Raw genomic sequence first — 108817 nt, forward strand, 5'->3', positions numbered from 1 at the left:
CCCGGCAATGATCTCCCCGGCAACAACCGCGCGGGCGTAGTCGGTCGTCCGGTCAGCTGAAGAAGCGGTCGGCGGGGTCGGCGCCTTCCGACGTCGCCTCGGCTGAGATCCTGCTTCTGGCACTGGGCGTCATCCCGAATTCTGCAGCGTAACGCATCATGTCCGCAGCGGCCTTGTTGGCGGTACCAACCAGCGGGTTCTGGATGGCGTTGCCGTTGGAGGTCTTAATCATGAGACCGCCGGTCAGCTGGTCCTTCTCGGCCATCTTCGCGATTGCGCGCTCGGCCTGGACCCAGCGGCCATAGGCCTGGGCGTAGGCAGCGAGGGCCGCGCGATCGACCTCGGACAAGAGGCCGATCCGGTGCAGCCAATGCGCCACGCGGTTCCACTCCTCGAGCGCGTCGGCAGTCAGGTGGGGCGGCGGGGCCGGCAGTGCCGGGATTGTCTTTGCCTCTTTCCGATTGAGTGGCCGCTTGCCGCGGTTGCCCTCGATCAGCTTGAGATGGGTCGGTTTGGGCTTGGTGCCGGGTTTCACTGGGGCGGTCCTTCAACTATGTCTTGTGACCAGCCTGCTCCCACCACCAACACCAGGGTCACGACGATTTTCAGTTTTCTGCTGTTTGCTGCTGCGGCCGTCGCGCCCTCCGGAGAAACCTTCACCTGCACGCCGACCCGGGTGTGGGACGGCGATGGGCCAATCTGGTGCGCAGAGGGTCCGCGCATCCGCCTGTCCGGCATCGCTGCGCGCGAGATGGACGGCAGCTGCCGGCCCGGGCAACCATGCCCCGACGTGCCCGCAGAGCAGGCCCGCGATGCGTTGGTCAACCTGGTCGGGCGCCCCGTCGGTGTTTCCCGGGAGGGGCACATCCTGGTCGAAGGTCCCGCCATGACCTGCCGTTCCGAGGGCAATGCCGGTGGCGCCCGGACGGCGGCCTGGTGCGTGTCACCGCGGTCCGGCGACCTGTCCTGTGCGATGGTCAGGGGCGGCTGGGCCCTGCGGTGGGATCGGTATTGGCGCAATCATCGCTGCTGATACGCGCAGACGAATCTGGTTTATCGATAAGGTTCGCAGGCGATGCCATCGCCATCGCCATCCATACCTTCCCGATATCCCGGCTGCCCCCTATAGATTGGCGCGACACCGGCCGCGCGTGCATCGTCACAGCCGGCGTAATAGGCTGATTGCTCTATGGCGGCGATTTCCTCAGGTGTTTTGCTGAGGTTAGACCATAGGCTTTCCACCATGGGAGCGCCCTGCCAAGCGGCTACGCCAGCAAAAAGGCTGAGGCCAAGAACCTGCGCGCCAAAACTCCCTTTCGAAGGCTTTCGCCTTTGGTATCGACGCGGTCCGTTTGGCCGACGTCGGGAATTGTAGTGGTGACGCTGCATGAACATGGCGTAGCAGTGAAAAATTAGCGGTTTCTTATCCGCTTTACCTTTGCTGCTCACCGATTTCATCGAAAGTCCGGCCATCACCCTCGAGGGTCGCGGCCTGGCCGGTGAAATCCTGCCAGCGCTTGATGGTCACGTCGACATAGGCCGGGTTGAGCTCGATCGCGTGGACCGAACGACCAGTCATTTCGCCGGCAATGATCGTGGTGCCCGAGCCTGAGAACGGCTCGTAGACCGCCTGGCCCGGGCTGGAATTGTTCTCAATCGGGCGCTTCATGCACTCGACCGGCTTCTGGGTCCCATGACCCGTCTCGTTCTTCTTGGGTTTGGCGATATGCCAGACGGTCGTCTGCTTGCGGTCGCCGGACCAGTGGCCCTTGGCGCCCTTCTTCACGGCATACCAGCAGGGCTCATGCTCCCAATGGTAGTCGCCGCGCGAGAGGACCAGCTGGCCCTTGTCCCAGATGATCTGGGAGCGAAGCTGGAAGCCGCTGGCAGCAAGGCTGTCGCCGACCACGCCGGCGAACAGACCGGCGTGCCAGACATAGGCAACGTCGCCAGGAAACAGGGCCCAGGCTTCGCGCCAGTCGGCCTTGTCGTCGTTCAGCACCTTGCCCTTGGCCGAGCCGCTGGCAGCAACGCCTGCTTGCTCCCGCCATGCCGGATCATATTCCACGCCGTAGGGCGGATCAGTCACCATCAGGTGGGGCGCAATGCCGTTCAGCACTTTGGCGACGGTGTCGGCATCAGTGCTGTCGCCGCAGACCAGCCGGTGCTTGCCAAGCAGCCAGACATCACCGGGGGAACTCACCGGAATTTCCGGAGGGTTGGGAATCTCATCCGGATCGGTCAGGCCCTCGGTCTTCTCGGCCAGCAGCTTCGAGAGCTCATCGTCCGAAAAGCCGGTCAACATCAGGTCGAAATCGAAGCCCTGCAGGTCGCCGAGTTCGACCGCGAGCAGCTCAAGGTCCCAGCCGGCGTTCAGCGCCAGCTTGTTGTCCGCGATGACGTAGGCCTTCTTCTGGGCCTCGCTCCAGCCCTTGGCGACCATTGTCGGGATCTGCGTCAGGCCCAGCTTGCGCGCCGCCAGCAGCCGGCCGTGACCGGCGATCAGGCCGCCGTCTTCGTCGACCAGCACGGGGTTGGTCCAGCCCCATTCCTGGATCGAGGCCGCGATCTGTGCGACCTGCTCATCGGAGTGCGTGCGGGAATTGCGCGCGTAGGGCGTGATTTTCTCTATCGGCCAGAACTCGCTGCTCTGGGCCGGCCATTCCTGCGACATGGGCTTCCTCAAAAGGGAGTAAGCCGCGCCAGCTTGTGGCTCGCGGCGCTTGATCGAATTGACGGGTGAAAGCTAAAAGCGGGCTGCTGAGCTGCAGCACGAAGCTTCAGTTCGCCGTAACAACTTCAAGGGAAGAGAATTATCTAATGGCGCATGGTGGCCCGAAGCCAGTTGACGTTCTGATGGCTGAACTTGGTTTTTTGAATGAGTATCTTCTGGAACTGGCTGAAAACTTTCGTGCGGCAGGCAAAGCCGAAGATGCCGAAATCGCTGAGGGCTGGGCCTCACTGCCAATCGAGGCGTCGGAGAAAATCGACGATCTTCTAAATCGGTGAAATCCTGGGGTGTCGATCAAAGAGGTTGGTCTTCACCCCCGGTCGTTAACTCGCGGGCGTGAAAAGTTTGGGCCAGGCGCGGTTTCCCCTCCCGAACCCCCAGAGTTTCGACCTCCCCCCCCGGGTGGATCAGCTGATCGGCCAGCCATCCGGGCCAGTCCCGACCGTTCTGCGCAACCCGAACTGCTCGGCCGTGCGGGCCTGGTGGCACTCGGCGCAAAGGCAGCGGATATTGCTGTCCTCGTCCGATCCGCCACGGGCTAACGGCACAATGTGGTCAGGTACGCTCGCCTCGCGGACAATCCCGGCGGATGCGCAATCCCGGCAAAGAGGCTCTGCCGCTAATCGGCGCAATCGCTGGACAACAGCCCGGCGACCTCGCAGTCTATTTTCCATTCAACACCGTGGGAGATGGCAATGTCCGACGACTTCGAGAAGGTCATGGCGCAAATCGGAGCGCTGAGTGTCAGGATTAACAAGATCGCAGATGAAGAAGCCCGGTCGGCTCTGGTGAACGGGTGGGCAGCGCAAGGCGGCCTAATGCAGCAGAAACAAGTGCTGATCAGACAAGTGGACGAATTACTCGACAAACTCCTGAACCAGTGATCCCAACGAGAAACGCCCGGAAGCTGGTGGGCTCCGGGCGCAGTTCTGAATTCTCGAATTTCGGAACACTATGCCAGATGCAAAGTCCCGTCAACAGTAAATCGAAAAATACTTCAATAGATTCAGTTTGTTAGTTCATTCGGCAGGCAAGTGAATCTGATCACGAACTGTCCTTCCGGACCCGGTACAGCCGGCACAATGCATCCAGACCATGGCAGAGGTTGCGCAGATCGGCTGGCGACCACCGCAAGGCCTCGGCATCGTGGCGCACTACGGCATGGACCAGGACGCTGGGCTTGCGCCCGACAGCACCGGGTGCGTCACTGTCCGCCGTGCGCAGCATCAGGATTGCAGCTGCAGCCTGCCTGCGAACCTTTCGGATCAACTCCGGATCATGATCCGGCGCACTGCCACCGAAGATCCCCTCGTTGATCAGAAGGGCCGTGACCGATCGCGGCTGGTCCATGGGCAAGCCCATGACCGCGCGGTTACGGGCCATGACCTCGCCGTAGATCTGACCGGCAGCATACTGGGCGGCATCGATGAGCCCGGCAAATGCCAACCGGCCCAGTGCGGTTCCCAGACGATCATCCTTCGCCTGGGCCGGTGTGACACCGTAATGTCGCTGCCGGGCCTCCAGCACCGTGGCCATGACATCACGCTGGCTTTCCTCGCGTGGGCGTTTGCCACAGGCCAACCGTCGCCCCGCCTTCCGTTTACGGCCGCGTGCCATGGGCGCCTCCGTAGAGCCGTTCGCCGATCGCCCGGATCGCCTCGCGCTCAAGGGTAGTGAGCCGCTGGTCACTGACCGACACCGCGAAGATGCCACTGCGCCATCCGTCGCGGCGCAGCTGCTCACCATCGCGCTGCCCGGCATGGCCGTAGATTGTCGAGATCATGCTCATCAGCCGATCTCCCGCAGCAGCGCGGCATAACCGATGACATCGATGACGCTGTCGGCATGGCGGGGGTCGTAGGTGAGCCGGGTGAGCTTGAGGTCGATCATGCACAGCGCGACCTGGGCCGGGCTCACCGGCATATCGAGGGTGATCGACCAGCGCGCCGCAATGGCTTTGAACTGGTCGGTGGGATCGCCGTAATCGTCGCGGCGTTCTTCCAGCACCTTGGCGGTGTGGCCGAGAATGGACCAGCTGGTCATCGCACACCTCCACGGGTCGCGATGGCCCAGCACAGGATGGCGATGGCATCGGCCTCGTTGTCATCGAACGGGGAGAACCCAACCTTGCGGACAGCATCGATGACCGTCGCCTTGTCGGCATTGCCCTTGCCGGTGATGAACCGCTTGATCGTGCCGACGGGCACGCCCTGGTAGGCGACCAGGTGTTCCTCGCACCAGGCGGTCAGCACACCCAGCAGGCCGCCATAGACATGCGCGGCATCGGTGCCGACATGACGGCGCACTTCCTCGAAGTAGATCGCCTCGATCGGCCCAGCATCGATGTCGAGCTGTTCGAGCCAGCGGCGGAAGCGCAGGAACCGCATCCCGCCGCCGTCAAAGCGGGTGTGCTTGAACGACACGGTGCCGCTCGAGATGAAGTCGTCGCCTGTCCGCAGCGCCCAGCCAGTGCTGGTGCCAAGGTCCAGGGCCAACATCGCTCCCCGCATGATTGTGGGCCGCACAGGGACCGGCGGGGTTGCGCTGCGCACTGGCGCAGGCAGAGTCAGGATATCCATGATGATTCTCCAATGGGGATTGGTCGTGGTGCGGACGGCGGCGGTTTTTGTGCTTGGCGGTACGGACCACCGTCGTCCGGTCTTGGGGGGATGGGTTTCAGGACACCGGCGCCTCCATCAGAACGGGATGTCCGAGAGCTCATCGTCGAGCTCCTGGAGGGTTGTTTTGTTGGGCCGGACACTGATCACCTGCGCCCCGGGGAACGCATCCTTGGCGGCAGCGAGGATCGGGTGGCAGCGGATGACGTTGGCGATCTCGTCGAGCGCCCAGACCTGGGCTTCGCGGCCATGACGCTGGGCCCGGCCGGTATCGCGCAGGTCCCGCACCAGGATGACGAGGCCTTGCTCCGTCTCGAACTCCCACTGGTCGACCGGCAGCGGTTCGCCCTTGGCTTCGCGCGCTAGCTGGTCGAGCTTATCGTAGGCCCGCAGCATCGCTTCACCGTGCTGGCGAACGAGTTTGAGGTTGAACTCCCACACCGCAGCGTTGAACAGCTTGTGCTGGGCGTGGAACCGTTCAGCCCACTCGATGGGCACCAGCATGGGCAGGCGACCAATGCCCCATTGCTGGTCCAGTTCACGACCGCGCTGGTCGACGCAGTTGATGATGACCTGCATGTCGCTGATCTGACCATGCCGGGTCGGTGGCGCGCCTTTCATGCGCCCCTCCTTTCTTTGCTGAAAATTTGAGGCTGACGCGACGCGAAAAGCGGCTGCGGAAGCCCTAGGGGGTATGGGGGAACATAAGTGCAGCCTTCCGCATGCTTCCGCACGTGCTTCCGCAACCTTCCGCAGGTGCTTCCGCAGACGAAAAACCTTGCTTCCGCAGCCTTCCGCAAAGCCCTCATCGGCCGCTCTCCAGGTACTTGAGGACCCTTAGACCCGAGGCCCGGTTCATGGTTTTTCCGCCTTCGGTGGCCATGTATCCGCGCTGCTGCCACTGGCTGATGCAGGACAGGGCTTCGCGGGCAGACACCCCGTAGGTGTCGGTAATCATGTCGATGACGTAGCGGCCACGACGCTTGGCCTGGGGGAACGCGGACCAAGGTGTGCCAGCGTGCCACTGCTCATCGACCGACTTGAAGATCTCGTGGATCTGATGCCAGCTGAGGCCCTTCTGCTGGATGGGGATCGCAGCTGGCCCCACCACCGGCACCAGCGTGCTCTGTTCGGGGCCAAGGCCGGTGGTCAGGTCGACAACCTCCATCGTGAAATGGACGTCGTCGATTTCCTCGCCGTCCTTCTGCTTCTCGACCGACAAGACCGTGTGGTCCTCGTCCTTGGCCACCCGGATGGCGGTGTCGCAGCCGCCGAGCAGCACTGTTGAACCGCGCATGCCGCGATCCACATCCTTGCCCGAGTGGTGGATGCCGACGACGGTGCCGCCGCAGTGGTTCTGGATCTGCGTGCAGGCATCGATGAACAGCGACATCGCTTCCTGGCTGTTCTCGTCCTGCCCGGGGATGGATCGCGATACGGTGTCGATCACGACCATGCCGATCTCGAAGTCGACCTCGGCGCGCATCTGGTCGATCGTGCGCTTCAGCTTCTCGACACTGGCGGGATCGAGCATGTGCACGGCGACTGGCAGCAGCTTGAACGGCGCATCAACGCCCTCGAGACCATGCTTCTTGCGCCAGCCCTTGATGCGCTGGCCGATACCGAACCGGCCTTCGCCGGCGATGTAGAGAACGCCTGTCTGACGGACGGCCCGTCCATGCCAGTCGAGGCCGTAGGCTGTCCGCAGCACCATATCGAGGGCGAGGAAGGTCTTGTGCTCGCCGGGCTTGCCATAGAGCAGCGCCAGCCCATGCTCCGGGATCAGGCCATCGATCCGCCATTGCGGCGGCGGCATGTTGACGATCTCGTCCAGGCTGAGGGTCTCGAAAACTTCAGGATCGGCAGCAGCGTCGATCTCGAAGATGGCCCGGACCGCCTCTAGGCCAGAGATCGCGGCCATGTCGTTGAAATCGGTGCCCAGGCTGGCAACCGGGAACGTGGGGAATACTGCCGGACAATGCAGGACGCGCGCGGCGTCCATCGCGGCTTCGCGGCCGACGTTCTTCGGCTTTCCCCGGTCATCGTCGCCCGCCACGATCCAGGACGCGCCGGGATGGGCAGCAGCGAGGCGCTCAGCGACCTTGACCAGGTTGCCGGAATTGAACGCCACGACGACGGTGCGCCCCGTCGCTTCATGCAGCGACGCGCCGGTGGCGAAGCCCTCGCAGACCAGCACAGGGGCACGGGTCTCGGCGATCGGCCGCCCGATGACGAACATCGCGCCAGCAACCGGAAGGTCGGCCTCGAACAGCTTGTGCCCGGTAGGATCGATCGACTGCAGCGATCGCAGCGTGCCATCGGTGTCGGAGAGCGGCACCAGGACATGGTCGCGGTCGAGCCGCGTGCCGGCCGGCCGGATGCCCTTGGCGGTGAGATATGGGTGGGAGCAATAGTGGGGGTCGGCCGCCTCCCAGCGCAGCCGCATCTGTTCAGCGGCGGCCTTGCGCCGCTCCACCTGCTCGGCCTCGAAGCGGGCCTGACGAGCCTGGAGTTCAGCGACGCGGGTCTCCGACCTGACCGGGAATGTCCCGCCCGTCAGGCGCTCGGCCGCCGCGCGGATGTCGAGCCCTTCCTGGTGCTGCAGAAAATCGAAAATGTCGCCGTTCGCGCCGCAGCCGTAGCAGTGATACCGCTGGTCCTGCGGGTAGACGGTGAACGATGGCGTGCGCTCCATGTGGAACGGGCACAGCCCCACCAGTGTCTGGCCCCGGCGCTTCAGCACCAGATGCCGGCGCACCTCTTCGGCCAGCGGGTACTGGTCCTTGATGGCCTCGATATCGATGCTGCCGGTTTCAATGCGACGCGCCATGGCGGCCGGGCTCGCTTTCCTTGGTGTGGATAAGATGTAGGATAAGTCTGGGATAAGCGGTGGATGCCGGGCCACCGCAGCAGCCCGGCATCCGACCGATCAGAACAGCGGCGCGCCGGCCGGCGCGGGTGCCGAGGCCGGCGCGGGCGCCACCGGGGGCGGCATGTGGGCGGCTGGCGCTGCGGGAGCCGGTGCTGGAACCGGTGCCGCCGTCACCGGCGCAGCAGCCGCACCACCGCCGAGCGCTTCAGGCCGGTCAGTCCAGCCGATGATCTCGAACTGCGGCTGGTAGTTGGTGCCGTGCTTGTTGCCGATCGGCGTGACACCGACACAGCGCACCACGGGAAGCTGGCCGGTGGCGCTCTCGGGCGCCGCCACCCAGGCATCGTAGAGCGCGTTCATCGACTTGATCACGATGCTGGCAGTCGAGGTGAACTCGCGCAGACCCAGCAGGTTCTTCTCGGAGTAGAGGTCGAGCTGGAAGCCGCGCTTGAAGTCCTGGCCGGGGTTGGGCGCGGTTTCGGTGAACGACGGATCGATGACCTTTTCCGGCGCCACATTCGTGGTGAACTTGAACCAGCCGGTCTTGAGACTGGTCATGTCGAACACCGCCGTCATGTCGGTGACCTCGAACATCGGCTCGTCCTTGCCGTCCTTCTTGGTGTACCAGCGGCCGGCCTTGGCATTGAAGCCGACGTAGACCTTGAACACCTCGTCAGAGGTGACATTCATGAAACCCATTGTCCTGTTTCCTTGTTGCTTGGGGGTGCCGCGTGTCAGGCCTGCGGCGCGGCCTCGAGGGATTGACCCCAGATCTCTTCGGCCGCCGCTCGGGCAGCGGGGTCGTTCCAATAAAAGCTGTCGAAGTCGGGGGAGAGCGACCGGGTCAGCGCTGCGCCATCGTCCGACAGCGACAGGAACCGCTCGATCGACTGCGCAATGTTCACGACGCGATCGAGATGCGTGCGTGGATCCTCGAGCCGGTAGACGCCCATCTTCTGGGGCGTGACATAGGCGAAGCGGATCTCGGCATTGCCGTGGGCAGCATGGTAGATCGCGCCCTGGCGGGCATGGGGATCGGAGATCTTCGAGGACAGGCGCGCCTGGGTCTTGAGATCCACGATGATCCCGTGCTCGGGAAACCAGAAGTCGAGCCAGCCGATGAACGGCACCGGCACGCCGGGCAGCTGGACCTCGATGCGGTGTTGGCGGTTGCCATCGGCGGCTTCCGGGATCCCATATTGCCGCAGTTCAGCTAGCGCTATGGCGACAGCCGGCGCGATGTTGGCGCGCTCCTTCTCGACCGCGGGATCGGCAGAAAACGCCGTCAGCTGGTTGAACCGGCCAACAGCCGCCTCCTGGCAGGCCTCGACCGGTGCGGCGGGATCGAACAGTCCCATCTCGACACCGGCCTCGATGGCGGTCCCGCGGTGGGCGGCGGGGCCGACCATGGACCTGCGCCCCATCAGCTTCTGCATTGCCCACATAGCGGGCTGCGCCACGAACAGGTTGATCGAGGAGGCCGAGAGGTGATCGAGCCCGTGGCGTTCAAAGGCGCTGGCCATCACGCCACCTCCGCCAGTTCGATGCCGGCCAGTGGGCTGCGCGCACCAGGCGCCCTTGGCCGGGCGATCGCGACATAACTGTAGGTGTCAGGACCGAGCCGTTCCTGGATCAGGTGGACACAGCCCTTGTCCGCCGCCCAGCGGGCACGGGCCGCGAGGCGCTCAAGGGCGGCACGCTGCTTCTCGTCGAGGCGGCGCTTCGGACCGCGATCGAGATCCTTGGCGAGGAACCCGCGGTGATACTCGTAGCGGTCACCGCCCGCGGCATCGGCCAGCCAGGCACAGAACAGCAGTTCGTGCCCGATCTGTCGGCGCGCATTTGTTCGTGATATGTTCTGCATTATACCCTGCCTGAAGATTCGGTGGTGGAGCGATGGGAGGCGCGACCGCGCGGGGCCGGCTGGTAGTTTTCCATGAAGGCCCGGATGCGGGCTTCGGTGGCGGGCCACAGCCGGCGACCGGCGCGCAGCTGGGCCACGAGCTTCCAGTCGTTGGTGGCGCGGCGGCCGAAGTAGCTCTCGGCCATCTTGTGGGCCTTGAGGAAGGAATCGATCTCGTGAACGATGGGATGCGTCATACATCCTTTATTCCGGGATGAATCCAACTTCACAAGTAGGGCTGCGTCCCACAATTAAGATTGCGGGAAGCATCCCACAGTGTTACCCACAGCCGATGACCCAGACCCCGGCCTTCAACATCGCGTTCCTGCGCAAGATCCTCGAGGACGCGACCGCGCCTGATGCGAAGTGGAACTCTCGCTCGCTCTCGATGGCAGCGACCGGCGGCAAGAACCCCTACCTCGTGCGCGACATCATCAAGGGGAAGAGCACCAACCCGACGCTCGATACGCTGGTGGGTCTCGCCAGGGCGCTGGATATGGACATCTCGCAGATGATCCCGGCCGCCACCACGATCATGCACCGGGTCGGGGGTTCACAGCCGTTCGAGACGCTCGAGGTCGTGGGGGCTGTCGCTGCCGGCGTCTGGCGTGAAGAGACCACCTGGGGCGCAGAAGACCGATACTCCATCGAGGTGGGCCCCAATCCCTTCCCGGGCAGCGAGCGCTTCGCCCTGCGCATGGAAGGCTATTCCATGGACAAGGTGATCCCGCCGGGTTCGGATCTGGAGTGCCTGCGGGTCGCTTACGGCTATGTCGAGCCGCAACCCGGCGACATCGTCATCGTCCAGCGCGATCGCCACGACCTCCACGAGCTCACCTGCAAGCGTCTCGACCACGATGGGCAGAACTTTATCCTGCGTGGCGAGTCGACCCGGGCGGAGTTCCAGGAGCCGATCGTCATCGGCCGGCCAGATGAAAATCATGTCGGCGACAACGACATCACGATCATCGCCATTGTCCTGCGTGCGCACCAGAGTCTCTATACCCGGCGGCGGTGACAGGACCCGTTGTCAAGGGGGTTCGTGACACAAGACCGTTTTGACATGGGATATATCCATCAATATTCCTGAGCGAGACACCGGGAGCGAACCAGCGGTTCAGCGGCTCCCGGCCCTTCAGCCAGGAATGCCCGATGATTGCCCAGAGCCACCCCAACGCCCTCGCGCCAGACCAAATGACGCCCGATGCCCGGATCACCGAGTTGGGTCGCATCGTGGCCGCCGGCGTGCTGCGCATGCGCGAACAGTCCAGTCCTTTATCTGCGGGCGACGGAGATAGTTCACTTGGCTCATCCGCGACCAAGAGCGTCAGTCGTCCCCGGGCACGAGCCCGGATCGGAGGACGATGATGCACAAACAGGATGACAATGCGCAGGTGCTGGCCAGGCTGGCGGCGCTGAAGGAGATGTCGGTCAGGGAACTGAAGGCCGAATGGGAGAAGCTGTTCAGCAGCGAGGCACCCAACAACAGCCGCTCGTTCCTGGAACAACGGCTGGCCTACCGGATCCAGGAGCTGACCTTCGGCGGTCTGTCGAAGCCGGCGCGCCAGCTGCTTGATGCCCTGGCCGACGAGGTCGAGGGCAAGAAAGTCCGGAAATCGGTGATCAGCGACCCGCGCAACCCGGTGATCGGTACCCGGCTGGTGCGCGAATGGAACGGGGCCGAGCATGTCATCACGGTGCTGAAGGACGGGTTCGACTGGCAGGGGCGCCGCTACAAATCGCTGTCCGCCATCGCCCGCGACATCACCGGCACCCAGTGGAATGGCTACCGCTTCTTTGGCCTGCGGGAACGGAAGGACGCGGCATGAACAACACCACTTCACCGCGCCGCCTGCGCTGCGCCGTCTACACCCGCAAATCGAGCGAGGAAGGGTTGGACATGGAGTTCAACAGCCTCGATGCGCAGCGCGAGTCCTGCGAGGCCTATGTCGCCAGCCAGCGCGCCGAAGGCTGGGTTTGCATGCGCGAACGCTACGACGACGGCGGATATTCCGGCGGGTCGCTCGAACGCCCCGGCCTGAAGGCCCTGCTGGAAGACGTGGAGGCGGGGCTCGTCGACGTCATCGTTGTCTACAAGATCGACCGCCTGTCTCGCTCGCTGATGGACTTCGCCAAGCTGGTCGAGGCGTTCGACCGCAACAACGTGACCTTCGTGTCGGTGACGCAGGCGTTCAACACCACGACTTCGATGGGCCGGCTGACGCTGAACATCCTGCTCTCATTCGCCCAGTTCGAGCGCGAGGTCACCGGCGAGCGCATCCGTGACAAGTTCGCTGCCAGCCGCGCGAAAGGCATGTGGATGGGTGGGTTCGTGCCCATGGGCTACGATGTCGTCGACCGCAAGCTGGTGATCAACGAGGCTGAGGCCGCCACGGTGCGCCACATCTTCCAGCGGTTTGTCGAGCTGGGATCTGCGACCTTACTGACCCGGGAGCTGGTGGCGGGCGGCACCCTCAACAAGCGGGGCAAGCCGATCGACAAGGGGTTCCTGTACAAGCTGTTCCGCAACCGGCTTTATCTGGGAGAAGCCGTCCACAAGGGCACCAGTTATCCCGGCGAGCATCAGGCCATCATCACGCATGAACTGTGGGATCAGGTGCATGCCATCCTGCAGGAAAGCCCCCGGCAGCGCGCGGCCAACACCCGCACCCAGACCCCGGCGTTGCTCAAGGGGCTGATCTTCACCGATCGGGGCATCGCCATGACGCCGACGGTGACGAAAAAGGGCAGCCGCCATTACCGCTACTACACCTCGATGGATGCGATCCGGAACCGGGCCTGCGAAGGCCGCGACAGCTTTGTCCGTCTGAATGCCGGCATGGTGGAAACGGCCGTCGTCCAGCACATCCGGTCGCTGCTGCGCACGCCGGAAATCGCGGCGCGGGCGATGGAGGCTGCGCGCAGGACCGATCCCGACATGACCGAGAACGATGTGGTCACTGCGCTGTCGGGCTTTGATGGGCTGTGGGAGTCCCTGTTCCCGGCCGAGCAGGCCCGCATCGCCCGGCTGCTGATCGAGCGGGTCACGGTCAGCGCCGCTGGCCTTGCGGTTGACCTGCGCACCGAGGGCCTCGGATCGGTCATCCGTGAAATGGTCACACCAGAACGGAGACAAGCAGCATGAGCGCACCTACCACCATGCGGGTTTTCATCCCGCTCACCATCCGCAAGCGCAACGGGCGGCCGAAGATCGTCCCGCCAGCTAACATGGCGCCCGACAACGGCGGCGGGGTAGACCCGCATGTGCTGAAGGCGATCGCCAAGGCGTGGAGCTGGCGGCGGAAGCTGGAAAGCGGGGAAGCGGCGACGCTCGCAGACATTGCCAAGGCCGAGGATGTAACGCCCGCCTATGCCGGCCGGATGCTGAAGCTGGCCTATCTGGCGCCGCCCGTGCTGGAGAAGCTACTGATTGCGCGCGTCCCGCCGACAGTGCCGGTGAAAGAACTGGCCGCAGCGGCCGAGTTACCGTGGGGCGCGCAGGAAGCGGCTGTGTTTGGGTAATCCTGCGTCAGGCGGTGCCGAGCTTCTCGGTCACTTCAGAAACAGTCAGCACCTTGCCGGTCGACACAACCTTCTCGTCAATGACGAGCGCAGGCGTCGACATCACGCCGTAGGCCGCGATCTGTGCGTAGTCCGTGACCTTCACAATCTCCGCTGAGATCCCGGCCGCATCGGCGGCCGCCTTCGCATTCTCGCCCAGGGCGATGCACTTCTTGCAGCCTGAACCAAGGATTTTGATGATCATACCTGTCTCCAATTCAAAGTAACATGGGGCCAAAGGCGTTGAACACATAGCCAATCACGATGATGCCGGTCGCAACGATTCCTGCAAATAGCAGCAGAAGCGGCATTTTCACGACCCGCTTGAGCATGATCATGGACGGCAGAGACAAGGCAGTCACGGCCATCATGAAAGCCAGAGCGGTTCCGATGCCCACGCCTTTGCCGACCAATGCCTCTGCAATGGGAAGCGTGCCGAAAATGTCGGCGTACATCGGCATCCCGACCACCGTCGCGACGAGGACAGACCACCATTTGTCCTGCCCCAGCAGTGCGGAAATGAAGGCTTCTGGCACCCAGTTGTGAATGGCAGCGCCAATCCCGACGCCGATCAGTACGTAAATCCAGACCTTGCCGAAAATTTCGGCAACCTGATCCCGGGCGAAATCGAAGCGTTGGCGCCGGGTCAAATGGCCATCGTCGCTTTCCATGACCGGGCTGTTGAACACGAATGCCTCAACCTGCCCCTCCATCTTCATCCGGCTGATCAGTGTGCCGCCCAGAACGGCCAGCACAAGTCCAACCGCGACATAAGCCAGCGCGATCGTCCAGTTGAATACGCTGGCCAGCAGGATGACGGAGGCGAGGTCGACTAGCGGCGAGGAAATCAGAAAGGCAAAAGTTACGCCCAGCGGCAATCCCGCGCTCGTGAAGCCAATGAAAAGAGGGATCGACGAGCACGAGCAGAACGGCGTGATGGTGCCCAGCAGAGCCGCCATGATATTGGCGCCGAGACCTTTGCGCTCTCCAAGGATCCGGCGCGTGCGCTCTGGCGGAAAATAGCTTTGCACCCATGAGATCGTGAAGATCAGCACCCCGAGCAGGATGAAGATCTTGATGACGTCATAGATGAAGAAGTGGATGCTACCGCCAAGCCGTCCAGCAGGATCAAGCCCGAAGCCGTCCCGAACGAGCCAAGCGACCAGATCAGATAGCCACTGCATGCGCAGCAGCTGATCATTCAACCATGCGAATATCTCGGAAATGGCCTGCCCCCTTGGCGTGAGTGAACGCGTGCGGAGGCAGCGTCGATATTGGATGCGTCCACTATACGCATCGAGCGTCTCGATTATAAAGCGGGAATACTGGCAGGGTCGGGAGCGCTTCAGGTTGTGGATCGCCAGAACCGTCGTCCATGGAGCATACTGACGTGCAGAAATTCCTGGTATTCCTCGGGTCAGCCCGTGACAGCACGCCTCCACGCCCGGCCAGGCTTGGCCTGCGGGTTGCCCGGCAATGCGAGAAGCATCTTCAGGAAATGGGCCACGCCGTTGAATTGATCGATCCATTGTCGATCGAGCTTCCGGCCGCGTTCAAGCCCCACTTTGCCTATGCGAAGAGCGCCGCTCCGGAGGCTCTGGACGCTTTAGCTGCGAAGATAGAAGCTGCAGATGGCTATGTGATGGTCAGCCCTGAGTACAACCACTCCATGAGCCCGGCATTGGCGCATCTGCTGAACCACTTTGGCAGCTCGCTCTTTTCCTACAAGCCCAGCGCCATCGTGACCTATTCGGCCGGACAGTGGGGCGGTGCCCGCGCAGCGGTAAACATGCGCACCTTCCTGTCGGAACTGGGTTGTCTGCCGGTCTCGGCAATGATCCACCTGCCGAAAGCGCAGGATATCCTGAGCGAAACTGGGGATTTTGCCGAGGGCGTCGATGCCGCGGCCTGGCAAGAGTATTTCGGTCGGACCCTTGCGCAGTTGGAATGGTGGGCTGCAGCCGCAGGGGCGCAGCGGGCCGAAGAAGGCATACCAGCCGCAGCACCTGCGTTCAGCCGCGATCCTTCACAGCGGAATGCGCCCTGAAGAAATCGGGCTCTTGCCTCTAGGTTTCGCCTTCCATTCGATGCTGCTGGAAATATCAATTGACGGGATATGGCTGGTATAACTATTCGAAAGAATTGGAAGGATCGAATCGCGATGACTGATGTGAACGTTCAGGTATGGGCAGTTGATGCGCTTGGCGCGTTGGCGCACGAAACGCGATTGTCGGTATTCCGCATGCTGGTGAAGGCAGGCCCGGAAGGCATGATCGCTGGCGCCATCGCTGAACATCAAGGCGTTCCGCCGTCCACCATGTCGCATCACCTTGCTACACTGGAACGGGCAGGCCTTGTTCAGTCCGAGCGTGAGAGCCGCCTGATCCATTACCGCGCCGATTTTGCCGGCATGCGTCGTCTGCTCGCATTTCTGATGCAGGACTGCTGCCAGGGTGCGCCTGAAATGTGCGCCGACCTGCTTGGCGGCCTCACCTGCAATGCCGCTCAACCTATGACCGCCTGAGGCCTCACATGTCCGAGAAGATTTACAACGTCCTTTTCCTTTGTACTGGCAACAGTGCCCGCTCGATCCTTGGCGAAGCGGTGATGAACAAGCTCGGCGCAGGTCGCTTCAAAGCCTACAGCGCAGGAAGCCAGCCCAAGGGCGAGGTCCACCCGATGGCGCTCTCGGTGCTGAACGGAATGGGCTACGACACCACCGGCATGTACTCGAAGAGCTGGAACGAGTTCTCCAAGCCCGGGTCGCCCGAGTTCGATTTCATCTTCACGGTTTGCGACAGCGCCGCAGGTGAAACCTGTCCGGTCTGGATCGGCCATCCGATGACCGCGCACTGGGGCATCGAGGATCCAGCAGCTGTTGAGGGCGAAGGCCAGCGCGACGCTTTCCTTCAGGCCTTGCGCTATCTGACGAACCGCATCTCACTGTTTCTGACGCTGCCGCATTCCAGCATCGACGAGATGGCGATGAAGCAGAAGCTCAAGGAAATCGGCCGGGCCGAAGGCGCCAGCGGTGGAGCAAGCACATGAACACCGACATCATCATCTATCACAACCCGGAATGCGGCACTTCGCGCAACGCTCTGGCCATGATCCGCAATGCCGGGATTGAGCCGCATGTCGTGGAATATCTGAAGACGCCGCCTTCGCGTGCCTTGCTTGAAAGCCTGATTGCACGGGCTGGCATCTCGCCGCGCGCGCTGCTGCGTGAAAAGGGCACACCCTATGCCGAACTGGGTCTCGACAATCCGGACCTCTCCAATGCGCAGCTGGTCGATGCGATGATGGCGCATCCGATCCTGATCAACCGCCCGCTGGTTGTCTCGCCGCTCGGCGTGAAGCTGTGCCGGCCCTCGGAAGAGGTGCTCGATCTGATCCCGGCGCAGCAGCGCGGTGCCTTTGCCAAGGAAGACGGCGAACAGGTCATCGATGCCGCCGGCAACCGCATCCCTGGCTGAAGAGGAAAGACCGTGACCGAACAGTCCAAGCGCGAACGCCTGTCGTTCCTCGATCGTTATCTGACCCTGTGGATATTCCTGGCCATGGCGCTGGGCGTTGCTTTGGGGTCGATTTTCGATTGGCTCCCCGGGGCGATCGACAGCCTCTCCTGGGGCACGACGAACATTCCCATCGCCGTGGGCCTGATCCTGATGATGTACCCGCCGCTTGCGCGTGTGCGCTACGAGGAACTGCCGCGGGTGTTCGAGGACAAGCGGGTGCTGGCGATCTCGCTGATCCAGAACTGGATCATCGGGCCGGTGCTGATGTTCGCGCTCGCGGTCATCTTCCTCAGCGACAAGCCGGAATACATGACCGGCTTGATCCTGATCGGCCTTGCACGTTGCATCGCCATGGTCATTGTCTGGAACCAGCTGGCGAAGGGCGACAACCAGTATGTCGCGGCTCTCGTGGCGTTCAACTCGGTGTTCCAGATCCTGTTCTTCAGCGTCTACGCGTGGTTCTTCCTCGCCTTCCTGCCGCCGTTGTTCGGCCTTGAAGGCAGCGTCATCCACGTCAGCTTCTGGACCATCGCCGAGGCCGTGTTGATCTATCTCGGCATCCCGTTCCTGGCCGGCTACCTCACCCGCAAATGGCTGGCGAAGGCCAAAGGTGATGAGTGGTATGAAAAGACCTTTCTGCCCAAGATCGGCCCGGTCACGCTGATCGCGCTGCTGTTCACCATCGCCGCCATGTTCAGCCTCAAGGGCAACGAGATCGTGACTTTGCCGGGCGACACGATCCGCATTGCCATCCCGCTTACCATCTACTTCGTCGTCCAGTTCTCCATCAGCTTCTTCATGGGCAAGCTGATTGCCAGCGATTACCCGCGCACGACCGCCGTGGCGTTCACCGCAGCGGGCAACAATTTCGAGCTGGCGATTGCGGTGGCCATCGCGGCCTTCGGGCTAGCCTCGCCGGTTGCCTTCGCCGCCGTCATCGGCCCGCTGGTCGAGGTTCCGGTGCTCATCCTGCTGGTCAACGTCGCCTTCTGGTTCGGACGCCGCTGGTTTCCTGAATCTGTCCCGACGGAGGCTCGCGCATGACCAAGCCCGTTTATCCACGCCTGCGCCCGCTTGCCGATCCCGAGTATCTGCCGGCCCTCAGGCCAGAATATGTTCATCGGCGCCCAGCGCTCGGTCTGGGCAAACTTGATCCACCACCGCGCGTCCTGCTTCTCTACGGTTCCCTGCGCGAGCGGTCCTATTCGCGGCTTGCGGTTGAAGAGGCTGCACGCCTGCTCCAGTTCTTCGGTTGCGAGACGCGGATCTTTGATCCGTCTGACCTGCCGCTGCCTGATCAGTTTCAGGATGATGACCATCCGGCGGTTCACGAACTACGTGAATATTCTCTGTGGTCGGAAGCGCAGGTCTGGTGCAGCCCGGAGCGGCACGGTCAGATCACCGGGATCATGAAGGCCCAGATCGACCACCTTCCGCTCGCCTATAAAGGCCTGCGGCCAACCCAGGGGCGCGCCCTTGCTGTCATGCAGGTCTGTGCGGGATCGCAAAGCTTCAACAGCGTCAACACGCTGCGGATCCTCGGACGCTGGATGCGTATGTTCACCATTCCCAACCAGTCCTCCGTGGCCAAGGCCTATGAAGAGTTCGACGAAGCCGGCCGAATGAAGCCGTCGAGCTACTACGACCGGATCGTGGACGTGATAGAAGAATTGGTTCGCTTCACGGTCCTGCTGCGTCCGCACGCTGACCAGCTCGTCGACAGGTATTCGGAGCGCAAGGATCGCAACGAGCCCGTTGATACGCATGTGGAGGCCGCAGGATTGGCTAAAGCCACATAATGCAACGCTGAATCAGTCTGTTTCTAAAGGCATGAACATTCGCGAAAAATAGCCGGGTATCACCCTGTCTTGCGGATACCTCGGATTCTCACATCGCTTTGGGTGCCGGGTTTGCCCTGAAAAGGTATAGACGTGTGCGAGGCAGAAAAGCCCAGAAATGCGTCATTTCCGAGACCTATACCTTCCACGGCAAGGTTTAGGCGAAAAGAGACGAAAGGCGATCAGAGACCCATTTCGGCGTATCTGGCAGTCTCTTGGGTTTAGGTGCCAACGGCAAAACGGCGCGGAAGCTGGGGATTTTCTGGCCCCAGAAGGCCCATCTCATTGATTCGCATTGAGATGTTGGCGGAGAGGGTGGGATTCGAACCCACGGTACCGTTGCCGGCACGCCGCATTTCGAGTGCGGTGCTTTCGACCTCTCAGCCACCTCTCCGCTGAAAGACGGGCGCCAAATCGGCGTCGCCCGGTCGATGTGGAGGGGCCATTAACCTAGGCTTTCGATATGTGCAAGCGATCTGCTTGTGACTTTTTCATTTCTTCCTAAATTACGTTCATGAACGAACCGCTTGCCCTTGTCGAAACCCAGGAAACAAAGCCCGCAGCGCCGATGATCGCCCATGCGCGTTTTTCAATCGGCGATGTCGTGCGGCACCGGCTGCACGATTTTCGCGGTGTCGTTTTCGACATCGACCCCGTCTTTGCGAACAGCGAGGAATGGTATCAGGCGATTCCCGAGACCAGCCGTCCGCGCAAGGATCAGCCCTTTTACCACCTGCTCGCCGAAAATGCCGATCGCAGCTATATCGCCTATGTCAGCCAGCAAAATCTGATCTCGGACGACAGCACCGAGCCGGTCGAGCACCCCGCCCTGTCGGGCCTGTTCGATGGATATGCGGGCGGGCGCTACACTCTGAAACGCCTTCACCGCCACTGATCCCGGCATCTTGCCCGGCCACCGTCAACGCGCCAGCGCGGCGCGGTTGACGGCCGACCGGGCATGGAGGATGAGGCAGGAATGGCGTGCGAGACCCTCCTCCTTTTCGGCGCGACGGGTGACCTTGCCCGCCGCATGCTGCTGCCGTCGCTGTTCGTGCTGCACGCCGACGGACTGGTGCCCGATTGCCTGCAGATCGTGGGCACCGCGCGTAGCATGCTTTCGGATGCCGAGTGGCGCACGATGGCGCGCCAGGCGTTGGCGCAGTTCCTGCCGCCCGACCGAATCGATGACGCCCAGATTACGAGCTTTGTCGAACGCCTGCGTTATCAGCCGCTCGATGCGTCGCAGCCGGAAGGGTTCGCTGCACTGGCCGACAAGATCGGCGATTCGCCGCGCGGCATTGCCATTTTCCTGTCGACTGCACCGCAATTGTTCGAACCGACCATTGCCGGGCTGAAGGCGGCTGGCCTTACGGGCGAAAATGTCCGGATTGGGCTGGAAAAGCCGCTGGGCAGGGATCTCGCGTCCAGCCGCGCGATCAACGATGCGGTCGCCTCCGCCTTTCCCGAGGAGCGCACCTTCCGCATCGATCATTATCTAGGCAAGGAAACCGTCCAGAACCTGCTCGCGCTGCGCTTTGCCAATATGATGTTCGAGCCGCTGTGGAACGCCAACGGCATCGATCATGTCCAGATTACCGTTTCGGAAACCGTGGGGCTTGAGGGCCGGATCGACTTCTACGACGAGGCCGGTGCGCTGCGCGACATGGTGCAGAACCATATGCTCCAGCTGCTCGCGCTGGTCGCGATGGAGCCGCCCGCAAGCTTCGACGCAACTGCGATCCGTGATGAAAAGGTGAAGGTGCTGCGTTCGCTGCGCCGGATCGATGCCGACAGCGCGCCGTCGCACAGCGTGATCGGGCAATATGCCCCCGGCGCCAGCCGCGGCGAAGCGGTTCCCGGCTATACCGACGAACTGGGCAAGGCTTCGCACACAGAGACCTTCGTCGCGCTGAAGGCGCATGTGGATAACTGGCGCTGGCAGGGGGTTCCCTTCTACCTGCGCACCGGCAAGCGCCTGCCCAGCCGGCAATCGGAAATCTTCATCCAGTTCAAGCAGGTGCCTTATTCGATTTTCGCCAAGCGCGGCGGGCGGTTAAAGGCGAACAAGCTCGTCATCCGGCTGCAACCCGAAGAATATATCCGCCTGCTGGTGATGGCGAAGGAACCCGGAATGGACCGCGAGGGGATCACCCTGCGCGAGGTGCCGCTGGACCTCTCGCTCACCCATGCCTTTGCCGGCGCGCGCAAGCGGATCGCCTATGAGCGCCTGTTGCTCGACCTGATCGAGGGGGACCCGACGCTGTTCGTCCGCCGCGACGAGGTGGAGGCACAGTGGGAATGGATCGACGCGATCCGCGCAGGCTGGACCGCGAATCAGATGGAACCAAAACCTTATGGCGCTGGCAGCTGGGGCCCCTCAGCCGCCATCGCGCTGACCGAAAGAGACGGAGTAAGCTGGCATGATTGAAGCCGAATTCTGGGATTATGAAGATGAGGACGAATGGGCTGAGGCGGTTGCCGGCGACATCGCGTTCATCATCGAAAGCGCACTGGATGCGCGCGGGCAGGCGCTTGTCGCCTTTCCGGGGGGCACGACGCCGCTGCCCGTATTCGCCAAACTGGCGGAAAAGAAGCTGCGCTGGAAGGGCGTGACGATCATTCCGACCGACGACCGGCTGGTCGCCGTCGACAGCCCGATGAGCAACATCGCCTCCATCGCCCGCGCCTTCTTGCCGCTGGGCGCACGCGTGCTGCCGATCGGCACCGAGAACAAGGACTACAAGCTCGCCGGCAACGCCGCCGATGCGCGGTTGCAGGATCTGCACTGGCCGATCGACCTTGTCTGGCTGGGCGTGGGGGCTGATGGCCATACCGCCTCGATCTTTGCCGGCCCCGATCTGGACGAGGCGCTGAACGGCCCCAAGGCGCGCCGCGCGATCGGCGTGATGCCCGATCCAATGCCCAAGGACGCCCCCGTCGCCCGCGTCACGCTGACGCGCGCGTCGATCCTGTCGGCACGCACGATCGTGATCGCGATCCAGGGTGCCGACAAGCGCAAGGTGCTGGAACGCGCGATCGAGGACGGGCCAAGCTCGACCGTTCCGGTGGGTCGCGTGCTGGCCGAAGCCGAGCAGCCGATCGACATCCACTGGCTGGACGCCTGACGCCCAGCCCCATCAGGGCAGAACCATGACGCTCCATCCCGAAATCGCCGCCGTTACCGATCGGATCATTTCCCGTTCGAAACAGGGGCGCTCGGCCTATCTGGAGCTGATTGCACGGGAAAGGGACAGGGGCGTTGACCGCCCCACCCTTTCCTGTGGCAACCTGGCGCACGGCTTTGCCGCAGCGGGCGACGACAAGGCCGCGATCCGCACGGGCCGCGCGATGAACATCGGCATCGTCACCGCCTATAACGACATGCTCTCGGCCCATCAGCCTTACGCCCGCTACCCCGAGCAGATGAAGCTCTTTGCCCGCGAACGCGGTGCGACTGCACAGGTTGCGGGCGGCGTGCCGGCCATGTGCGACGGCGTGACGCAGGGCCAGCGCGGCATGGAATTGTCGCTGTTCAGCCGCGACACCATCGCCATGAGCACCGCGATCGCGCTGAGCCACGGGATGTTCGAAAGCGCGGCCCTACTCGGCATATGCGACAAGATTGTGCCGGGGCTGCTGATCGGCGCGCTGCGCTTCGGGCACCTGCCCATGGTGCTGGTGCCCGCCGGCCCCATGCCATCGGGCATTTCCAACAAGGAAAAACAGCGCGTCCGCCAGCTTTATGCCGAGGGCAAGGCCAGCCGAGACGAGTTGCTGGAGGCCGAGGCCGCAAGCTATCACACCGCGGGCACCTGCACCTTTTACGGCACCGCCAATTCGAACCAGATGATGATGGAGGTGATGGGGCTCCACGTCCCCGGTGCGGCCTTCATCCATCCCGGCACCAAGCTGCGGCAGGAACTGACGCGGGCGGCCGTGCATCGGCTGACCGAGATCGGCTCGGATAGCGGCGATTACCGGCCGCTCGGCCAATGCATCGATGAAAAGGCGATCGTGAATGCGGCGATCGGGTTGCTGGCCACGGGCGGATCGACCAACCACGCCATCCACCTGCCCGCCATTGCGCGCGCCGCGGGGATCACCATCGATTGGGAGGATCTGGACCGGCTGTCGGCCGTCGTGCCGCTGATCGCGCGCGTCTACCCCAATGGCGCGGGCGATGTGAACCAGTTCCACGAGGCAGGCGGGATGGCCTTCGCGATCCGCGAACTGCTGGATGCCGGCCTGCTCCACCGCGATCTGCTGACGATCTGGACCGGCGGGCTCACCCCCTATGCCCGCACGCCGGCGCTCGATGGCGACGCGCTGTCCTATGTCGATGCGCCGGTGGAAACGCTGGACGACACGATGCTCCAGCCGGTGGCCACGCCCTTTCGCCCCGATGGTGGCATGCGGTTGCTCAAGGGCAATATCGGCCGCGCGGTGATCAAGACCAGCGCGGTGGACCGCGAACGCTGGACGATCGAGGCGCCTGCGCGCGTCTTTGCCGATCAGGAGGAAGTGCTCGCCGCCTTCCGCGCGGGCGAACTTGACCGGGACGTGGTGGTGGTGGTGCGCTTTCAGGGGCCACAGGCGAACGGCATGCCCGAACTGCATCAACTGACGCCCGCGCTCGGCGTGCTGCAGGATCGTGGGCACCGTGTCGCGCTGCTCACCGATGGGCGCATGTCGGGCGCGTCGGGCAAGGTGCCCGCCGCCATCCATGTAACACCCGAGGCCGAGGCCGGTGGAGCCATCGCCTCCTTGCGCGATGGGGACATGGTGCGCGTCTGCGCCGTCACCGGTGTGATCGCCGCCCTGGTTGACGCCGCCGAATGGAGCACGCGCACCGCCGCTCCACCGCCGCCGCATGCCCACGGCACAGGGCGCGAATTATTTGCCATGATGCGCCGCGGCGCCGACGATGCCGAGCGCGGCGGATCGGCTATGCTGGCACTGGCAGGATTGTGAGGAACCGACGATGAACCCCATCGAAACCATCATGCGCACCGGCCCGGTCATCCCGGTTCTGGTGATCGACGACCTTGCCCATGCCCGCCCGATTGCCGAGGCGCTGGTGGCTGGCGGCCTCAGCATCTTGGAAGTGACGCTACGCACGCCGTGCGCGCTTGAAGCGATCCGCGAGATGAGCGCTGTGGATGGCGCGATCGTTGGCGCAGGCACCGTGCTCAATCCCGGCGATCTGCAGGCCGCGATCAACGCGGGCGCACAGTTCGTCGTTTCCCCGGGCCTCACCGAACCGCTGGGGCATGCCGCAATCGAAAGCCGCATCCCCTTCCTGCCCGGCATCGCCAATGCGGGCGACATCATGCGCGGGCTCGACATGGGGCTGTCGCATTTCAAGTTCTTCCCCGCAATGGCGAGCGGCGGCACGCCGACGCTGAAGAGCCTGGCCCCGGTGTTCGCGGACTGCACCTTCTGCCCCACGGGCGGCATCACCGCCGCGAACGCACCCGAATGGCTGGCGATCCCGCAGGTCGCCTGTGTCGGCGGCAGCTGGATCGTCCTGCGCGGCGCGCCCGATGCGCAGGCCATCACAGCCGCCGCCCGCGAGGCCGCCGCGCTTTCCGGATGAGGGGTAATACGCCCTTGCAAAGCCCCGGAATTTGCCGGAAAGCCTGAACCAAATCCCCCATTCCGACGAAAGGAAAACCCGCGCCATGAAAACCCGCGCCGCCGTCGCATTCGAGGCGAAAAAGCCGCTCGAAATCGTCGAACTCGACCTGGAAGGCCCCAAGCCCGGCGAAGTGCTGGTCGAGATCATGGCGACGGGCATCTGCCACACCGACGCCTATACACTGGACGGGTTCGACAGCGAGGGGATCTTCCCCTCCGTCCTCGGCCATGAAGGGGCCGGCATCGTGCGCGAAGTGGGCGCGGGCGTGACGAGCGTGAAGCCCGGCGATCATGTGATCCCGCTCTACACCCCCGAATGCCGCCAGTGCAAAAGCTGCCTTTCAGGCAAGACCAACCTGTGCACCGCGATCCGCGCGACGCAGGGCAAGGGCCTGATGCCCGACGGCACGACGCGCTTTTCGTACAAGGGTCAGCCGATCTACCATTATATGGGCTGCTCGACCTTTTCGAACTTCACCGTCCTGCCCGAAATCGCGGTCGCCAAGATCCGCGAGGACGCCCCCTTCGACAAAAGCTGCTATATCGGGTGCGGCGTGACGACGGGCGTGGGCGCGGTGATCAACACCGCCAAGGTGGAACCGGGTTCGAACGTGATCGTGTTCGGGCTGGGCGGTATCGGCCTCAACGTCATCCAGGCGGCCAAGCTGGTTGGCGCGGACAAGATCGTCGGCGTCGATCTCAACGACGAGAAGGCCGAATGGGGCCGTCGTTTTGGCATGACCGATTTCGTCAACCCGCTGAAGGTGGACGGCGATATCGTCCAGCATCTCGTAGCCCTCACCGATGGCGGCGCCGACTACACGTTCGACTGCACCGGCAACACCGATGTGATGCGCACCGCGCTTGAAGCCTGCCACCGCGGCTGGGGCGTGTCGGTGGTGATCGGCGTGGCCGAGGCGGGCAAGGAAATCTCGACCCGTCCGTTCCAGCTGGTCACCGGCCGCGTCTGGAAGGGGTCTGCCTTTGGCGGTGCCAAGGGCCGTACCGACGTGCCCAAGATCGTCGACTGGTATATGAACGGGAAGATCCAGATCGATCCGATGATCACCCATGTGCTGAGCCTCGAGGAAATCAACAAGGGGTTCGACCTGATGCACAAGGGCAAGAGCATCCGTTCGGTCGTGGTGTTCTGAGCAAGCAACGCACAACAAGCAGCAAGGAGAGGATGCCATGTTTTCGCATGTAATGCTGGGCGCGGACGACGTTGAAAAATCCAAGGCGTTCTACGACGCCACGCTGGGCACGCTGGGCGCAAAGCCCGGCATGGTCGATGACAAGGGCCGGGTGATCTACAACCATAACGGCGCACTGTTCATGCTGACCAAGCCGATCAACGGCGAGGCGGCCTCTTATGCCAATGGCGGCACGATCGGCTTTGCCGCATCCTCCCCCGCCGAAATCGACGCCTGGCATGCCGCGGGCGTCGCCAATGGCGGCACCACCTGCGAAGACCCGCCGGGCGTGCGCGAAGGCGCTTTCGGTAAGCTCTATCTCGCCTATCTGCGCGATCCCGCCGGTAACAAGCTGTGCGGCCTACACTGGATCAAGGACTGATCATGGCGCTCGCCACGGTCTCGACGAACAAGGGTTTTGGAGGCGTGCAGGGCGTGTATCGGCACGCCTCCACCGAAACCGGCACCGACATGACCTTTGCGGTCTATGTCCCGCCCCATGAAGCGGGCGCGAAACTGCCGGTGCTCTGGTATCTTTCGGGACTGACCTGCACCCACGCCAATGTCATGGAAAAGGGTGAATATCGCCGCGCCTGCGCCGAGCGCGGGATCATCTTCATCGCACCCGACACCAGCCCGCGCGGCGATACCGTGCCCGATGACGAAAGCTATGATTTCGGCAAGGGCGCGGGCTTCTATGTCGATGCCACACTGCGCCCCTGGGTAAATAACTTCCGCATGTATTCGTACATCACGCGCGAACTGCCTGCGCTGATTGCCGAGCATTTTCCCGTCGACATGGCGCGCCAGGGCATCACCGGCCATTCGATGGGCGGGCACGGCGCGCTCACCATCGCGCTCAACCATCCCGATCGGTTCCGGAGCGTATCGGCCTTTGCGCCCATCGCCTCGCCGATGAACTGCCCATGGGGCGAAAAGGCGCTGACCCGCTATCTCGACGCCGGCCGTGCGGCATGGCGGCGCCACGACGCGACGGCGCTGATCGAGGACGGCGCACGGGTGAGCGAGATTCTGGTCGATCAGGGTGATGCCGATCCTTTTCTGGCCGAGCAGTTGAAACCCGAATTGCTGCAATCGGCGTGCGACGCCGCGGGCATTCCGCTGACGCTGCGCATGCAGCCCGGATATGATCACAGCTATTATTTCATCTCGACCTTCATGGACGATCACATCCACTGGCACGCCGACCGGCTGGCCTGAAACGACGAACACCGCAGCGCTTGCCAAGCGGGCGCTGCGGACGTCACAAGGCAGAGATGGACACCCTGCCCCCCCGCCCCCGTTATCTGAGCCTTGACGCGCTGCGCGGCATCGCGGTGATGGGCATATTGGCGATGAACATCATCGTCTTCGCCATGCCCGAATTCGCCTATGTCAATCCGCGCGTCTGGGGTGGCACCAGTCCGGCGGACATCGCCGCATGGGCCACCGCCTATGTGCTGGTGGACGGCAAGATGCGCGGGCTGTTCTCATTGCTGTTCGGCGCGAGCATGCTGATCGTGATCGATGCCGCCGAGGCGCGCGGCGCCGACGGCCCCCAGTTGCACCTGCGCCGCATGGGATGGCTGCTCGTCTTCGGGCTTGCCCATTATTATCTGATCTGGTTCGGCGACATATTGACGCTGTACGCCGTGATCGGGTCGTTCGCCTTCCTCGCCCGGCACGGCAGTGCGGGCCAGTTGATACGCTGGGGCGTGCTCAGCCTCATCATCGGCTTCCTGATCCTTGCGGCCATCAGCATTTCGATCCTGATGACCGCGAGCGCCGCGACCGCCCCGCATGCGGGCGTCGAGGCGGGCAATGCCTATAAGGCGATGATCTCCGGCCTCGGCGTGCCCGGCATGGCCAGCACCGCGACCGAACTTTCGGTTTACCGGTCGGGCTATGCCGATATCCTGGCCTACCGCATGGGCGAGCGCGCATCGGGGCCACTCTTGATGGTGCTCCTGTCCGGCTGTGAAGCGCTGGGGCTGATGCTGATGGGCATGGGGCTGTGCAAGAGCGGTTTCCTTACCGGCATGCGTTCCCGCGCGTCCTACGCCCGCACGGCAGCCATATGCTACATGATCGGCCTGCCGCCGACGATGCTGCTTGCCTTTTGGTGCATCACCAGCGGCTTTGATCCGATCGTCACCTTCAACGCCACTTTCACCTGGTCGATCCCCTCTCGCATCATCCTGACGCTGGCACACGCGTCCGCTGCACTGTGGCTGATCGACCGGTTCGCGGGCAGCAGGATGATCGCGCGCATCGCCGCCGCCGGGCGCGCGGCGTTCAGCAACTATCTGGGCACCAGCATCGTGATGACGACGATCTTCTACGGCTATGGCCTGGGGCTGTTCGGCGAGGTTTCGCGGGCCCAGGCCTATTTGTTCGTTGCCGGAGGCTGCGTGGTCATGCTTGCATGGTCCAAACCATGGCTCGACCGATTCGCCTATGGGCCTCTCGAATGGCTGTGGCGGTCGCTGGCGCGGGGCGGACCGCAGGAAATGCGAAAACGACGAACCGCCGAATAAACCTATTGCGATACATTATCATTATACGTATCTCTCCAGTGTCAGTGGAGGATTCGTCAGTGGTTGTCTGCCTTTGCAACGCAATTCGGGAAAAGGATCTGCGCGACACCGTGCGCAACGGTGGCGGACATAATACGTGCAGCGCCTATGCCGCGCTCGGCCGCCGAACCCGGTGCGGACAGTGCATTCCGTTTGCGCAAAGCATTATCAAATCCGAGCTTGCGACCGCCTGACAATAGCGCGAGTTACCAGCGTAAAAACCCCGGAAAATCAGCAGTTTTCCGGCTTTCCTGTAAAGCTTTGACCGCGTATAATCCCGCGATCAGTAAAGGAGTTTTACAGTGAAGGGCGATACCAAGGTCATCGAATATCTGAATGAGGCTCTGAAGAACGAGCTCACGGCGGTGAACCAGTATTGGCTTCATTATCGCCTGCTCGACAATTGGGGCATCAGCCGCCTCGCAGACTTCGAGCGTCATGAATCCATCGACGAGATGAAGCACGCCGACAAGCTTGCCGAGCGCATCCTTTTCCTCGACGGTCTTCCCAACTTCCAGCTTCTCGGCCGCCTCAAGATCGGTGAGAATGTGGAAGAGATCCTGAAGGCCGATATCGAGCTGGAGAATGAAGCCATTCCCCTGCTGCGCGAAGGCATCGCGCACTGCGAAAGCGTGCGTGACTATGTCAGCCGCGACCTGCTGGCCGCCATTCTCGAGAGCGAGGAAGAACATGTCGACATGCTCGAAAAGCAGTTCGACATGATCGCGCGCATGGGCCTGCAGAACTATATCCAGCTTCAGTCGAAACCGACCGAGGACTGATCCGCGCTTCACCGCCCAAATGGGCGGAAATGCGATACGGCAGCGGGCCCGTCGAGGCCCGCTGCCGCTACCCCCTTCCCCCAGGGGTTTTGTTACTCAGATAAAGTTATCCACAGCCTGTAATTGGGCTTTCCGAGGCGCCAGGCTTTCTCAAAACGGGTCGATATCCTGATGGCCCATCGCGCCGCGCCGGCCAAAGCCCTGCCGCCGCTCCACCAGCGGATTGCATTCGCGATCGAACAGCCCAAGCGTCTTGTCGAACACCTGCCGCAGGGCAACGACTTGCGGGATGAGATGACCGGGCACTTCGCGCGTTTCGACACAGCGGCGCGCTGCCCCTTCAATCTCTTCGGCGAGCTCGGCGAGCGGCCCTGCGCCAAAGAGGCGGGATTCCCCCTTCAGCCGATGCGCCGGCAGCACCATCGCGGCGGCATCGCCGGCACGCAGCGCCTGTTCGACCCGCGCGACCGATTCGGCACCATCCTCGCGGAAATAGCCAAGAATGCGGATAAACCCGGCGCCAAGCTCCTGACGCGCCGCAGTAAATATTTTCCAGTCGACCAAAATCTGTTCGTCTTCGACCACGCGCCGCCATCCCTTTCCCGCTGCCCGCGCCACAAACCTATGGCAGACAGCGTAAACAGGGCGTTACGCGGGCGCGCTGATTTCGAAGCCGGCGCCGATATCGGTTTGTACAGGCAGCACGGCCCAGCCGCACTCCTGCGCCAGCGCAGCGATTTCACCGGGCGCGATAGGGTCGTCCGCCACGATCCGCACCAGCGCCGGGGACGGCGCCTCCCGCATCGCCCGCGCGAGCCGAACGACGGGCCAGGGGCACCGCATCCCGCGCGCGTCGACGAGCGGGATGCCGATCACTTGTTGCCGTAGGGGTTCTTGGGCGCACGCATCGTAAGGCGCACCGGCACCGCACCGAAACCCAGTTCGCGGCGGATACCGTTCACCAGATAGCGGCGATAGCTTTCGGGCAACTGATCGACGCGTGTGCCGAACAGGATGAAGCCCGGCGGGCGCGTCTTGGCCTGGGTGACATAGCGCAGCTTGATCCGTCGACCGCCCGGTGCTGGCGGCGGATTCGCCTCGATCGCGCGTTCGAACCAGCGGTTGAGCTGACCGGTGGTCACGCGCTTCGACCAGGCCTCGCGCGTTTCAAAGGCGGCATCGATCAGCTGATCGATCCCCTTGCCCGTGGCGGCCGAGACCGCGATCAGCGGCACGCCGCGCACCTGGGCCAATCCATCGTCCAGCGCCTTGCGGACGCCCTGGAAGAGGCTCGAGGGTTCTTCAGCAACGTCCCACTTGTTGAGCGCGATGATCAGCGCACGCCCTTCTTCCAGCACGCGGTCGGCGATGCGCAGATCCTGCGACTCAAGCCCAAGCGTCGCATCGAGCAGCAGCACGACGACCTCGGCGAAGTCGACGGCGCGCAGCGCATCGGCAACCGAAAGCTTTTCCAGCTTTTCCTGCACCTTCGCCTTTTTGCGCATCCCCGCCGTATCGATGAGGCGGACGGGACGGCCATTCCAGTCGAGATCGATCGCGATGGAATCGCGCGTGATCCCGGCCTCGGGCCCGGTGATCATCCGGTCCTCGCCAAGGATACGATTGACCAGTGTCGACTTGCCGGCATTGGGGCGGCCAACAATGGCGAGCTTCAGCGGCCCGTTCTCGGCCTCCTCTTCCTCGTCCTCGAGATCTTCCTCGCCTTCCTTCTCGATATGCGGAAGCAGTGCCTCGAAAAGATCGGCGATGCCCTCGCCATGCTCGGCGCTGAACTGGACGGGATCGCCAAAGCCAAGCTCGAGCGATTCGAGCACGCCGGCTTCGGCGGCGCGGCCTTCGGCCTTGTTCGCCATGAGCACGACCGGCGTCGTCGATCCACGCAGGAAGCGCGCGATTTCCGCATCGAGCGGCACCACGCCGGCGCGCGCATCGATCAGGAACAGCGCGACATCGGCATTGGCAACCGCAGCCTCGGTCTGAACACGCATGCGCCCGGGCAGGCTCTGCGGATCCTCATCCTCGAAGCCCGCCGTGTCGATCACGCGGAATTCGAGGCCGAGGAGCGAAGCATCGCCCTCACGCCGATCGCGCGTAACGCCAGGACGATCATCCACCAGCGCGAGCTTCTTGCCCACGAGACGGTTGAACAAAGTCGATTTGCCCACATTGGGCCGCCCGACAATGGCGACAACGGGCAATCTCTTGGCCATCTGGCCTTTCTCCACAAAAGACTTGGAGCATGACCCGGTTCGTCAGAACCGCGCCATGCTCCGGAACATTCCAGTTATCTGGACCTTCGGGGCCGGCGGATCAACCACCGCACCCCGAAAAGGATCAGCGCCAGGCGGTCAGCCGGCCGCTGTCATCCAGCACGTAAAGCGTGTTGTTCGCCACGATGGGCGGCAGCGTCACAGGCGCCTTCAACTCCTGCGTGCCCTGCACCGTGCCATCGGTGGCCGAGACGTTGACCATCTCCCCCTCGTTGCTGACGAGCACGAGGCGGTTGCCCGCAAGGACGGGGCCCTGCCAGGCGATCGGGCCTTCCTTCTTCTTTTCCTTGCGATAGCGCGGAAGCTGGGTCAGCCACTTCACCTTGCCGCTGACGCGCGAAAGGCAGAGCAGCTTGGCCTCGTCGGTAACGACAAACAGCCATTCCCCGGCAACCCAGGGCGTCTGGATGCCCGCAAGGTTGATTTCCCAGAGGCGCTGACCGGTGACGAGCTCGAGCGACACCATGCGCCCGCCCTGCCCGACCGCAAAGACGCGGCCCTGATCGATCACCGGATCGGCGTCGATATCGCTGAGCGAGGCAACCGAAGTGGAAATGCTGGTCCGCGCGAGCGCATCCTGCCACACTTCCTGGCCATTTTCGTAACGATAGGCGCTGAGTTCGCCCGAGCTATAACCCGCAACCACGGTGCCCTGCGCAATCGCCGGGCTGGCGACGCCAAAGACGCCTGCGGTTTCAAGCGTGCCTGCACGGCTCCATTCGAGATTGCCGTCGCTCTGACGCATCGCGAAAACCTGATTGTCCTGGCTCATCACATAGACATTGCCATTGCCAACACCCGGTGCACCGCGCAGCGGACCACCGGGGCGCTTCTTCCAAAGCTGCGCGCCGGTTTCGGCGTTGTACGCCGCAACATCGCCCAGCCCGTTGGTGGCGTAGAGCGTGCCGGAATCATAGCTGACGCCGCCGCCGAAGAGCAGGCCGACATTGCCGGTGAGTTCACCCGAAAGCCAGCTGCGGCCACCCGCCGTATCCTTTTCGTCGCCAATCTGGATGCTCCAGAGCTTGGCGCCGCTATCGGCGTTGAATGCGGTGAGCTTGGCGCGGCTGTCGACCACATAGACCTTGCCGTCCGCAACAATCGGTGCGGAGGCGAGACGTGCGGTCTTGCTGCTGCCCTCGATCGTGGCGCTCCACGCGGGCGCGATCGCGGCACCGAGCGAAAGGTGGCCCATCGCCTTCGATGCGCTGCCGCCCGGCTGGGTCCAGCTGGGGTTGGTGAGCGGAGCGGGCAATACCACCGCAACATCGGCGAGCGCCGGATCCACCTCGACACCCGTTTCGGCGCTCAACACCGGAATGCGCTTTCCTACAGTCGGTGTCTTCGGCTTCTTGTCGTCGCCGCCGCCACCAAGAACAGCGCAGCCGCTCACCAGCATGGCGGCGGCCGTTACCAACAATGCGCTACGCATCAATTTCATTGCTTGTCTTCCCCACGCGACTGATCGACAGCGTCAACCCCCAATACGCCTGCCATCTGCACGGCGCGTGAACGGATCGATTCGGGCACGGTCTGGTCCTGTGCGATTTCACCGAACAGCTTGCCCGCCTGGTCGGGCTTGTTCTGGGCGAGATAGGCGGCGGCAACCATTTCGCCGGCGCTGCCGAACCATGGGTTGCCCTTCACCGCCAGCGGCTTCAGGCGTTCGATCACCTGTTCAGGCTTCAGGCTGTCATATTCGGTTGCGGTCTGGCGAACGAGCGCGAGATCGCGGAACGGCTTGGCCACCTTGGCATCGTCCGCCACTTTCTTATAGGCAGCAGCAGCCGCCTTGGTGTCCCCCGCCTGCAGCTTGAGGCTGGCCAGCGTCAGTTCGGCGGTGGCGCGGTAGCCATCGCCGCCTTCAGCCGAGATCTTGGACAGGCGGGCTTCCGCGCCCTCGGTCTTGCCCGATTCCAGATCGTGCAGAACCTGACTCAGTTCCTCGCCCTGTGCCTCGGCCTTCTTGCCCTGCTCATGGTTCCACCAGAGCCAGCCACCAAAGGCCGCCAGCGCGACCAAGATCGCGATAATGAGCGGAATGCCCCAGCGCGTGCCGAAACGCTGAAGCTGGTCGCGACGAAGTTCTTCATCAACCTCGCGCAGAAAGGCTTCGTTCGTCGGGGGCTTGGATGCCAAGTTCAATCTCCGGTCAGTAAAATCGGCGGGACCCTAATGCATGGCGCGAAAAACGGAAACGCTTTTCAGCCGCTGGCGGACGCATGACACGCCCGCCCATCATGGTTTTCAGAAGGTCCTATGACGCGATCATTCAGGCTTTGGGTTGATAGGTTTGCTCGGGACCGGGGAAAACGCGGGCGCGAACTTCCTCGGCATAGCGCGACGCCGCCGCATCGATGCGGCCGGCAAGGTCGTCATAACGTTTCACGAACCGCGCGGTGCGATCGAACATGCCCAGCATGTCGTCGATCACCAGCACCTGGCCATCGCAATCGGCCGATGCCCCGATACCAATGACCGGGCACGAAACCTCGGCGGTCACCGCGCGGGCAAGCGGTTCGATCACACCTTCGACGACCAGCGAGAAGGCGCCCGCCTCGGCAATCGCACGCGCATCGGCGATGATCTTGGCATGTTCGGCATTGCTGCGGCCACGCGCACCGTAACCGCCCAGCGCGTTCACCGCCTGCGGAGTGAGCCCAATATGGCCGACAACGGGGATACCGCGCGCAGTGAGGAACGCGACGGTCGGCGCCATCGCTTCACCGCCCTCAAGCTTGACTGCGGCGGCGCCGGTTTCGGCCATCACGCGCGAAGCAGAGGCAAAGGCCTGTTCGGGGCTGGCTTCATAGCTGCCAAAGGGCATATCGATCACGACGACCGAATGATAGCTGCCACGCACCACGGCGGCGCCGTGCGCGCACATCATGTCGAGCGTGACGGGCAGCGTCGACGGCAGGCCGTAAATCACCTGCGCCAAGCTGTCCCCCACCAGCAGCATGTCGCAGTGGGAATCGAGCAGTTGCGCCATGCGCGCCGTATAGGCGGTGAGCATGACGATGGGCTCCTTGCCCTTGCGCGCCTGGATCTGCGGCACCGTCAGCCGCTTCATCGGAGCGGGTGTGGGATGGGCGCGGCTGGTGGATGTGTCGAGCGTATAGGTCGTAGACATAAGGGCTTCTTAGCCCGACTGCCCGGCACAGACCAGACCCAAGGCATCAGCGCAGCGCGGCAACCGCCACCCCCGGATTGTCGCTGAACACCCCGTCCACACCTAGATCGGCAAACAGCCGGATTTCGGCCGCCAGATCGCCAGCTCCACGCGGGCTGATGCCCTTGCGCATATCGGCCGGCAGGAAATAATTTTCGGCGCGGAAGGTCCAAGGGTGCACCTCCAGCCCCGCCGCATGCGCATCTTCGACAAAGCGCGTCGGCGCGCCGCGTCGGCCGATCCGGCTTACCGGCACAATCAACGACTTGGCCGGCCCGACGCCATCGGCATAGGCGGCCACCCCCTGCAAGCCCTTCGCCGTCGCCATCTCCGCATAGGCGGCGCTGTCTTCCATCAACTGGATAAGCCGCAGCTTCGTCATCCCGCGCAACTGGCGCAGATTGGCCGCCTCGAACGACTGGATGAACACCGGATCGGCGGCCTCGCGATATCCATAACGGTCGAGCAACGCGATCAGCGGCGCTTCAAGCGCCAATCCGATTGACTGGAAATAGCTCGGGTGCTTGGTCTCTGGATAAAGCCCGATCCGTCGCCCCCGCCGCTTTTCCTCGGTCTGGGCAAGCGCGATCACTTCCTCAAAGGTCGGGATTTCGAACTGCCCGTCAAACTTCCGGTTATTGGGCCGCAGGAGCGGCAACCGCTCGCGCGCGCGCAATGTCTTCAGTTCGGCGAGGGTGAAATCCTCGGTGAACCATCCCGTGATCGCCTTGCCGTCTATCGTCTTCGTCGTCTTGCGCGCGGCGAATTCGCGGCGGTCGGAAACGTCTGTGGTCTCCGAAATCTCGTTCTCATGCCGCGCAACAAGCACGCCGTCCTTGGTCATCACCAGATCCGGCTCGATGAAATCGGCACCCTGCTCGATTGCGAGCGCATAGGATGCAAGCGTGTGTTCAGGTCGCTCCCCCGAAGCGCCGCGATGCGCGATCACAATCGGCTGCGCGGTGGCGGACGCCGCCATCACCATGAGCGCGCAGCCTGCGAGAATTCGAAACATCCAGCCCTCCGCATAGAAAGCTCTCCTGCCCGCAAAAACTTACGCGCCGATGGCAAAGGCGCGGTTAATCACCCCAGTGCCGCCTCATATTGATCGGCCTTGAAGCCAACGAGGCACGTATCGCCCAGATCAAGCACCGGCCGCTTGATCATCGAAGGCTGGGCGATCATCAGCGCGATCGCCTTGTCGGCATCCAGATCGGCGCGCGCATCCTCGGGCAGCTTGCGAAAGGTGGTACCCGCCCGGTTCAGGATCTTTTCCCAGCCATGCTCGTCCACCCATGTACGCAGCGAGCCCGCATCGATCCCCGATGCCTTGTAATCGTGGAAATCATAGGCGACCCCCTGCCCCTCTAGCCAGGTACGGGCCTTCTTGATCGTGTCGCAATTCTTGATGCCGTACATGGTGATGGTCATTGAACGATGATTCCCTGAAAAATCCGGAACATGAGACATAGCGAAAAGGCCGCCCTTTCGGACGGCCTTTTTTGTTCACTTCAACCAGCTGAAGAACCGGTCATTCCCACTCGATCGTGCCCGGGGGCTTTGAGGTGAAGTCATAGACCACGCGGTTGATGCCCTTTACCTCGTTGACGATGCGCGTCGCGACGCGGGTCAGGAAGCTGGGGTCGAAGGGATAGACATCGGCGGTCATGCCGTCGGTCGAGGTGACCGCACGCAGTGCACAGACCGAATCATAGGTGCGGCCATCGCCCATCACGCCGACCGTCTTGACCGGCAGCAGCACGGCAAAGGCCTGCCAGATCGCGTCATAAAGGCCCGCATTGCGGATTTCCTCGAGATAGATCGCATCCGCCTTGCGCAGAATGTCACACTTTTCCTTGCTGACTTCGCCGGGAATACGGATGGCGAGGCCCGGCCCCGGGAAGGGGTGGCGGCCAACGAAAACGTCGGGCAGGCCGAGTTCGCGACCGAGTTCGCGGACTTCGTCCTTGAACAGTTCGCGCAGCGGCTCGACGAGCTTCATGTTCATGCGCTCGGGCAGACCGCCAACATTGTGGTGGCTCTTGATCGTGACCGAGGGGCCGCCGGTGAAGGAGACGCTTTCGATCACATCCGGATAGAGCGTACCCTGCGCAAGGAATTCGGCGCCGCCAATCTTGCGCGCTTCTTCCTCGAACACGTCGATGAAGGTCTTGCCGATGAACTTGCGCTTCTTTTCGGGATCGGTTTCGCCGGCCAGACCCGACATGAACAGCGTTTCGGCGTTCACATGGACGAGCGGGATATTGTAGTGGCCGCGGAACAGGCTGACGACCTGATCGGCCTCGCCCGAGCGCATCAGGCCGTGATCGACGAAGACGCAGGTCAGCTGGTCGCCGATCGCCTCATGGATCAACACCGCCGCCACCGCACTGTCGACGCCGCCCGAAAGGCCGCAGATCACCTTGCCGGTGCCGACCTGCTCGCGGATCTCGGCGATCTTGGTCGCGCGGAATTCGGCCATCGTCCAGTCACCCTTGAGGCCGCAGACATGGCGGGCGAAATTGGCGATGAGCTTGGCGCCATCGGGGGTGTGGACCACCTCGGGATGGAACTGCATGCCGTAGAAGCGCTTTTCATCGTTCGCGATGACCGCGAAGGGCGCGCCCGGCGTGGTGGCGACAATGCGGAACCCGGGGGCGAGCGCGGTGACCTTGTCGCCGTGGCTCATCCACACCTGATGCGTTTCGCCTTCGGCCCAGAGGCCGTCGAACAGCGCGCAACGCTCGCTCACCTCGATGAATGCGCGGCCGAATTCGCCGCTTTCGCCGCCTTCGACCTTGCCACCCAGCTGTTGGGTCATGGTCTGCTGGCCGTAGCAGATGCCAAGGATCGGCACGCCGGCATCGAACAGCGCCTGCGGTGCGCGGGGGCTACCCTCTTCGGTCACCGATGCGGGGCCACCGGAAAGGATGATCCCCTTGGGCTTCATCCGTTCATAAGCGGCCTCGGCCATGCTGAACGGTGCGATTTCGCTGTAAACGCCGGCTTCGCGCACACGCCTTGCGATGAGCTGCGTCACCTGGCTGCCGAAATCGACGATGAGGATGGAGTCCTGCGGCTGTACTGTCATCGAGTCGCCCGATTGTCTGGAGGGAAATGTTGCCGCGCCGGTTAGAGCCAGCGCGGCCATCTGTCCAGTTCAGGGGACGATTACGCGCTCAGCGCCACGCGACTCCGCTGTCGATCTGGACCGATTGCACCTGCCCATAACGATAGGAACAGGTGAAGCGCTGCCGGTTCGGATGATCGTCGCGGTAGCCCCGGCGGGTTTCGATCAGTCCCTCGACCTTCCAGCCATCGTCCGCAGGGTCAACGCGCAGGATCTCGCGTACGCTGGCCATGTCCCCCTTGCCCGATGCGCGGTCTTCGGCGGCAAAGGCGCAGGCATCGACGGCGGCGTCCTCAGCCGCGCCGTCGGCACCCTCGTCGTTCGAATTGTCATTGGGGCGATCGGGATAGTCATCGCCCGGATAGCGTTCGCCGCGCTTGCGATCCTGGTCCTTTTTCGCGGCCGCCGCGATGGCCGCGACACCACCGATGATCAGGATGCCGGCGAGCACGTCCCCCCCGCTGATCCCGCCGCGATCGCGGCGATGGCGCCACCCACCATAATGGCCGCCCCAGCCACCGCTGTTCCAGCCTCCGGGGCCGCGGGCCAGCGCCGGCGTCGCCGAGGTAGCAAGCAGCGCCGCGATCACGGCAGCGCCAGCGGATTTGCGCAGAATGGCCATCGACTCGATCCACCTTCACCAAGGCCCCGGGCCGGAGCCGATGCTCCTCCTTGGACCAGAGGTGCTTTCAAGACGATGAACCGAAACGGCCCGCCGTCCGCACCTGAATACGGACGGCAGGAACCCGCCTTATTTCGGCTCGGCGATCGACAGCCCGGTCCATTTCGCGATGAACGCGTACATGTCCGACGCTTCCTCGATGATCTTGTCGGTCGGCTTGCCCGAGCCATGGCCAGCGCGCGTCTCGATCCGGATCAGATGCGGCTTGGCACCGATATTCGCTGCCTGCAGCGCCGCCGTATATTTGAAGCTGTGCCCGGGAACCACCCGGTCATCGGTATCCGCCGTGGTGACGAGGATCGCCGGATAGTCCACGCCAGCCTTGACGTTGTGATAGGGCGAATAGCTGTAGAGTTTGTGGAAATCGGCTTCCTTTGCGGGATAGCCGTAATCGTCCACCCAGTAGCGGCCCGCCGTCCAGCGGTCGAAACGGAGCATGTCCATCACGCCCACCGCCGGCAGCGCCGCGGCAAAAAGGTCGGGCCGCTGGTTGACGACCGCGCCGATCAGCAACCCGCCGTTCGAACGCCCCTCGACCGCAAGCTGCCCCTTGCCAGTGATGCCCTGCGCGATCAGATATTCGCCGGCGGCGATGAAATCGTCGAACACATTCTGCTTGTTCTGCAAACGGCCGCCATCATGCCATTCCTTGCCATATTCGCCGCCACCGCGAAGATTGGCGATGGCCAGCACCCCGCCCTGCTCCAGCCAGGCAAGGCGCGTGGCCGAAAAGCTGGGCGTGACCGAGATCTGGAAACCGCCATAGCCATAAAGCAGCGTGGGGGCGCCACCCGCGGGCGCCGCGCCCTTCTTGCGCACGATGAAGAGCGGTACCTTGGTGCCGTCCTTAGACGTGTAGAATTGCTGGGCCGTTTCGTATTGCGCGGGGTCGAACGCGACCTTGGGCTGCGCGAAGGTGCTGACCGCACCGGTCGCCGTGTCGAGACGGTAAACGGTGGGCGCCGCCGCAAAGCTGGAAAAGCTGTAAAAGGTCTCGCTGTCGCCCGCCTTGCCGCCAAAGCCGTAAGCCGTGCCGATCCCCGGCAATGTCACATCGCCGGCGGGCTTGCCGTCCAAGCTCACCATCTTCGCTTCGGAGCGCGCGTCGCGCAGATAGGTGAGCACGATCTTGTCGCCCACCATGCTCGCCCCGGTCAGCGTCGCATCACTCTGGGCGATCAACTCTATGGGCGCCGCCTTGGGCTTGGCGATATCGAGCGTCACCACGCGCTGGCGCGGGGCATCCTTGTCGGTGACGAAATAGAAAAGCGTGCCCTTGTTGCCGACCAGCTGCCAGCTATTCTCAAGCCCGGCAATGAGCGTGAGCGGCTTGGCGCTCTTCGCCTGCAGATCGATGACGTTCACTTCGTAACGTGCATCGGTGCCCTGCGTCGATGTGACGACAAGATAGCGGCCGTCATCGGTGACCTCTGCCGAATGGCCGAGCGCCGGGCGCTCGGGCGTGCGGTAGATCAGCGTATCGGCCGATTGCGGCGTGCCGACCTTGTGGAACCAGACCTGCTGGTTGGTGCTGAGCGACTGAAAGGCCTCCCCCTCGGCCGGCGCATCGAAACGCGAGTAGTAAAATCCGCTGCCGTCCTTCGCCCAATCGAGGTTCGAATATTTGACCCACTTCACCTCGTCGTCGAGCACCTTGCCCGAGGCAACGTCGAGAACGCGCACGGTGCGCCAGTCGCTGCCGCCATCCTGGATGGCATAAACCAGCTTCTGCCCGTCGCCCGACGGCTTCCATTCGGCCAGCGCGGTCGCGCCGTCCTTCGCCCAGTCATTGGGGTTGATGAGCACGCGGCGCTCTGCCGAAAGCCCGTCCTGCACATAGAGAACCGACTGGTTCTGGAGCCCGTCATTGCGCGTGTAGAAATAGCGGCTGCCCGCCTTGCGCGGCACATCGAAACGCTCGAAATCAAGCAACTTGGCCATGCGCGCCTTCAGCACATCGCGGCCCGGCAGCGTCGCCAGATAGGCGTTGGTGACGGCATTTTCGGAATCGACCCACTGCTTCACCTTGGGGTCGACGCGCACGTCGTTTTCGAGCCAGCGATACGGGTCGGCCACCTGAACACCGAACTGGGTGTCGGTGACGTTTTCGCGCGCGGTCGCCGGATAGACGAGGCGGGCGGGCATTTGCTGGCGCGCATCAGGCACGGCATCAGCGGCGGATTTGGCGTTGAGCATGGTCGGGATCATCGCGATCAGGGGAAGGCTTGCAAGAGCGAGCGCACGACGCATCGAATAACTACTCCGGAAATATAATTGGATTGCCCGGACCGTAGCGCCTTGCCGAGAGGGGTCAAAGACGGATCGACGAACGACATGACGCCGCAAAAAACCCTCGATACATACGAAAAAGGGCCCCGCTTTCGCGAGGCCCTTTCCGATTTCTGCGATGCAGAAGTGGCGATTATGCCGCTTCAGCTTCGTCCTCGTCGCCGAGCACCGGACCGGAGTCCTGACCCTTGGCCGAAACGTCGCGATCGACGAGTTCGATATAGGCCACAGGTGCGGCGTCCGAAGCGCGGAAGCCCGCCTTGATGATGCGGGTGTAGCCGCCGTTGCGATCCTTGTAGCGCTCAGCGAGCACTTCGAAGAGCTTCACCAGCTGTGCGTCGTCCTGAAGACGAGCATGGGCCAGACGACGGTTCGAAAGGCCGCCCTTCTTGGCAAGCGTGATGAGCTTTTCGACGTAGCGACGCAGTTCCTTCGCCTTGGGCGTGGTCGTCAGGATCTGCTCATGCTTGATGAGCGAAGCCGACATGTTGCGGAACATTGCCGTACGGTGCGAGCTGGTACGCTGCAGTTTACGACCGCCTACGCGATGACGCATTTTTCTTTTCCTTCAGTTCGTTCGGGAGCCGTTCAAGGTACCCCCGGCCAGGCGGTGAAAATGGGGCACCGCCCAGACCCCGGAACGCCTCCCCCGACCAGGCCGAGGGAAGCGGAATAGCTTAGCCCAGGATTTCCTGTTCGAGCTTCTTGGCCATTTCCTCGATGTTCTCGGGCGGCCAGCCCGGGATTTCCATGCCGAGGCGCAGACCCATCGACGACAGCACTTCCTTGATTTCGTTCAGCGACTTGCGGCCGAAATTCGGGGTGCGGAGCATCTCTGCTTCGGTTTTCTGAACCAGATCGCCGATGTAGATGATGTTGTCGTTCTTGAGGCAGTTGGCCGAACGGACCGACAGTTCGAGCTCGTCCACCTTCTTGAGAAGGTAGCGGTTGAGCTGGTTGCTATCGCTTTCCGCTTCAGCAGCGGCGGGTGCCGCGATGCCGATCGGAGCCGAAGCCTGAACCATCTGGTCGTCAAAGTGGACGAAGAGCTGGAGCTGATCCTGAAGGATGCGCGCGGCATAGGCCACGGCGTCTTCGGGCGCGACGGTGCCATCGGTTTCGATGGTGAGCGTCAGCTTGTCATAATCCAGTTCCTGGCCAACGCGGGTGTTTTCCACCTTATAGGCCACCTGACGGACCGGCGAGTAAAGCGCGTCGATCGGGATAAGACCGATCGGAGCGTCCGCCGGACGGTTCGACGCAGCCGGGACATAGCCCTTGCCGACATCCGCCGTCAGTTCCATGTTCAGCGTCGCGCCTTCGTCAAGATGACAGATGACGAGATCGGGGTTCATCACTTCGGTGTCGCCCGAGACCGAGATCATGCCTGCGGTAACCGCAGCCGGACCGGTGGCCGAAAGCTGGAGACGCTTGGCGCCTTCACCTTCCATCTTGAGCGCAATCTGCTTCACGTTCAGCACGATGTCGGTCACGTCTTCACGCACGCCGGCCAGCGACGAGAACTCATGAAGGACGTTTTCGATCTTGATCGCGGTAACCGCTGCACCCTGCAGAGAGGAAAGCAGCACGCGACGCAGTGCGTTGCCAAGCGTCAGACCGAAACCACGTTCAAGCGGCTCCGCAACAAAAACCGCCTTGCGCTTGCCGTCGCCGCCAGCCTTTCTCTCCAGGCCATTGGGCTTCTTCAATTCCTGCCAGTTCTTTACATTGACAGACACGGGCTTCCCCTTGGCTTGAGCGGGAGCGCAAGCGCTCCGGCCGATAACAGAAATTGCACGAGCCTCCCGATGGGAGGCTCGAGACGGTCAGATCAGACGCGACGACGCTTGGACGGACGAACGCCGTTGTGCGGGATCGGCGTCACGTCGCGGATCGACGTGATGTTGAAGCCAACCGCCTGCAGTGCGCGAAGCGCGGATTCACGACCCGAACCGGGGCCCTTCACTTCCACTTCAAGAGTGCGAACACCGTGCTCGGCCGCCTTGCGCCCTGCGTCTTCGGCGCAAACCTGAGCGGCATAAGGCGTCGACTTGCGGCTGCCCTTGAAGCCCATCATGCCCGCCGACGACCACGAGATCGCATTGCCCTGCGCGTCGGTGATGGTGACCATGGTGTTGTTGAAGCTGGCGTTCACATGCGCGACGCCGGCGGTGATGTTCTTGCGCTCGCGCCGGCGAAGGCGCTGAGGTTCGCGTGCCATATTCGTGTCCTACCTATATCTGAGAGACAATGCCGGAAAAACCGGACGCGTCTTACTTCTTCTTACCGGCGATCGGCTTGGCCTTGCCCTTGCGGGTGCGCGCATTGGTGTGCGTGCGCTGACCACGAACGGGCAGACCCTTACGATGACGCAGGCCGCGATAGCAGGCGAGGTCCATCAGGCGCTTGATGTTCATCGCGGTTTCGCGACGAAGATCACCTTCCACCGTGTGCTCGGCGTCGATCGTTTCGCGGATCTGGAGCACTTCCTGGTCGGAAAGGTCCTGCACGCGACGCTCGGGGGCGATGCCCAGCTTGTCGGTGATCTGCTTGGCCTTGAAGGGGCCGATGCCGTGAATATAGGTGAGCGCGATCAGAACGCGCTTGTTGGTCGGGATGTTAACACCCGCAATACGTGCCATCTTCTTCTTTCTCCTGCTCCACGATCGCACCTTGGCGAGGCACGATCATCTCAACGCGTGTCTCCCGAAACGCACAAACGCGGCGAGCGCAGGAATCGCGCCGCCGGAGGCCGGGGTTTCGGAATGAAAGCGGCATTAGGCCTCGGCTAAAGGTGAGTCAAGCGACGCCCGCGCAGCTAGCCACACAAATCGGGTCGGGCGCGGGTGGTGGAGGGCAGTGTGTTGGAAGTGGCACTGCAGCCAGCGCCCTCCACCGCTGGCGGGTTTAGCGCCTGACGTTGCAAAGTGCGAGATGGTCTTTGCTATTTTCGCAAAGATGTCCGTCAGTTCAGCGCGCGTCATCATCCGCTGAAAATACGGGTTCGCAGAGGACCGGGAAATTGACCGAGCGCGCGATGAAGCATTTAGCATGCGCATCGGCATGGAGCGCACGCGCCTTGTCGACGTCCGAATCGCTGGTGAGCGTCACATGGGGCCGCAGCACGACGCAGGTAAACTGGCCCGCCCCGCCCGCTTCCTCTTCCATCACCCCCTCGGCCGAATCGGCATAGGCGGTAACGACAACCCCGGCCCCCGCGCACAGCCCCAAATACCAGAGCATGTGGCAGGCCGAGAGCGATGAGACGAGGAGCTCTTCGGGATTGTAGCGGGTCGTGTCCCCGCGGAAACTGGGGTCGGAACTGCCGGCGATATCGGCTGACTTGCCCGCAATGCTGATCACGTGATCGCGGCGATAGGCGGCATAGGCTCTGGTCCCCTGCCCCTCATTACCGGTCCATTCGACCAGCGCCTTGTAACTGTGCGTGCGCGACATGGCGGCCTCCCCCTTTTTGCAAAGAGCCGGGGAGCGGCACCGAGGGCCGCTCCGCCGGAGGCATTCAGACTACGCCATAAGCGAGCATCGCGTCTGCCACTTTCTTGAAGCCCGCGATGTTGGCGCCGCGCACATAGTCGACATAGTCGTCGGACTGCTGACCATACTGCAAGCAGCTTTCATGGATGCCCTGCATGATGTCGAGCAGCAGCTTCTGGAGTTCGGGCTCCTTCCACGAACGGCGCTGCGAGTTCTGGCTCATTTCCAGACCAGACACCGCCACGCCGCCGGCATTCGCCGCCTTGCCCGGTGCATAGAGGATGCGGGCATCCTTGAACACGTGCACACCCTCAAGCGTGGTGGGCATGTTCGCGCCTTCGCTGACGCCGATACAGCCATTGGCGATGAGCGTGCGCGCATCGTCGCCATCGAGCTCGTTCTGCGTCGCGCAGGGCAGCGCCACATCACACGGCACGCTCCAGGGGCGCTTGCCTTCATGATAGGTCGCGTTCTTGAATTCCTGGACATAGTCGGCGATCCGACCGCGACGCTTGGTCTTGTGTTCCTTCACCCAGTCGATCTTGTCCTGATCGATGCCGTCGGGGTCATGAACAAAGCCCTGGCTGTCCGAGAAGGTGAGCACCTTGCCGCCAAGCTGCGTAACCTTTTCGGCCGCGAAAGTGGCGACGTTGCCCGAACCGGAGATCACCGCATTCATGCCCGACAGATCGGTGCCGCGCGTCGCCAGCATGTTCTGAAGGAAATAGACCGCGCCGTAGCCAGTGGCTTCGGGACGGATCAGCGAACCGCCATATTCGAGCCCCTTGCCGGTGAGCACGCCGGTGAACTGGTTGGTGATGCGCTTATACTGACCGAACATATAGCCGATCTCGCGCGCGCCCACGCCGATATCGCCGGCGGGCACGTCCACATCCGCGCCGACATGGCGATAGAGCTCGGTCATATAGCTCTGGCAAAAGCGCATCACTTCATGATCGCTCTTGCCCTTGGGGTTGAAGTTCGCGCCGCCCTTGCCGCCGCCCATGGGCAGGCCGGTCAGCGCGTTCTTGAACGTCTGCTCGAACGCGAGGAACTTCAGCACGCTTTCGGTGACGGTGGGGTGGAAACGGATCCCGCCCTTATAGGGGCCGATCGAGTTGTTATTCTGCACCCGCCAGCCACGTTGCACGCGGATCTGGCCCTGATCGTCTTCCCAGCACACCCGGAACGAGATCACACGGTCGGGTTCGCAGATCCGGCGCAGGATCTGATATTCGTGATATTGCGGCTTGTCGGCAATGAAATCGAAAATGTCTTCGGCAACTTCCTGCACGGCCTGAACGAATTCGGGCTGGCCGGGATTGTGCTTGCGCACATCGCCAATGAACGTTTCGAGGTCGGGATATTCCCTGACGCTCATGATGGTCTCCTTAAGCGAACGCTTGGCCGGAGCTTTACGGACCATCTCTTATTTTTGCTGGCCCACCCCGATTGCCCGGCCCCTTTAGACGGCAAGAGGGCAATCAATCCACCATTTTGCTGCATTGCACGCGCATTTTAAGAAACAACCATGCGCCAAGACCGGAATCGACGCATTTTTATCGCGGTTTTCGTAAGGGTTTCGTCAGAAACTCAACGCGGCTTCCGGTTGGCGTAACGGGCCAGCCCGGCCAGCTGTTCGTCGAGCACCTTGCCAACCAGCGGTGCCAGCGCGCCAAGCCCACCCTTCACATGGCCGCTCGCGACATAGCGCTGGGTAATCCGCGTCCCGGCCCCGCTTTTCTCGAGCGTCCAGCTGAGCACCGCGTAAACGGGTTCCGACTGGAGCGGCCCAAGCCCGCCCACAAGTCGCAGCATCTGACCCGGCTGCGCATAGACCACCCGTCCATGCTCGACCGTGCCGCCATTGCTCAGCGTTTCGCAGAAACAGCCGCCCGCGCGCGTCGCCAACGTCATGTTCGCCGAATCGCCGGAATAGGTGTGCGCATCGCTCCACCACGCCCCGGGATTGGCGAAGGCGTCATAGACCACATCCGCCGGCGCGCTTACCGCCATATGGGTGACCAGTTCGAAATGCGTCTCGCCGGCCGAGACGGTTTCGGCCGCCAGCGGCGCCGCGCCCAACAGCAAGATCCCGGCGAATGCGACTGTCCACCCATGCATGGCATATCCCCCAAATGAAAAAATCCCGCGAGTGCCGGGGAGCGGACCGGATGGTACCAGCTCCCAGGCCCTCGCGGGACTGGAATTCCGAATTACCGGCGATCAGCGCGCGCCGAGAATTCCTTCAATCGCCGCATTCACATCGGCGATGTCAGCCATGCCGTCGACCCGGCTGACGAGGCTGCGCGCCTCGTAGATCGGCAGGATCGGCGCGGTCTTGGCGCGGTATTCCGCCATGCGCGTACGCACGGTTTCGGCGTTATCGTCGGGACGACGCTTGAACTCCGTCCCGCCGCAAACGTCGCAGGTGCCTTCGACCTTGGGCTGCTTGAAGCTGTCGTGATAGCCTTCGCCGCAATTGGCGCAGGTGAAACGACCGGTGATCCGCTCGACGAGCGCGTCCTCGTTCACTTCAAGCTCGATCACATGATCGAGCGTCCGGTTGCGCTCGGCCAGAATTGCATCGAGCGATTCCGCCTGTGCCGCGGTGCGCGGATAGCCGTCGAAGATCACGCCGGTTTCGGGCGGAAGCTTGTCCAGCGCTTCACCGATCAGCGCCGAGACGATTTCGTCCGAGACGAGTTCGCCCGCATCCATCACCGCCTTCGCCTTGAGGCCGACGGGCGTACCCGCCTTCACCGCCGCACGAAGCATGTCACCAGTGGAGAGTTGAACCATTCCACGCTCGCTCACGAGCCGGCTAGCCTGCGTCCCCTTACCTGCCCCCGGAGGGCCCAACAGGATAATATTCATGAATGCGCCCCCAGCGCGAACGGTTCAACGATCAACGTGCTCTCCCGCCTTTCAGCTTAGCTTTCTTGATTAGGTCACCATATTGGTGCGCGAGCAGATGGCTCTGGATCTGGGTAACCGTATCCATCGTGACGTTGACCACGATGAGCAGGCTGGTGCCGCCCAGATAGAACGGAATGCCCGCCGCCGAGATCAGATATTCGGGAAGCAGACAGATAACCGTCAGATAGGCCGCGCCGATCACGGTGATGCGCGTCAGCACGAAATCCAGATAGTCGGCGGTGTTCTTGCCCGGGCGGATGCCGGGGATGAAGCCGCCATAGCGCTTCAGATTGTCCGCGGTTTCTTCCGGGTTGAAGACGACTGCGGTGTAGAAGAAGCAGAAGAAGATGATGCCGGCGGCATAAAGCGCCATGTAGAGCGGCGAGCCGTGTTGCAGCGCGGTCGTCACCCCGATCATGAAGTCGCCGAACTGGCTTTCACCGGCAGCTTGCTGGCCCGCAAACTGCACCAGCGTCAGCGGCATGAGCAGCAGCGACGAAGCGAAGATCGGCGGAATCACACCCGCGGTGTTGATCTTGAGCGGCAGGTGCGACTTTTCGGCCTGCATCAGGCCACGCTGGGTCTGGCGCTTCGGATACTGGATCAGCACACGGCGCTGCGCGCGCTCCATGAACGCGATGAACGCGATCAGGCCAAGCGCGAGAACGATGATGCCGATGATCGCAAGCGGCGACATCGAACCGGTGCGGCCACCTTCGAACAGGTTCACGAGCGCGGTCGGCAGCTGCGACACGATGCCGGCCATGATGATGAGCGACACGCCGTTGCCGACGCCGCGGCTGGTGATCTGCTCACCCAGCCACATCAGGAACATCGTCCCGCCGATCAGCGAGATCACGGCCGCAACGCGGAACGCGATGCCCGGCTCGACCACGGCGGACATGCCTTGGCTCGCACCCCAGGCCTCAAGCCCGACAGCGATGAAATAGCCCTGAACCGCGGTCAGGCCGACGGTGCCATAGCGGGTGTACTGGTTGATCCGCTTGCGGCCGCTTTCGCCTTCCTTCTTGATCGCGGCCAGTGTCGGCGACAGCGCCGTTGCCAGCTGCACCACGATCGAGGCGGTGATGTACGGCATCACGCCGAGCGCGATCACGCTCATGCGCTCGAGCGAACCACCCGAAAATGTGTTAAAGAAATCGAGCACGCCGCCGCGCGTCGTTTCATAAAGCGATGCCAGTGCGCGCGGATCGATGCCGGGCAACGGCACATGGCTCAGCAGCCGGAACACGATGAGCGCACCAATGGTGAACCAGAGCCTCTTCTTGAGGTCGGTCGCCTGTGCGAACTTCGACAGGTTCAGGTTGCTTGCCAGATTGTCGGCTGCGGATGCCATAGTTGTTCTAGACCCCGAAAAACATGAGCGGCGGAATGCATCGCTGCCCCCCGCCGCCCCATATAATGTGCGATCGCGCTTTGTCTAAGCCCGATGCGACAAAGGGCAGCTTAGCCCTTTGCCTTTTCCTTCTTCGCGGCGAGGGTCTTGCCCTTCTTCGCAGCAGCCTTTTCGGCGGCCGGGATAACTTCGATCACGTCGACCGAACCGCCAGCCTTTTCGATGGCTTCCTTCGCGCCCTTCGACACGCCGGCAACCTTGAAGCTGAGCTTCGCGGTCAGTTCGCCCTTGCCGAGAATGCGAACGCCGTCCTTGCCACCGCGTGCAACGCCGGCTGCCTTCAGGGCAGCGTGGTCGATGACTGCGCCAGCGTCGAGCGTCTTGGCATCAACCAGCTTCTGGATCGCGCCGAGGTTCACCTCTGCATAATCCTTGGCGAAGATGTTGTTGAAGCCGCGCTTCGGGATACGCATGTGGAGCGGCATCTGACCGCCTTCGAAGCCGTTGATCGACACGCCCGAGCGTGCCTTGGCACCCTTTTGACCGCGACCGGCAGTCTTGCCGAGGCCCGAACCGATACCGCGGCCTACGCGGACGCGCTCCTTGCGGGCGCCGTAATTGTCGCGGATGTCATTGAGTTTCATAATATGCACTCGCTTTCGCTATGTTCGCGCTGACGCCGGAAAGCCCGGCGCCGATCACTGTTGTTCAAAACTGACTGTACCCCGGACACGGCCGGGGTACAGTTCGCACGGGGCTTTAGCCCGACTTTGGTCGGGCCGCTACCCTGTTTTTAGTCGGCCACCGAAACCAGGTGGTGAACCTTCTTCACCATGCCGCGAACCGAAGGGGTATCTTCGAGTTCCACGGTGCGGTGCATCTTGTTCAGACCGAGACCGATCAGCGTCTGGCGCTGTTCGGACGGACGGCGGATCGGCGAACCGATCTGCGTGACCTTGATCGTCTTGTTAGCCATTGAGCCTTACTCCACGACTGCTTCGGCATCGGCCTGGGCCACTGCGTCAGTGGCGCCACCGCGACGCAGCAGATCGGCAATCTTCTTGCCGCGGCGCTGCGCAACCGACTTCGGGCTGGTCTGTTCACCGAGCGCCTCGAAGGTCGCACGGATCATGTTGTAGGGGTTCGACGTACCGACCGACTTGGTCACCACGTCTGCCACGCCCAGGCTTTCGAAGATGGCGCGCATCGGGCCACCCGCGATGATGCCGGTACCGGCCGGAGCCGAACGCAGCGTCACCTTGCCTGCACCGAAATGGCCGTTGCCATCATGGTGAAGCGTACGGCCTTCCTTCAGCGGAACGCGAACCATTGCCTTCTTGGCAGCGGCAGTCGCCTTCGAAATCGCTTCAGGCACTTCGCGAGCCTTGCCGTGGCCGAAGCCTGCACGACCCTTGCCGTCGCCGACGACCACGAGCGCAGCGAAGCCGAAACGCTTACCACCCTTCACGGTCTTGGACACGCGGTTGATGTGAACGAGCTTTTCGATCAGCTCTTCACCCTGCTCTTCCTGGTTGCCACGACGGTCGTCGCGACGGCCACGGCCGCCACGATCGCCACCACGGCCGCCACGATCGCCACCGCGACCGCCACGGGGACCGCGACCGCGGCCCTCGGTCGGCTGCGCTTCGCCGGCGGGAGCGCCTTCGACGCCCTTAACTTCGGTTTCGTCAGCCATAATCAGAACTCCAATCCGCCTTCACGCGCTGCATCAGCAAGCGCCTTGACGCGTCCGTGAAACAGGAAGCCGCCACGGTCGAACACCACCTGGGTGACGCCAGCCTGCTTCGCCTTTTCGGCGACGCGCTTGCCGACCTCGGCAGCCGCAGCTGCGGTCGCACCGGTCGAACCGCGTGCGTCCTTTTCGAGGGTCGACGCCGAAGCCAGGGTCTTGCCCTGTGCGTCGTCGATGACCTGGGCATAGATGTGCTTGCCCGAACGATGGACCGAAAGCCGGGGGCGCTGACCGCCCCGAGCCTTGAGTGCAGTGCGGACGCGCTGACGGCGCCGCTCGAAGAGAGAGAGTTTCGCCATGGCTTACTTCTTCTTGCCTTCTTTGCGGAAGATATACTCGCCGCGATATTTGATGCCCTTGCCCTTGTAGGGCTCCGGCTTGCGCCAGCGGCGGATTTCGGCCGCAACCTGGCCCACCTTCTGCTTGTCGATGCCCGAAATCTCGACCGTGGTGTTATCCGGGGTCTTGATCTCGATGCCTTCCGGCACGTCGATATCGACATCGTGCGAATAGCCGAGCTGAAGCTTGAGCTTCTTGCCCTGCGCATTCGCGCGGTAGCCGACGCCGGTGATTTCGAGGGTCTTCGAGAACCCTTCCGTCACGCCGACGACAAGGTTCTGAACCAGCGTACGCTGCATGCCCCAGAAGGAACGCGCGCGCTTGCTGTCGTTGACCGGCTTCACCGAGACCTGGCCATCTTCGAGGGTGTAGGTCACTTCGTCAGCCAGCTGGATGGCGAGCGTGCCCTTCGGGCCCTTCATCGAGAGCTGACCGGCGTCGATCGATGCGGTCACGCCCGCAGGGAGCAGGACCGGCTTCTTACCAATGCGGCTCATCAGAACACCTCCGCCAGCACTTCGCCGCCGACGTTCTGGTCGCGCGCTTCAGCGTCCGACAGAACGCCCTTCGGCGTCGAAACGATGGTGATGCCAAGGCCGTTGCGCACGCGCGGCAGTTCCTTGGAACCCGAATAGACGCGGCGGCCCGGCTTCGAGACGCGCGCGACATGCTGAATCGCGGGCTGGCCCTCGAAATACTTCAGCTCGATGCGCAGGCCGCTGTGACCAGCAAGCTCTTCTTCCTTGTAACCGCGAATGTAACCTTCGCGCTGGAGCACGTCCAGAACACGCGCGCGAAGCTTGGAAGCGGGCGAAACCACGCTGTCCTTGCGGGCGCGCTGGCCGTTGCGGATGCGGGTGAGCAGATCACCCAACGGATCGGTCAATGCCATGATCTGTAGTCCTTACCAGCTCGACTTCGTGACACCCGGGATCAGGCCCTTGTTGGCCAGATCACGCAGCTGCACGCGGCAGAGGCGGAATTTGCGGTAATAGGCGCGCGGGCGGCCCGTGATTTCGCAACGGTTGCGAACCCGGGTCGGGTTAGCATTCCGGGGAATCTCGGCCATCTTGAGGCGCGCGATCAGACGTTCAGTTTCGTCGAGCGTGGTGTCGGCGGCAATCGCCTTCAGCTTCGCATAACGGCCGGCATACTTCTTCACCAGCTTCTTGCGACGCTCGTTCTTGTTGATCGAACTCAGTTTCGCCATGACTTAAGTTCTCTTCCTTTTCTTACAGAGCAGGCTGGCTTCAAGCCGCCTGCTTCTCTTCCTCAGCGGGGAACGGGAAACCGAACAGACGAAGCAGTTCGCGTGCTTCATCGTCAGTCTTCGCGGTGGTGGTCACGATAATGTCCATGCCGCGCAGCTTGTCGACGCGGTCATAGCTGATTTCCGGGAACACGAGCTGCTCTTTCAGGCCCATGGCATAATTGCCGCGGCCGTCAAAGCTTTTCGGGTTCAGGCCGCGGAAATCGCGGACGCGCGGAAGCGCGATCGTGATCAGGCGGTCGAGGAATTCGTACATGTTGTCACGACGAAGGGTAACCTTCACGCCGATCGGCATGCCTTCACGCAGCTTGAACTGCGCGATCGACTTCTTCGCACGCGTAATGACAGGCTTCTGGCCGGCGATCAGCTCCATTTCGGCAGCTGCGGTGTCGACCTTCTTCTTGTCCTGCGTTGCTTCGCCCACGCCCATGTTCAGGACGATCTTTTCGAGCTTCGGCACTTCCATAACGTTCTTGTAACCGAACTTCTCGGTCATCGCCTTGGCGATCGTCTCGTTATAGAGCGTTTCGAAACGCGGGGTGTAGTTGTCAGCCATTGAGGACCTCCCCGGACTTCACGGCCACGCGGACCTTCTTGCCGTCCTTGACTTCAAAGCGCACGCGGGTTGCCTTGCCGTCCTTCGGGTCGGCGATTGCGACCTTCGAGATGTGCATCGGCGCTTCGATGCGCTCCAGGCCACCCTGCGGGTTTGCCTGGGTCGGTTTGCGGTGACGGGTCGCGACGTTTACGCCGGCAACGATCACCTTGCCTTCCTTGGGAAGGGACTTGGTGACTTCGCCGGTGCGGCCCTTGTCCTTACCGGACAGGACCACAACGGTATCACCCTTCTTAATCTTGGCAGCAGCCATGGTTAGAGCACCTCCGGCGCAAGGCTGATGATCTTCATGAAGTTCTTCGCGCGCAGCTCACGAACCACCGGGCCAAAGATACGGGTGCCGATCGGCTCCTCGTTCTTGTTGACCAGGACCGCGGCGTTACCGTCGAAGCGGATCACCGAACCGTCGGGACGGTGGATGTCCTTGGCGGTGCGAACGATGACCGCGCGATGCACGTCACCCTTCTTCACCTTGCCGCGCGGAGCGGCTTCCTTGACGGAGACGACGATCACGTCGCCAACGCCCGCGGTGCGGCGCTTGGAGCCACCGAGCACCTTGATGCACTGGACGCGCTTGGCGCCGCTGTTGTCAGCGACGTCAAGATTTGACTGCATCTGGATCATAGATCCGTTCCTTCTTACTTGGCTTTCCGGAATACTCCGGGAGTTCCGTTGTAACTAAATCAGCCCTCGGTGGTCTGAGGAGCGCTGTGGGCATCCACGCGCTCAATGACCTTCCACGACTTCAGCTTCGAGATCGGTGCGGTCTCTTCGATACGCACGGTCTCGCCTTCCTTGAAGGCATTCGCCTCGTCGTGGGCGTGGTACTTCTTCGAACGACGGATGATCTTACCGTAGAGCGGGTGCTTAACCCGGCGCTCTACCTTCACCACCACCGTCTTGTCGGTCTTGTCGGAAACGACCGTCCCCGTCAGCACGCGCTTCGGCATGACTATACTTCCTTATGCCTTCGCCGCAGCGTCGCGCGCACGCGCGGTCTGAAGCGTCTTGATCTGAGCGATAGTGCGGCGCACTTCGCGCATCCGCGACGGCTTTTCAAGCTGATTAGTTGCAGCCTGGAAGCGAAGGTTGAACTGCTCGCGCTTCAGCGTGGTCAGTTCTTCGCTCAGCTGGTCGTCGGTTTTCACCTTGAGATCGTCTTTCTTGGCCATCTCGCTATTCCTCAGTGCACCGATTCACCAAGGCGGGCGACCACCTTCGTCTTGATCGGCAGCTTTTCCATCGCGCGCTCGAAAGCAACGCGAGCCAGCGGACCGGGTACGCCGTCCAGTTCGAACAGGATGCGGCCCGGCTTTACGCGAGCTGCCCAATATTCGTTGGAACCCTTACCCTTACCCTGACGGACTTCTGCAGGCTTCTTCGAAACCGGCACGTCGGGGAATACGCGGATCCACAAACGGCCCTGACGGCGGATGTGGCGGGTGATCGCGCGGCGAGCCGCTTCGATCTGGCGGGCGGTGATCCGCTCAGGCTCGAGAGCCTTGAGACCGAACGCACCGAAGTTGAGCGTCGTGCCGCCCTTGGCGTCGCCGTGGATACGGCCCTTAAACGCCTTGCGGAACTTGGTTTTCTTGGGTTGCAGCATGTTTTTCGCCTTCTGACACCGTTAATCGGTCGATCAGGCCGTGCTGGTAGGCTCGAGAGCCTTACCGCGCGGGCCGGACCCCCGAGGTTTGAGCTTCCATCATGAGCCGGTCCTGAGCCATGGGATCATGGCCAAGGATTTCACCCTTGAAAATCCAGACCTTGATGCCGCACACGCCATAGGCGGTGTGGGCTTCGGCCTCTGCGTAGTCCACGTTTGCACGCAGGGTGTGCAGCGGCACACGGCCTTCACGATACCACTCAACGCGCGCGATTTCCGCACCGCCGAGACGACCGCCACAGGTGATACGGATACCTTCCGCACCCAGACGAAGCGCCGACTGAACCGCACGCTTCATGGCGCGACGGAAAGCAACGCGACGCTCGAGCTGGTCGGCGACCGACTGTGCGACGAGCTTGGAGTCGATTTCCGGCTTGCGGATTTCGACGATGTTCAGGCTCACGTCCGACGACGTCATCGCGCTCAGCTTCTTGCGAAGCTTTTCGATGTCGGCGCCCTTCTTGCCGATGATCACGCCCGGGCGTGCGGCATAGATGGAAACGCGGCACAGCTTGGCGGGACGCTCGATCACAACCTTCGAGATGGCTGCCTGCGGCAGCTCCTTCAGGATGTACTTACGGATCTTCAGATCCTCCAGGAGGAGCCGACCATAGTCGGCGCCTTCTGCGAACCAGCGGCTGTCCCAGGTCCGGTTGATCTGGAGACGGAGTCCGATCGGATTGCTCTTCTGACCCATTATGCTTCTTCCTGCTCACGAACCACGATACGCACGCGGCTGAAGGGCTTCAGAATACGCGTCGAACGGCCGCGGGCGCGGGCGTGGAAACGCTTCATCGTGATGCTCTTGCCAACGCTCGCTTCGGCGACGACCAGCGCGTCGACGTCGAGGTTGTGGTTGTTCTCGGCGTTCGCGATCGCGCTGGCGAGGACCTTGCGGACGTCCACAGCCATCGCCTTCTTCGAGAAGGCGAGGATGTTGAGAGCGTCCGAGGCCTTCTTGCCACGGATCAGACCGGCGACGAGGTTCAGCTTCTGCGCCGAACCGCGAACATTGGTGTTCACGGCCAGCGCTTCCTTTTCGCCTACCTTGCGGGGCGCTGCTTGCTTGCTCATTAGCGCTTACCCTTCTTGTCCGCGGCGTGGCCGGGGAAAAAGCGCGTGGGCGCGAATTCACCAAGCTTCATGCCGACCATGTCCTCGTTCACCGTGACGGGAACGAACTTGCGGCCGTTGTAGACGTTGAAGGTCAGACCAACGAACTGCGGCAGGATGGTGGAACGGCGCGACCAGGTCTTGATCGGAGCGCGGCCGCCGGCATCCTGTGCGGTTTCGGCCTTCTTCAGCAGGTGCAGGTCGACGAACGGACCTTTCCAAACGGAACGGGCCATGGCTTACCTCTTCTTCTTCGCGTGACGCGAACGGATAATCATCTTGTCCGTCGCCTTGTTGTGACGGGTGCGCGCACCCTTGGTCGGCTTGCCCCACGGCGTCACCGGATGGCGACCGCCCGAGGTCCGGCCTTCACCACCGCCGTGCGGGTGGTCGACCGGGTTCTTCGCAACACCACGCGTCAGCGGGCGCTTGCCGAGCCAGCGATTGCGGCCGGCCTTTGCGAGGTTCTGGTTCGAGTTGTCGGGGTTCGAAACCGCGCCAACCGTGCCCATGCACTCGCCACGAATGTAGCGCTGCTCGCCCGAGTTCAGGCGAACGATCACGAGACCGCTGTCACGACCAACGACCTGGACATAGGTGCCTGCCGAACGGGCGATCTGACCGCCCTTGCCCGGCTTCATTTCCACGTTGTGGACAATGGTGCCGACCGGCATCTGACCCAGTTCCATCGCGTTGCCCGGCTTCACGTCGGTCTTCTTGCCGGCGACGACAACGTCGCCAACGCCCAGACGCTGCGGCGCGATGATATATGCCAGTTCACCGTCTTCATACTTCACAAGCGCGATGAATGCGGTGCGGTTGGGATCATATTCGATCCGTTCCACGGTCGCCGGCATATCCCATTTACGACGCTTGAAGTCGATGATGCGATACTTCTGCTTGTGACCGCCAGCGATACCACGCGAGGTGATATGGCCCTTGTTGTTGCGGCCACCGGTCTTGCTCTTGCCTTCGGTAAGCGCCTTTACGGGGCGCCCCTTGAACAGGCCCGAACGGTCGACGAGGATCAGGCCACGGCGGGCCGGGCTCGTCGGGTTATACTGCTTGAGTGCCATCTATCTGCCCTCAGATCCCGGTGGTGACGTCGATCGACTGACCTTCGGCCAGCGTCACGATCGCCTTCTTCACGTCGGAGCGACGGTAGGGCTTGCCCTTCCAGCGCTTCGTCTTGCCCTTGGCGACCAGCGTGTTCACGCCGGTGACCTTGACGTCGAACAGCGCTTCGACGGCCGCCTTGATCTGCGGCTTCGATGCGTCGTTCGCCACCTTGAACACAACTGCGTTGTGCTCGGACAGGAGGGTCGACTTTTCGGTGATGACGGGCGCAACAACGACGTCGAAGTGACGGTTGTCGATCGCGGTTGCCTGCTTTTTAGCCATTGAAACGGGCCTCCAGCTTTTCAACAGCGGCGCGGGTCAGCACCAGCGTGTCGTGCTTCAGAATGTCGTACACATTCGCGCCGATTGCCGGGAGCACGTTTACGGCGTGCAGGTTGGCCGATGCGAGTGCGAAGCTGTTCTCAACGGCGTCGCCGTCGATCACGAGCGCGGTCTTGCCGAAGCCGAGCTTGGCGAGATCAGCCGCAAGCGCCTTGGTCTTGCCGTCCTGAACAGCGATGCTGTCCATGATGACCAACTGACCGGCCTGCGCCTTCGACGACAGAGCCATTTTGAGGCCGAGCGTACGGATCTTCTTGTTCAGCGACGGGTTGAAGTCGCGAACGCGGGCACCGTGAGCCTTACCACCGCCGATGAAGACGGGAGCGCGGCGATCGCCGTGACGAGCCGTACCGCCGCCCTTCTGGCGACCGAACTTCTTGCCGGTGCGTGCGACATCGCTACGTTCGCGGGTTCCGCGAGCCGTGCCACGACGCTTTTCCAGCTGCCAGGTGATGACGCGGTGCAGAATGTCGGCGCGCGGCTCAAGACCGAAGATTTCGTCCTTGAGTTCGATTTCGCCGTTGCCCTTGGCGTCGAGGGTTTGAACCTTGACCTTCACGGCTTAGCCCTCCTGGCCTTCGGTCGCTTCGACGGGAGCAGCGGCTTCAGCCGGAGTTTCCGCGGGAGCGTCGTTGTTGGAATTGGCAGCCTTCAGGCTTGCCGGATAAGGAGCTTCGCCATGACGCGAGACCTTGACGGCGTCCTTGACGAGGAGCCAGGCGCCCTTCGAGCCGGGCACCGAGCCCTTCACGAAGATGAGGCCACGCTCGACATCGGTCGAGACGACTTCAAGGTTCTGCTGGGTGCGCTGACGGTCACCCATGTGACCTGCCATCTTCTTGTTCTTGAAGACGCGGCCCGGATCCTGACGGTTACCCGTCGAACCATGGGCACGGTGGGTGATGGACACGCCGTGCGATGCACGCATACCACCGAAGCCCCAGCGCTTCATAGCACCGGCAAAACCCTTACCCTGGGTCTGACCGGCGATGTCAACAAGCTGACCCGGAACGAAATGGTCGGCCGAAATCTCGGCGCCGACATCGAGCAGCGCGTCTTCCGACACGCGGAACTCGGCGACGCGCGCCTTCAGCTCAACTTCGTTCTTGGCAAAATGCCCGCGAACGGGCTTCGATACGTTTTTCGCCTTCGCGGAACCCGCACCCAGCTGAACAGCAACATAGCCGTCGCGCTCCGTTTCACGGCGCGCAACGACCTGGCAGCCTTCCAGCGACAGGACGGTGACGGGCACGTGGCGGCCATCGTCCTGGAAGAGGCGGGTCATCCCGATTTTCTTAGCGATCACGCCAGTGCGCATGATCAATGCTCCTTATACAGAGGCCCACGGAACCATTCCGTGGGCGTGCTAGCCCAAATTTTGATACGAGCCCCCGCTTGGGCCAATCCCGTGAAAGGGAGAGCGGGGGACGCAGACCGCGGCGTTACCGCGCGGTATCCCTAAATCTCGTGCCGGCTCAGGCCAGCTTGATCTCGACGTTCACGCCAGCGGCGAGGTCGAGCTTCATCAGCGCATCAACCGTCTGGGGCGTCGGCTGCACGATATCAAGCAGACGCTTGTACGTGCGGACTTCGAACTGCTCGCGCGACTTCTTGTCGATGTGCGGACCGCGGTTCACCGTAAACTTCTCGATGCGCGTCGGAAGAGGAATGGGACCACGGATAAGGGCACCGGTACGGCGAGCCGTTTCGGCGATGTCGCCGGTTGCCTGATCGAGCACACGATGATCGAACGCCTTCAGGCGAATGCGGATATTCTGCGTTTCCATTTCCACTACCGATGCGAAAGAGCCAAAAAATCCCCCCCGAAGGAAGGATTCACCAAATCATATGAAAAGGCGAGCCGCCCGATTCCCCCAGGGAGAATCGGGCGGCGGAGGTGCCTATATTACTTTGTGATCGTTCCGACAACCCCTGCGCCGACGGTACGACCGCCTTCACGGATTGCGAAGCGAAGACCCGGATCCATAGCGATCGGAGCGATCAGCTTCACCGAGAGGGTGATGTTGTCGCCCGGCATCACCATTTCGGTGCCTTCGGGGAGGATCACTTCGCCGGTCACGTCCGTGGTACGGAAGTAGAACTGCGGACGATAGTTCGCGAAGAACGGCGTGTGACGGCCACCTTCGTCCTTCGACAGGACGTAGACTTCTGCCGAGAACTCGGTGTGCGGGGTGATCGAACCCGGCTTTGCGAGAACCTGGCCACGCTCAACGTCTTCACGGCCGACGCCACGGATCAGCGCGCCGATGTTGTCGCCTGCACGACCTTCGTCGAGCAGCTTGCGGAACATTTCAACGCCGGTGACGGTCGTCTTCTTGGTGTCGCGGATGCCGACGATTTCGACTTCTTCACCAACCTTGACGATGCCGGTTTCGACACGACCGGTCACAACCGTACCACGACCCGAGATCGAGAACACGTCTTCGATCGGCATCAGGAAGGGCTTGTCAACCGGACGCTCGGGCTGCGGGATGTAGTTGTCGACTTCCTGCATCAGCTTCAGAACGGCGTCGCGGCCGATGGCTGCGTTGCTGTCTTCAAGAGCGGCGAGTGCCGAACCGCGAACGACGGGGATGTCGTCACCCGGGAAGTCGTACGACGAAAGCAGTTCGCGAACTTCGAGTTCGACGAGTTCAAGCAGTTCTTCGTCGTCAACCTGGTCGACCTTGTTGAGGAAGACGACCAGTGCGGGAACGCCAACCTGACGCGCGAGCAGGATGTGCTCGCGGGTCTGCGGCATCGGACCGTCAGCAGCGTTCACCACGAGGATCGCGCCGTCCATCTGGGCCGCGCCGGTGATCATGTTCTTCACATAGTCAGCGTGACCCGGGCAGTCGACGTGTGCGTAGTGACGGTTTTCGGTTTCATACTCGACGTGGCTGGTCGAGATGGTGATGCCACGCTCGCGCTCTTCCGGAGCCTTGTCGATGTTTGCATAGTCAACGAAGGTGGCGCCGCCGGTTTCAGCGAGAACCTTCGTAATCGCCGCGGTGAGCGACGTCTTGCCATGGTCAACGTGACCGATGGTGCCGATGTTGCAGTGCGGTTTGGTCCGCTCAAACTTAGCTTTCGCCATTTATATAACCCTCGTCTTTCTGTCCCAAGCTCAATGGCTCAAATTTAAAATCAGGCGAGCTTCGCCTTTACTTCCTCGGCGACGTTCGCCGGGACTTCGTCGTAATGCGAGAACTGCATGGTGTACTGCGCACGACCCTGCGTGAACGAGCGGAGCTGGTTCACATAGCCAAACATGTTGGCCAGCGGGACGATTGCTTCAACAACCTGCGCGTTGCCGCGGCTGTCAGTGCCCTGAATCTGCCCACGACGGGAGTTCATGTCACCGATAACATCGCCCAGATAGTCTTCGGGCGTTACAACCTCAACCTTCATCATCGGCTCGAGGAGCTTGATGCCGGCCTTTTGTGCCGCTTCGCGCATCGCGCCACGGCCTGCGATTTCGAATGCCAGCGCCGACGAGTCGACGTCGTGGTACGCGCCGTCCGTCAGGTGAACTTCGAAGTCGATGATCGGGAAGCCGATGAGCGAGCCGGTTTCAGCCGTTTCGCGCATGCCCTTCTCGACCGAAGGAATATATTCGCGGGGGATGTTACCGCCCTTGATCTCGTCGAAGAACTGGAAGCCCGAACCGCGCTCGCCGGGGACAACCGTCACCTTGACGCGACCGAACTGACCCGAACCACCCGACTGCTTCTTGTGGGTGTAGTCGAGATCGACCTTCTTCGCGAGATATTCGCGATAAGCCACCTGCGGCGCACCGACATTCGCTTCGACCTTGAATTCGCGCTTCATGCGATCGACAAGGATTTCGAGGTGAAGTTCACCCATGCCCTTGATGATCGTCTGGCCCGATTCATGGTCGGTCGACACGCGGAACGACGGATCTTCAGCAGCCAGGCGGTTGAGCGCGAGGCCCATCTTTTCCTGGTCGGCCTTGGTCTTGGGTTCCACCGAAAGCTCGATAACCGGCTCAGGGAATTCCATACGCTCGAGGATGATCGGCGCCGACGATGCACACAGCGTGTCACCAGTCGTCGTTTCCTTCAGGCCCGCAATTGCGACGATGTCGCCAGCGAACGCTTCTTCGACGTCTTCACGGCTGTTCGCATGCATGAGGAGCATACGGCCGATCTTTTCCTTCTTTTCCTTCACCGAGTTCAGGACCGAGCCCTTTTCGAGCTTGCCCGAATAGATGCGCGCGAAGGTGAGCGAGCCGACGAACGGGTCGTTCATGATCTTGAACGCGAGCGCCGACATCGGCGCAGCGTCGTCCGCCGGACGTTCGTCGGGGGTTTCGCCGTCGAGCTTGACGCCCTGGACCGCCGGAATGTCGAGCGGCGACGGCAGATAGTCGACAACGGCGTCGAGCAGGGGCTGAACACCCTTGTTCTTGAACGACGAGCCGCAGAGAACCGGAACGAACGAGAAGTTGAGCGTACCCTTGCGGAGCAGCTTCTTCAGCGTCGCGACGTCGGGCTCATTGCCTTCCAGATAGGCTTCCATGGCGGCGTCGTCTTGCTCGACGGCCATTTCGATCAGCTCCGAACGGAACTGAGCGGCTTCGTCAGCCATGTCTTCGGGAATGTCGCGATATTCGAACTTCGCGCCCAGCGATTCATCGAGCCAGATGATGGCGCGGTTGTGCACCAGATCGACCAGACCCTTGAAGCCACCCTCGATGCCGACGGGAAGATAGAGAACCGCCGGGCGGGCGCCCAGACGATCCTTGATCATGTCCACGCAACGCAGGAAGTTCGCACCGGTGCGGTCGAGCTTGTTGACGTAGCACATGCGGGGCACGTGATACTTTTCAGCCTGACGCCACACGGTTTCCGACTGCGGCTCAACGCCGGCAACACCGTCGAACGCAGCGACCGCACCGTCGAGAACGCGAAGCGAACGCTCCACTTCGATGGTGAAGTCCACGTGACCGGGCGTGTCGATGATGTTGATGCGGTGTTCTTCACCCTTGCCATCATCACCGCGCCAGAAGCACGTCGTAGCAGCGGAGGTGATCGTGATGCCACGCTCCTGCTCCTGCTCCATCCAGTCCATCGTCGCGGTACCCTCATGGGTCTCGCCGATCTTGTGCGACTTGCCGGTGTAATAAAGAATGCGCTCAGTCGTCGTGGTCTTGCCAGCGTCGATGTGCGCCATAATGCCGATATTGCGGTACCGCGAGAGCGGATGGCTGCGTGCCATGATCTTAAACTCCATGGCCGGGTGGCATTGCTGCCACCCGGCTTATTATTACCAGCGGTAGTGCGAGAAGGCGCGGTTCGCTTCGGCCATGCGATGCGTATCTTCGCGCTTCTTCACGGCGTTACCGCGATTGTTCGCAGCATCCAGCAGCTCACCCGAAAGGCGGGCCGACATGGTGTTTTCCGAACGGGCACGCGCGGCAGCGATCAGCCAACGAATGGCCAGCGCCTGGGCGCGCTCGGTGCGCACTTCAACCGGAACCTGGTAGGTCGCACCACCGACGCGGCGGCTGCGCACTTCGATGCCCGGCTTCACATTGTTCAGCGCGTCATGGAAAACGCCGATGGGATCCTTCTTGGCCTTCGCTTCGACGGTGTCGAGCGCGCCATAGACGATGCCTTCAGCGACGGCCTTCTTGCCGTCCTGCATCACGCTGTTCATGAATTTCGAAAGAACCTGATCTCCGAACTTCGGATCAGGCAAGATTTCCCGCTTCTCGGGACGACGACGACGTGACATGTCTCAGCCTACCTTCTTACTTGGGACGCTTCGCGCCGTACTTCGAACGGCTCTTCTTGCGATCCTTGACACCCTGCGTGTCGAGCACGCCGCGAAGAACGTGGTAACGGACACCGGGAAGGTCGCGTACGCGGCCGCCACGGATCAGCACTACCGAGTGCTCCTGAAGGTTATGGCCTTCACCGGGGATGTAAGTGATGACTTCGCGCTGGTTCGTCAGACGAACCTTTGCCACCTTACGAAGTGCCGAGTTCGGCTTTTTCGGGGTCGTCGTATAAACGCGGGTGCAAACGCCACGCTTTTGCGGGTTCGCATCCATTGCAGGGACCTTTGACTTGGCCTTCTGCGGTTCGCGACCCTTGCGGATCAGCTGATTGATTGTTGGCATGAAGCCTTCACCTTCTAAGTTACTTTGCCAAAGCCTGCGCTATCAAAAATGCAAAAAAGAGACCTTGGCGACCATTTACTGGCCCCCCAGGCCTTCACACGCATCAGCAATGTTCAAGCTCTATGTTCAGCCCGAGGAAAGGCGTTTGACCCGGACGAGAATCCGGCATCCTTTTCTTAAGCAGGGGCGGCCTATAACGCTGGAGTCGAAGGGGGTCAATGGGATTCGAATGCCCGAAATTGCAGGGCCGAACCCCCACCCCCCTCGCCTGTCAGTGCGTCTTCCATTCGATGGTTCGAACGTCGCCGTCGCGCTCGATTTCGGCATCCTGCGCGCTTTCTTCGGCCGCGTGCTCGGGATGAAGCGCGGCAAAGCGCAGCACTGCAAGCCCGCCCAACGCGGAAAGGAGCGAACCCAGCAACACGCCCAGCTTGGCCTGATCGATCAGCTCGGGTTGCCCCGGGAAAGCCAGCGCCCCGATGAACAGGCTCATCGTGAAGCCGATTCCACACAGCAGCGCAACGCCGTATACCTGGAGCCAGGTAGCACCGCGCAACCGCGATCCGACACCCAGTTTCACGGCCAGCCAGATGCTGGCGAAAATGCCGATCTGCTTGCCGAAGAACAGCCCCGCCGCGATCCCCAGCGGCAAGGGCGCGAGAAGCTGCTCGATGCCCACGCCCTCAAGCGAAACGCCGGCATTCGCAAAACCAAACACCGGCACGATCGCAAAGGCCACCCAGGGCTGAAGCCCGTGTTCAAGCCGGTGAAGCGGTGAGTCTTCGGCATCGGGCTGCCCCGGCGTCTGGATGATCGGGATCGTCATTGCGGCAAGCACGCCCGCAATGGTGGCATGGACGCCGGACAGCAGCACCGCCAGCCACAGCAGGACAAAGCCGGTAATATACGGCCACAACACGCGCACGCCACTGCGGTTCATGACATACATCACGCCCAGAATGGCCGCCGCGGCAAACAGCGCCGCACCGTTGATGCTCGCCGTATAGGCCACCGCGATGATCGCGACCGCGCCCATATCGTCGACAATCGCCACGGTGGTGAGGAACAGTTTGAGCGAGGTCGGCGCGCGGCTGCCGAGCAGCGCCAGCACACCGATCGCAAAGGCAATGTCGGTCGCCGCCGGAATCGCCCAGCCGTTCGACAGACCCGCCGTCCCCCCGGCAAAGGCCAGATAGATGAGCGCCGGAACCCCCATGCCCGCGGCGGCGGCAATCACCGGAAGGCGCCGCTGTTCCCAGCTTGCAAGGCGGCCGTCGACGAACTCGCGCTTGATCTCGAGGCCCACCAGAAAGAAGAACACCGCCATCAACGCATCATTGATCCACAGATGCACCGTCATCGGCCCCAGCTTGTCGCTGAGCACCGGGCCGGTCTCTGCATGCAATAGATGGTGGTAGGCGTCGGCAAGCGGGCTGTTCGCGATCACCATCGCAACTGCGGCCGCAACCATCAGGACGATACCGCCTGCAGCCTCATTTTCCAGAAATGCCCGCAGCGCCGAACGCGTACGAACTCGTTGTCTGTCCAGTCGATTTACCATGTCCCCCCAACTCCTAACGGCTGGAGGCCGTGGTGAAAACACTTTAAGGCCGGTGCAAAGCCTGCCGCGAAGGGACAATTGATGACCGAAACCGACGCCGCCCGCCCCAGCCCGCGCTCCGGCGACCTTCCCATGCTCATCCGCCGCTGGTGGCGGATCAACGTGATCAAGAGCGTCGAGCATGAAGAAATTCTCGCCAAGGTGCGCGAGGAAGCTGGCTGGGACGCGCGCTATGCCTTCATGATTCTCATGTCCGCTGGCATCGCGGTTCTCGGTCTGCTGCTCTCCTCCCCGGCAGTTGTCATCGGGGCAATGCTCATTTCCCCGCTCATGGGGCCAATCATCGGACTGGGCTTCGCGCTGGCGACGTTCGATGCCGCCGAAATCCGTCGAACCTTGAGCGCGCTTGCCGGCGGCACGTTGCTCGCCGTGCTCTTCTGCGCGCTGGTCGTTGCGCTCTCGCCGCTGCAGAATGTCACAAGTGAAATCGCGGCGCGGACGCGGCCCAACCTGTTCGATCTTGTGGTTGCGCTGTTTTCGGCGCTGGCAGGTGCCTATGCGATGATCCGCGCCCGCGCCGGCACCGTGGTTGGCGTGGCGATCGCCACCGCGTTGATGCCCCCGCTTGCGGTGGTCGGCTTCGGCCTTGCCACCTGGAACGGCACGGTATTTTCGGGCGCGCTCCTGCTGTTCATCACCAACTTCGTGACCATCGCGGTATCGGCCGCCGTCATGGCACGGCTCTATGGTTTCGGACCGCGCCTTTCGCCCAAGCAAACGCTGATCCAGTCGGCCGTCATCCTCGGCCTGTTGCTTGTGCTTGCGGTGCCGCTCGGCATCACCCTGCGCCAGATCGCGTGGGAGGCGGTCGCATCACGGCAGGCGCGCGACGTCATCAGCAGCAATTTTCCGGCAAGGGCGCGGATCAGTCAGGTCGACTTCGATTTTGGCGCAGAACCCCTCCGCGTTTCCGCGACGATGCTGACCCCCGAATATCAGGGCGCTGCGGAACGCCATGTCACCACGACCCTGACCCAGCTATTCCACCGCCCTGTCGAAGTGTCCCTTCAGCAAATCCGCATCAACGCCGGTACCGGCGCTGCCGAGGCTGCACAAATCGCCCAGGCGCAGACGAGCGATCAACAGCGCTTGCAGGAACAGAAGATCAGCGATGTCGCCGCCCGCCTCGCGCTGGTCAGCGGCGTCAGCCCCGATGCCGTCCTTGTCGATCAACAAAAGAAGCGTGCCTTCGTCACGGCAACGCCGCTGCCAGGCGCGGGCCTTGCCACCTACTACACGCTTGAACAGCGGGTGGCGGCGACCGAGCCAGACTGGAAAATCGCGCTGATCCCGCCTGCGGCTCCGCTTCCCGATATGCCGGTGCGCGAAGGCAAGCCCGATGAGTCGGCAGTCGCAGTGGTTGCATGGGCAGCCGCCCGGCTGAACCTGCCCGTCGGCGTATCCGGCCCGACAGCAACCCGGGACGCCATCATCGCCGCACTGACCGAAAAGGGTGTTCGTGCAGAAGCGGCGCAGGGAAACCCCGAACTGCGCTGGCTTATTCCCGCACCCGTCAGCGAACCGTGAACATAAGGCTGTCGACCGGTTTGCCCGCCGGATCGATCAGTTGCAGCCGGTGCGATCCCGGCCCGGCAAGCACAAGGGGGCGCGCATCGGCCGCCCCCAGATCGCGCCGATCGAGCACAAGGCGGTGCCCGGTCACTTCGCCCGTCACCTGTACCGCCATGCGCTGGCGATCGATCGGAATATCCGGATCGATCGCATAGACGCTGCCCGCAACCGGGCTGACGATCCGGGGGCGGCGTGCCGTGGCGGGTGCAGTTCCCATCAGCGCCTGCCCGGTGCCGCGCAGGAAAAATTCGGTCCGCGCCGGTTCAATGCCCCCCGCAAAAGCCACACGCCGCGTCTCGACCCCGCTGGGCATCGCTGGTGCACGGCCCGGTTGGTCGGCATGGAGCGCGCGCATCACGTCGCGCCACACAGGTGCTGCCCCGCTGGTCCCCGAAACCGCGCGCATGGAATCGCCCTCGAGATTGCCGATCCAGACCGCCACGGTGAACCGATCGGAAAAGCCGATGCACCAATTGTCGCGCATCGCCTTTGAGGTGCCGGTCTTCACCGCCGCCCAGAACGGAAGGCGCAGTGCGCTGTCGAGCCCGAAGGCGCGGGCGCGGGCGTCGGGGTCGGCCATCATGTCGGCGACGATCCAGCTGGCCTGCGGGGTATAGACGGGTCGCGGCTTTTCGCGCTTTTCATCGGGCTTCAGACGGATGGGGGACCAATTCCCCCCCAGCGCCAACGCCCGGAAGGCCGCCGCCTGCTCCATCAACGTCACCTCGGCCGAACCGAGCGCGAGCGAGAAGCCGTAATATTGGCCGTCCTCGGTCAGCCCGTGATAGCCGCTGTCCCACAGCCGGTCGCGGAAACTGTCGACCCCGGTCAACAGCAGCGTGCGCACGGCGGGCACGTTGAGCGATCCCGCCAAGGCGCTACGGACCGACACTGGCCCCTTGAAATCGCGATCGTAATTTTGCGGCACGTACAGGCCCGATGCCGTATCGAGCTGAACCGGGCTGTCATCAAGGATCGACGCGGCGGTGAGATAACCGTGCTCCAGCGCCTGCGCATAGAGGAAGGGCTTGAGCGTCGAACCTGCCTGCCGATACGCATTGGCGCCGTCCACCGCCGGCGCGGTCGATCCACCGCCCACCCCGCCGACATAGGCCAGAACATCGCCGCTGGCGTTGTCGACAACGACAACAGCACCGTCGCGCGCGCGGTCGCTCCCCAAGCCCTGCAACTGGCGAACGAGCGCGCCAGCGGCGATCCGCTGGGTGCGGGCATCGAGCGTCGTCGTCACCTTCATGCCCGCCTCGGTCAAAAGCCGCTGAGACAGATGCGGCGCCAGGCCGGGATCGAGCGCCAACCGTCGCACCGGGCCGAGCATGTCGATAGCCGCGGCCCGGATCGCCGGGCATTCCCCGGCCCCCGCAAGCGCGCAGGCGCGCCGCCCCAGTTCCTGCGGCCCGGCGCGTGGGCGCGGGAGCAACGCCGCAAGCAGCCTTGCATCGGTTTGCGACAAGGCATCCGGCGTCTTGCCGAACAGGCCCAGCGCCGCCGCCCCGATCCCCTGCGCTTCCCCCCTGAACCCGGCAAGGTTCAGATAGGCCTCCAAAATCTCGTCCTTGCTCCAGCGGTTTTCGATCATCCACGCCGCGCGCATCTGGCGCGCCTTGTCCCGCCAGCCGCGCGTGCCGGGTGCCTGAAGCGCGGGCGCCAGAAAGCCCGCCAACTGCATGGAGATCGTACTGGCGCCGCGCGGGCGGTTGCCCTGAAAACGCGCACGCACCGATCCCGCCATCGCGAACCAGTCGACGCCGCGGTGCTGCATGAACCGGCGATCCTCGGATGCCATCAGCGTTTCGCCCACAATCGGCGCGATCTTGTCGAGCGGGGTCCAATCCAGCCGCCGCGCGGCGAAATCCACGCGCATGCTGTCGATCAACACGCCGTGGCGATCGTACAGCCACGCCTCGCTCGGCCGCCATTCGCCCCGCACCGTCGCATAATCGGGCATGGGCGGGGGCAAGGTGGCGAACCATCCGGCGGTGAACAGCGCGAAACCGGTGCCAGCCCCGCCTGCCGCAAGCCGGACCTTCCACGGCCAGCGTCGCCAGCGCTGCCACATCGCCTTCACCCCGGCCATGCCCTTCAAGACCGGTCCTTCCCTCGCCTCACTGCAGCACCACCGTTACTGGTGCGTTCGGCACCGCTGCGCGGATATCGGGCGAATAGAGCGCCTCCACCCGCGTCGGCGGCAAGCTGAACCGGCCCGATCCGTTCAGGCGCACCGCATAGGACACGGTGAACTGGCCGCGCGGCACCCATTCGAAATAACCGCGCCACGCATCCTTGCCGCGCTCGACATAGCTGGGCTGAACGCCCTGCGCATTCGCCCCGCCCTCTTCGGCGAGCATGGCGGACTGCCCACCCAGGCCGCCGATGATCGTGCCGCCCGGCGGCACCGGATCGTTGACAACCACCCAGTTGCGTTCCGCGCTGGCATCGACGGTAATCGTCACGCGCAGCACATCGCCGCGCGTCAGCCGGCCCTTCACCTTCTGCTGGATCACATCCACCTTGCGGGCAAGCTTATAGCCGGCCGACAGGGGCTGCGTCAGCGGAACCGCGGCCCGCACCGAAACCATCGCCCATGGCCCCGCCCCGCCCGATTGGTTCAGGATCAGCGGCGCCTGGGCCGCGGGCAGTTTCAGGCGCAGCGGCGCCGCATCCGCCTTTTGCGGCCAGCCACGGCTGAGCGCCTGTTCGCCGAGCGAGACGCTCGTCGTCCCGGCAATCGCGGTGGCGGGATAAGCAGCGGCAAAGCGGCGCACCGCAAGGGCGCCCCAGGCATTGGCCGTTGTCGTATCCCAATGGCCGCGACGCTGGCGCATCGCCGTGCCCATCATCATCCGGCCGCTATCATCTTGCCAGCCGGGTTTCCCAATCGTCGCGATCAGCGCCTTCACGGCCATCTCGTCGCCCGACGACATCATCCACCACGGGGCGGTGCCGCTGTCGGTAAGGTCGATACGCGATCCTTCATAAACCAGCCTCTGGCGCAGCACCTGTTCGGCCGCAGCCCAAAGCTGACCGGCATTGGACAGCCCTTGCGTCCGGTCGATCGTCACCAGCCAGTCTGCCAGCACATTGGTCGGCATGTCCTGCGGGGCAAGGCCGATCTGCCCGATCATCTGCGGGGTCGCAGCGCCGTTGCGTGCGAGTGCCGCCAGCGCGGCGATGCGGGTCAGCCGGTCATCGCCCGACCACTGCGCCTCGCGCGTCAGGCGACCGTCGATCACCGCCATCATCGCGCGCTCCATCCGCGCCTTGGCGCTTTCGGGGATCTGCCAGCCCATTTCCGCCGTCACCGACAGGACATAGGCGGTCAGCGCCTCCGATCCCTGCAACTGCTCGGTCGGGAAGTAGCGGACCAGCCCGTCACTATCGAGATAGGCGGGCAATTCGCCCGCCAGCCGCCCCCAGGCCCCCGCATCGCCCAGCACGATCGCGCGCGAAAGCTGCTGTTCGAAACAGCTATAGGGATAGGCGGCCATATAATCGCGCACCCCCGCCATTGGCGGCGCCAGCGTATCGGACAGGCGGATATCGACGCTGCCCATATTGGGAAGCGCGCCCTTGGGTGCCGTGATCGGCAGTTGGACGCCGCCTTCGTTCACGCGGACGAGCGACGCGGCCCAGGTTTCGATGGGCACCGCAGGCACAACATCCTGCGACACGACCAGCCGGTCGACCGCGCGGCCGTCTTCGGCCTTCGCCTCGACGGTCCATTCCAGCGTGTCGACCCCGGCGGGTGCGGGCAGGTTCCACGTCACCGGCGCGGCGCGGCCCGGCGGCAGCATCACGGTCAGCGGCGCGCCCACGGCCACGCCGGGGTTCACCTTCACCGTGGCCGTCACCTTCATCGCGCGGTCCGACGCGTTGCGCAGCGTAAAGCTGGCGCCGTAATAATCGCCGGTCCGCACCAGGGGCGGCAGCCCCGAAAAGATCGTCAGATCCTGCGCCGTGCGCACCGTCGTCTCGCCCGTGCCGAACAGATTGGGGCCATCGGTCGCAATCGCGACAAGGCGGAAGGACGAAAGCGAATCCGACAGCGTCACCGGGATCCGCGCCCTGCCCTGCGCATCGAGCTTGACGCGTCCTTTCCACAACAGAACGGGGCGGAAATCCTCGCGGTTTAGCTGGGACAGATCACCGCCCCCGCCGCCCCCGGCCTCCACCGCCTTGCGGCCATAATGGCGCTTACCAACCACCTGAGTCTGCGCGGTTGAGGTCAGCACCGAAAGCGGGCGCTCATCCATCATCGCGTCGAGCATCTTCCAGCTGTCATTCGGGGAAAGCTGCAGCAACGCTTCATCCACCGCCGCAAACGCGATCTCGGCCGATGCTGCGGGTTTGCCGTCGGGGCGGTTCACCGTCACATCGACCTGCGCGGTGTCGCGCACCGAATATTTGTCGCGGTCGGCCTTCACGTTCACACCTAGGCGATATTCCTCCCAGCCGACCGAAACCTTGGCGATGCCCAATCGGTAGCTCGGCTTGGCCAGATCAACCAGTGCGGTGGGGCTCGCCCCCTCGCGCGAGAAGAAGGGCAGGTTCCAACGGCGCGCCAGATCGGCAAGCCACAGCTTGAAACCGCCCACCCGGCCGCGCACCGCCATCACCGAAACATAGACATCGGGCGCATAGCTGCCCGGCATCTTCACCTCGACCACCGGGTCCTTGCCCGACAGCGTGGTGACAAAGCTCGACAACACCCCCTCGCGCTCCACCGTGACAAGCGCGGTCGCCTCGCGGAACGGCATGCGCACCTGAAAGCGCGCGGTATCGCCCGCCTTATAGTCCTTCTGCTCGGGGATCAGGTCCATCCGGTCGCCATTGTCGCCGCCGAACCACCAGTCATCCTCCCCCGCCAGCCATACCGAGGTCGACGCACGGGCAATATTGCCGTCATCATCCTCGACCGTGGCGACGGCATAGACCTCGCCCGACACGCCGGGATCGAGCGCGCATTCGGCAAGGCCCTGCGCATCGGTCTTGACCGAGCAGCCTTCCTTCAGCTTCGTCGTGCGCGCCTGGTTGTCATAGGCATAAAAACCGCCGATCAGTCGGCGCCGCGCCGTAAGTATCTCGCGGCTGTACAGCGCAACCTCGATCCGCCGCCCCGCAACCGGCTTGCCCGACGTATCGAGCGCAACCAGCTTCAGCCGCAGATCGTCTTCCTTCATCATCCAGCCATCGGTCTTCATCCCGACCCGGATCGCGGCGGGATAAAGCGGTATGCGGCGCGTGGCGGTCAGTATCTCGCCATTGGCGTCCTCATAATCCATCTCGATCGCCATGTCGGTCATCGTGTCGATCACCGCCGGAATCTCGATCGTCGACTTGGCCGTCCCCTCTCCGTTCAGCGTGACCGGGATTGTCTGGGCGGGCGGCAGCGGCTTTTCGATTTCCTCGCCATCGCCGTTCAGCGGCACCGTCCCTTCCTGGACCGGGCGACCGTTGAATTGCCAGCCGTCCCAGCCCTTGGCGCTGTCATATCCACGCGTGAAAGCCGTGCGCACGCGCACCGGCAGATTGGCCGCGCCGCCGCCCGAGAGATAACCGACGAACAGGTCTATCGGCAGCTGCTTGGGGCGCACCGCCGCATCCTTGGGGCCGGTAATCGTCGCCCGCATCGTCGGCAGGCGGAATTCATCCACCTTCACTGACTGGCTGGTCCAGATCGTCTCGTCGCCCTTCTGGACGACAAGATCATAATCGCCCATCGGCGCGCCCTTGGGCGCCGTCCACATCGTTTCCCCGATGCCGTCGGCGCCCATCACAAGCGGCAGCTCGAATTCGGTGCCCGATCCGCGGTGGCTCAGCTTCAGCACACCGTTGAACGCGGCCGCCATGCGAAATCCCTCCGCCACCGGGCTGCGCATGACATGCTTCATGTTGACCGTCTCGCCCTGACGGATGAGCGTGCGGTCGAACACGGTGTGAAACAGATCGCGGTTTTCGCTCCAGCCAAAGGGCAGGTCGAAATCATAGGGGCGGATGCCCTTGCCCCAATCGGTAAGCGTGAAGCTGAAATCATCGCCCTTGCGCGCAGATATCATCAGCGGGTGCGCGCTGTCCTCGTTCCGGCAGCTGCCATAGGTTTCGGGTTCGGGCAGTTCCTTCAGCAGCACGCGGCCGTCGCCATCGCTCTTGCCCGTGGCCAGCGCCTTGCCGCTGCAGCTGTCGGTCACGCGTATATCCGCGCCGGCAACCGGCTTGCCGCTGTCGAGCGCGGTCACCCACGCAAGCGAGGCGCCCCGCCCCCATTTGAAATGCACGCTCATATTGGTGACGAGTACGCCCGCCGTCACATAGCGGACCGCCTTGCGCCCCAGCAGCGCTTCGCCCAGCCTTGGGCTTGCCAGCTCGACGACATAAAATCCGGGCTTACCGAGCGGGATTCCGACCACCTCGAAATCCTTGCCCTTGCCCGGCAGCTTGATGTCGAGCGGCTCGCCCTTGCCCGCGATCAGCGCCTTCGTGCCCGTATAGTTGACGGTCACATCTTCACCGCCGCGCTTTTCGGCGCGGTGGTCATTTTCGGCGGCTTCATCGATGTCGCGCAGCCATTTGGCGATCTGCCCGTCCGATCCGTCGACGCGCAGCGCATTGCCGCCCACCGACAGGTTGCGTCCCTGCAGCGCCGGTTCAACATTGCGCACGGTCACCGGCAACACCCCGCCTTCGCGCGCCTCGATGATCCCGAAATCGGCGGAAAACTTCACCAGCGGGGGCGCTTCGTCAAAGCGCACCTCCAGCGGAAAACGCTGCTGGTTGGTCAACGCCCGTCCGCTTTCGTCCTTCACCGCTTCGGGCAGAACAAGCTTTGCCGTGGTCGCGGCGGGAAGCGGCGCCTCGAACGCAACTTCGCTCACCGTTGCCGCGCCCTTATTATCGACCTTGGGGCTGATCTTCTTGCCATCGGGCAATTCGATCCGGATCGCCTTGGCCGTCTCGGTCGCGATCGGTGCCGAGAAACGCACCCATGCCTTCTGGACCGGGTTACACCCGGCCTGCGGGTTGACCCGCGCGCATTCAAAGCGCGCCGCGAATTCCTTGCGCACGGTAAAGTCGAAACGCTGGTCACGCCCGGCCAGCCGCCCGGCGCCTTCGATATTCTGGCCCCAGACCAGCGCCATGTCGCGCCCGGCCGGCAGCGGGCGGCGGCATTTCACCGCGGTGATCGTGCTCCACGCCTTTTGCTGTTCGGCCGCGCTCGATGGGATCGCCGTCGGCAGCCCCGCCTGTTCAAGGAAGTTGGTCACGGCATAGCTGTCGGGCCCAAGCCCGCTCAGCACCTTGGCAACCGCATCCGCCCCCAGAACGTCGAGCGCGATCTTCTCGCCAACGCCGTCCACCGCACAATAGCCGTTCTGCGCCACCGAGGCCGGATCAGGCCGCACATTCGCGGCCACGAGGAAAAGCTGGTCCTCCTCGATATCGTCCCAACGATTGGGGAGCACCGCGCGCACCGATGGTCCGCCGGTGTCGACGGTAAAGCTCCGCTGCCCGCCCACCACTTGCCCGGCCAGCGTCTTCAGCCCGTCCTTCAGCTTGAAGGTGCAGCTCACCCCGCCCGGCAGCGCCTTTTCGAAATCCCAGACAAAGGTGCGCGTGTCGATCCAACGGCCCTCCCCGCCCATGGGGCACGAAACCGCCACGGGGCCGGCGGCACGCGGATCGCCAAGCGGCGCCATGTCCGCCGAAAAGCGCATGGTGAACCGCTCGATCGCGCCATCGCCCGATCCGGGTGTCGCCAGTTCCACCTGCGGCGCCTGATCCCCCGAGGCGGCAACCGGCGCAAGTGCAAGCGCCAGAATCGCGAAGCGCACACCCTTACTCAACATTCAAATCTCCATTCAGCTACGGGCGAGCTGATTCACCGCGATAATAAATTCAGCCAAATATTGGGTTTTTTTGGCAAAACTTGCAATTCCCGTAATTGTTACGGAAGCTCATCGAAATCCGAATCGGGGGAAATCGGATGGAAGAGCTTTCGTTGATTGCTGCAGGGGTGGCGATCGTCGCGCGCGAACTTGTGCTGTTTGCCGCCATATTCTTCCTGATCGGCGGCATCGACGATCTGCTTGTGGATATAGCGTGGATCCTCAACACCTTCTGGCGGCGGACGGTCGTCTACCGGAAGCGTCCGCGTGCAAGCCTTGCCCACTGGATCCCGCCGAGGCGGCCCGGATGGCTCGTCATCTTCATCCCGGCCTGGCACGAAGACGCCGTCATCGCCCGGATGCTGCGCACCGCGCTCAGCCGCTTCGATCATCCCGACTATACGCTTTATGTCGGCACCTACCCCAATGACCGCGCAACCATCGCCGCCGTGGCCGAGGTGGCGGCGGGCGATCCCCGGGTGCGGATGGTTATCAACAGCCGCCCCGGCCCCACCACCAAGGCCGATTGCCTCAATGCACTGTGGCGCGCGCTCCAGCGCGACGAAGCCTGGCGCGGGCAAAACGCAAAGGCGGTGATCCTCCACGACGCCGAAGATGTCGTCCATTCGGGCGAACTGCGGATATTCGATACGCTGATCGAGCGGTTCGATCTTGTCCAGATCCCCGTCCTGCCGCTGGCCGATCCTCAATCCCGCTGGGTGTCCGGGCATTATCTCGACGAGTTTGCCGAAAGCCATGGCAAGGGCGTGCCGACACGTGAGATCATGGGCGCCAGTGTGCCATCGGCGGGGGTCGGCTGCGCCTTTTCGCGGATCGCGCTCGGCCGCATCGCGTACGACAAGGGCGGCGCACCGTTCGACAGCGAAAGCCTGACCGAAGACTATGAGCTCGGCCTTCATATCGCCGCACTTGGGGGCACGGGCATCTTCGCCTCGGTGCCCGTCACGCCGGGGGGCGCCCCCGTCGCCGTCCGCGCCCATTTCCCCGCGCGCTACACCGATGCGGTCCATCAGAAATCACGCTGGATGGCGGGGATCGCGCTCGCCGGCTGGGATCGGCTGGGCTGGCAGGGCGGCCTAGCCGAATTCTGGATGCGCTTACGCGATCGCCGCGCGCCGCTCGCCGCCCTCACCCTGTGCGCCGCCTATGCCGGGCTTTTCCTCTCCGCGCTATGCTGGGCCTGGTTCGCGGCCACCGGGCAGACGGTGCTCGACATTCCAGCGGCAATGCAGTGGCTGCTCATCGCCAACGCGCTGCTGCTCTTCTGGCGCATGGGGATGCGCATCTGGTTCGTCCACCGCGTCTATGGCTGGGGGGAGGCTTGGCGCGTCCCGCCCCGGATGGTCATCGCCAACATCATCGCCATCGCCGCCGCACGCAAGGCGCTTGCCCGCTATCTGACGATGCGGCGCGGCGGCGCGGTCGAATGGGGAAAGACCGCGCATGTCTTCCCCGAAATCGCACCGGTCGAGTGACGGCGGCGCCATGCTCAACGCCCGCCCCATCCGCTTCGTCCTCGGCGTCCTGCTGCTCTGGACCGGCGGTCGCGCCTGGATGCTGATGGATAGCCCAATGGCGCAGAAGTCAGAGACCGAGGCGACGGCCCGCTTCACGCCCGTCGCACGCCCCATCCACCGATCAATACCGACGCCCGATTTGGCGCAGGCTCATATGCCCGCTGAACGCACGCATCGCGAACCGACCTCTATATCCTATCGCGCCCCCTCGCCCGCGCTCCGCTTCCCGCCCGTCCGTCCAACAACCGAAGCCGCATCCGGGGCGTCTTCGGTAGCATCTCCCGCCCCTGCCATCCCCCTTGCCGTGGTCGATCCCCGGGTCGCCGCGCCGCGCGGTGCAAACAGATGGAGCGGCTATGGCTGGGTGTTCGCGCGCGAGGGCGGCTCGCCCGGTCTGGCTGGCGGCGGGCAGTTGGGCGGTTCGCAGGCAGGCCTGCGCCTCGATTATCGGCTGACCGACACGCTTGCGCTCACCGGGCGCGCCTCCGCGCCGCTCGAAACCCGTCGTGGCGCCGAAGCCGCGATCGGGCTGAGCTGGCGCCCAAGGCCGGAACTCCCGCTCACCATCATCGCCGAACGCCGCATCGGGCTGGATCGCGGCGGGCGCGACGCCTTTGCGCTGATGGCGGCGGGCGGCGTCGGCCCGGTCCTCCTGCCCGAGAAGTTCCAGCTCGAAAGCTATGCACAGGCCGGCATCGTGGGTGCGCATCGGCGCGACGGCTTTGTCGACGGCGCAGCCACATTGCTCCGCCCCGTCAAAAAGGGCGATCATGTCGCCGCGATGGTCGGGGTCGGTCTGTGGGGGGCCGCCCAGCCCGATGTCACCCGGCTCGATATCGGGCCGCGCCTCAAGCTGCGGCTGGGGGAGGGCAACACGGCGCTCGGCATTGCGGTGGATTGGCGGTTGCGGGTCGCCGGCAACGCGCATCCCGATTCCGGGTTGGCCGTCACGCTCGACGGCAGTTTCTAAGTCCGTTCGAAAAAAGAGCTTAATTCCGCACATCGAGCGCAAATCGCGGCTTTCCCCGAATCCGATCAGGGGCTAGGCCTGAGCGCAGGATGGATATCTACCTGCCCATCGCCAATATTTCCGTGAACGCGCTCGTCATCATCGGGCTTGGCGGGCTGGTTGGCCTGCTTTCGGGAATGTTCGGCGTCGGCGGCGGCTTTCTCACCACCCCGCTCCTTATCTTTTACGGCATTCCGCCCACGGTCGCGGCGGCATCGGCCGCCAGCCAGGTCACCGGTGCCAGCATTTCGGGGGTGTTCGCGCATGTCCGGCGCAACGGTGTCGATTTCCACATGGGGATCGTCTTGGTCGTCGGCGGGTTGATCGGATCCTTTCTGGGCGCGGGCATTTTCCGCTTGCTGCAGGAAACCGGCCAGATCGATACCGCGATCGGGCTGCTTTACGTCGTGATGCTGGGCGGCATTGGCGGATTAATGGCCAAGGAAAGCCTTTCCGCGATCAAGGCGATGCGCACGGGTACAACGCTTCAGGTCAAGAAACGCCGCCACCATCCGCTGGTCGCGGCGCTGCCCATGCGCTGGCGTTTCTACCGCTCGGGCCTCTATATCTCGCCGCTCGCGCCGCTCATCCTTGGTGCGGTCACCGGCATTCTCACGATGATCCTTGGTGTCGGCGGCGGATTCATCATGGTCCCCGCCATGCTCTATCTGCTCGGCATGCCGACCCAGGTGGTGGTGGGCACCTCGCTCTTCCAGATCCTGTTCGTGACGATGGGCGCCACGATGATCCACGCCACCACCACCAAGGCCGTGGATATCGTGCTCGCCGCGCTATTGCTGATCGGCAGCGTCACCGGCGCGCAATATGGCGCGCGCTTCGCGATGAAGATGAAGCCCGAATATCTGCGCCTGCTGCTTGCGCTGATGGTGTTGCTCGTCGCGATCCGCATGGCGCTTGGGCTCGGCTGGCGTCCCGATGAAATCTATTCGGTGGCGCTGTCATGAAACTCTGGCTGGCTTTTCTCGCCGCGCCGTTCCTGATCGGCGCCGCCGAGCCGGTGCTGGTGCCCGACGTGTCGCAGCGCAAGGTGGAGATCATCTACAGCTTCACCGGTGCCGAACTCCTCGCCTTTGGCGCGATCCTCTATCCCGGCGGCCGCATTCCCGAAAAGCCCGCCGATATCGCCGTCATCCTGCGCGGCCCCACCCAGTCGGTGCTCGTCCGCGAAAAGCAGAAGATCGTCGGTATCTGGGTCAATGCCGACAGCGCGCGCTTTCGTTCCGCCCCCGCCTTCTATGCCGTGGCGTCGTCACGCCCGCTCAAGGAAATGGTCGACGAACGGACCGCCTCGATCTTCGAACTCGGGCTCAGCAATCTCCAGCTCTCGCCTTCGCAGATCGGTTCTCCCGGCGAGCAGCAGCGGTTCGAAACCGGCCTGATCGATCTTCGCAAACGCACCGGCCTGTTCGTCGAGGAAGCGCATAATGTCGAGATCACCGACGGCGTGCTCTACCGCGCCCGCATCCCCATCCCCGCGCGCGTGCCCGTTGGCCGCTACACCGCCGAAACCTATCTGATCCAAAATGGCCGGGTGATCGCGGGCGCCAGCCGCGATGTCGAAATCCGCAAATCGGGTTTCGAGCGTTATGTCGCCACCGCCGCCGAAGACAGCCCCTTTGCCTATGGCTTCGTCGCGGTCGCGCTGTCGGTGCTGCTCGGCTGGGCGGCGGGCGCCATTTTCCGCAAAGGCTAAGGCTGCGCACGCGGTCAATTATATCTTTACCCTGATATCGTTACTGCTCACGAAACGAGCTGCACCGGGCGTGCACAACGGATGAGTCCATAGGGGGATGGCTTTCAATGAATGATTATATCGGTAGCGACGCGGAAACCCTGGTCGCAGCCGCGCCTCCCCTGCCAAGCGCCCCGTCGATGGACACGGCTCCGGCGGGCACCTTTGACGGGGTGGAGATCGGCAAGGTGATCGAGGTCTCCGGGTCGGGCGCCCGGATCGAGCTTGATGCCCATGTGCTCAAGAAGCTCGCCGCTGACGGCGATCCCAGCATTTCTATGGCCGGGCAGGTCAGCAGCCAGATCAAGATGCGTGTCGGCGTGCAATGGCTCGTCGCCAATGTGAAGACACTCCGTTTCGATACTGCGGCATCCGACCTGATCATCGCCGAGATCGATTTCATGGGCGAAGGCAATGAAGCGACGCAAAGCGGCCGCATCACCCAGTTCCGGCGCGGCATCACCCGCTATCCCGTCCCCGGCACGCGCATCTATCCGGTGTCGAGCGAGGATATGCGCCAGATGTACGCCGCCGCCGAGCGCCCGCATATCGAGATCGGCACCGTCTATCCCACGCGCGATATTCGCGGCGCGCTGTTCGTCGATTCCCTCCTGGGCAAGCATTTCGCGCTGCTCGGCTCGACCGGCACCGGCAAGTCGACCTCGGCCGCACTCATCCTCCACCGCATCTGCGACATGGCACCCGAGGGCCATATCGTGATGATCGATCCGCACGGCGAATATTCGGCGGCGTTCAAGGACAATGGCGCACTCTACGACGTCAACAATCTTGCCATGCCCTATTGGTTGATGAACTTCGAGGAACATTGCGAGGTGTTCGTCACCGTCAGCGGCAATGAAGGGCAGCTCGACCGCGACATTCTCGCCAAGTGCCTGCTCGCCGCGCGCGCCAAGAACCGCGCGGCCGAGGGCATTTCGAAACTCACGGTCGACAGCCCCATCCCCTATCTGTTGTCCGACCTCACCTCGATCCTCCAGACCGAAATGGGCAAGCTCGACAAGGCCGGCAGCAGCGCCCCCTATATGCGCCTCAAGACCAAGATCGACGAGATCAAGGCCGATCCGCGCTACAGCTTCATGTTCTCGGGCATGCTCGTGGCCGACAGCATGGCGAACTTCCTCGCGCGCATCTTCCGCCTGCCGGGCGACGGCAAGCCGATTTCGATCATCGACGTGTCGGGCGTGCCGTCGGAAATCACCTCGGTCGTGGTCGCCGTGCTCAGCCGCATGGTGTTCGACTATGCGATCTGGTCGCGCGGGGAACCGCAGCGCCCGGTGCTGCTCGTCTGCGAGGAAGCGCATCGCTACGTGCCCTCCGACCGGGTCAACACCGGGGCGTCGGTGCGCAAGATCCTTGAGCGCATCGCCAAGGAAGGCCGTAAATACGGCGTCTCGCTCGGCCTCATCACCCAGCGTCCGTCCGATCTTGCCGAAGGCGTGCTCTCGCAATGCGGCACGATCATCGCGATGCGCCTGAACAACGAACGCGATCAGGCCTTCGTCAAGGCCGCCATGCCCGAAGGCGCCAAGGGCATGCTCGATTCAATCGCAGCGCTGCGCAACCGCGAATGCATCGTCTGCGGCGAAGGCGTCGCCATCCCGATCCGTGTCGCCTTCGACAATCTGGAACCCGAACGCCGACCGGCATCGAGCGATCCGCTCTTCTCCGACCTGTGGCGCGAAACGGGTGGCGAAGCCGATATCCTCGGCCGCGTCATCAAGCGCTGGCGCTCACAAGGTCGCTGATCTCATGACCAGGGGGGACCTAGATCCCCCCTTAGCCGTTTTCCACCGCCCTAAATCTCGGTCAGCGCCGCCAGCGTCAGATCGTGGATCTCCGCGTCGCGGTGCTCGCGTACCTTCTGCGCCCAATCGGCATCGGCCAGCAGCGAGCGGCCAACCGCCAGCAGATCGAATTCGCCGCGGTCCATCATCGCGCATACCGCACCCAGATGGGCGAGCGCCGTCCGCGGCAGGCTCGCCGTTGGCTGCGCCGCCTCTTCCTCGGTGAACAGCCCGCCCAGCCCCACCGATCCGACGGCGATGGTGGGCTTGCCCGTCAGCTGCCGTACCCAGCCCGCCAGATTGAGCGTGCTGCCGGCAAAGGCCGGTGCCCATACCTCGCGCTGCGAGCAGTGGAAAACATCCACACCCGCCTCCGCCAACGGCCGCACCAGCGCCGCAAGTTCTTCCGGATCGTCGGCGATCCGCGCGTCATAGGCCTCGATCTTGAACTGCGAAATCCGCATCAAAATGGGGAAATCGGGTCCCACCGCCTCGCGGCACGCCGCCACCACTTCCGCCGGGAAGCGCGCACGCTTCTCCGCGCTGCCGCCATAATCGTCGGTGCGCCTGTTGGTCGCGTCCCAAAGAAACTGGTCGAGCAGGAAACCGTGCCCGGCATGGATCTCGATCCCGTCGAAACCGAGCGCCTTCGCGGTGCGCGCCGCCGCCGCATAGGCCTGCCGCACCTCTTCCAGATCCCGAGGGCTCATCACCCGGCCGCTTGGCTGCCCGCCTTCCAGATCGCCAAGCGCAAGACCGCTCGGGCCGATCGCATCGCTGCTCGCAAAGCGCTCGGTCACCCGCGCCATCCCCGTGTGCCAGAGCTGCGGCATGATCTTGCCACCGGCCGCATGCACCGCCGCCACGATCTCGCTCCAGGCCGCAAGCGAAGCATCGCCGTGGAAAAGCGGCCCGGTCCCGTCATAGTCGGCCAGGTCATGGCCGATCGCGGTCGCGCCGGTGATGATCAGGCCCGTTCCGCCCTCGATCCGCTTGCGGAAATAATCGGCATAGCGTGCATCGGCTATCCCCTGCGGCGCATGCGCCCTCCCCATCGGGGCCATGACAATCCGGCTCGACAGGGCCAGCCCACCTGCGGCGAACGGCTCGAACAACACTGTCCTGCCACTACCCGCATGATCCTCGTTATCGCGCCCGAATGTCACCTTTCGCCTTCCTCTCCGGTTTTATTTTCGCCCCCCGGTTGCCACCGAGGCACGCTTGCGTCCACCCGTGGGAACACAGCGCGACATGTTTTCCGTTTGCCAGTCAGGATTCGGGTGTTGCCGCGACTATCGTACATCAGGAACAGACCATGCAGATCGCGGTGCTTACATTTGACGGGTTCAACGAACTGGATTCGTTCATCGCCGCCGCGATCCTCAATCGGCTGCGCGCGCAGGGCTGGGCCGCGCATATCACCGCCCCCGCCGCGCAAGTGACCTCGATGAACGGGGTTACCGTCACGCGGCAAAAGGACATGGATTTCCTCTTCGAGGCAGACGCCGTCCTCATCGGCAGCGGGATCCGGACGCGCGAGATCGCCGCCGATGCGGACATGCTGTCGCACATCCGCCTCGATCCCCGCCGCCAGCTTGTCGGCGCGCAGTGCTCGGGCACGTTACTGCTCGCAAAGCTCGGACTGATCGGCACCTTGCCTGCCTGCACCGATCTCACGACCAAGCCCTGGGTGATCGAGGCGGGTGTTGATGTGATCGACGCGCCCTTTGTCGCGCATGGCAATGTGGCAACGGCGGGCGGCTGCATGGCCTCGCAATATCTGGCCGCATGGATGATCGCGCGGGTCGCCGGACGCGAGGCCGCCGAAGCCGCGATCCATTATGTCGCGCCGGTCGGGGAAAAACAGCAGACGATCGACCGTACCTTCGCGGCAATCCACGCTTTCCTGCCTGTGGATAACTTTGCAGCGGCCTAGTCCGCTATCGGCGCGCGGCGCTTCCTGTTAGGAAAGGCGCATGCACGCCTCGCCGCATATCGACCTCAATATACGCAGCTATGCGGTCGATCTCGGCGCCGATCGGCATGATTTCGCGCAGCTGGTACTGCCGCTCGGCGGGCGCCTGTTCATGGATATCGGCGGCAGCGAACGCGCGATCGACCGGGGCCATGCCGCCTTTGTCGGGGCGGGCGCCGCCCATTCGCAGGTGGGCGAGGCCTCGGCACCCCACAGCGCGATCATCCTCGATCTCGATGCCGCGCGCATCGATCCTGCGGTGATGGAGCGGCTGTCGGGCGCGCCCTATGTCCCGCTCAGCCCCGCCGCGCACAAGCTTGTCGATTTCATCACGGTGCTGCTGCGCGATCAGGGTTCGGTCACCGGCGCCTTGCCGTTCTGGACGCCGCTTATCCTCAATGCGCTGGCGCAACAGCCCGCGCACGCTCGGTCCCGGCTCACCGCAATGATGGCACAGGTCGAATCCGATCCAGGCGCGCCGTGGTCCACCGAGAGGATGGCCGCCCGCGCGGGCACCAGCGTCAGCCGGCTGCACGCCTATTTTCGCGACACGCACGATACCACGCCGCACGCCTGGCTGACCGGACTGCGAATGGAGCGCGTGCGCCAGTTGCTCGCCGACACCGATCTGCCGATCGCCACCCTTGCCTATCAGGCTGGCTTTGCCGATCAGAGCGCGCTCACCCGGGTAATGCGCCGCACGACCGGGCTCACCCCGTCCGCCTATCGCAAGCTCCACCGCCCGGCAGGGCGATAGCCAATTACCCCGCGTCGACGCGCAACCGGGTCAATTTGATCGCGGCGATCCGCCACACGCCCCCGTCCTTGCGATACTGCTCATGATAATGGCCATAACCATGCAGCCATTTGAACGGCAGCGCCGATCCCTCATTCACCCACAGCTTGTCTTCCATCGCCCAGATACCGCTCGCTTCGTCGGCGCCGGTGAACTCGATTTCGGGCATATGGCCATGATGCACCGTCGCAACCTCGGCCAGCATCGGCGCGATCATCGCCAGATAGGCATCGGCGCCGTGGATCAGCTGCGCCTCGTCCCAGCCGCCGGTGGACTGGCGGAAATCGGCGATCAGATCGTCGGCGAAACAGGCGCGCAGCCCATCCCAGTCCTTGCTGTCCATCGTCCGGAAATACCGCGCCTTCAGCGCATGAATGGCCAGCACATCGGTCAGGTCCGCCTGCAGCATCCTCTCCCCTTTTTACCATGCAGTTGTTGGGCGCGCCGCTTTTGCGGGTCCACCCGGTAATCGGAAAAATCAGAATTCCAGCCGGGTCACATGCCCCATCTTGCGGCCCGGACGCGCGGCGCCCTTGCCGTAAAGATGCAGATGCGCGGTCGGATCGGCGAGGATCACGTCCCAGTTGTCGGCGGCGTCGCCGATCAGATTGTCCATCGTCACGCGCCGCGCCGCCAACCGGCTATCGCCCATCGGCAGACCGCACACCGCGCGGATATGGTTTTCGAACTGCGAGGTCACCGCGCCTTCGATCGTCCAGTGCCCGCTATTGTGCACACGCGGGGCCATCTCGTTGAAGACAGGGCCGTCCGCGCTGGCAAAAAATTCGAGCGTGAGCACGCCGACATAGCCAAGCTTTTCGGCAACGGTTTCGGCAAGCGCGCGTGCCTCGGTGGCCTGTTCGTCGACAATCCCACCTGCGGGGACGACGCAGTGCGCCAGAATGCCGTTCACATGCTGGTTGTCGGGCACATCCCAGCCAACCGTCCGGCCATCGGCGCCGCGCGCAACGATCACCGAAAATTCGCGCTCGAAACGCACAAAGCCTTCGAGGATCGCGGGCTGGCGGCCGATCGTGTCCCATGCTTCGGCCGCGTCTTTGGGCGTGTGGATGCGCGCCTGCCCCTTGCCGTCATAACCGAAGCGCGTGGTCTTCAGAATGGCGGGGCAGCCGATACGCGTCAGCGCCGCTTCGAGTTCCTCAAGGCTGTTCACCCCGGCCCAGGGCGCGGTACGCCCGCCCAGTTCGGCTACGAACGCCTTTTCGCGCAGACGGTCCTGCGCAATCGCCAGCGCGTCGAGCGAGGGATGCACCGCAACCTTGTCGGTCAAGGCGCGCAGCGGTTCGACGGCGACATTTTCGAATTCATAGGTGACGACATCGACCTCGGCGGCGAACCGCTCCAACGCGGCCACATCGTCATAGGCCGCCTGGGTAAAGGCCCCCGCAACCTCGGCAGCAACCGAAACCGGTTCGGGCGCATAGATATGGCAACGATAGCCAAGCTGCGCCGCGGCCACGGCCATCATCCGGCCCAATTGTCCGCCGCCGATGATTCCGATGGTCGATCCGGGTTTCAGAGCGCTCATTCGGGGTCCACTGCCACGTCGTCGGTCTGCTTCTGGCGCCATGCGTCCAGCCGCTCGGCCAGCGCCGGATCGGTATTGGCGATGATCGCGGCGGCGAAAAGCGCGGCGTTCACCGCCCCTGCCCGGCCGATGGCAAGCGTGCCGACGGGGATGCCCGCGGGCATCTGCACGATCGACAACAGGCTATCCATGCCCTTCAGCGCCTTCGATTCCACCGGCACGCCCAGCACGGGCACGCGCGTCATCGATGCCGCCATGCCCGGCAGATGCGCCGCACCACCGGCGCCGGCGATGATCGCCTGCAGCCCGCGTTCGGCGGCCGACTTGGCATAGTCGTACAGCCTGTCCGGGGTGCGGTGCGCGGATACGACGCGCGTTTCATGCGGCACCCCCAGCGCCTCGAGCGTTTCCGCCGCGTGACGCATCGTTTCCCAGTCCGACCGGCTTCCCATGATGATACCGACAATCGGAGACGCTTCGCTCATGTCCATTTCCGTGACGCTGAATCGTAAAACCAGCGCCTTAGTGGCAACCGCCCGGTCGCGCAATTGCAGGCAAGCAGATGGGGGCGGTATCGGCAATTTTCTTTCCGTCTATATTGATAAAACAGATGTGGGAGTTTGTGGCGTGGGCAAGGATCTACCGATATCCGGCGAGGGCGAGGTCGCGCGCCTCAAGCAGGAAAATGCGGTGCTGCAGGCGGCATTGGCCGATCTGCATGAAAAAATGGCGCAGCTGGAAAACCAGACCGACCGCGATCCGCTGACCGATCTGCCCAACCGGCGCTATTTCCTCGATGCCATGCGCCGTGTCATTGCGCATGTCGATCGGCACAATCTTCAGGCGATCGCGATGTTCGTCGATCTGACCAACCTTGAAGACATCAACGATGCACATGGGCGCGCGGCCGGCGATGCCGCGATTATGCATGTCGCGCGGCTGCTGCACGGGCATATCCGGATCACCGACGTCGCGGCCCGGATCGGGGGCGATGCGTTCGGACTGTTGCTCGATCATATCGGCGGCGACGATGCGGATCGAAAGGCCCGCGCACTCGAGGCGCTGATCGCCGAAAATCCGCTCCAGCATCAGGGCCATATCATCCGGCTGAGCGTTGCGATCGGCATGACCACGCTGAAGGGGGACGACAAGGGCGACGACGCCCTGTCCCGCGCGGATGTCTCGTCACCCGAAACCCGGCAGGGCTGATCCAGCCCCGCCGGTTATGGAAACGCCTTAGCGTTCCGACAGATAATAACGGTCGGTCGCCGCCAGATTGTCGTCCAGTTCGTACACGATCGGCTGGCCGGTCGGGATTTCGAGGCTGGTGATCTCGTCATCGGGAATGTTCGACAGATGCTTCACCAGCGCGCGGAGCGAATTGCCGTGCGCCGAAATCAGCACGCGCTTGCCCGCCTTCAGTTCGGGCGCGATGCGCGCTTCCCAATAAGGCAGAACACGCGCGATCGTGTCCTTCAGGCTTTCGGTGTTCGGCACCGCAATGCCCGCATAACGGCGGTCGCCCGACAGGTCATAGGCGCTGTCCGCGTCCAGCGGCGGCGGCGGCACGTCGAAGCTGCGGCGCCAGATATGCACCTGCTCGTCGCCATGCTTGGCGGCGGTTTCGGCCTTGTTGAGACCGGTCAGGCCACCATAATGCCGTTCGTTGAGGCGCCAGTCCTTCTCCACCGGCAGCCAGAGACGGCCCATTTCCTCAAGCGCGAGGTTCAGCGTCTTGATTGCGCGGGTCTGGAGCGAGGTGAAGCACTGGTCGAAGTCCAGCCCCTTGTCCTTCATCAGTTGACCGGCAGCGCGTGCTTCCTCGGCCCCCTTTTCGGTCACATCGACGTCCCACCATCCGGTGAAGCGGTTTTCGAGGTTCCAGGCCGACTGGCCATGACGGATAAGCACGAGCTGAGGCATTGACGTCTCCGGTTTCACAATTCGGGCCGCTTCATAGCGGGGTCGGCCGAAATGTCATCCCCGCCCATTGCGCCCCGCCCCGCGCCCATGGCACCCAAACCCGAAAGGGAGACACGACATGGCGGTTACACGGCGAACAATTGTCTATGAGGGGCCAGAAGGGATTTTCGAAGGCGTCGTGGCATGGGACGATGCGCTGTCTGGCCCGCGTCCGGGCGTGATGGTGATCCCCAATGTGCTGGGCCAGAAGGAATTCGACAACGAGCGTGCCGAGCGTTTGGCGGCGCTGGGCTATGTCGGGTTCGCGGTCGATCTGTTCGGGCAGGGCAAGCGCACCACGCGCGAATCCCCCGATATCAGCGAACATATGAACGCGCTCCTCGCGCGTCACGATCTGCTGCGCGAACGGCTGCTCGCCGCGCATGACACGCTGAAGGCCCTACCCGAGGTGGAGCCCGCACAGACTGCCGCGATCGGCTTCTGCTTTGGCGGACGCTGCTGCCTTGATCTGGCGCGCGCGGGGGCCGATGTGCGCGGCGTGGTCAGCCTCCACGGTATCTACAAGCGCCCGCCCTGGCCGAATGCCGCGATCAGCGCCAAGGTGCTGGCGCTGCACGGCTGGAACGATCCGCTCGCCCCGCCCGACGATGTTCTGGCGCTTGCCGCCGAAATGGAGGGGGCCGGGGTCGACTGGCAACTCCACGCCTATGGCCATACCGGCCACAGCTTCACCGATTCGAGCGTGCACATGCACGATCGCGGCATGTTCCATCAGCCCGACGCCGATCGCCGCAGCTGGCAGTCCGTGGAAAACTTCCTGGCCGAACTCTTCGCATAAGGGAAAACGGCCCGGCGCCGTTTGGGGCGCCGGGCCGAAAGGGGTCAGCCGATCTCGTCGATCATCGCAGCAAGGTTGTCGAGGCAATCATGCGCCAGCTTTTTCGAGCGCACGGGCGACCAGCCATGGGCGGGATCGGGCGCGTCGTCATTGTCCTTGAACGGCATTTCCAGCGTCATCGACACCGCACCGAAGCGCTCGGCAAGCTGCGCGGTCGACATGGACAGATTCGCCTGCCCCGGCGCCGATTCGACATAGCCCAGACGCGTCTGGAAATCGGGGGTCCGCTCGGCCAGCGTGTTGCGATATTTGGTGTAGAGCCCGGCCTGCTTCTCGTTCCACGAAGGAATGCCCTCGAAACCGGCCATGAATGCCGCGGGGATCGCTTCGTCGCCGTGCACGTCCATCGCGAAATCGACGCCCGTTTCGTCCATGGCGCGCAGCACATGAAGCACTTCGGGGCTCTGTGCCTCGCTCGGCGCATGCCATTCGCGGTTGAGGTTCACCCCCGCCGCATTGGTGCGCAGATGCCCGCGTGCCGAGCCGTCGGGGTTCATGTTGGGCACCAGCGTGATCGTCGCCTTTTCGCGCAGCAGCTTCGCCGTGGCGTCACCGGGATCGGTCAGCTTTTCCAGCGCGCCTTCCATCCACCATTCGGCCATGGTTTCACCGGGATGCTGGCGGGCATAGAACCAGACCTGCTTGCGCCCCTCACCCATGGTCAGGCTTTCAAGCGGACGTCCGTCGAGCGTGCGGCACAGCAGCGCGCGGGTTACGCCCGGCTTGGCGGCGAACCGCTCGATCAGCGCCGCATGCTGCTCGCTCGAATAGGGCGCGAAATACGCGACCTCGACCGAATCGCCCTTGGGCTCGGCATGGATGGTGAGCACGCCCTCGGCATAATCGGTCGGCGTCTGCCGCCATTCGGCGCCGTCCTCGCTCACCCGCGCCTTGTAGCCGGACCAGCCATCGGGATAGGCCGAACCCGCGCAATTGGTGATCCGCAGCGTCAGCGCGCGCCCTGCGGCGCCCGACACGCGGAAATAGAACCACTGGTAAAAGTCGGAAAGATTGTCCGCACGGATGGCAAGGTCGGCCGTGTCACCGTCAATGGTGAGCACCTCGATATTGCCACCGTCGAAATCGCTTGTGATCGTGATTGTCATGGCACCGTGATAGTGCTGCCGGACTTTCCGGGAAAGTCCTTGAACAGCGCGGCGGCCAGTTTGCCGGCGGCAATGCCCGGCTGCGCGGCGGGGGCGTTTTCCTTCGCCTCGGTTTCAGCGCGCCCTTCCCAGATCACGCCATCGCCGGCGCGCCGCTTCATGTGCACGCGGAGTTCGGTGATCACGACGTCCTTGGGCTTGGCCCCGAACGAAAAGCCGACGCCCAGCCCAACCCCGCTGCCATAGCCGCCGGTGCCGCCACCCACGCCGATCGATACCGGCGAACGGCGCGCCAGCGCTTCGCGCGTGTCGCGCGCAACCGCGATCGTCGCGATATAATCCGATTCGCCGATGGCGGCGGGCGTAAAGCCCAGTTTTTGCAATTCCGCGCTCACCGCATTGGCAAAGGTCACATATTCGAGGCTCTTCACGCCCGGCTCGGCCGTGTCGATCGCCACCGTGCCCGCCGGAATGGGTTGATCGAGGCGGAAACGCGTCACTTCAACGGGGGGGACGCTCGCCGCGCATCCGCCAAGCGCCAACATGGCCCCCAGCATCACCGGTACCAGCACAGGTTTGATCGCACCCATATTTTTTCCTCCCGTCACGTGCCACTACCATCTGATCGTAATTTCTGCCTGAACTTGCGATGGATAGCCATCGGCATCTCGCGGATGATTCCGGCTTGGTTATAGGCATGCATGTGCGTTGGGGGCGCCTAATGAAATGGAGCAACTGATGACGAACAAGTTCCCCGTGCTGGTAACGGGCGGCGCGGGTTATATCGGCAGCCATGCGGTGCTGGCCCTGCTCGATTCGGGCTGGCCGGTGATCGTCCTCGACAATCTGACCACAGGTTTCCGCTGGGCGGTCGATAAGCGCGCAACCTTTGTCGAAGGCGATATCGAGGACGCCGCGCTTGTCGGCCAGGTGATCGCCGAACATGGCATCGGCGCGATCATGCATTTCGCGGGTTCGATCATCGTCCCCGAATCGGTCGAAAATCCGCTCAAATATTATCACAACAACACGGCCAAGAGCCGCGCACTCATCGCATCCGCGGTCGACGGCGGGGTGCGCCATTTCATCTTCTCCTCCACCGCCGCCACCTATGGCACGCCGGAAGAAAGCCCGGTGCGCGAGGATATGCCCACCCGCCCGATCAACCCTTACGGCATGTCCAAGCTGATGACGGAGGCGATGCTCGCCGATGTCGCCCAGGCCCATCCGTTCAACTATTGCGCGCTGCGCTATTTCAACGTCGCCGGCGCCGATCCTGAGGCGCGCACGGGCCAGTCGACCGCCGGGGCCACCCATCTCATCAAGGTCGCGGTCGAAGCCGCGCTGGGCAAACGCGAATCGGTTGCCGTTTTCGGCACGGATTACGACACGCCCGACGGCACCGGCGTGCGCGACTATATCCATGTGTCGGATCTCGCCGCCGCGCATGTCCATGCGCTAGACGCGCTGGTCGCCGATCCCGGCACCAGCCATGTCATGAACTGCGGCTACAAACGTGGTTTTTCGGTGCTCGAGGTGCTCGACGCGGTCGACCGTGTCACGAACATCAAGATCACCCGCAAAATCGAAGACCGCCGCGCAGGCGATCCTGCCAGCCTGGTGGCCGACAACAGCCTTATTCTCTCCCGCCTGCCCTGGCGCCCGCAGCATGCCGAACTCGATACAATCATCGGCCATGCGCTGGCCTGGGAAAGAAAGCTCAGCGAAATACGGCGCTGACACTTGACTCTGCCGCGCGCTCGCCATAGGTCGGCGCCTCATTTTCAGCCAGTTTTCAAATTTGGAAGCGTTTCGACATGAAGATCCGCAATTCTCTGAAGTCGCTCAAGGACCGTCACCGGGACAATCGCGTGATCCGTCGTCGCGGCCGTACCTACGTCATCAACAAGACGAACCGTCGCTTCAAGGCCCGCCAGGGCTGATCAAGCGATGACGGTCGAAGCCGTCGTCTTTGACGTCGGCAACGTCCTTTATCGATGGGAACCGCGTTCCCTGTACAGGCGCCTGATCGGCAACGATCGGGCGCTTGATGCATTCATGTCCGATGTCGTCACCATGGAGTGGCATCATCAACACGACATGGGACGCGATTTCGCCGATACCAGCGCCGAGTTGAGCGCGCTTTACCCCGAGCACCGCGAACTGATCGCGCTCTGGGGCCCGCGCTTCAACGACAGCCTTACCGACATGGACGGGATGCGCTCCATCGTCGAACGGCTCGATGCGCGCGGGATTCCCCTGTTCGGAATCACCAATTTCAGCCATGAATTCTGGCCACCCTTTCGCGCGCGCGAAGCCGATCTGTTCGATCGATTCCGCGACATCGTGGTTTCAGGCGACGAAAAAATGGCCAAGCCCGATCCGGCGATCTACCAGCTTGCGCTCACTCGATTCGGCCTGTCCGCCGGGCAGACGATCTTCATCGACGATCGCGAGGACAATATCGATGCTGCCCGGTCCGAGGGCATGGCCGGCCATCTGTTCACCAGCGCCGCCGCACTCGAAGCAGACCTCACCGCACGCGGCCTGCTCTGAGCGCTACGGGCTGCCCTGTCAGCAGCCCGGCACCTGCGTCTCACCGGAAAGCGCATAGCGGCCATCGGCCCCACGGACGTAACGCTCGCTAAAGCTGCGCGCGCCCGAATAGGCGACGGTAAAGCTCCGCCCCTTCTCCGCAGACACGATTTTTCCTTCCAGCGTGATACCGTTGATCTCATCCGCGCCGGTGCTGGAATAATAGATCGGGATGCTCGCAATCTCGACCGGCCCTTGGGGCGTCAGTTCGGTCAGCGCGGCGGTGGAGCAGGCATAGCCCTGCCACACGCCGCCGCCCTCGGTGTAGAGCACGGGGGCCTCAGCAATGGCATCGCTCCAGCCCCAGCGTTCGGCCGGATTACCGAATGTGCCGCCCGTACCGACATCCAGCCATTCGCCTTCTATCTTGTAGGGCGCGTAACGCTCTTCGCGCAGCAGATAATGAACTGAATTGACCCCGGAGCACGAATGCCCATCGCATTCGCTGGCGCCGGTGCTGACAAGCGCAACCCGTCCGCCGCCCAGCGGAATGAAGCTGAGCGGCACGAAGCTGATATTCTGCTCGTCGACGACGCGCACGGCCTCACTGTTCAGCGACAGTCCAAAGATCGCCGAGAATGCCTCAGGGGTTCCCGGCGGCACCGTGTCACGGTCGACCGCGCTCACCTCGAACAAGGGCGTGCCAGCCGGTTGCTCCGCCCAGCCCTGCCCACTCGCGGCGAGCATCATTGCCGCCGCCATACTCATCAGCTTCATCATCGATGTCCCGGGCTCAATTTTCGCCGTTCAATTCATTGCCGGTCAGCCGAACGACATGGAGCACATTGGTCGCGCCCGGCGTTCCAAACGGCACGCCGGCCATCAGCACCAGCCGATCGCCCGCCTTGGCAATGCCTGTGCGCAGCGCAATGCGCTTGGCCTTGGCCACCATTTCCTCGAACGAGCCCACATCGCGGGTCTGCACGGCATGGACACCCCAGAGCAGTCCCATATGCCGCGCGGTCGCCAGCTTGGGGGTCAGCGCCAGCAGCGGCACCGACGGGCGTTCGCGGGCAACGCGGCGCGCCGTCGATCCCGAGGTCGTGAAACAGATCAGCGCCGCCGCCGAAACCGTCACCGCAATTCGCGCCGATGCTTCGGCCAGCGCGTCTGCCGTCGTCGGATCGGGCCGTGTTTCGGTGAAATGCAGGCGGTCGGCAAAGCCGGCATCGCCTTCCACCGACAGCGCGATCTTGTTCATCATCGCAACCGACTGTTCGGGCCATTCGCCCGCCGCCGATTCGGCCGACAACATCACCGCATCGGCGCCGTCATAGATTGCGTTGGCAACGTCGGACACCTCGGCGCGCGTCGGCGTGGGTGCGGTGATCATCGATTCGAGCATCTGGGTCGCCACCACCACCGGGCGCCCCATCCGGCGCGCGGATTCGACGATCCGCTTCTGCAGCGGCGGCACTTCCTCGGGCGGCAGTTCGACGCCCAGGTCGCCGCGCGCCACCATCACCGCATCGGCCAGCTCCAGAATCCCGTCGAGCCGATCGATGGCCGATGGCTTTTCGATCTTCGCCAGAAGCGATGCCTTGCCGCCGATCAGGTGCCGCGCCTCGGCCACGTCCTCGGGCCGCTGCACAAACGACAGCGCGATCCAGTCGGCCTTGTGCTCCAGCGCAAAGCTGAGGTCGCGGCGATCCTTGTCAGTAAGCGCCGCCATGGGGACGATCACGTCGGGGACGTTCAGCCCCTTGTTATTCGAAAGCTTGCCGCCCGTCTCGACGGTCGTCTCCACCCGCTCAAGGCTGGCGGTCTGGACGCGCAGGCACAGCTTGCCGTCGTCCAGCAACAGCCGCGCGCCCGGCTCCAGCGCCTGGAAAATCTCGGGGTGTGGCAGGTTGACGCGGGTCGAATCGCCAAGCGCCGGATCACGGTCGAGCACAAAGGCCTGCCCCGTCTCCAGCATCACCGAACCATCCTCGAACCGCCCGACACGCAGCTTGGGGCCCTGCAAGTCGACGAGCACCGTCATCGGCCGGCCCAGTTCCTTTTCGAGCAGGCGGATCGATTCGATCACCTTGGCATGGTCCTCATGCGCGCCGTGGCTCATGTTGATCCGGAACGCATCGGCGCCGGCGAGATAAAGTTTGCGGATCATCTCCGGCGTATTGCTGGCGGGGCCGAGGGTGGCGAGAACGCGAACCTTACGGGTACGGGGGGCGGTATTCTGGGTCACAACGGCTCCGGCTGTCTGTACGGCATTCAGGCTTAGCCGCTATTCAAGACCGGGCAAAGACACGAGCAGCGTCGATGCGACAGCGTGGCAAAGGAGCAACGCTTGAGCCCGGCGCGCCGGTCGCCTAACAGCAGCGTCCACATCTTTTGGGAGAATCACCGAATGAGCGACAACGTCGCCGCCGACCAGCTACGCCTGTTCATCGAACGCATCGAACGGCTGGAAGAAGAGAAAAAGGGCATCGCAGACGACATCAAGGACGTCTACAACGAAGCCAAGTCGAACGGTTACGACGTGAAGACGATGCGCACCATCGTTCGCCTGCGGAAGATGGAACCCCATCACCGCCTCGAAGCCGAAGCGCTTCTGGATACGTACAAGGCCGCGCTCGGGATCGAATAATCCCGAGGCCATTGGGGAGATTACACGGTGATTTTGACGACGACACCCTCGATCGACGGCACGCCGGTTCGGGAATATCTCGGCGTCGTGACCGGCGAGGTTATCGTCGGCGCGAACATCTTCCGTGATCTCTTCGCCTCGGTGCGCGATATCGTGGGCGGCCGTTCGGGTGCCTATGAAGGCGCGCTGCGCGACGCGCGGCGCGAAGCCTTTGCCGAGATCGAGGCAGAGGCGCGCGACAAGGGTGCGAATGCCGTCATCGGCATCGACATCGATTATGAAGTGATCGGCCAGAACGGCTCGATGCTGATGGTGTCGATTTCGGGTACGGCCGTTCGCCTGTGACGCCGGGTGCGCTGATCAAGGCGGTCAGCGCCCAGCTCGCCGCCCCGCAGTGGCGCCTGATCTGGATCGCGAGCTTCGCGCTGCTGGCGTTCACCCGGCACAGGATATTCTCGCTCCTCCCCTTTGATGGGGCGCCCGATCTCGGCGCCGCGTTCACGCTGCTCGGCAGCGGCCTGGCTTTTGTGGTGGGCATCACCATCCTGGCGGTCGCGGCGCTCAGGATCGCAGGCAATTCGCCCCGCTCTCCCTGGGCGATGAACACCGGCTGGTGGCTTTTCCTGGTGATCGGCGCGCTCCTCTCCGGGCTGCCGGTCCTGAGCGAAGCGATCATCGGGGCGGCCGCCCTGCCTCAATTGGCGCATTTCATCCTGTCGGGCGCGCTCGCGGCGGTGGCGGCACTGGTGTTTGCGCGGTGGATGGCGTCGATCGCGATCGACGGCGCCACCACGCCCCCGCTCGCCAACATCCTCGCGCTCCGCACGCACTTCGCGCCCGCCGCGATCTGGACGGCCATCGTCGCCGGGCCGCTCAGCGGGGTCCATTCGCTCGTCAGCCAGATGGCCACCATGCTGCCCGCGCAGAATGATCTTTATCTGGCGCTGATCGACGCGGCGGCCAGCACCGCGATGCTGCTCTTCGCGCTCGCGCTGATGGTCGTCCTCTACCGTGATACCGACATTGAACCCAAAGCCGCGGCAAGCTAGTAACGCGGCCGCGAAAAAGACCAGCTAATCTCAGGGAAACAAGCGATCGATGGCAGGCCATAGTAAATTCAAGAACATCATGCATCGCAAAGGCGCGCAGGACAAAAAGCGCTCGGCGATGTTCTCCAAGCTCAGCCGCGAAATCACCGTGGCGGCCAAGATGGGTCTCCCCGACCCCGACATGAACCCCCGTCTCCGCCTCGCGATCAACGCGGCCAAGGCGCAGTCGATGCCCAAGGACAATATCCAGCGCGCGATCGACAAGGCAGCGGGCGGCGATGTCGAGAATTACGAGGAAATCCGCTATGAAGGCTTCGGCCCCGGCGGCGTTTCGCTGATCGTCGAGGCGCTTTCCGACAACCGCAACCGCACCGCGACCAATGTCCGCACCGCCTTTGCCAAGAATGGCGGCAATCTCGGCGCATCGGGTTCGGTCAGCCATGGTTTCGACCGCATGGGCCTGATCGAATATCCCGAAAGCGCGGGCGATCCCGACAAGGTGTTCGAAGCCGCGCTCGAAGCCGGTGCAGAAGACGTGACCTTCGACGAAGGCCATGAAATCTGGACGGCGCAGGACATGCTGCACGAAGTCGCCAAGGCGCTCGAATCGGTTCTCGGCCCGGCGGAAGGCGCAAAGCTCGCCTGGCGCCCGCAGACCAAGGTCGACGTTTCCGCCGACGATGCAGCCACGCTGTTCAAGCTGATCGACACGCTTGACGATGACGACGACGTCCAGACCGTCTGGGGCAATTACGAAGTCTCGGACGAAGTGATGGAGAAACTGGGCTGATCATACTCGGCCTGGATCCGGGGCTGGGCACGACGGGTTGGGGGGTGATCGCCGCCTCCGGCAATCGGCTCAGCCACATCGCCAACGGACAGATCAAGACGAACAGCGCAGCGCCGATGGCCGAACGCCTCGTCGCGCTCGATGCGGCGCTTACCGATCTCCTCCTCGAACACCGGCCCGATGGCGCCGCGGTCGAGGAGGTGTTCGTCAACGTGAACCCGCAATCGACGCTGAAGCTGGGGCAGGCGCGCGGCGTCTGCCTGCTCGCGCCCGCGCGCACCGGCATCATGGTTGGCGAATATGCCGCGCGGCTCGTCAAAAAGGCCGTGGTCGGCACCGGTGCCGCCGAAAAGGCGCAGGTCCACGCCATGGTCAGCCGGCTTTTGCCCGGCGCGAAGATTGCGGGTGCCGATGCGGCCGATGCGCTCGCCGTCGCGATCACCCATGCGCATCATATTTCCACGGCCCACCGCATCCGGTGAATTTGGTCCGGCGCGGCGCTTGGCCTTTTCTTTTCACGCCGGAACAGGCTAGGAACAAAATATGATCGCACGCCTCAAGGGGGAACTCGTCAGCACCGGCATGGACCATGCGGTGATCGACGTCGGCGGTGTCGGCTATCTGGTCGGCGCCTCATCGCGCACATTGGGCGTGCTCGGCCCGGTCGGCGGTTCCGTCACCATCCATACCGAAATGCTCGTATCCGAAGATTCGATGCGGCTGATGGGCTTCGCCACCGCGGATGAGCGCGACTGGTTTCGCCTGCTCACCAGCGTGCAGGGCGTGGGCAGCCGCGTCGCGCTGGCGATCCTCTCCGCGCTAGAGGCCAACGAGCTTCACCGCGCGATCGCCAGCGGCGACAAGGCAATGGTCGCGCGCGCCAACGGCGTCGGGCCAAAACTCGCCCAGCGCATCGTCAACGAACTGAAGGACAAGATCGGCGGCATCGTGCTCGGCCCGGGCGGCGGCAGCGTCGCCCAGCCCAAGGGCAGCCATGCCTCCGACGCGATGTCCGCGCTCGGCAATCTCGGCTTCAAGCCCGCCGAAGCGAGCGCAGCGGTCACCACCGCCGAGGATGAACTGGGCGAAGGCGCCACCCTCGACGCGCTTGTCCGCCTCGCGCTCAAGAAAGCCGCGAAATGAGCGACGAACGCCTGATCACCCCAGCCCGGCGCGCCGAGGATGTCGACGCCGCACTGCGCCCCAAATCGCTTGAAGAATTTGTCGGGCAAAAGGCCGCACGCGAAAATCTGCGCGTCTTCATCGAAGCCGCTAGGTCGCGTGGCGACGCGCTCGATCATGTGCTCTTCTTCGGCCCTCCGGGGCTCGGCAAGACGACGCTCGCGCAGATCATCGCGCGCGAAATGGGCGTGGGCTTCAAGGCCACTTCGGGGCCGGTCATCGCCAAGTCGGGCGATCTCGCCGCGCTGCTCACCAATCTCGAGGATGGCGACGTTCTCTTCATCGACGAGATTCACCGGCTCAATCCGGCGGTGGAAGAAGTTCTCTACCCCGCGATGGAAGACCGCGCGCTCGATCTCATGATCGGCGAAGGCCCCTCGGCCCGCTCGGTGCGGATCGATCTGCCGCGTTTCACACTGGTCGGCGCAACCACGCGGCAGGGGTTGCTCACCACCCCCTTGCGCGATCGCTTCGGCATTCCCGTCCGGCTCAATTTCTATACGGTCGACGAGTTGGAAAAGGTCGTCAGCCGCGCCGCCTATCTGCTCGATCTCGGCATCGCGCCCGATGGCGCACGCGAAGTCGCCACCCGGTCGCGCGGCACGCCGCGCATCGCCGGCCGGCTGCTCCGCCGCGTCCGCGATTTCGCCAATGTCGCGAATGTCGAGACGGTCGATGCCAAGACCGCCGATGCCGCGCTCAACCGGCTCGAGGTCGATGCCCTCGGCCTCGACGCGATGGACCGCCGCTATCTGCACATGATCGCCGACATTTATCGCGGCGGTCCGGTGGGGGTCGAAACGCTCGCCGCCGGCCTTTCCGAACCGCGCGACACGATCGAGGAAGTGATCGAGCCCTATCTCATCCAGCTCGGCCTGATCGCACGCACCGCGCGCGGACGCATGCTCAACGGGCGCGGCTGGAAACATCTCGGGCTCAACCCGCCCGCCTCCGCCGCGCAGGACAGCCTGTTCGACGAATAGGCCCCTCTCGGTCAATTGTGGCGCAGCCGGGGCGAAATGGCTTTGCTCCGGCCGAATCCCCGGGCTACAGCCGTTAAGAATGTCTGTAGAACCTAGCGATCTGCCCTATTCCGGTTATCTGTCCGGCCGCGATCATCGTTTCGCGCTGCGCGTCTATTTCGAGGATACGGATACCGGCGGGATCGTTTATCACGCGAACTATCTGAGATATATGGAGCGCGCGCGTTCGGACATGCTTCGCTGCCTCGGCATAAACCAGCGCGCCGCGCTGGACGATGGCACCGGCGTCTATGCGGTTACCGATCTTTCGATCCGCTATCGCCGACCCGCCAAGCTTGAGGACGATCTGCTCGTCATCAGCAAAGTCGAAGAAATTCGTGCGGCATCGTGCCGTATTCATCAGAGAGTCATGCGCGGGGATGAGATTTTGGCCGAGGCGGACGTCACCGTTGCCTTCCTCACCCCCGGGGGCAAACCCAGGCGTCAGCCGCAGGCCTGGGTAGAAGCATTCAAGCGGTTGAATTAAAGGAAAGTTTGTAGCGCGATGGATTCGATGATGCTGAATATGGACGCCGCCACTCTTTCCCCCGTGGCGCTGTTCATGCAGGCCGACTGGGTCGTTAAGGGTGTGATGCTCGGTCTGCTGCTCGCCAGCATCTGGACCTGGGCGATCATTGTCGGCTTTGCCACCAAGCTGAAAAAGCTGAGCAAGGCATCCGACAAGTTCGAACGCGATTTCTGGAACACGGGCGATATCGACCAGTTTCACCGCGCGCATGGCAGCTCGGCGCTGCCCAGCGCCCGCGTCTTCACCGCAGGCATCACTGAATGGCGCCGCTCGACAGCGGGCGACAATATCGACCGTGATGGCACCCGCGCGCGCCTGGCCACGGCAATGGGCAGCGCGGTGGCGCACGAAATCGACACGCTCTCCGATCGGCTGAACGTGCTCGCCACCATCGGCTCGGTCGCGCCCTTTGTCGGGCTGTTCGGCACGGTCTGGGGCATCATGCGCAGCTTCACCGCCATCGCCTCGCAGCAGAATTCGAGCCTCGCCGTCGTCGCCCCCGGCATTGCCGAGGCGCTGTTCGCCACCGCCATCGGCCTGTTCGCGGCCATCCCGGCGGTGATCGCGTTCAACCGCTTCAGCCACGGCATCAACCGTCTCGAATCGCGCCTGCACCGCTTTGCCGACGGTTTCCACACCACGCTCAGCCGCGAGCTGGAGGCCGCCTGACATGGGGATGGGTCCCCTTCCCTCGCGCCACGGGCGTAGCCGCCGCGCGCCGATGGCCGAAATCAACGTCACCCCGCTGGTCGACGTCATGCTCGTGCTGCTCATCATCTTCATGGTGACCGCGCCGCTGCTCGTCACCGGCGTTCCCGTGAACCTGCCCGACAGTCGCGCCAACGCGCTGGAGCAGGACAAGCAACCGGTCCAGATCTCGCTCGACGAAACCGGCCGCGTCTTCGTGGACGAGCAGGAAGTGATGGAGGCCGAACTGCCGACCATCCTCGAAGCCAAGCGTCCCGCTGCCGGTCAGGAAGAGCCGCAGGTCTTCCTGCGCGCCGACCGCGCGCTCGATTATGGTCGCGTGATGCGCGTGATGGGCGAGCTCAACCGCGCCGGGCTCAACAAGGTATCGCTGGTCACCACTGGCGCCGAACAGGCGAACTGACGGATGGATCGGGCTGAACAAGCCGGGTTCGGCGTAGCCATTGTCGGCCATGCGGTCCTGTTCGGGCTGCTTTCGGTCGGCTTTCTGGCCACGCCCAACCCAGCCAATCTGAAACAAAAGCCGATCGACGTGCAGCTTGTCGACGAGATCGCGCTCGAAAGCACGGCGCCCGATGCGGTGCCCGAGGCAGCGCCTGCGCTGTCGCCCGAACCCGCGCCCGAAGATACGGCGCCGCCCGAACCGGCGCCAGCGCCCACGCCTGCACCGGCCCCGGTGCCGACCCCGGCACCGCCCCAGCCAAAGCCGCAGCCCCAGCCAAAACCGGTTCCAAAGCCCACACCTGCGCCCAAACCCGCGCCCAGGGCACCGGAAAAGCCGCAGCCCAAGCCCGCCCCCGCCAAGCCTGCGGCCAAGCCCGCGCAGCAAAAGCCCGCCGCCAAGCCCGCGCCCTCCAAGCCTGCAGCACCGGGCAAAGAGACACAGCGCAAGAGCCTGCTCAGCCGCTCGATGGTGGAAGGGCTCGGCTCGACGCCCAGCCAGTCACGGTCACAAGGGACGCCCGCGCAAAAGGCGGGCCCCGCGGTTCAGGCATCGCTCGCGGCCGAGGTGCTGCGCCAGCTCAAGCGCCACTGGACCGCCCCCACCGGTGCGGATTCGGAAAAGCTCAGGACCGAACTGGCAATCACGCTCGCGCGCGACGGCACCGTCACCGACATCGAATTCCTGCGCCAGACCGGCGTCACCGAATCGAACCGCGCACAGGCGGCGCTGCACAAGGAACGCGCGATGAAGGCCGTTCGCCTTGCCTCGCCGTTCAAGCTGCCCGCAGAATATTACGACACCTGGAAACTTCTCAGCCCTATCGGATTTGACAAGAGGCTATCGCAATGAACCATCTGAAACGCTTCTCGACCGGTATCGCAACCGTTCTTCTCGCCGCGACGGCCCCCGCTGCCGCGCAGCTCAGCGTCGACGTCACCGACGAAAGCGGCAATGATCTCATCATCGCCGTCCCCGCCATGCCGACCCCGCAGGTCGCGTCCACCGCCGCCGGCAGCACCGATGCGCTCGGCCGTCAGGTCGCCGAAGTGGTCGTCACCGATCTTCGCGGCAGCGGGCTGTTCAAGCCGCTCGGCCCCGGCGCGGTGCGCGGGATCAGCTTCCCCGAGGTCACCGCCCCCCAGTTCGATTACTGGCCGGGCATGGGCGCGCAGGCGCTGGTCCAGGGCTTCGTCCGCGCCAATGCCGACGGCAATCTCACCGTCGGCTGCTATCTCTACGACGTCGCGCTCAAGACCGAGCTGACCCGTCAGGGCTTCGTCGTCCAACCGTCGGACTGGCGCCGCGCCGCGCACAAATGCGCCGACGCCATCTATGCGCGCCTGTCGGGCGAAAGCCCCTTCTTCGACAGCCGCATCGCCTATATCGCCGAAAGCGGCCCGAAGAATAACCGCACCAAGCGGCTGGCGATCATGGATTCGGACGGTGCCAATCACCGCTTCATCACCAATGGCCAGTCGATCGCGCTCACCCCGCGTTTCTCGCCGGATTACAAGCAGATCGTCTATCTCAGCTATCTGAACAACCGGCCGCGCATCTTCATCTACGATATCGGCACCGGCAAGCAGCGCCTCGTCACCGAAGGCAATGGCGCGTTTTTCGCACCGCGCTTCTCGCCCGATGGCCGCACCGTCCTCTATTCGCACGCGATCAACGGCAACACCGATATCTACAGCATCCCCGCCAGCGGCGGCACCCCGCGCCGGCTGACCAACACGCCCGGCATCAATATTGGCGGCAGCTTCTCGCCCGATGGTTCGCAGATCGTGTTCGAAAGCGATCGTTCGGGCGGGCAGCAAATCTATGTCATGAACGCCGATGGCTCCAACCAGCGCCGGATCAGCTTTGGCGGCGGGCGCTATGCAACGCCTGAATGGAGCCCGCGTGGCGATCTTATCGCCTTCACCAGGATGGCGGGCAATTTCCGCATCGGCGTGATGGCGCCCGGTGGCGGCGGCGAACGCCTGCTCACCAACAGCTGGCAGGATGAGGCCCCCACCTGGTCGCCCAATGGCCGCGTGATCCAGTTCTTCCGGTCGACGCAGGGCCGCGAGGGGAATTCGAGCATCTGGCAGGTCGATCTGACCGGGGTGAACGAACGCAAGATCCCCACCCCGCTCAACGGATCCGACCCCGCATGGGGCCCGCTGCTGCCGTAACGGCATTGATAGCAAACACGGCTTGACCCCGTAACGATTTACCCCGACCATCTTCATCAACAGGGTGGGCGGAAATGTTTAAGTAAGGAGAATTCAATGGCCCGTCTGGCTGCTAAAATCATCTTCGCGGCAAGCCTTCTGGCAGTCGCCGCCTGTTCGAAGAAGCCGCCGGCAGAACTGCCGCCCGCGCCGGTGACCGAACAGCCCGATCAGGGCGTTGATCAGGGCGTCGGCAACGAGATCGTTCCCGGCTCGCAGGCCGATTTCGTCTCGAAGGTGATGTCGGACCGCGTTCTCTTCGCGCTCGACGATCACGATCTCGACGCCGAAGATCGCCAGATCCTCGACAGCCAGATCGCCTGGCTGAAGCAGTACCCCAATGTCCGCGCCACGATCGAAGGCCATGCCGACGAACGCGGTACGCGCGAATATAACCTTGCGCTCGGCGAACGCCGTGCCAACGCCGCCAAGAACTATCTGGCCGCCAACGGCATCGCCTCCACGCGCATCTCGACGATCAGCTACGGCAAGGAACGCCCCGACGCGCTGGGTTCGGATGAAACCAGCTGGGCGCGCAACCGCCGCGCGGTTACCGTCACCGTTCAATAATAACGGTCGGACAGCGGGAAAAGGCCGTCGGGGCATGTCTCCGGCGGCCTTTTCTCTTGGCCGTGCAGGGGTATAAATACCCCCCAGCCGCGTTACGCTATGCTGGCGGCTTCCCCCGATATATACTCCCCCCGTTCAGTTGGTTGCTTCCCGTGTGCCGGGCGGAACCAGATACGGCTCCTTCTCGGTCCCCGGGTGTGTAAACGCCGCGAACGGGAGAGAGGATGGCTGTCGCTGTCGTAATCGCGCTGCTGGTGCTGGGCTCGATCGCCTTTCACTTTCTCAGCCCGTGGTGGCTTACCCCGCGCGCGTCCAACTGGGGCTCGATCGACGATGCGCTCAACATCACGCTATGGCTGTGCGCGATCGCCTTTGCCTCGCTCAACCTCTTCCTCGCTTGGTCGATCGTGCGCTACCGCCAGCGCGAAGGGCACAAGGCGCATTACGATCCCGAAAACACCCGGCTCGAACGCCGCCTCACCTTCTGGACGGCGGTGGGCATCGCGGGGATGCTCGCGCCCGGCCTCATCGCCTGGCACCAATATGTCACGGTGCCGGCCCAGGCCGCGATGGTCGAGGCCACCGGCCAACAATGGCAATGGAGCTTCCGCTTTCCCGGGCAGGACGGCGTGCTCGGCACCGCCAATGTCCGCCATATCGCGCCCGACAACCCCTTCGGCATCAACCCGCGCGATCCTTACGGGCAGGATGACATCCTCATCGAAACCAACGAGCTGCACCTGCCGGTGAACGAACCCGTAAAGTTCGTCCTGCGCTCGAAGGATGTGCTCCACGATTTCTATGTCCCGCAATTCCGCGCCAAGATGGATCTGGTGCCCGGCATCGTCACCTATTTCTGGATGAAGCCAACCCATACGGGCAGCTACGAGATACTCTGCGCCGAACTATGCGGCACCGGGCACCATATGATGCGCGGCACGGTCATCGTCTCCAGCGATGCCGATTTCCGCAAATGGCTGTCCGAACAGCCGACCTATGCGCAGATCGCAGCCGAATCCGCGCCGGCCTCCGCGCCGGTTGCGGCGGGCGCAGCCGCACTTTCGGGGGGAACACGCTGATGGCCACGACGATCGCCGACGACCTGCGCCCCCTGCACCATCCGCACAGCTGGATCGGCAAATATGTCTGGAGCCAGGACCACAAGGTAATCGCGATCCAATATTCGCTCACCGCGATCGCGATCGGGCTCGTCGCGCTCGTCCTCTCGGCGCTGATGCGGCTTCAGCTGGGCTTTCCCGGCACTTTCCACTTCATCCAGCCCGAACAATATCTCCAATATGTCACGATGCACGGCATGATCATGGTCGTGTACCTGCTCACCGCGCTGCTCCTCGGCGGGTTCGGCAACTACCTCATCCCGCTGATGATCGGCGCGCGCGACATGGCGTTCCCCTTCGTCAACATGCTCAGCTACTGGGTCTATCTGCTCTCAGTCATCGTCCTCGCCGCGGGCTTCTTCGTGCCCGGCGGCCCGGCCGGATCGGGCTGGACGCTCTATCCCCCCCAGGCGATCCTCGAAGGCACGCCGGGCCATCATTACGGCATCATCACGATGCTGCTCAGCCTTGCGATCTTCATCATCGCTTTCACCATGGGCGGGCTAAACTATGTCACCACCGTGCTGCAGGCGCGCACCAAGGGGATGACGCTGATGCGCATGCCCTGCACCGTCTGGGGAATCTTCGTCGCCTCGATCATGGGGCTGCTCGCCTTTCCCGCCTTGTTCGTCGCGGCGATCATGATGCTGCTCGATCGGATCGTCGGCACCAGCTTCTTCATGCCCGCGCTCGTGTCGATGGGGCAGCAGCTCGGCTATAATGGCGGCAGCCCGATCCTGTTCCAGCACCTGTTCTGGTTCTTCGGCCATCCCGAGGTGTATATCGTCGCGCTGCCCGCCTTCGGCATCGTGTCCGATCTCATCAGCGTCCATGCGCGCAAGAACATCTTCGGCTATCGGATGATGGTCTGGGCGATCGTCATCATCGGCGCGCTCAGCTTCTTCGTCTGGGCGCACCATATGTACGTCTCGGGGATGAACCCCTATTTCGGCTATTTCTTCGCCACCTCGACGCTGATCATCGCCGTACCCACCGCGATCAAGGTCTATAACTGGCTGCTCACGCTGTGGCGCGGTGAGATTCACCTGCGCGTGCCGATGCTCTTTGCGATCGGCTTTCTCTTCACATTCATCCACGGTGGGCTGTCGGGGCTGTTCCTCGGCAATGTCAGCGTCGATGTCCCGCTGTCCGATACCTTTTTCGTCGTCGGCCATTTCCACATGGTGATGGGGGTCTCCCCCATCCTCGTCATCTTCGGCGCCATCTATCACTGGTATCCCAAGATCACCGGGCGGATGTGGAACGATTTTCTGGGCAAGCTCCATTTCTGGATCACCTTTCTCGGCGTCTACGCGATCTTCCTGCCGATGCATTATCTCGGCTTTCTGGGCGTTCCCCGCCGCTATTATGAACTCGGCGAAACCGCCTTCATCCCGCAATCGGTGCACAGCGCGAACGAGGCGATCACCATCGCCGCGCTCCTCGTCTTCGCCGCGCAGATCCTCTTTTTCTGGAACATGATCTGGAGCCTGTTTCGCGGGCCCAGGGCCGATCCCAATCCCTGGGGGGCGGCCTCGCTTGAATGGCAGACACCCGATACCCCGCCCGCGCACGGCAATTGGGGGCCGCATCTGCCCATCGTCTATCGCTGGGCCTATGATTACAGCGTGCCCGGCGCCGCGCGCGATTTCATCCCCCAGAACGAACCACCCTCCGCCGATCGGCCGGAGCACGCGACATGAGCCTGATCGCCGCCCTGACCGACAAGCCATGGGAAAGCCCCGGCCTGCGCGTCGCCCATCCGGTCGGCCGCGCCACCGCCGGCACCGGGCTCGGCGTCTTCCTGTGCGTCGTCACCATGCTCTTCGCGCTGCTCACCGCCGCCTATCTGCTGCGCATGGGCATTCACGGCCCCTTTGGTCACGGCGACGGCGATTGGGCGCGGCTGCCCGAACCGCCGCTCTTATGGCTCAACACCGCGCTGCTCATCGCCGCCAGCGGCTTCTGGCTTGTCGCGGATCGCGCCACGCGGCGGGGTGATATCAATGGCCTGCGCCTCGGCCTTGTCGCCGGGGGATTGCTCACCCTCGGCTTCATCGTGGGGCAATTGATCGTCTGGCGCCAGCTCAACACATCGGGCTATTTTCTCGCGGTCCATTTCGCCTTTTGCGCGGATATCGCCAATCCGTTTGCGATGCCCACCGGCCGGTTCATGACCGGAAATCCCTCGGTATCCTTCTTCTATCTCATCACCGGGCTCCACGGTCTCCATATGCTCGGCGGGCTCGGTATCTGGGGGCACACGCTGGGCCGGGCCGTTTCGGGCACCGATGCCGCCGCGCTTCGCCAGTCGGTCGCGCTCACCGCGCGCTACTGGCATTTCCTGCTTCTGGTCTGGTTGTTGATGTTCGGATTGCTGTTGATGACGTGAAGGTATCGCCATGGCTGATCCTGTGCCGCGCCCCGCCCTGAACCCCGCGCAAACGCCAGCGCCGCTGCGCGAGCTGGCAGGCGATTGGTCCAGCGACCAGGAGGTGTTCAAGGGCACGCACTGGGGGAAGGCCATGATGTGGATCTTCCTCCTCTCCGATACCTTCATCTTCTCCTGCTTCCTCACCGCCTATATGACGATGCGCTCCTCGGTCGCGGCGCCCTGGCCCAATGCCAGCGAAGTCTTCGCGCTCAGCATCGGTGGCCAGCCCATCCCCCTCATCCTCATCGCGATCATGACCTTCGTGCTCATCTCGTCGAGCGGGACGATGGCGATGGCGGTCAACTTTGGCTACCGGCGCGATCGCCGGAAAACCGCCGCGCTGATGTTCGCCACCGCGCTGCTCGGCGCCACCTTTGTCGGCATGCAGGCCTTTGAATGGACCAAGCTCATCGTCGAGGAAGGCGTGCGCCCCTGGGGCAATCCGATGGGGGCCGCGCAGTTCGGCGCCTCCTTCTTCATGATTACCGGCTTTCACGGGCTTCATGTATCGGCGGGCGTCATCATGCTCCTCATCGTCGCGTCCAAGGTAGCGCGCGGCCATTATGATCGCAGCGGCGATTACGCCGCGGTCGAGATTGCGGGGCTCTATTGGCACTTCGTCGATCTCGTCTGGGTGTTCATCTTCGCATTCTTCTATCTCTGGTGAGGCGACGGCATATGAACCACGCGTCCCAACCCCTGCCCCCCGACACTGCGGCCCAGCCGGCACCGCCGGTCGATACGCACGGCCAGCACCCCATTGGCGTCTATCTCAAGGTCTGGGGCTATCTCTTCCTGCTCAGCACCTTGTCCTATCTGGTCGACTATTTTCAGCTGCAGGGGATCATGCGCTGGGTGCTCATCATCACCTTCATGCTGCTCAAGGCCGGGCTGATCGTCGCGATCTTCATGCACATGGCGTGGGAACGGCTTTCGCTGATCTACGCCGTCCTCGTCCCGCCGCTCTGCCTGCTCACGCTGGTGCTGCTGATGCATATCGAATCCGACTATATTTACTGGACGCGGCTGATCTTCTTCGATCGGGGGAATTAGCGATGGACCGGTGGGATTGGGTCCGTACGGCAAGCGCGATCACTCTCGCCATCGGCGTTGCCGGCGGCAGCAGTTGGTTTGCAACACAACTAGTTAATTCCGATTATCCCGGCCAGCCTTCCTACAAGCCGGCCGGGCTGGGCGCCCCGATCGATCTCGCCCAGCTCCAACGCAGCTGGCCCTCGGGGCTGTCCACCCCCGGCGATGACAATCGGTTGAGCGGCTATATGAGCGCGGTGGCCAAGGGCACTGCGCCGCATCCCGCCCCAGCCGGCCCGGTGGCGGCAGCCCCGGCATTGCCGCCGCCCGATCTCGGCACGCTGCTCGCCAGCGCCGACGCCGCCAAGGGTAAGGCCACCGCGCGGGTCTGCGTCAGTTGCCACAGTTTTCAACAGGGGGGAGCAAACGGGATCGGCCCCAATCTCTGGGCGATCGTCGGCCGCACGGTGGGCCGGGAACCGGGCTTCGCCTATTCGCAGGCGCTCGCCGTCCAGCAGGGAAGCTGGAGCTATGAACGGCTCGATCACTGGCTGATGAGCCCGGCGCGCGCGGTGCCGGGCAACAAGATGGGCTTTGCGGGTATCCGCAACCCCCAGGACCGCGCGAATGTCCTGGCGTATCTGGGGCAGTTGGGCGCCGCCCCGACGCCCTTCCCAGCACCTCAGCCGGCAACGGTCGCAGCGGGTGGGGGTGCCGCGAAGCCGGGGCGCTGATCCCCGGCCTCATCGAACTATCAAATCAGTGAACGAAGCGCGCCACCACGTCGCGGTAGCTGCGGCTCACCTTCACCTGCGCCCCGGAATCGAGGACAAGGAAGCATTCGCCGTTGGTGTGCGGCTTCACCTGCTTGACGAGGTCGAGGTTGACGATCGTCGAGCGGTGCACGCGCTGGAACCGGCGCGGATCGAGGCGCTTTTCCAGATCCTTCATCGTCTCGCGCAGGATCAGCGTATTGTCGCCGGTATAGATGCACATATAATCGCCGGCGGCGTCGATCCGTTCGATCGTATCGACATCGACGCGGAAAATCTGCCCGCGATCCTTGATGTTGATCAGCTTTTCATAGCGGTTGGCCGCGGGCGCATCGCCCGTCTCGCCGATCGCTTCGGCAGCGGCCTCGGGCGCCACCTCGGTCAGCACTTCCTTCAGCCGCTCGGCCTCTTCCTGGCCGCGCTTCTCGGTCAGGCGCTGGCGCACGCGCTCCAGCGTGTCGGCCAAGCGCTCGGGCTCTACCGGCTTCATCAGATAATCGGTCGCCTGCGCTTCGAAGGCGCGGATGGCGTGGTCGGAATAGGCCGTGACGAACACGAACAACGGAGGCTCGACCTCCATCATCCCCTGCACCACCGAAAAACCGTCAAATCCGGGCATCTGGATATCGAGGAAAACCAGATCGGGCTTGTTCGTCTTGATCGAGCGAATGGCCTCGCGGCCATTCAGGCAGGTGTCGATAATTTCAACGTCTTCATGCGCTTCCAGTCTCAGCTGAAGTCCCTGGATCGCCAGAGGTTCGTCATCGACCAGAATGGTACGTATCGTCATGCGGCCACTTTCGGCTGTTCTTCCAATTGAAGAGGGAACTCGATGACAACGCTGAACCCGCCACTTGGTTTCGAACCGGCATCAAAACGATGCTCCGGTCCGAACGCCTGCGCAAGACGGTCGCGAATGTTGGCAAGACCCACTCCAGTGGAATAGCTGGGGCGCAATGACGGTCCGTTCAACCCCGGGCCGGTATCCGATACGGTGATCTGCACCCGATCTCCGGCAAGCCGCGCATCAATCGAGATATCGGCGCCCTCTTCCTGCGGCGTCACCGCATATTTGATCGCGTTCTCCACCAGCGGCTGCAGCAAAAGCGACGGTAACCGCGCCTTCATGACGTTTTCGTCCACATTGAAATGCGTGCGCAGACGATCCTCGAAGCGCATCTTCTCGATCTCGAGATAGAGTTTCAGCGTCTCCACCTCCTGCGAAAGCGGCACCAGCGCGGTCGGTTCGTTGACCAATGTGTAGCGGAGGAAAGAGGACAGGCGCGACAACATCGCATTGGCGCGGTCGGTCTGCTTCAGCAGCACCAGCGTCGAAATCGAATTGAGCGTGTTGAACAGGAAGTGCGGATTGAGCTGATAGCGCAGCA

At 63.3% G+C, this 108817-nt stretch carries 131 protein-coding genes and 1 tRNA gene (1 of these 132 running past the window's edge); 56 read left to right on the plus strand and 76 right to left on the minus strand.

Annotated features, from left to right (window positions below):
* Positions 1-52: 52 nt before the first annotated feature.
* Positions 53-535 (minus strand): phage terminase small subunit P27 family, encoded by a 483-nt coding sequence (locus QYC26_RS05130; protein WP_317514324.1) that lies wholly within the window; start codon positions 533-535, stop codon positions 53-55.
* A gap of 18 nt (positions 536-553) precedes the next feature.
* On the opposite strand from QYC26_RS05130, the gene QYC26_RS05135 reads away from it, so the two are divergent.
* Entirely contained in the window at positions 554-1033 is a 480-nt protein-coding gene (locus tag QYC26_RS05135) for a thermonuclease family protein (RefSeq protein ID WP_317514325.1), read from the plus strand.
* 20 nt (positions 1034-1053) lie between these two features.
* Here QYC26_RS05135 and QYC26_RS05140 read toward each other — a convergent pair whose 3' ends face one another.
* Both QYC26_RS05140 and QYC26_RS05145 read right to left on the minus strand, forming a co-directional pair.
* A complete protein-coding gene (locus QYC26_RS05140; protein ID WP_317514326.1) occupies positions 1054-1473 on the minus strand; it encodes an excalibur calcium-binding domain-containing protein in 420 nt (139 codons plus the stop codon).
* Positions 1433-2674, minus strand: coding sequence for a site-specific DNA-methyltransferase (locus QYC26_RS05145; protein WP_317514327.1), 1242 nt, complete (start codon positions 2672-2674; stop codon positions 1433-1435). The genes QYC26_RS05140 and QYC26_RS05145 overlap by 41 nt, the downstream gene beginning before the upstream one ends.
* A 65-nt stretch (positions 2675-2739) precedes the next feature.
* Between QYC26_RS05145 and QYC26_RS05150 the strand changes: the two genes are divergently transcribed.
* Positions 2740-3009 carry a hypothetical protein gene (locus QYC26_RS05150; RefSeq protein WP_317514328.1) on the plus strand — a complete coding sequence of 90 codons (270 nt, stop codon included), beginning with the start codon at positions 2740-2742 and terminating at the stop codon, positions 3007-3009.
* Positions 3010-3138: 129 nt separating this feature from the next.
* Here QYC26_RS05150 and QYC26_RS05155 read toward each other — a convergent pair whose 3' ends face one another.
* Positions 3139-3405 carry an HNH endonuclease signature motif containing protein gene (locus QYC26_RS05155; protein WP_317514329.1) on the minus strand — a complete coding sequence of 89 codons (267 nt, stop codon included), beginning with the start codon at positions 3403-3405 and terminating at the stop codon, positions 3139-3141.
* 21 nt (positions 3406-3426) lie between these two features.
* Here QYC26_RS05155 and QYC26_RS05160 point away from each other — a divergent pair, with 21 nt between their 5' ends.
* A complete protein-coding gene (locus tag QYC26_RS05160; RefSeq protein ID WP_317514330.1) occupies positions 3427-3615 on the plus strand; it encodes a hypothetical protein in 189 nt (62 codons plus the stop codon).
* Positions 3616-3775: 160 nt separating this feature from the next.
* Here the strand turns inward: QYC26_RS05160 and QYC26_RS05165 are convergent, their stop codons facing one another.
* The 10 genes from QYC26_RS05165 to QYC26_RS05210 all read right to left on the minus strand — a co-directional run bounded on the left by QYC26_RS05165 (position 3776) and on the right by QYC26_RS05210 (position 10321).
* Entirely contained in the window at positions 3776-4348 is a 573-nt protein-coding gene (locus QYC26_RS05165; protein WP_317514331.1) for a hypothetical protein, read from the minus strand.
* Positions 4332-4520 carry a hypothetical protein gene (locus tag QYC26_RS05170; protein ID WP_317514332.1) on the minus strand — a complete coding sequence of 63 codons (189 nt, stop codon included), beginning with the start codon at positions 4518-4520 and terminating at the stop codon, positions 4332-4334. Before QYC26_RS05170 ends, QYC26_RS05165 begins: the two co-directional genes overlap by 17 nt.
* Positions 4520-4774 carry a DUF6378 domain-containing protein gene (locus QYC26_RS05175; protein ID WP_317514333.1) on the minus strand — a complete coding sequence of 85 codons (255 nt, stop codon included), beginning with the start codon at positions 4772-4774 and terminating at the stop codon, positions 4520-4522. The genes QYC26_RS05170 and QYC26_RS05175 overlap by 1 nt, the downstream gene beginning before the upstream one ends.
* A complete protein-coding gene (locus QYC26_RS05180) occupies positions 4771-5229 on the minus strand; it encodes a hypothetical protein (RefSeq protein ID WP_317514334.1) in 459 nt (152 codons plus the stop codon). The genes QYC26_RS05175 and QYC26_RS05180 overlap by 4 nt, the downstream gene beginning before the upstream one ends.
* A 198-nt stretch (positions 5230-5427) precedes the next feature.
* The gene (locus tag QYC26_RS05185) at positions 5428-5970 is read right to left on the minus strand and encodes a hypothetical protein (RefSeq protein ID WP_317514335.1); all 543 of its coding nucleotides are present in this window, start codon (positions 5968-5970) and stop codon (positions 5428-5430) included.
* Positions 5971-6154: 184 nt separating this feature from the next.
* Positions 6155-8179: an AAA family ATPase gene (locus QYC26_RS05190; RefSeq protein ID WP_317514336.1), complete on the minus strand. Its 2025-nt coding sequence runs from the start codon at positions 8177-8179 to the stop codon at positions 6155-6157.
* Between the two features lie 99 nt (positions 8180-8278).
* The gene (locus tag QYC26_RS05195) at positions 8279-8920 is read right to left on the minus strand and encodes a hypothetical protein (RefSeq protein ID WP_317514337.1); all 642 of its coding nucleotides are present in this window, start codon (positions 8918-8920) and stop codon (positions 8279-8281) included.
* A gap of 35 nt (positions 8921-8955) precedes the next feature.
* On the minus strand, positions 8956-9744 hold the full coding sequence (locus tag QYC26_RS05200) for a PD-(D/E)XK nuclease family protein (protein WP_317514338.1): 789 nt from the start codon (positions 9742-9744) through the stop codon (positions 8956-8958).
* Complete coding sequence (locus tag QYC26_RS05205) at positions 9744-10085, minus strand: hypothetical protein (protein ID WP_317514339.1); 342 nt, start codon at positions 10083-10085, stop codon at positions 9744-9746. The genes QYC26_RS05200 and QYC26_RS05205 overlap by 1 nt, the downstream gene beginning before the upstream one ends.
* Positions 10085-10321: a hypothetical protein gene (locus QYC26_RS05210; protein WP_317514340.1), complete on the minus strand. Its 237-nt coding sequence runs from the start codon at positions 10319-10321 to the stop codon at positions 10085-10087. The genes QYC26_RS05205 and QYC26_RS05210 overlap by 1 nt, the downstream gene beginning before the upstream one ends.
* Before the next feature lie 95 nt (positions 10322-10416).
* On the opposite strand from QYC26_RS05210, the gene QYC26_RS05215 reads away from it, so the two are divergent.
* From QYC26_RS05215 to QYC26_RS05230, 4 genes are all read left to right on the plus strand, one after another.
* Complete coding sequence (locus tag QYC26_RS05215) at positions 10417-11142, plus strand: S24 family peptidase (protein WP_317514341.1); 726 nt, start codon at positions 10417-10419, stop codon at positions 11140-11142.
* Between the two features lie 346 nt (positions 11143-11488).
* Complete coding sequence (locus tag QYC26_RS05220; protein ID WP_317514342.1) at positions 11489-11953, plus strand: DUF2924 domain-containing protein; 465 nt, start codon at positions 11489-11491, stop codon at positions 11951-11953.
* Positions 11950-13269, plus strand: coding sequence for a recombinase family protein (locus QYC26_RS05225; RefSeq protein WP_317514343.1), 1320 nt, complete (start codon positions 11950-11952; stop codon positions 13267-13269). Before QYC26_RS05220 ends, QYC26_RS05225 begins: the two co-directional genes overlap by 4 nt.
* Complete coding sequence (locus QYC26_RS05230; RefSeq protein WP_317514344.1) at positions 13266-13646, plus strand: hypothetical protein; 381 nt, start codon at positions 13266-13268, stop codon at positions 13644-13646. Before QYC26_RS05225 ends, QYC26_RS05230 begins: the two co-directional genes overlap by 4 nt.
* 7 nt (positions 13647-13653) lie before the next feature.
* Here the strand turns inward: QYC26_RS05230 and QYC26_RS05235 are convergent, their stop codons facing one another.
* Both QYC26_RS05235 and QYC26_RS05240 read right to left on the minus strand, forming a co-directional pair.
* Positions 13654-13890 carry a thioredoxin family protein gene (locus tag QYC26_RS05235; RefSeq protein WP_317514345.1) on the minus strand — a complete coding sequence of 79 codons (237 nt, stop codon included), beginning with the start codon at positions 13888-13890 and terminating at the stop codon, positions 13654-13656.
* Between the two features lie 13 nt (positions 13891-13903).
* Positions 13904-14890 (minus strand): permease, encoded by a 987-nt coding sequence (locus QYC26_RS05240; protein ID WP_317514346.1) that lies wholly within the window; start codon positions 14888-14890, stop codon positions 13904-13906.
* Positions 14891-15075: 185 nt separating this feature from the next.
* On the opposite strand from QYC26_RS05240, the gene QYC26_RS05245 reads away from it, so the two are divergent.
* The 6 genes from QYC26_RS05245 (at position 15076) to arsH (ending at position 19002) form a co-directional block, all read left to right on the plus strand.
* Positions 15076-15732 (plus strand): NAD(P)H-dependent oxidoreductase, encoded by a 657-nt coding sequence (locus QYC26_RS05245; RefSeq protein ID WP_317514347.1) that lies wholly within the window; start codon positions 15076-15078, stop codon positions 15730-15732.
* A 114-nt stretch (positions 15733-15846) separates the two neighbouring features.
* On the plus strand, positions 15847-16209 hold the full coding sequence (locus QYC26_RS05250; RefSeq protein ID WP_317514348.1) for a metalloregulator ArsR/SmtB family transcription factor: 363 nt from the start codon (positions 15847-15849) through the stop codon (positions 16207-16209).
* Positions 16210-16217: 8 nt separating this feature from the next.
* Positions 16218-16733 carry an arsenate reductase ArsC gene (locus QYC26_RS05255; RefSeq protein WP_317514349.1) on the plus strand — a complete coding sequence of 172 codons (516 nt, stop codon included), beginning with the start codon at positions 16218-16220 and terminating at the stop codon, positions 16731-16733.
* Entirely contained in the window at positions 16730-17161 is a 432-nt protein-coding gene (gene arsC / locus QYC26_RS05260) for an arsenate reductase (glutaredoxin) (RefSeq protein ID WP_317514350.1), read from the plus strand. The genes QYC26_RS05255 and arsC overlap by 4 nt, the downstream gene beginning before the upstream one ends.
* Before the next feature lie 12 nt (positions 17162-17173).
* A complete protein-coding gene (gene arsB / locus QYC26_RS05265; protein ID WP_317514351.1) occupies positions 17174-18247 on the plus strand; it encodes an ACR3 family arsenite efflux transporter in 1074 nt (357 codons plus the stop codon).
* Positions 18244-19002, plus strand: a complete 759-nt coding sequence (gene arsH / locus QYC26_RS05270) for an arsenical resistance protein ArsH (RefSeq protein WP_317514352.1) — start codon at positions 18244-18246, stop codon at positions 19000-19002. The genes arsB and arsH overlap by 4 nt, the downstream gene beginning before the upstream one ends.
* A gap of 343 nt (positions 19003-19345) precedes the next feature.
* Here the strand turns inward: arsH and QYC26_RS05275 are convergent.
* A tRNA-Ser gene (locus tag QYC26_RS05275) sits at positions 19346-19435 on the minus strand.
* Between the two features lie 120 nt (positions 19436-19555).
* Between QYC26_RS05275 and hspQ the strand changes: the two genes are divergently transcribed.
* The 11 genes from hspQ (at position 19556) to bfr (ending at position 29229) form a co-directional block, all read left to right on the plus strand.
* Entirely contained in the window at positions 19556-19936 is a 381-nt protein-coding gene (gene hspQ / locus QYC26_RS05280) for a heat shock protein HspQ (RefSeq protein ID WP_317514353.1), read from the plus strand.
* An 81-nt stretch (positions 19937-20017) separates the two neighbouring features.
* The gene (gene zwf, locus QYC26_RS05285; RefSeq protein ID WP_317514354.1) at positions 20018-21469 is read left to right on the plus strand and encodes a glucose-6-phosphate dehydrogenase; all 1452 of its coding nucleotides are present in this window, start codon (positions 20018-20020) and stop codon (positions 21467-21469) included.
* Complete coding sequence (gene pgl, locus QYC26_RS05290) at positions 21462-22166, plus strand: 6-phosphogluconolactonase (protein WP_317514355.1); 705 nt, start codon at positions 21462-21464, stop codon at positions 22164-22166. The genes zwf and pgl overlap by 8 nt, the downstream gene beginning before the upstream one ends.
* A gap of 25 nt (positions 22167-22191) precedes the next feature.
* Positions 22192-24012 (plus strand): phosphogluconate dehydratase, encoded by a 1821-nt coding sequence (gene edd, locus QYC26_RS05295; protein ID WP_317514356.1) that lies wholly within the window; start codon positions 22192-22194, stop codon positions 24010-24012.
* Positions 24013-24022: 10 nt separating this feature from the next.
* Positions 24023-24637 (plus strand): bifunctional 4-hydroxy-2-oxoglutarate aldolase/2-dehydro-3-deoxy-phosphogluconate aldolase, encoded by a 615-nt coding sequence (gene eda, locus QYC26_RS05300; protein ID WP_317514357.1) that lies wholly within the window; start codon positions 24023-24025, stop codon positions 24635-24637.
* Between the two features lie 85 nt (positions 24638-24722).
* On the plus strand, positions 24723-25832 hold the full coding sequence (locus QYC26_RS05305) for an S-(hydroxymethyl)glutathione dehydrogenase/class III alcohol dehydrogenase (protein WP_317514358.1): 1110 nt from the start codon (positions 24723-24725) through the stop codon (positions 25830-25832).
* A 37-nt stretch (positions 25833-25869) separates the two neighbouring features.
* A complete protein-coding gene (locus QYC26_RS05310) occupies positions 25870-26253 on the plus strand; it encodes a VOC family protein (protein WP_317514359.1) in 384 nt (127 codons plus the stop codon).
* A 2-nt stretch (positions 26254-26255) separates the two neighbouring features.
* Positions 26256-27092, plus strand: a complete 837-nt coding sequence (gene fghA / locus QYC26_RS05315) for an S-formylglutathione hydrolase (protein ID WP_317514360.1) — start codon at positions 26256-26258, stop codon at positions 27090-27092.
* A gap of 56 nt (positions 27093-27148) precedes the next feature.
* Positions 27149-28408 (plus strand): DUF418 domain-containing protein, encoded by a 1260-nt coding sequence (locus tag QYC26_RS05320; protein WP_317514361.1) that lies wholly within the window; start codon positions 27149-27151, stop codon positions 28406-28408.
* On the plus strand, positions 28342-28641 hold the full coding sequence (locus tag QYC26_RS16785) for a bacterioferritin-associated ferredoxin (RefSeq protein WP_411197629.1): 300 nt from the start codon (positions 28342-28344) through the stop codon (positions 28639-28641). Before QYC26_RS05320 ends, QYC26_RS16785 begins: the two co-directional genes overlap by 67 nt.
* Before the next feature lie 108 nt (positions 28642-28749).
* Entirely contained in the window at positions 28750-29229 is a 480-nt protein-coding gene (gene bfr, locus QYC26_RS05330) for a bacterioferritin (protein ID WP_317514363.1), read from the plus strand.
* A 150-nt stretch (positions 29230-29379) separates the two neighbouring features.
* Here bfr and QYC26_RS05335 read toward each other — a convergent pair whose 3' ends face one another.
* From QYC26_RS05335 to nhaA, 46 genes are all read right to left on the minus strand, one after another.
* Positions 29380-29814: an Hpt domain-containing protein gene (locus QYC26_RS05335; protein WP_317514364.1), complete on the minus strand. Its 435-nt coding sequence runs from the start codon at positions 29812-29814 to the stop codon at positions 29380-29382.
* Positions 29815-29877: 63 nt separating this feature from the next.
* Complete coding sequence (locus QYC26_RS05340; protein ID WP_317514998.1) at positions 29878-30102, minus strand: sulfurtransferase TusA family protein; 225 nt, start codon at positions 30100-30102, stop codon at positions 29878-29880.
* Positions 30102-31460, minus strand: coding sequence for a ribosome biogenesis GTPase Der (der, locus tag QYC26_RS05345; protein ID WP_317514365.1), 1359 nt, complete (start codon positions 31458-31460; stop codon positions 30102-30104). The genes QYC26_RS05340 and der overlap by 1 nt, the downstream gene beginning before the upstream one ends.
* Positions 31461-31584: 124 nt before the next feature.
* Positions 31585-32952, minus strand: a complete 1368-nt coding sequence (locus tag QYC26_RS05350) for a PQQ-binding-like beta-propeller repeat protein (protein ID WP_317514366.1) — start codon at positions 32950-32952, stop codon at positions 31585-31587.
* A gap of 5 nt (positions 32953-32957) precedes the next feature.
* The gene (locus QYC26_RS05355) at positions 32958-33659 is read right to left on the minus strand and encodes a tetratricopeptide repeat protein (RefSeq protein ID WP_317514367.1); all 702 of its coding nucleotides are present in this window, start codon (positions 33657-33659) and stop codon (positions 32958-32960) included.
* Positions 33660-33792: 133 nt separating this feature from the next.
* Positions 33793-34653, minus strand: a complete 861-nt coding sequence (panB, locus tag QYC26_RS05360; RefSeq protein ID WP_317514368.1) for a 3-methyl-2-oxobutanoate hydroxymethyltransferase — start codon at positions 34651-34653, stop codon at positions 33793-33795.
* A 46-nt stretch (positions 34654-34699) separates the two neighbouring features.
* Positions 34700-35707, minus strand: coding sequence for a glycerophosphodiester phosphodiesterase (locus QYC26_RS05365; RefSeq protein WP_317514369.1), 1008 nt, complete (start codon positions 35705-35707; stop codon positions 34700-34702).
* A 68-nt stretch (positions 35708-35775) separates the two neighbouring features.
* Positions 35776-36123 carry an ArsC family reductase gene (locus QYC26_RS05370; protein ID WP_317514370.1) on the minus strand — a complete coding sequence of 116 codons (348 nt, stop codon included), beginning with the start codon at positions 36121-36123 and terminating at the stop codon, positions 35776-35778.
* Between the two features lie 100 nt (positions 36124-36223).
* Positions 36224-37783, minus strand: a complete 1560-nt coding sequence (guaA, locus tag QYC26_RS05375; protein WP_317514371.1) for a glutamine-hydrolyzing GMP synthase — start codon at positions 37781-37783, stop codon at positions 36224-36226.
* Between the two features lie 88 nt (positions 37784-37871).
* Complete coding sequence (locus QYC26_RS05380; RefSeq protein ID WP_317514372.1) at positions 37872-38444, minus strand: hypothetical protein; 573 nt, start codon at positions 38442-38444, stop codon at positions 37872-37874.
* A 129-nt stretch (positions 38445-38573) separates the two neighbouring features.
* Positions 38574-40754 carry a prolyl oligopeptidase family serine peptidase gene (locus QYC26_RS05385; RefSeq protein ID WP_317514373.1) on the minus strand — a complete coding sequence of 727 codons (2181 nt, stop codon included), beginning with the start codon at positions 40752-40754 and terminating at the stop codon, positions 38574-38576.
* Positions 40755-40926: 172 nt separating this feature from the next.
* Positions 40927-41349, minus strand: a complete 423-nt coding sequence (gene rplQ, locus QYC26_RS05390) for a 50S ribosomal protein L17 (protein ID WP_317514374.1) — start codon at positions 41347-41349, stop codon at positions 40927-40929.
* A 121-nt stretch (positions 41350-41470) separates the two neighbouring features.
* Positions 41471-42532, minus strand: a complete 1062-nt coding sequence (locus QYC26_RS05395; protein ID WP_317514375.1) for a DNA-directed RNA polymerase subunit alpha — start codon at positions 42530-42532, stop codon at positions 41471-41473.
* 92 nt (positions 42533-42624) lie between these two features.
* Complete coding sequence (gene rpsK / locus QYC26_RS05400; RefSeq protein ID WP_317514376.1) at positions 42625-43014, minus strand: 30S ribosomal protein S11; 390 nt, start codon at positions 43012-43014, stop codon at positions 42625-42627.
* A gap of 52 nt (positions 43015-43066) precedes the next feature.
* Positions 43067-43435, minus strand: a complete 369-nt coding sequence (gene rpsM, locus QYC26_RS05405) for a 30S ribosomal protein S13 (RefSeq protein WP_317514377.1) — start codon at positions 43433-43435, stop codon at positions 43067-43069.
* A 328-nt stretch (positions 43436-43763) separates the two neighbouring features.
* Complete coding sequence (locus QYC26_RS05410) at positions 43764-44249, minus strand: OsmC family protein (protein ID WP_317514378.1); 486 nt, start codon at positions 44247-44249, stop codon at positions 43764-43766.
* Between the two features lie 64 nt (positions 44250-44313).
* The gene (gene gdhA / locus QYC26_RS05415; RefSeq protein WP_317514379.1) at positions 44314-45669 is read right to left on the minus strand and encodes an NADP-specific glutamate dehydrogenase; all 1356 of its coding nucleotides are present in this window, start codon (positions 45667-45669) and stop codon (positions 44314-44316) included.
* Positions 45670-45881: 212 nt separating this feature from the next.
* Entirely contained in the window at positions 45882-46412 is a 531-nt protein-coding gene (locus tag QYC26_RS05420; protein WP_317514380.1) for an SRPBCC family protein, read from the minus strand.
* 102 nt (positions 46413-46514) lie between these two features.
* Entirely contained in the window at positions 46515-47165 is a 651-nt protein-coding gene (locus QYC26_RS05425) for an adenylate kinase (protein ID WP_317514381.1), read from the minus strand.
* A gap of 31 nt (positions 47166-47196) precedes the next feature.
* Positions 47197-48564: a preprotein translocase subunit SecY gene (gene secY / locus QYC26_RS05430; RefSeq protein ID WP_317514382.1), complete on the minus strand. Its 1368-nt coding sequence runs from the start codon at positions 48562-48564 to the stop codon at positions 47197-47199.
* Positions 48565-48674: 110 nt separating this feature from the next.
* Complete coding sequence (rplO, locus tag QYC26_RS05435; RefSeq protein ID WP_317514383.1) at positions 48675-49208, minus strand: 50S ribosomal protein L15; 534 nt, start codon at positions 49206-49208, stop codon at positions 48675-48677.
* A 149-nt stretch (positions 49209-49357) separates the two neighbouring features.
* Positions 49358-49540: a 50S ribosomal protein L30 gene (gene rpmD / locus QYC26_RS05440; RefSeq protein WP_317514384.1), complete on the minus strand. Its 183-nt coding sequence runs from the start codon at positions 49538-49540 to the stop codon at positions 49358-49360.
* A gap of 6 nt (positions 49541-49546) precedes the next feature.
* The gene (rpsE, locus tag QYC26_RS05445) at positions 49547-50260 is read right to left on the minus strand and encodes a 30S ribosomal protein S5 (protein WP_317514385.1); all 714 of its coding nucleotides are present in this window, start codon (positions 50258-50260) and stop codon (positions 49547-49549) included.
* Between the two features lie 2 nt (positions 50261-50262).
* On the minus strand, positions 50263-50616 hold the full coding sequence (gene rplR / locus QYC26_RS05450) for a 50S ribosomal protein L18 (RefSeq protein ID WP_317514386.1): 354 nt from the start codon (positions 50614-50616) through the stop codon (positions 50263-50265).
* 3 nt (positions 50617-50619) lie between these two features.
* Positions 50620-51153, minus strand: coding sequence for a 50S ribosomal protein L6 (rplF, locus tag QYC26_RS05455; RefSeq protein WP_317514387.1), 534 nt, complete (start codon positions 51151-51153; stop codon positions 50620-50622).
* A complete protein-coding gene (gene rpsH / locus QYC26_RS05460; RefSeq protein ID WP_317514388.1) occupies positions 51153-51548 on the minus strand; it encodes a 30S ribosomal protein S8 in 396 nt (131 codons plus the stop codon). The genes rplF and rpsH overlap by 1 nt, the downstream gene beginning before the upstream one ends.
* A gap of 12 nt (positions 51549-51560) precedes the next feature.
* Positions 51561-51866: a 30S ribosomal protein S14 gene (rpsN, locus tag QYC26_RS05465; RefSeq protein ID WP_317514389.1), complete on the minus strand. Its 306-nt coding sequence runs from the start codon at positions 51864-51866 to the stop codon at positions 51561-51563.
* 40 nt (positions 51867-51906) lie between these two features.
* The gene (gene rplE / locus QYC26_RS05470) at positions 51907-52482 is read right to left on the minus strand and encodes a 50S ribosomal protein L5 (protein WP_317514390.1); all 576 of its coding nucleotides are present in this window, start codon (positions 52480-52482) and stop codon (positions 51907-51909) included.
* Entirely contained in the window at positions 52475-52795 is a 321-nt protein-coding gene (rplX, locus tag QYC26_RS05475; protein WP_317514391.1) for a 50S ribosomal protein L24, read from the minus strand. Before rplX ends, rplE begins: the two co-directional genes overlap by 8 nt.
* Before the next feature lie 2 nt (positions 52796-52797).
* Positions 52798-53166, minus strand: coding sequence for a 50S ribosomal protein L14 (gene rplN, locus QYC26_RS05480; protein ID WP_119765380.1), 369 nt, complete (start codon positions 53164-53166; stop codon positions 52798-52800).
* Positions 53167-53225: 59 nt separating this feature from the next.
* A complete protein-coding gene (gene rpsQ, locus QYC26_RS05485; RefSeq protein ID WP_317514393.1) occupies positions 53226-53492 on the minus strand; it encodes a 30S ribosomal protein S17 in 267 nt (88 codons plus the stop codon).
* 12 nt (positions 53493-53504) lie between these two features.
* Positions 53505-53714, minus strand: coding sequence for a 50S ribosomal protein L29 (rpmC, locus tag QYC26_RS05490; RefSeq protein ID WP_317514394.1), 210 nt, complete (start codon positions 53712-53714; stop codon positions 53505-53507).
* An 11-nt stretch (positions 53715-53725) separates the two neighbouring features.
* Positions 53726-54148 (minus strand): 50S ribosomal protein L16, encoded by a 423-nt coding sequence (gene rplP, locus QYC26_RS05495; protein WP_317514395.1) that lies wholly within the window; start codon positions 54146-54148, stop codon positions 53726-53728.
* Positions 54149-54209: 61 nt separating this feature from the next.
* Positions 54210-54905: a 30S ribosomal protein S3 gene (rpsC, locus tag QYC26_RS05500; protein ID WP_317514396.1), complete on the minus strand. Its 696-nt coding sequence runs from the start codon at positions 54903-54905 to the stop codon at positions 54210-54212.
* Positions 54905-55282 carry a 50S ribosomal protein L22 gene (gene rplV, locus QYC26_RS05505; RefSeq protein ID WP_317514397.1) on the minus strand — a complete coding sequence of 126 codons (378 nt, stop codon included), beginning with the start codon at positions 55280-55282 and terminating at the stop codon, positions 54905-54907. Before rplV ends, rpsC begins: the two co-directional genes overlap by 1 nt.
* Positions 55282-55557: a 30S ribosomal protein S19 gene (gene rpsS, locus QYC26_RS05510; RefSeq protein ID WP_317514398.1), complete on the minus strand. Its 276-nt coding sequence runs from the start codon at positions 55555-55557 to the stop codon at positions 55282-55284. Before rpsS ends, rplV begins: the two co-directional genes overlap by 1 nt.
* A gap of 3 nt (positions 55558-55560) precedes the next feature.
* On the minus strand, positions 55561-56397 hold the full coding sequence (rplB, locus tag QYC26_RS05515) for a 50S ribosomal protein L2 (protein WP_317514399.1): 837 nt from the start codon (positions 56395-56397) through the stop codon (positions 55561-55563).
* 10 nt (positions 56398-56407) lie between these two features.
* Positions 56408-56722 carry a 50S ribosomal protein L23 gene (locus QYC26_RS05520; RefSeq protein ID WP_317514400.1) on the minus strand — a complete coding sequence of 105 codons (315 nt, stop codon included), beginning with the start codon at positions 56720-56722 and terminating at the stop codon, positions 56408-56410.
* Complete coding sequence (gene rplD, locus QYC26_RS05525) at positions 56715-57341, minus strand: 50S ribosomal protein L4 (protein ID WP_317514401.1); 627 nt, start codon at positions 57339-57341, stop codon at positions 56715-56717. Before rplD ends, QYC26_RS05520 begins: the two co-directional genes overlap by 8 nt.
* Positions 57342-57344: 3 nt before the next feature.
* Positions 57345-58100, minus strand: coding sequence for a 50S ribosomal protein L3 (gene rplC / locus QYC26_RS05530; protein ID WP_317514402.1), 756 nt, complete (start codon positions 58098-58100; stop codon positions 57345-57347).
* 157 nt (positions 58101-58257) lie between these two features.
* Positions 58258-58569 carry a 30S ribosomal protein S10 gene (rpsJ, locus tag QYC26_RS05535; RefSeq protein ID WP_147121161.1) on the minus strand — a complete coding sequence of 104 codons (312 nt, stop codon included), beginning with the start codon at positions 58567-58569 and terminating at the stop codon, positions 58258-58260.
* Between the two features lie 119 nt (positions 58570-58688).
* Entirely contained in the window at positions 58689-59879 is a 1191-nt protein-coding gene (tuf, locus tag QYC26_RS05540) for an elongation factor Tu (RefSeq protein ID WP_317514404.1), read from the minus strand.
* A gap of 50 nt (positions 59880-59929) precedes the next feature.
* Positions 59930-62023, minus strand: coding sequence for an elongation factor G (fusA, locus tag QYC26_RS05545; RefSeq protein ID WP_317514405.1), 2094 nt, complete (start codon positions 62021-62023; stop codon positions 59930-59932).
* A gap of 48 nt (positions 62024-62071) precedes the next feature.
* Positions 62072-62542 carry a 30S ribosomal protein S7 gene (rpsG, locus tag QYC26_RS05550; RefSeq protein ID WP_317514406.1) on the minus strand — a complete coding sequence of 157 codons (471 nt, stop codon included), beginning with the start codon at positions 62540-62542 and terminating at the stop codon, positions 62072-62074.
* 16 nt (positions 62543-62558) lie between these two features.
* Positions 62559-62930: a 30S ribosomal protein S12 gene (gene rpsL, locus QYC26_RS05555; protein ID WP_317514407.1), complete on the minus strand. Its 372-nt coding sequence runs from the start codon at positions 62928-62930 to the stop codon at positions 62559-62561.
* A 271-nt stretch (positions 62931-63201) separates the two neighbouring features.
* Entirely contained in the window at positions 63202-64491 is a 1290-nt protein-coding gene (nhaA, locus tag QYC26_RS05560) for a Na+/H+ antiporter NhaA (RefSeq protein WP_317514408.1), read from the minus strand.
* Positions 64492-64572: 81 nt separating this feature from the next.
* On the opposite strand from nhaA, the gene QYC26_RS05565 reads away from it, so the two are divergent.
* A complete protein-coding gene (locus QYC26_RS05565; RefSeq protein WP_317514409.1) occupies positions 64573-66078 on the plus strand; it encodes a DUF389 domain-containing protein in 1506 nt (501 codons plus the stop codon).
* Here QYC26_RS05565 and pbpC read toward each other — a convergent pair.
* On the minus strand, positions 66065-68218 hold the full coding sequence (gene pbpC / locus QYC26_RS05570; protein WP_317514999.1) for a penicillin-binding protein 1C: 2154 nt from the start codon (positions 68216-68218) through the stop codon (positions 66065-66067). The two genes, QYC26_RS05565 and pbpC, sit on opposite strands and share 14 nt — an antisense overlap.
* 28 nt (positions 68219-68246) lie before the next feature.
* On the minus strand, positions 68247-73985 hold the full coding sequence (locus QYC26_RS05575; protein ID WP_317514410.1) for an alpha-2-macroglobulin family protein: 5739 nt from the start codon (positions 73983-73985) through the stop codon (positions 68247-68249).
* 137 nt (positions 73986-74122) lie between these two features.
* Between QYC26_RS05575 and QYC26_RS05580 the strand changes: the two genes are divergently transcribed.
* From QYC26_RS05580 to QYC26_RS05600, 5 genes are all read left to right on the plus strand, one after another.
* Positions 74123-75520, plus strand: coding sequence for a glycosyl transferase family protein (locus QYC26_RS05580; protein WP_317514411.1), 1398 nt, complete (start codon positions 74123-74125; stop codon positions 75518-75520).
* Positions 75489-76532, plus strand: coding sequence for a hypothetical protein (locus QYC26_RS05585; RefSeq protein WP_317514412.1), 1044 nt, complete (start codon positions 75489-75491; stop codon positions 76530-76532). The genes QYC26_RS05580 and QYC26_RS05585 overlap by 32 nt, the downstream gene beginning before the upstream one ends.
* A gap of 89 nt (positions 76533-76621) precedes the next feature.
* Positions 76622-77536 (plus strand): sulfite exporter TauE/SafE family protein, encoded by a 915-nt coding sequence (locus QYC26_RS05590; RefSeq protein WP_317514413.1) that lies wholly within the window; start codon positions 76622-76624, stop codon positions 77534-77536.
* Positions 77533-78285 carry a TIGR02186 family protein gene (locus QYC26_RS05595; protein WP_317514414.1) on the plus strand — a complete coding sequence of 251 codons (753 nt, stop codon included), beginning with the start codon at positions 77533-77535 and terminating at the stop codon, positions 78283-78285. Before QYC26_RS05590 ends, QYC26_RS05595 begins: the two co-directional genes overlap by 4 nt.
* Positions 78286-78392: 107 nt before the next feature.
* A complete protein-coding gene (locus QYC26_RS05600) occupies positions 78393-80090 on the plus strand; it encodes an ATP-binding protein (RefSeq protein ID WP_411197630.1) in 1698 nt (565 codons plus the stop codon).
* 50 nt (positions 80091-80140) lie between these two features.
* Here the strand turns inward: QYC26_RS05600 and QYC26_RS05605 are convergent, their stop codons facing one another.
* Positions 80141-81295: a 12-oxophytodienoate reductase gene (locus QYC26_RS05605; protein ID WP_317514415.1), complete on the minus strand. Its 1155-nt coding sequence runs from the start codon at positions 81293-81295 to the stop codon at positions 80141-80143.
* Positions 81296-81444: 149 nt separating this feature from the next.
* Between QYC26_RS05605 and QYC26_RS05610 the strand changes: the two genes are divergently transcribed.
* Positions 81445-82065: a DJ-1/PfpI family protein gene (locus QYC26_RS05610; protein WP_317514416.1), complete on the plus strand. Its 621-nt coding sequence runs from the start codon at positions 81445-81447 to the stop codon at positions 82063-82065.
* A gap of 40 nt (positions 82066-82105) precedes the next feature.
* Positions 82106-82861: an AraC family transcriptional regulator gene (locus tag QYC26_RS05615; protein WP_317514417.1), complete on the plus strand. Its 756-nt coding sequence runs from the start codon at positions 82106-82108 to the stop codon at positions 82859-82861.
* Between the two features lie 4 nt (positions 82862-82865).
* Here QYC26_RS05615 and QYC26_RS05620 read toward each other — a convergent pair whose 3' ends face one another.
* The 3 genes from QYC26_RS05620 to purE form a co-directional block, all read right to left on the minus strand.
* The gene (locus QYC26_RS05620) at positions 82866-83309 is read right to left on the minus strand and encodes a nuclear transport factor 2 family protein (protein WP_317514418.1); all 444 of its coding nucleotides are present in this window, start codon (positions 83307-83309) and stop codon (positions 82866-82868) included.
* A gap of 69 nt (positions 83310-83378) precedes the next feature.
* Positions 83379-84449: a 5-(carboxyamino)imidazole ribonucleotide synthase gene (locus QYC26_RS05625; protein ID WP_317514419.1), complete on the minus strand. Its 1071-nt coding sequence runs from the start codon at positions 84447-84449 to the stop codon at positions 83379-83381.
* Positions 84446-84934 (minus strand): 5-(carboxyamino)imidazole ribonucleotide mutase, encoded by a 489-nt coding sequence (gene purE, locus QYC26_RS05630; protein WP_317514420.1) that lies wholly within the window; start codon positions 84932-84934, stop codon positions 84446-84448. The genes QYC26_RS05625 and purE overlap by 4 nt, the downstream gene beginning before the upstream one ends.
* A 142-nt stretch (positions 84935-85076) precedes the next feature.
* Between purE and QYC26_RS05635 the strand changes: the two genes are divergently transcribed.
* Positions 85077-85658, plus strand: a complete 582-nt coding sequence (locus QYC26_RS05635; RefSeq protein WP_317514421.1) for a GGDEF domain-containing protein — start codon at positions 85077-85079, stop codon at positions 85656-85658.
* A 27-nt stretch (positions 85659-85685) separates the two neighbouring features.
* On the opposite strand, the gene gpmA is transcribed toward QYC26_RS05635, so the two are convergent.
* The gene (gene gpmA / locus QYC26_RS05640; RefSeq protein WP_317514422.1) at positions 85686-86372 is read right to left on the minus strand and encodes a 2,3-diphosphoglycerate-dependent phosphoglycerate mutase; all 687 of its coding nucleotides are present in this window, start codon (positions 86370-86372) and stop codon (positions 85686-85688) included.
* Between the two features lie 118 nt (positions 86373-86490).
* Here gpmA and QYC26_RS05645 point away from each other — a divergent pair, with 118 nt between their 5' ends.
* Positions 86491-87210 carry a dienelactone hydrolase family protein gene (locus QYC26_RS05645; RefSeq protein WP_317514423.1) on the plus strand — a complete coding sequence of 240 codons (720 nt, stop codon included), beginning with the start codon at positions 86491-86493 and terminating at the stop codon, positions 87208-87210.
* A 44-nt stretch (positions 87211-87254) separates the two neighbouring features.
* On the opposite strand, the gene QYC26_RS05650 is transcribed toward QYC26_RS05645, so the two are convergent.
* Positions 87255-88376 (minus strand): M14-type cytosolic carboxypeptidase, encoded by a 1122-nt coding sequence (locus QYC26_RS05650; protein ID WP_317514424.1) that lies wholly within the window; start codon positions 88374-88376, stop codon positions 87255-87257.
* Positions 88373-88966: a DUF4136 domain-containing protein gene (locus QYC26_RS05655; RefSeq protein WP_317514425.1), complete on the minus strand. Its 594-nt coding sequence runs from the start codon at positions 88964-88966 to the stop codon at positions 88373-88375. The genes QYC26_RS05650 and QYC26_RS05655 overlap by 4 nt, the downstream gene beginning before the upstream one ends.
* 148 nt (positions 88967-89114) lie before the next feature.
* Here QYC26_RS05655 and galE point away from each other — a divergent pair, with 148 nt between their 5' ends.
* From galE to QYC26_RS05670, 3 genes are all read left to right on the plus strand, one after another.
* On the plus strand, positions 89115-90116 hold the full coding sequence (galE, locus tag QYC26_RS05660; protein ID WP_317514426.1) for a UDP-glucose 4-epimerase GalE: 1002 nt from the start codon (positions 89115-89117) through the stop codon (positions 90114-90116).
* Between the two features lie 77 nt (positions 90117-90193).
* Complete coding sequence (gene ykgO, locus QYC26_RS05665) at positions 90194-90319, plus strand: type B 50S ribosomal protein L36 (protein ID WP_003046794.1); 126 nt, start codon at positions 90194-90196, stop codon at positions 90317-90319.
* 7 nt (positions 90320-90326) lie between these two features.
* The gene (locus QYC26_RS05670) at positions 90327-90932 is read left to right on the plus strand and encodes an HAD family phosphatase (RefSeq protein ID WP_317514427.1); all 606 of its coding nucleotides are present in this window, start codon (positions 90327-90329) and stop codon (positions 90930-90932) included.
* Between the two features lie 18 nt (positions 90933-90950).
* Here the strand turns inward: QYC26_RS05670 and QYC26_RS05675 are convergent, their stop codons facing one another.
* Positions 90951-91679: a hypothetical protein gene (locus tag QYC26_RS05675; RefSeq protein WP_317514428.1), complete on the minus strand. Its 729-nt coding sequence runs from the start codon at positions 91677-91679 to the stop codon at positions 90951-90953.
* Positions 91680-91704: 25 nt separating this feature from the next.
* On the minus strand, positions 91705-93159 hold the full coding sequence (pyk, locus tag QYC26_RS05680; RefSeq protein ID WP_317514429.1) for a pyruvate kinase: 1455 nt from the start codon (positions 93157-93159) through the stop codon (positions 91705-91707).
* Between the two features lie 162 nt (positions 93160-93321).
* Here pyk and QYC26_RS05685 point away from each other — a divergent pair, with 162 nt between their 5' ends.
* From QYC26_RS05685 to QYC26_RS05775, 19 genes are all read left to right on the plus strand, one after another.
* The gene (locus tag QYC26_RS05685; protein ID WP_317514430.1) at positions 93322-93561 is read left to right on the plus strand and encodes a DUF2312 domain-containing protein; all 240 of its coding nucleotides are present in this window, start codon (positions 93322-93324) and stop codon (positions 93559-93561) included.
* Positions 93562-93588: 27 nt separating this feature from the next.
* The gene (locus QYC26_RS05690; protein ID WP_317514431.1) at positions 93589-93906 is read left to right on the plus strand and encodes a heavy metal-binding domain-containing protein; all 318 of its coding nucleotides are present in this window, start codon (positions 93589-93591) and stop codon (positions 93904-93906) included.
* Positions 93903-94610: a hypothetical protein gene (locus QYC26_RS05695; protein ID WP_317514432.1), complete on the plus strand. Its 708-nt coding sequence runs from the start codon at positions 93903-93905 to the stop codon at positions 94608-94610. The genes QYC26_RS05690 and QYC26_RS05695 overlap by 4 nt, the downstream gene beginning before the upstream one ends.
* 49 nt (positions 94611-94659) lie before the next feature.
* Positions 94660-95400: a YebC/PmpR family DNA-binding transcriptional regulator gene (locus QYC26_RS05700; protein ID WP_317514433.1), complete on the plus strand. Its 741-nt coding sequence runs from the start codon at positions 94660-94662 to the stop codon at positions 95398-95400.
* The gene (gene ruvC / locus QYC26_RS05705) at positions 95397-95882 is read left to right on the plus strand and encodes a crossover junction endodeoxyribonuclease RuvC (RefSeq protein WP_317515001.1); all 486 of its coding nucleotides are present in this window, start codon (positions 95397-95399) and stop codon (positions 95880-95882) included. The genes QYC26_RS05700 and ruvC overlap by 4 nt, the downstream gene beginning before the upstream one ends.
* 61 nt (positions 95883-95943) lie before the next feature.
* Complete coding sequence (ruvA, locus tag QYC26_RS05710) at positions 95944-96543, plus strand: Holliday junction branch migration protein RuvA (RefSeq protein WP_317514434.1); 600 nt, start codon at positions 95944-95946, stop codon at positions 96541-96543.
* A complete protein-coding gene (gene ruvB, locus QYC26_RS05715; protein WP_317514435.1) occupies positions 96540-97565 on the plus strand; it encodes a Holliday junction branch migration DNA helicase RuvB in 1026 nt (341 codons plus the stop codon). Before ruvA ends, ruvB begins: the two co-directional genes overlap by 4 nt.
* 79 nt (positions 97566-97644) lie before the next feature.
* A complete protein-coding gene (gene ybgC, locus QYC26_RS05720; RefSeq protein ID WP_317514436.1) occupies positions 97645-98091 on the plus strand; it encodes a tol-pal system-associated acyl-CoA thioesterase in 447 nt (148 codons plus the stop codon).
* A gap of 18 nt (positions 98092-98109) precedes the next feature.
* Positions 98110-98802, plus strand: coding sequence for a protein TolQ (tolQ, locus tag QYC26_RS05725; protein ID WP_317514437.1), 693 nt, complete (start codon positions 98110-98112; stop codon positions 98800-98802).
* A 1-nt stretch (position 98803) separates the two neighbouring features.
* A complete protein-coding gene (gene tolR, locus QYC26_RS05730) occupies positions 98804-99244 on the plus strand; it encodes a protein TolR (protein ID WP_317514438.1) in 441 nt (146 codons plus the stop codon).
* Between the two features lie 3 nt (positions 99245-99247).
* On the plus strand, positions 99248-100135 hold the full coding sequence (locus QYC26_RS05735) for a TonB C-terminal domain-containing protein (protein WP_317514439.1): 888 nt from the start codon (positions 99248-99250) through the stop codon (positions 100133-100135).
* Complete coding sequence (gene tolB / locus QYC26_RS05740; RefSeq protein ID WP_317514440.1) at positions 100132-101463, plus strand: Tol-Pal system beta propeller repeat protein TolB; 1332 nt, start codon at positions 100132-100134, stop codon at positions 101461-101463. The genes QYC26_RS05735 and tolB overlap by 4 nt, the downstream gene beginning before the upstream one ends.
* A 96-nt stretch (positions 101464-101559) precedes the next feature.
* Complete coding sequence (pal, locus tag QYC26_RS05745) at positions 101560-102072, plus strand: peptidoglycan-associated lipoprotein Pal (RefSeq protein WP_317514441.1); 513 nt, start codon at positions 101560-101562, stop codon at positions 102070-102072.
* Positions 102073-102296: 224 nt separating this feature from the next.
* Positions 102297-103151 carry a cytochrome c oxidase subunit II gene (locus QYC26_RS05750; protein ID WP_317514442.1) on the plus strand — a complete coding sequence of 285 codons (855 nt, stop codon included), beginning with the start codon at positions 102297-102299 and terminating at the stop codon, positions 103149-103151.
* Entirely contained in the window at positions 103151-104893 is a 1743-nt protein-coding gene (locus tag QYC26_RS05755) for a cbb3-type cytochrome c oxidase subunit I (protein WP_317514443.1), read from the plus strand. Before QYC26_RS05750 ends, QYC26_RS05755 begins: the two co-directional genes overlap by 1 nt.
* The gene (locus QYC26_RS05760; protein WP_317514444.1) at positions 104890-105582 is read left to right on the plus strand and encodes a heme-copper oxidase subunit III; all 693 of its coding nucleotides are present in this window, start codon (positions 104890-104892) and stop codon (positions 105580-105582) included. The genes QYC26_RS05755 and QYC26_RS05760 overlap by 4 nt, the downstream gene beginning before the upstream one ends.
* 10 nt (positions 105583-105592) lie before the next feature.
* Positions 105593-106291 carry a heme-copper oxidase subunit III family protein gene (locus tag QYC26_RS05765; RefSeq protein ID WP_317514445.1) on the plus strand — a complete coding sequence of 233 codons (699 nt, stop codon included), beginning with the start codon at positions 105593-105595 and terminating at the stop codon, positions 106289-106291.
* 11 nt (positions 106292-106302) lie between these two features.
* Entirely contained in the window at positions 106303-106677 is a 375-nt protein-coding gene (locus QYC26_RS05770; protein WP_317514446.1) for a cytochrome C oxidase subunit IV family protein, read from the plus strand.
* A 2-nt stretch (positions 106678-106679) separates the two neighbouring features.
* A complete protein-coding gene (locus QYC26_RS05775; protein ID WP_317514447.1) occupies positions 106680-107390 on the plus strand; it encodes a cytochrome c family protein in 711 nt (236 codons plus the stop codon).
* 25 nt (positions 107391-107415) lie between these two features.
* On the opposite strand, the gene QYC26_RS05780 is transcribed toward QYC26_RS05775, so the two are convergent.
* Complete coding sequence (locus QYC26_RS05780) at positions 107416-108219, minus strand: LytTR family DNA-binding domain-containing protein (RefSeq protein WP_317514448.1); 804 nt, start codon at positions 108217-108219, stop codon at positions 107416-107418.
* Positions 108216-108817 carry the 3' portion of a sensor histidine kinase gene (locus QYC26_RS05785; protein ID WP_317514449.1) on the minus strand. The gene runs 496 nt beyond the window's last position, so the window shows 602 of its 1098 coding nt (coding positions 497-1098); its start codon lies beyond the right edge, outside the window; it ends in the stop codon at positions 108216-108218. Before QYC26_RS05785 ends, QYC26_RS05780 begins: the two co-directional genes overlap by 4 nt.

This window comes from Sphingomonas sp. C3-2 (genome assembly GCF_033025475.1).
GTDB lineage: Bacteria > Pseudomonadota > Alphaproteobacteria > Sphingomonadales > Sphingomonadaceae > Sphingobium_A.

Bases quoted from the DNA above. Each gene is read 5' to 3' on its own strand.
- QYC26_RS05135 (WP_317514325.1), top strand. From the start codon at position 554: ATGTCTTGTGACCAGCCTGCTCCCACCACCAACACCAGGGTCACGACG.
- QYC26_RS05140 (WP_317514326.1), bottom strand. From the start codon at position 1,473: ATGGCCGGACTTTCGATGAAATCGGTGAGCAGCAAAGGTAAAGCGGAT.
- QYC26_RS05145 (WP_317514327.1), bottom strand. From the start codon at position 2,674: ATGTCGCAGGAATGGCCGGCCCAGAGCAGCGAGTTCTGGCCGATAGAG.
- QYC26_RS05155 (WP_317514329.1), bottom strand. From the start codon at position 3,405: ATGGAAAATAGACTGCGAGGTCGCCGGGCTGTTGTCCAGCGATTGCGC.
- QYC26_RS05160 (WP_317514330.1), top strand. From the start codon at position 3,427: ATGTCCGACGACTTCGAGAAGGTCATGGCGCAAATCGGAGCGCTGAGT.
- QYC26_RS05165 (WP_317514331.1), bottom strand. From the start codon at position 4,348: ATGGCACGCGGCCGTAAACGGAAGGCGGGGCGACGGTTGGCCTGTGGC.
- QYC26_RS05170 (WP_317514332.1), bottom strand. From the start codon at position 4,520: ATGAGCATGATCTCGACAATCTACGGCCATGCCGGGCAGCGCGATGGT.
- QYC26_RS05175 (WP_317514333.1), bottom strand. From the start codon at position 4,774: ATGACCAGCTGGTCCATTCTCGGCCACACCGCCAAGGTGCTGGAAGAA.
- QYC26_RS05180 (WP_317514334.1), bottom strand. From the start codon at position 5,229: ATGTTGGCCCTGGACCTTGGCACCAGCACTGGCTGGGCGCTGCGGACA.
- QYC26_RS05185 (WP_317514335.1), bottom strand. From the start codon at position 5,970: ATGAAAGGCGCGCCACCGACCCGGCATGGTCAGATCAGCGACATGCAG.
- QYC26_RS05190 (WP_317514336.1), bottom strand. From the start codon at position 8,179: ATGGCGCGTCGCATTGAAACCGGCAGCATCGATATCGAGGCCATCAAG.
- QYC26_RS05195 (WP_317514337.1), bottom strand. From the start codon at position 8,920: ATGGGTTTCATGAATGTCACCTCTGACGAGGTGTTCAAGGTCTACGTC.
- QYC26_RS05200 (WP_317514338.1), bottom strand. From the start codon at position 9,744: ATGGCCAGCGCCTTTGAACGCCACGGGCTCGATCACCTCTCGGCCTCC.
- QYC26_RS05205 (WP_317514339.1), bottom strand. From the start codon at position 10,085: ATGCAGAACATATCACGAACAAATGCGCGCCGACAGATCGGGCACGAA.
- QYC26_RS05210 (WP_317514340.1), bottom strand. From the start codon at position 10,321: ATGACGCATCCCATCGTTCACGAGATCGATTCCTTCCTCAAGGCCCAC.
- QYC26_RS05215 (WP_317514341.1), top strand. From the start codon at position 10,417: ATGACCCAGACCCCGGCCTTCAACATCGCGTTCCTGCGCAAGATCCTC.
- QYC26_RS05220 (WP_317514342.1), top strand. From the start codon at position 11,489: ATGATGCACAAACAGGATGACAATGCGCAGGTGCTGGCCAGGCTGGCG.
- QYC26_RS05225 (WP_317514343.1), top strand. From the start codon at position 11,950: ATGAACAACACCACTTCACCGCGCCGCCTGCGCTGCGCCGTCTACACC.
- QYC26_RS05230 (WP_317514344.1), top strand. From the start codon at position 13,266: ATGAGCGCACCTACCACCATGCGGGTTTTCATCCCGCTCACCATCCGC.
- QYC26_RS05235 (WP_317514345.1), bottom strand. From the start codon at position 13,890: ATGATCATCAAAATCCTTGGTTCAGGCTGCAAGAAGTGCATCGCCCTG.
- QYC26_RS05250 (WP_317514348.1), top strand. From the start codon at position 15,847: ATGACTGATGTGAACGTTCAGGTATGGGCAGTTGATGCGCTTGGCGCG.
- QYC26_RS05255 (WP_317514349.1), top strand. From the start codon at position 16,218: ATGTCCGAGAAGATTTACAACGTCCTTTTCCTTTGTACTGGCAACAGT.
- arsC (WP_317514350.1), top strand. From the start codon at position 16,730: ATGAACACCGACATCATCATCTATCACAACCCGGAATGCGGCACTTCG.
- arsH (WP_317514352.1), top strand. From the start codon at position 18,244: ATGACCAAGCCCGTTTATCCACGCCTGCGCCCGCTTGCCGATCCCGAG.
- hspQ (WP_317514353.1), top strand. From the start codon at position 19,556: ATGAACGAACCGCTTGCCCTTGTCGAAACCCAGGAAACAAAGCCCGCA.
- zwf (WP_317514354.1), top strand. From the start codon at position 20,018: ATGGCGTGCGAGACCCTCCTCCTTTTCGGCGCGACGGGTGACCTTGCC.
- pgl (WP_317514355.1), top strand. From the start codon at position 21,462: ATGATTGAAGCCGAATTCTGGGATTATGAAGATGAGGACGAATGGGCT.
- edd (WP_317514356.1), top strand. From the start codon at position 22,192: ATGACGCTCCATCCCGAAATCGCCGCCGTTACCGATCGGATCATTTCC.
- eda (WP_317514357.1), top strand. From the start codon at position 24,023: ATGAACCCCATCGAAACCATCATGCGCACCGGCCCGGTCATCCCGGTT.
- QYC26_RS05305 (WP_317514358.1), top strand. From the start codon at position 24,723: ATGAAAACCCGCGCCGCCGTCGCATTCGAGGCGAAAAAGCCGCTCGAA.
- QYC26_RS05310 (WP_317514359.1), top strand. From the start codon at position 25,870: ATGTTTTCGCATGTAATGCTGGGCGCGGACGACGTTGAAAAATCCAAG.
- fghA (WP_317514360.1), top strand. From the start codon at position 26,256: ATGGCGCTCGCCACGGTCTCGACGAACAAGGGTTTTGGAGGCGTGCAG.
- QYC26_RS05320 (WP_317514361.1), top strand. From the start codon at position 27,149: ATGGACACCCTGCCCCCCCGCCCCCGTTATCTGAGCCTTGACGCGCTG.
- QYC26_RS16785 (WP_411197629.1), top strand. From the start codon at position 28,342: ATGGCTGTGGCGGTCGCTGGCGCGGGGCGGACCGCAGGAAATGCGAAA.
- der (WP_317514365.1), bottom strand. From the start codon at position 31,460: ATGGCCAAGAGATTGCCCGTTGTCGCCATTGTCGGGCGGCCCAATGTG.
- QYC26_RS05350 (WP_317514366.1), bottom strand. From the start codon at position 32,952: ATGCGTAGCGCATTGTTGGTAACGGCCGCCGCCATGCTGGTGAGCGGC.
- panB (WP_317514368.1), bottom strand. From the start codon at position 34,653: ATGTCTACGACCTATACGCTCGACACATCCACCAGCCGCGCCCATCCC.
- QYC26_RS05365 (WP_317514369.1), bottom strand. From the start codon at position 35,707: ATGTTTCGAATTCTCGCAGGCTGCGCGCTCATGGTGATGGCGGCGTCC.
- QYC26_RS05370 (WP_317514370.1), bottom strand. From the start codon at position 36,123: ATGACCATCACCATGTACGGCATCAAGAATTGCGACACGATCAAGAAG.
- guaA (WP_317514371.1), bottom strand. From the start codon at position 37,783: ATGACAGTACAGCCGCAGGACTCCATCCTCATCGTCGATTTCGGCAGC.
- QYC26_RS05380 (WP_317514372.1), bottom strand. From the start codon at position 38,444: ATGGCCATTCTGCGCAAATCCGCTGGCGCTGCCGTGATCGCGGCGCTG.
- QYC26_RS05385 (WP_317514373.1), bottom strand. From the start codon at position 40,754: ATGCGTCGTGCGCTCGCTCTTGCAAGCCTTCCCCTGATCGCGATGATC.
- rplQ (WP_317514374.1), bottom strand. From the start codon at position 41,349: ATGCGTCATCGCGTAGGCGGTCGTAAACTGCAGCGTACCAGCTCGCAC.
- rpsK (WP_317514376.1), bottom strand. From the start codon at position 43,014: ATGGCACGCGAACCTCAGCGCCTTCGCCGGCGCGAGCGCAAGAACATC.
- rpsM (WP_317514377.1), bottom strand. From the start codon at position 43,435: ATGGCACGTATTGCGGGTGTTAACATCCCGACCAACAAGCGCGTTCTG.
- QYC26_RS05410 (WP_317514378.1), bottom strand. From the start codon at position 44,249: ATGTCGCGCACGCACAGTTACAAGGCGCTGGTCGAATGGACCGGTAAT.
- gdhA (WP_317514379.1), bottom strand. From the start codon at position 45,669: ATGAGCGTCAGGGAATATCCCGACCTCGAAACGTTCATTGGCGATGTG.
- QYC26_RS05420 (WP_317514380.1), bottom strand. From the start codon at position 46,412: ATGCATGGGTGGACAGTCGCATTCGCCGGGATCTTGCTGTTGGGCGCG.
- QYC26_RS05425 (WP_317514381.1), bottom strand. From the start codon at position 47,165: ATGAATATTATCCTGTTGGGCCCTCCGGGGGCAGGTAAGGGGACGCAG.
- secY (WP_317514382.1), bottom strand. From the start codon at position 48,564: ATGGCATCCGCAGCCGACAATCTGGCAAGCAACCTGAACCTGTCGAAG.
- rplO (WP_317514383.1), bottom strand. From the start codon at position 49,208: ATGAAACTCAATGACATCCGCGACAATTACGGCGCCCGCAAGGAGCGC.
- rpmD (WP_317514384.1), bottom strand. From the start codon at position 49,540: ATGGCTAACAAGACGATCAAGGTCACGCAGATCGGTTCGCCGATCCGC.
- rpsE (WP_317514385.1), bottom strand. From the start codon at position 50,260: ATGGCTGACGAAACCGAAGTTAAGGGCGTCGAAGGCGCTCCCGCCGGC.
- rplR (WP_317514386.1), bottom strand. From the start codon at position 50,616: ATGGCGAAACTCTCTCTCTTCGAGCGGCGCCGTCAGCGCGTCCGCACT.
- rplF (WP_317514387.1), bottom strand. From the start codon at position 51,153: ATGAGCCGCATTGGTAAGAAGCCGGTCCTGCTCCCTGCGGGCGTGACC.
- rpsH (WP_317514388.1), bottom strand. From the start codon at position 51,548: ATGGCATTGACCGATCCGTTGGGTGATCTGCTCACCCGCATCCGCAAC.
- rpsN (WP_317514389.1), bottom strand. From the start codon at position 51,866: ATGGCGAAACTGAGTTCGATCAACAAGAACGAGCGTCGCAAGAAGCTG.
- rplE (WP_317514390.1), bottom strand. From the start codon at position 52,482: ATGGCTGACAACTACACCCCGCGTTTCGAAACGCTCTATAACGAGACG.
- rplX (WP_317514391.1), bottom strand. From the start codon at position 52,795: ATGGCTGCTGCCAAGATTAAGAAGGGTGATACCGTTGTGGTCCTGTCC.
- rplN (WP_119765380.1), bottom strand. From the start codon at position 53,166: ATGATCCAGATGCAGTCAAATCTTGACGTCGCTGACAACAGCGGCGCC.
- rpsQ (WP_317514393.1), bottom strand. From the start codon at position 53,492: ATGCCGAAGCGCGTGCTGACGGGGACGGTCGTTTCCGACAAGACCGAC.
- rpmC (WP_317514394.1), bottom strand. From the start codon at position 53,714: ATGGCCAAGAAAGACGATCTCAAGGTGAAAACCGACGACCAGCTGAGC.
- rplP (WP_317514395.1), bottom strand. From the start codon at position 54,148: ATGCTGCAACCCAAGAAAACCAAGTTCCGCAAGGCGTTTAAGGGCCGT.
- rpsC (WP_317514396.1), bottom strand. From the start codon at position 54,905: ATGGGTCAGAAGAGCAATCCGATCGGACTCCGTCTCCAGATCAACCGG.
- rplV (WP_317514397.1), bottom strand. From the start codon at position 55,282: ATGAGCAAGCAAGCAGCGCCCCGCAAGGTAGGCGAAAAGGAAGCGCTG.
- rpsS (WP_317514398.1), bottom strand. From the start codon at position 55,557: ATGGCCCGTTCCGTTTGGAAAGGTCCGTTCGTCGACCTGCACCTGCTG.
- rplB (WP_317514399.1), bottom strand. From the start codon at position 56,397: ATGGCACTCAAGCAGTATAACCCGACGAGCCCGGCCCGCCGTGGCCTG.
- QYC26_RS05520 (WP_317514400.1), bottom strand. From the start codon at position 56,722: ATGGCTAAAAAGCAGGCAACCGCGATCGACAACCGTCACTTCGACGTC.
- rplC (WP_317514402.1), bottom strand. From the start codon at position 58,100: ATGCGCACTGGCGTGATCGCTAAGAAAATCGGGATGACCCGCCTCTTC.
- rpsJ (WP_147121161.1), bottom strand. From the start codon at position 58,569: ATGGAAACGCAGAATATCCGCATTCGCCTGAAGGCGTTCGATCATCGT.
- tuf (WP_317514404.1), bottom strand. From the start codon at position 59,879: ATGGCGAAAGCTAAGTTTGAGCGGACCAAACCGCACTGCAACATCGGC.
- fusA (WP_317514405.1), bottom strand. From the start codon at position 62,023: ATGGCACGCAGCCATCCGCTCTCGCGGTACCGCAATATCGGCATTATG.
- rpsG (WP_317514406.1), bottom strand. From the start codon at position 62,542: ATGTCACGTCGTCGTCGTCCCGAGAAGCGGGAAATCTTGCCTGATCCG.
- rpsL (WP_317514407.1), bottom strand. From the start codon at position 62,930: ATGCCAACAATCAATCAGCTGATCCGCAAGGGTCGCGAACCGCAGAAG.
- nhaA (WP_317514408.1), bottom strand. From the start codon at position 64,491: ATGGTAAATCGACTGGACAGACAACGAGTTCGTACGCGTTCGGCGCTG.
- QYC26_RS05565 (WP_317514409.1), top strand. From the start codon at position 64,573: ATGACCGAAACCGACGCCGCCCGCCCCAGCCCGCGCTCCGGCGACCTT.
- pbpC (WP_317514999.1), bottom strand. From the start codon at position 68,218: ATGGCCGGGGTGAAGGCGATGTGGCAGCGCTGGCGACGCTGGCCGTGG.
- QYC26_RS05575 (WP_317514410.1), bottom strand. From the start codon at position 73,985: ATGTTGAGTAAGGGTGTGCGCTTCGCGATTCTGGCGCTTGCACTTGCG.
- QYC26_RS05580 (WP_317514411.1), top strand. From the start codon at position 74,123: ATGGAAGAGCTTTCGTTGATTGCTGCAGGGGTGGCGATCGTCGCGCGC.
- QYC26_RS05585 (WP_317514412.1), top strand. From the start codon at position 75,489: ATGTCTTCCCCGAAATCGCACCGGTCGAGTGACGGCGGCGCCATGCTC.
- QYC26_RS05590 (WP_317514413.1), top strand. From the start codon at position 76,622: ATGGATATCTACCTGCCCATCGCCAATATTTCCGTGAACGCGCTCGTC.
- QYC26_RS05595 (WP_317514414.1), top strand. From the start codon at position 77,533: ATGAAACTCTGGCTGGCTTTTCTCGCCGCGCCGTTCCTGATCGGCGCC.
- QYC26_RS05600 (WP_411197630.1), top strand. From the start codon at position 78,393: ATGAATGATTATATCGGTAGCGACGCGGAAACCCTGGTCGCAGCCGCG.
- QYC26_RS05610 (WP_317514416.1), top strand. From the start codon at position 81,445: ATGCAGATCGCGGTGCTTACATTTGACGGGTTCAACGAACTGGATTCG.
- QYC26_RS05615 (WP_317514417.1), top strand. From the start codon at position 82,106: ATGCACGCCTCGCCGCATATCGACCTCAATATACGCAGCTATGCGGTC.
- QYC26_RS05620 (WP_317514418.1), bottom strand. From the start codon at position 83,309: ATGCTGCAGGCGGACCTGACCGATGTGCTGGCCATTCATGCGCTGAAG.
- QYC26_RS05625 (WP_317514419.1), bottom strand. From the start codon at position 84,449: ATGAGCGCTCTGAAACCCGGATCGACCATCGGAATCATCGGCGGCGGA.
- purE (WP_317514420.1), bottom strand. From the start codon at position 84,934: ATGAGCGAAGCGTCTCCGATTGTCGGTATCATCATGGGAAGCCGGTCG.
- gpmA (WP_317514422.1), bottom strand. From the start codon at position 86,372: ATGCCTCAGCTCGTGCTTATCCGTCATGGCCAGTCGGCCTGGAACCTC.
- QYC26_RS05645 (WP_317514423.1), top strand. From the start codon at position 86,491: ATGGCGGTTACACGGCGAACAATTGTCTATGAGGGGCCAGAAGGGATT.
- QYC26_RS05650 (WP_317514424.1), bottom strand. From the start codon at position 88,376: ATGACAATCACGATCACAAGCGATTTCGACGGTGGCAATATCGAGGTG.
- QYC26_RS05655 (WP_317514425.1), bottom strand. From the start codon at position 88,966: ATGGGTGCGATCAAACCTGTGCTGGTACCGGTGATGCTGGGGGCCATG.
- galE (WP_317514426.1), top strand. From the start codon at position 89,115: ATGACGAACAAGTTCCCCGTGCTGGTAACGGGCGGCGCGGGTTATATC.
- ykgO (WP_003046794.1), top strand. From the start codon at position 90,194: ATGAAGATCCGCAATTCTCTGAAGTCGCTCAAGGACCGTCACCGGGAC.
- QYC26_RS05670 (WP_317514427.1), top strand. From the start codon at position 90,327: ATGACGGTCGAAGCCGTCGTCTTTGACGTCGGCAACGTCCTTTATCGA.
- QYC26_RS05675 (WP_317514428.1), bottom strand. From the start codon at position 91,679: ATGAGTATGGCGGCGGCAATGATGCTCGCCGCGAGTGGGCAGGGCTGG.
- QYC26_RS05685 (WP_317514430.1), top strand. From the start codon at position 93,322: ATGAGCGACAACGTCGCCGCCGACCAGCTACGCCTGTTCATCGAACGC.
- QYC26_RS05700 (WP_317514433.1), top strand. From the start codon at position 94,660: ATGGCAGGCCATAGTAAATTCAAGAACATCATGCATCGCAAAGGCGCG.
- ruvA (WP_317514434.1), top strand. From the start codon at position 95,944: ATGATCGCACGCCTCAAGGGGGAACTCGTCAGCACCGGCATGGACCAT.
- ruvB (WP_317514435.1), top strand. From the start codon at position 96,540: ATGAGCGACGAACGCCTGATCACCCCAGCCCGGCGCGCCGAGGATGTC.
- ybgC (WP_317514436.1), top strand. From the start codon at position 97,645: ATGTCTGTAGAACCTAGCGATCTGCCCTATTCCGGTTATCTGTCCGGC.
- tolQ (WP_317514437.1), top strand. From the start codon at position 98,110: ATGGATTCGATGATGCTGAATATGGACGCCGCCACTCTTTCCCCCGTG.
- tolR (WP_317514438.1), top strand. From the start codon at position 98,804: ATGGGGATGGGTCCCCTTCCCTCGCGCCACGGGCGTAGCCGCCGCGCG.
- QYC26_RS05735 (WP_317514439.1), top strand. From the start codon at position 99,248: ATGGATCGGGCTGAACAAGCCGGGTTCGGCGTAGCCATTGTCGGCCAT.
- tolB (WP_317514440.1), top strand. From the start codon at position 100,132: ATGAACCATCTGAAACGCTTCTCGACCGGTATCGCAACCGTTCTTCTC.
- pal (WP_317514441.1), top strand. From the start codon at position 101,560: ATGGCCCGTCTGGCTGCTAAAATCATCTTCGCGGCAAGCCTTCTGGCA.
- QYC26_RS05750 (WP_317514442.1), top strand. From the start codon at position 102,297: ATGGCTGTCGCTGTCGTAATCGCGCTGCTGGTGCTGGGCTCGATCGCC.
- QYC26_RS05755 (WP_317514443.1), top strand. From the start codon at position 103,151: ATGGCCACGACGATCGCCGACGACCTGCGCCCCCTGCACCATCCGCAC.
- QYC26_RS05760 (WP_317514444.1), top strand. From the start codon at position 104,890: ATGAGCCTGATCGCCGCCCTGACCGACAAGCCATGGGAAAGCCCCGGC.
- QYC26_RS05765 (WP_317514445.1), top strand. From the start codon at position 105,593: ATGGCTGATCCTGTGCCGCGCCCCGCCCTGAACCCCGCGCAAACGCCA.
- QYC26_RS05770 (WP_317514446.1), top strand. From the start codon at position 106,303: ATGAACCACGCGTCCCAACCCCTGCCCCCCGACACTGCGGCCCAGCCG.
- QYC26_RS05775 (WP_317514447.1), top strand. From the start codon at position 106,680: ATGGACCGGTGGGATTGGGTCCGTACGGCAAGCGCGATCACTCTCGCC.
- QYC26_RS05780 (WP_317514448.1), bottom strand. From the start codon at position 108,219: ATGACGATACGTACCATTCTGGTCGATGACGAACCTCTGGCGATCCAG.